84 protein-coding genes, 2 tRNA genes and 1 riboswitch are annotated in these 96,612 nt (G+C 61.2%); of the genes, 34 read left to right on the top strand and 52 right to left on the bottom strand.

Annotated features, from left to right (window positions below; translation table 11 throughout):
* Positions 1–200 precede the first annotated feature (200 nt).
* A tRNA-Ser gene (locus CS903_RS07335) sits at positions 201–289 on the bottom strand.
* An 86-nt stretch (positions 290–375) separates the two neighbouring features.
* On the opposite strand from CS903_RS07335, the gene CS903_RS07340 reads away from it, so the two are divergent.
* Positions 376–1,383, top strand: a complete 1,008-nt coding sequence (locus CS903_RS07340; RefSeq protein ID WP_129587626.1) for a hypothetical protein — start codon at positions 376–378, stop codon at positions 1,381–1,383.
* Between the two features lie 294 nt (positions 1,384–1,677).
* On the opposite strand, the gene CS903_RS07345 is transcribed toward CS903_RS07340, so the two are convergent.
* Positions 1,678–2,004, bottom strand: a complete 327-nt coding sequence (locus CS903_RS07345; RefSeq protein ID WP_099332911.1) for a helix-turn-helix transcriptional regulator — start codon at positions 2,002–2,004, stop codon at positions 1,678–1,680.
* A gap of 108 nt (positions 2,005–2,112) precedes the next feature.
* On the opposite strand from CS903_RS07345, the gene CS903_RS07350 reads away from it, so the two are divergent.
* Both CS903_RS07350 and CS903_RS09315 read left to right on the top strand, forming a co-directional pair.
* Positions 2,113–2,625: a hypothetical protein gene (locus tag CS903_RS07350; protein ID WP_099332912.1), complete on the top strand. Its 513-nt coding sequence runs from the start codon at positions 2,113–2,115 to the stop codon at positions 2,623–2,625.
* Between the two features lie 41 nt (positions 2,626–2,666).
* Positions 2,667–3,149 (top strand): hypothetical protein, encoded by a 483-nt coding sequence (locus CS903_RS09315; protein ID WP_129587627.1) that lies wholly within the window; start codon positions 2,667–2,669, stop codon positions 3,147–3,149.
* A 280-nt stretch (positions 3,150–3,429) separates the two neighbouring features.
* Here the strand turns inward: CS903_RS09315 and CS903_RS07360 are convergent.
* The 4 genes from CS903_RS07360 to serS all read right to left on the bottom strand — a co-directional run bounded on the left by CS903_RS07360 (position 3,430) and on the right by serS (position 7,256).
* Positions 3,430–3,516 (bottom strand) — tRNA-Ser (locus CS903_RS07360).
* A gap of 78 nt (positions 3,517–3,594) precedes the next feature.
* Positions 3,595–4,971: an AGE family epimerase/isomerase gene (locus CS903_RS07365; protein WP_099332914.1), complete on the bottom strand. Its 1,377-nt coding sequence runs from the start codon at positions 4,969–4,971 to the stop codon at positions 3,595–3,597.
* A gap of 91 nt (positions 4,972–5,062) precedes the next feature.
* Positions 5,063–5,974, bottom strand: coding sequence for an HAD family hydrolase (locus CS903_RS07370; RefSeq protein ID WP_164996711.1), 912 nt, complete (start codon positions 5,972–5,974; stop codon positions 5,063–5,065).
* Between the two features lie 4 nt (positions 5,975–5,978).
* Positions 5,979–7,256 carry a serine--tRNA ligase gene (gene serS, locus CS903_RS07375; RefSeq protein WP_099332916.1) on the bottom strand — a complete coding sequence of 426 codons (1,278 nt, stop codon included), beginning with the start codon at positions 7,254–7,256 and terminating at the stop codon, positions 5,979–5,981.
* A 140-nt stretch (positions 7,257–7,396) separates the two neighbouring features.
* Between serS and CS903_RS07380 the strand changes: the two genes are divergently transcribed.
* Positions 7,397–8,752 (top strand): diacylglycerol/lipid kinase family protein, encoded by a 1,356-nt coding sequence (locus CS903_RS07380; RefSeq protein WP_099332917.1) that lies wholly within the window; start codon positions 7,397–7,399, stop codon positions 8,750–8,752.
* Between the two features lie 2 nt (positions 8,753–8,754).
* Here CS903_RS07380 and pheA read toward each other — a convergent pair whose 3' ends face one another.
* The 3 genes from pheA to CS903_RS07395 form a co-directional block, all read right to left on the bottom strand.
* Positions 8,755–9,768 carry a prephenate dehydratase gene (gene pheA / locus CS903_RS07385; protein WP_099332918.1) on the bottom strand — a complete coding sequence of 338 codons (1,014 nt, stop codon included), beginning with the start codon at positions 9,766–9,768 and terminating at the stop codon, positions 8,755–8,757.
* Positions 9,769–9,841: 73 nt separating this feature from the next.
* Positions 9,842–11,923 carry a DUF6541 family protein gene (locus tag CS903_RS07390; RefSeq protein ID WP_099332919.1) on the bottom strand — a complete coding sequence of 694 codons (2,082 nt, stop codon included), beginning with the start codon at positions 11,921–11,923 and terminating at the stop codon, positions 9,842–9,844.
* On the bottom strand, positions 11,920–12,711 hold the full coding sequence (locus tag CS903_RS07395; protein WP_099332920.1) for a DedA family protein: 792 nt from the start codon (positions 12,709–12,711) through the stop codon (positions 11,920–11,922). The genes CS903_RS07390 and CS903_RS07395 overlap by 4 nt, the downstream gene beginning before the upstream one ends.
* A gap of 162 nt (positions 12,712–12,873) precedes the next feature.
* Between CS903_RS07395 and CS903_RS07400 the strand changes: the two genes are divergently transcribed.
* Complete coding sequence (locus CS903_RS07400) at positions 12,874–15,483, top strand: lysylphosphatidylglycerol synthase transmembrane domain-containing protein (RefSeq protein ID WP_099332921.1); 2,610 nt, start codon at positions 12,874–12,876, stop codon at positions 15,481–15,483.
* A 10-nt stretch (positions 15,484–15,493) separates the two neighbouring features.
* Here the strand turns inward: CS903_RS07400 and CS903_RS07405 are convergent, their stop codons facing one another.
* The gene (locus CS903_RS07405) at positions 15,494–17,191 is read right to left on the bottom strand and encodes an alpha/beta-hydrolase family protein (protein ID WP_099332922.1); all 1,698 of its coding nucleotides are present in this window, start codon (positions 17,189–17,191) and stop codon (positions 15,494–15,496) included.
* Between the two features lie 138 nt (positions 17,192–17,329).
* Here CS903_RS07405 and CS903_RS07410 point away from each other — a divergent pair, with 138 nt between their 5' ends.
* Positions 17,330–18,415 carry a Gfo/Idh/MocA family protein gene (locus CS903_RS07410; protein ID WP_099332923.1) on the top strand — a complete coding sequence of 362 codons (1,086 nt, stop codon included), beginning with the start codon at positions 17,330–17,332 and terminating at the stop codon, positions 18,413–18,415.
* On the opposite strand, the gene CS903_RS07415 is transcribed toward CS903_RS07410, so the two are convergent.
* From CS903_RS07415 to CS903_RS07435, 5 genes are read right to left on the bottom strand one after another with little or no spacing between them, the layout of a single operon-like run.
* Entirely contained in the window at positions 18,412–19,227 is an 816-nt protein-coding gene (locus CS903_RS07415; RefSeq protein ID WP_242491806.1) for a class I SAM-dependent methyltransferase, read from the bottom strand. The two genes, CS903_RS07410 and CS903_RS07415, sit on opposite strands and share 4 nt — an antisense overlap.
* A 5-nt stretch (positions 19,228–19,232) precedes the next feature.
* Positions 19,233–20,162: a TIGR01777 family oxidoreductase gene (locus CS903_RS07420; RefSeq protein ID WP_099332925.1), complete on the bottom strand. Its 930-nt coding sequence runs from the start codon at positions 20,160–20,162 to the stop codon at positions 19,233–19,235.
* A 9-nt stretch (positions 20,163–20,171) separates the two neighbouring features.
* Positions 20,172–20,732 (bottom strand): nucleoside/nucleotide kinase family protein, encoded by a 561-nt coding sequence (locus tag CS903_RS07425; RefSeq protein ID WP_164996712.1) that lies wholly within the window; start codon positions 20,730–20,732, stop codon positions 20,172–20,174.
* Positions 20,733–20,745: 13 nt separating this feature from the next.
* On the bottom strand, positions 20,746–23,052 hold the full coding sequence (locus CS903_RS07430; RefSeq protein WP_099332927.1) for an ATP-binding cassette domain-containing protein: 2,307 nt from the start codon (positions 23,050–23,052) through the stop codon (positions 20,746–20,748).
* On the bottom strand, positions 23,049–23,678 hold the full coding sequence (locus tag CS903_RS07435; RefSeq protein WP_306345676.1) for an ECF transporter S component: 630 nt from the start codon (positions 23,676–23,678) through the stop codon (positions 23,049–23,051). The genes CS903_RS07430 and CS903_RS07435 overlap by 4 nt, the downstream gene beginning before the upstream one ends.
* 36 nt (positions 23,679–23,714) lie before the next feature.
* Positions 23,715–23,820: riboswitch (TPP riboswitch) on the bottom strand.
* Positions 23,821–23,971: 151 nt separating this feature from the next.
* On the opposite strand from CS903_RS07435, the gene CS903_RS07440 reads away from it, so the two are divergent.
* Together CS903_RS07440 and pntB are read left to right on the top strand one after the other, a co-directional pair.
* The gene (locus CS903_RS07440) at positions 23,972–25,516 is read left to right on the top strand and encodes a Re/Si-specific NAD(P)(+) transhydrogenase subunit alpha (protein WP_099332928.1); all 1,545 of its coding nucleotides are present in this window, start codon (positions 23,972–23,974) and stop codon (positions 25,514–25,516) included.
* Positions 25,517–25,533: 17 nt separating this feature from the next.
* Positions 25,534–27,015, top strand: coding sequence for a Re/Si-specific NAD(P)(+) transhydrogenase subunit beta (pntB, locus tag CS903_RS07445; RefSeq protein WP_370737659.1), 1,482 nt, complete (start codon positions 25,534–25,536; stop codon positions 27,013–27,015).
* A 58-nt stretch (positions 27,016–27,073) separates the two neighbouring features.
* Here pntB and CS903_RS07450 read toward each other — a convergent pair whose 3' ends face one another.
* A complete protein-coding gene (locus CS903_RS07450; RefSeq protein ID WP_099332929.1) occupies positions 27,074–27,541 on the bottom strand; it encodes a RidA family protein in 468 nt (155 codons plus the stop codon).
* Between the two features lie 269 nt (positions 27,542–27,810).
* Here CS903_RS07450 and CS903_RS07455 point away from each other — a divergent pair, with 269 nt between their 5' ends.
* A complete protein-coding gene (locus tag CS903_RS07455; protein WP_099332930.1) occupies positions 27,811–28,026 on the top strand; it encodes a cold-shock protein in 216 nt (71 codons plus the stop codon).
* A 95-nt stretch (positions 28,027–28,121) separates the two neighbouring features.
* On the opposite strand, the gene CS903_RS07460 is transcribed toward CS903_RS07455, so the two are convergent.
* The 7 genes from CS903_RS07460 to CS903_RS07490 all read right to left on the bottom strand — a co-directional run bounded on the left by CS903_RS07460 (position 28,122) and on the right by CS903_RS07490 (position 33,257).
* Entirely contained in the window at positions 28,122–28,919 is a 798-nt protein-coding gene (locus CS903_RS07460) for a sulfite exporter TauE/SafE family protein (RefSeq protein WP_242491798.1), read from the bottom strand.
* A 16-nt stretch (positions 28,920–28,935) separates the two neighbouring features.
* The gene (locus CS903_RS07465) at positions 28,936–29,667 is read right to left on the bottom strand and encodes an HNH endonuclease family protein (RefSeq protein WP_242491799.1); all 732 of its coding nucleotides are present in this window, start codon (positions 29,665–29,667) and stop codon (positions 28,936–28,938) included.
* Positions 29,668–29,760: 93 nt separating this feature from the next.
* The gene (locus CS903_RS07470; RefSeq protein WP_099332931.1) at positions 29,761–30,504 is read right to left on the bottom strand and encodes an SOS response-associated peptidase; all 744 of its coding nucleotides are present in this window, start codon (positions 30,502–30,504) and stop codon (positions 29,761–29,763) included.
* 49 nt (positions 30,505–30,553) lie between these two features.
* Entirely contained in the window at positions 30,554–31,342 is a 789-nt protein-coding gene (locus CS903_RS07475; RefSeq protein WP_099332932.1) for a trimeric intracellular cation channel family protein, read from the bottom strand.
* Between the two features lie 9 nt (positions 31,343–31,351).
* A complete protein-coding gene (locus CS903_RS07480; protein WP_306345677.1) occupies positions 31,352–32,485 on the bottom strand; it encodes a VIT1/CCC1 transporter family protein in 1,134 nt (377 codons plus the stop codon).
* A gap of 12 nt (positions 32,486–32,497) precedes the next feature.
* Complete coding sequence (locus tag CS903_RS07485; RefSeq protein WP_099332934.1) at positions 32,498–32,800, bottom strand: hypothetical protein; 303 nt, start codon at positions 32,798–32,800, stop codon at positions 32,498–32,500.
* Between the two features lie 43 nt (positions 32,801–32,843).
* Complete coding sequence (locus CS903_RS07490; protein WP_099332935.1) at positions 32,844–33,257, bottom strand: ASCH domain-containing protein; 414 nt, start codon at positions 33,255–33,257, stop codon at positions 32,844–32,846.
* 100 nt (positions 33,258–33,357) lie between these two features.
* On the opposite strand from CS903_RS07490, the gene CS903_RS07495 reads away from it, so the two are divergent.
* The 6 genes from CS903_RS07495 to CS903_RS07520 all read left to right on the top strand — a co-directional run bounded on the left by CS903_RS07495 (position 33,358) and on the right by CS903_RS07520 (position 43,640).
* Complete coding sequence (locus tag CS903_RS07495; protein WP_099332936.1) at positions 33,358–34,137, top strand: alpha/beta hydrolase; 780 nt, start codon at positions 33,358–33,360, stop codon at positions 34,135–34,137.
* Positions 34,134–38,513, top strand: a complete 4,380-nt coding sequence (locus tag CS903_RS07500; RefSeq protein WP_099332937.1) for a DUF3418 domain-containing protein — start codon at positions 34,134–34,136, stop codon at positions 38,511–38,513. The genes CS903_RS07495 and CS903_RS07500 overlap by 4 nt, the downstream gene beginning before the upstream one ends.
* Positions 38,510–39,037, top strand: a complete 528-nt coding sequence (locus tag CS903_RS07505; protein ID WP_242491800.1) for a SprT-like domain-containing protein — start codon at positions 38,510–38,512, stop codon at positions 39,035–39,037. The genes CS903_RS07500 and CS903_RS07505 overlap by 4 nt, the downstream gene beginning before the upstream one ends.
* A gap of 59 nt (positions 39,038–39,096) precedes the next feature.
* Entirely contained in the window at positions 39,097–41,748 is a 2,652-nt protein-coding gene (locus CS903_RS07510) for a phosphoenolpyruvate carboxylase (RefSeq protein WP_099332938.1), read from the top strand.
* Positions 41,749–41,902: 154 nt separating this feature from the next.
* A complete protein-coding gene (locus tag CS903_RS07515; RefSeq protein WP_099332939.1) occupies positions 41,903–42,475 on the top strand; it encodes a PadR family transcriptional regulator in 573 nt (190 codons plus the stop codon).
* Positions 42,476–42,515: 40 nt separating this feature from the next.
* A complete protein-coding gene (locus CS903_RS07520; protein ID WP_099332940.1) occupies positions 42,516–43,640 on the top strand; it encodes an inositol-3-phosphate synthase in 1,125 nt (374 codons plus the stop codon).
* Between the two features lie 414 nt (positions 43,641–44,054).
* Here the strand turns inward: CS903_RS07520 and CS903_RS07525 are convergent, their stop codons facing one another.
* The 13 genes from CS903_RS07525 to folE all read right to left on the bottom strand — a co-directional run bounded on the left by CS903_RS07525 (position 44,055) and on the right by folE (position 56,153).
* Entirely contained in the window at positions 44,055–44,672 is a 618-nt protein-coding gene (locus CS903_RS07525; protein WP_099332941.1) for a TlpA family protein disulfide reductase, read from the bottom strand.
* Positions 44,665–45,639 carry a c-type cytochrome biogenesis protein CcsB gene (ccsB, locus tag CS903_RS07530; RefSeq protein ID WP_099332942.1) on the bottom strand — a complete coding sequence of 325 codons (975 nt, stop codon included), beginning with the start codon at positions 45,637–45,639 and terminating at the stop codon, positions 44,665–44,667. Before ccsB ends, CS903_RS07525 begins: the two co-directional genes overlap by 8 nt.
* Positions 45,639–47,177 (bottom strand): cytochrome c biogenesis protein ResB, encoded by a 1,539-nt coding sequence (gene resB / locus CS903_RS07535; protein ID WP_099332943.1) that lies wholly within the window; start codon positions 47,175–47,177, stop codon positions 45,639–45,641. Before resB ends, ccsB begins: the two co-directional genes overlap by 1 nt.
* A gap of 14 nt (positions 47,178–47,191) precedes the next feature.
* Positions 47,192–47,986, bottom strand: coding sequence for a cytochrome c biogenesis CcdA family protein (locus tag CS903_RS07540; protein ID WP_129587629.1), 795 nt, complete (start codon positions 47,984–47,986; stop codon positions 47,192–47,194).
* 12 nt (positions 47,987–47,998) lie between these two features.
* Positions 47,999–48,685 (bottom strand): tetratricopeptide repeat protein, encoded by a 687-nt coding sequence (locus tag CS903_RS07545; RefSeq protein ID WP_164996713.1) that lies wholly within the window; start codon positions 48,683–48,685, stop codon positions 47,999–48,001.
* On the bottom strand, positions 48,660–50,144 hold the full coding sequence (locus tag CS903_RS07550) for an ammonia-forming cytochrome c nitrite reductase subunit c552 (protein ID WP_242491801.1): 1,485 nt from the start codon (positions 50,142–50,144) through the stop codon (positions 48,660–48,662). The genes CS903_RS07545 and CS903_RS07550 overlap by 26 nt, the downstream gene beginning before the upstream one ends.
* Before the next feature lie 9 nt (positions 50,145–50,153).
* Entirely contained in the window at positions 50,154–50,639 is a 486-nt protein-coding gene (nrfH, locus tag CS903_RS07555) for a cytochrome c nitrite reductase small subunit (RefSeq protein WP_242491802.1), read from the bottom strand.
* A gap of 187 nt (positions 50,640–50,826) precedes the next feature.
* On the bottom strand, positions 50,827–51,723 hold the full coding sequence (locus tag CS903_RS07560; protein ID WP_099332946.1) for a hemagglutinin: 897 nt from the start codon (positions 51,721–51,723) through the stop codon (positions 50,827–50,829).
* Between the two features lie 31 nt (positions 51,724–51,754).
* Positions 51,755–52,246: a low molecular weight protein-tyrosine-phosphatase gene (locus CS903_RS07565; protein ID WP_099332947.1), complete on the bottom strand. Its 492-nt coding sequence runs from the start codon at positions 52,244–52,246 to the stop codon at positions 51,755–51,757.
* Positions 52,243–53,040 carry a DUF1684 domain-containing protein gene (locus tag CS903_RS07570; protein WP_099332948.1) on the bottom strand — a complete coding sequence of 266 codons (798 nt, stop codon included), beginning with the start codon at positions 53,038–53,040 and terminating at the stop codon, positions 52,243–52,245. Before CS903_RS07570 ends, CS903_RS07565 begins: the two co-directional genes overlap by 4 nt.
* Before the next feature lie 80 nt (positions 53,041–53,120).
* Positions 53,121–54,062, bottom strand: a complete 942-nt coding sequence (locus tag CS903_RS07575; protein WP_099332949.1) for a metal ABC transporter substrate-binding protein — start codon at positions 54,060–54,062, stop codon at positions 53,121–53,123.
* Positions 54,063–54,181: 119 nt separating this feature from the next.
* Positions 54,182–55,429, bottom strand: coding sequence for an NAD(P)/FAD-dependent oxidoreductase (locus tag CS903_RS07580; RefSeq protein ID WP_099332950.1), 1,248 nt, complete (start codon positions 55,427–55,429; stop codon positions 54,182–54,184).
* A 37-nt stretch (positions 55,430–55,466) separates the two neighbouring features.
* Positions 55,467–56,153 (bottom strand): GTP cyclohydrolase I, encoded by a 687-nt coding sequence (gene folE / locus CS903_RS07585; protein ID WP_099332986.1) that lies wholly within the window; start codon positions 56,151–56,153, stop codon positions 55,467–55,469.
* Between the two features lie 92 nt (positions 56,154–56,245).
* Here folE and CS903_RS07590 point away from each other — a divergent pair, with 92 nt between their 5' ends.
* The 8 genes from CS903_RS07590 to CS903_RS07625 all read left to right on the top strand — a co-directional run bounded on the left by CS903_RS07590 (position 56,246) and on the right by CS903_RS07625 (position 65,264).
* Entirely contained in the window at positions 56,246–56,905 is a 660-nt protein-coding gene (locus tag CS903_RS07590) for a helix-turn-helix transcriptional regulator (RefSeq protein WP_099332951.1), read from the top strand.
* A 13-nt stretch (positions 56,906–56,918) separates the two neighbouring features.
* On the top strand, positions 56,919–57,701 hold the full coding sequence (locus tag CS903_RS07595; RefSeq protein WP_099332952.1) for a pyrimidine reductase family protein: 783 nt from the start codon (positions 56,919–56,921) through the stop codon (positions 57,699–57,701).
* Complete coding sequence (folP, locus tag CS903_RS07600; protein WP_099332953.1) at positions 57,694–58,575, top strand: dihydropteroate synthase; 882 nt, start codon at positions 57,694–57,696, stop codon at positions 58,573–58,575. The genes CS903_RS07595 and folP overlap by 8 nt, the downstream gene beginning before the upstream one ends.
* A gap of 57 nt (positions 58,576–58,632) precedes the next feature.
* A complete protein-coding gene (locus tag CS903_RS07605; protein ID WP_099332954.1) occupies positions 58,633–61,362 on the top strand; it encodes a Swt1 family HEPN domain-containing protein in 2,730 nt (909 codons plus the stop codon).
* Positions 61,363–61,522: 160 nt separating this feature from the next.
* A complete protein-coding gene (locus CS903_RS07610; protein ID WP_099332987.1) occupies positions 61,523–62,482 on the top strand; it encodes a DUF1214 domain-containing protein in 960 nt (319 codons plus the stop codon).
* Between the two features lie 194 nt (positions 62,483–62,676).
* A complete protein-coding gene (locus CS903_RS07615; RefSeq protein WP_099332955.1) occupies positions 62,677–63,195 on the top strand; it encodes a DsbA family oxidoreductase in 519 nt (172 codons plus the stop codon).
* A gap of 120 nt (positions 63,196–63,315) precedes the next feature.
* Complete coding sequence (locus tag CS903_RS07620; protein ID WP_129587631.1) at positions 63,316–64,554, top strand: histidine kinase; 1,239 nt, start codon at positions 63,316–63,318, stop codon at positions 64,552–64,554.
* A 14-nt stretch (positions 64,555–64,568) separates the two neighbouring features.
* Positions 64,569–65,264 (top strand): response regulator transcription factor, encoded by a 696-nt coding sequence (locus CS903_RS07625; protein ID WP_164996714.1) that lies wholly within the window; start codon positions 64,569–64,571, stop codon positions 65,262–65,264.
* An 18-nt stretch (positions 65,265–65,282) separates the two neighbouring features.
* Here CS903_RS07625 and CS903_RS07630 read toward each other — a convergent pair whose 3' ends face one another.
* The 9 genes from CS903_RS07630 to CS903_RS09735 all read right to left on the bottom strand — a co-directional run bounded on the left by CS903_RS07630 (position 65,283) and on the right by CS903_RS09735 (position 76,692).
* Positions 65,283–67,229 carry an ABC transporter ATP-binding protein/permease gene (locus tag CS903_RS07630; RefSeq protein WP_099332958.1) on the bottom strand — a complete coding sequence of 649 codons (1,947 nt, stop codon included), beginning with the start codon at positions 67,227–67,229 and terminating at the stop codon, positions 65,283–65,285.
* Complete coding sequence (locus tag CS903_RS07635) at positions 67,229–68,428, bottom strand: peptidoglycan-binding domain-containing protein (protein WP_129587633.1); 1,200 nt, start codon at positions 68,426–68,428, stop codon at positions 67,229–67,231. Before CS903_RS07635 ends, CS903_RS07630 begins: the two co-directional genes overlap by 1 nt.
* On the bottom strand, positions 68,429–69,193 hold the full coding sequence (locus tag CS903_RS07640; RefSeq protein ID WP_099332960.1) for a hypothetical protein: 765 nt from the start codon (positions 69,191–69,193) through the stop codon (positions 68,429–68,431). It abuts the gene before it with no gap.
* A gap of 1,738 nt (positions 69,194–70,931) precedes the next feature.
* Entirely contained in the window at positions 70,932–71,672 is a 741-nt protein-coding gene (locus CS903_RS07645) for a nucleotidyl transferase AbiEii/AbiGii toxin family protein (protein ID WP_164996715.1), read from the bottom strand.
* Positions 71,638–72,690 carry a type IV toxin-antitoxin system AbiEi family antitoxin domain-containing protein gene (locus tag CS903_RS07650; RefSeq protein ID WP_099332962.1) on the bottom strand — a complete coding sequence of 351 codons (1,053 nt, stop codon included), beginning with the start codon at positions 72,688–72,690 and terminating at the stop codon, positions 71,638–71,640. Before CS903_RS07650 ends, CS903_RS07645 begins: the two co-directional genes overlap by 35 nt.
* Positions 72,691–72,966: 276 nt before the next feature.
* On the bottom strand, positions 72,967–73,176 hold the full coding sequence (locus CS903_RS07655; protein WP_099332963.1) for a helix-turn-helix domain-containing protein: 210 nt from the start codon (positions 73,174–73,176) through the stop codon (positions 72,967–72,969).
* A 245-nt stretch (positions 73,177–73,421) separates the two neighbouring features.
* Positions 73,422–74,405, bottom strand: a complete 984-nt coding sequence (nrdF, locus tag CS903_RS07660; protein ID WP_099332988.1) for a class 1b ribonucleoside-diphosphate reductase subunit beta — start codon at positions 74,403–74,405, stop codon at positions 73,422–73,424.
* Between the two features lie 168 nt (positions 74,406–74,573).
* Entirely contained in the window at positions 74,574–75,896 is a 1,323-nt protein-coding gene (locus CS903_RS07665; protein ID WP_242491804.1) for an alpha/beta fold hydrolase, read from the bottom strand.
* Positions 75,897–75,903: 7 nt separating this feature from the next.
* Positions 75,904–76,692 (bottom strand): ribonuclease H family protein, encoded by a 789-nt coding sequence (locus tag CS903_RS09735; RefSeq protein ID WP_099332990.1) that lies wholly within the window; start codon positions 76,690–76,692, stop codon positions 75,904–75,906.
* A gap of 79 nt (positions 76,693–76,771) precedes the next feature.
* Here CS903_RS09735 and CS903_RS07675 point away from each other — a divergent pair, with 79 nt between their 5' ends.
* The 3 genes from CS903_RS07675 (at position 76,772) to CS903_RS07685 (ending at position 79,870) form a co-directional block, all read left to right on the top strand.
* Complete coding sequence (locus tag CS903_RS07675; RefSeq protein WP_099332964.1) at positions 76,772–78,628, top strand: ABC-ATPase domain-containing protein; 1,857 nt, start codon at positions 76,772–76,774, stop codon at positions 78,626–78,628.
* Positions 78,629–78,738: 110 nt separating this feature from the next.
* Positions 78,739–79,011, top strand: coding sequence for a hypothetical protein (locus CS903_RS07680; protein ID WP_099332965.1), 273 nt, complete (start codon positions 78,739–78,741; stop codon positions 79,009–79,011).
* A gap of 22 nt (positions 79,012–79,033) precedes the next feature.
* Positions 79,034–79,870 carry an NADPH-dependent oxidoreductase gene (locus CS903_RS07685; protein ID WP_099332966.1) on the top strand — a complete coding sequence of 279 codons (837 nt, stop codon included), beginning with the start codon at positions 79,034–79,036 and terminating at the stop codon, positions 79,868–79,870.
* 15 nt (positions 79,871–79,885) lie between these two features.
* Here the strand turns inward: CS903_RS07685 and CS903_RS07690 are convergent, their stop codons facing one another.
* The 5 genes from CS903_RS07690 to CS903_RS07710 all read right to left on the bottom strand — a co-directional run bounded on the left by CS903_RS07690 (position 79,886) and on the right by CS903_RS07710 (position 86,031).
* Entirely contained in the window at positions 79,886–81,184 is a 1,299-nt protein-coding gene (locus CS903_RS07690) for a serpin family protein (protein ID WP_099332967.1), read from the bottom strand.
* Between the two features lie 111 nt (positions 81,185–81,295).
* A complete protein-coding gene (nrdE, locus tag CS903_RS07695) occupies positions 81,296–83,452 on the bottom strand; it encodes a class 1b ribonucleoside-diphosphate reductase subunit alpha (RefSeq protein WP_099332968.1) in 2,157 nt (718 codons plus the stop codon).
* On the bottom strand, positions 83,437–83,844 hold the full coding sequence (nrdI, locus tag CS903_RS07700) for a class Ib ribonucleoside-diphosphate reductase assembly flavoprotein NrdI (RefSeq protein ID WP_207203786.1): 408 nt from the start codon (positions 83,842–83,844) through the stop codon (positions 83,437–83,439). The genes nrdE and nrdI overlap by 16 nt, the downstream gene beginning before the upstream one ends.
* Before the next feature lie 69 nt (positions 83,845–83,913).
* Positions 83,914–84,159, bottom strand: coding sequence for a glutaredoxin-like protein NrdH (gene nrdH, locus CS903_RS07705; protein WP_099332969.1), 246 nt, complete (start codon positions 84,157–84,159; stop codon positions 83,914–83,916).
* Positions 84,160–84,534: 375 nt separating this feature from the next.
* A complete protein-coding gene (locus tag CS903_RS07710; protein WP_099332970.1) occupies positions 84,535–86,031 on the bottom strand; it encodes an L-serine ammonia-lyase, iron-sulfur-dependent, subunit alpha in 1,497 nt (498 codons plus the stop codon).
* Between the two features lie 55 nt (positions 86,032–86,086).
* Between CS903_RS07710 and CS903_RS07715 the strand changes: the two genes are divergently transcribed.
* From CS903_RS07715 to CS903_RS07750, 8 genes are all read left to right on the top strand, one after another.
* The gene (locus tag CS903_RS07715; RefSeq protein ID WP_099332971.1) at positions 86,087–86,596 is read left to right on the top strand and encodes an S-ribosylhomocysteine lyase; all 510 of its coding nucleotides are present in this window, start codon (positions 86,087–86,089) and stop codon (positions 86,594–86,596) included.
* A complete protein-coding gene (locus CS903_RS07720; RefSeq protein ID WP_099332972.1) occupies positions 86,589–87,311 on the top strand; it encodes a 5'-methylthioadenosine/adenosylhomocysteine nucleosidase in 723 nt (240 codons plus the stop codon). The genes CS903_RS07715 and CS903_RS07720 overlap by 8 nt, the downstream gene beginning before the upstream one ends.
* 59 nt (positions 87,312–87,370) lie before the next feature.
* Entirely contained in the window at positions 87,371–88,948 is a 1,578-nt protein-coding gene (purH, locus tag CS903_RS07725; RefSeq protein WP_099332973.1) for a bifunctional phosphoribosylaminoimidazolecarboxamide formyltransferase/IMP cyclohydrolase, read from the top strand.
* A gap of 171 nt (positions 88,949–89,119) precedes the next feature.
* Entirely contained in the window at positions 89,120–90,157 is a 1,038-nt protein-coding gene (locus CS903_RS07730) for a hypothetical protein (protein ID WP_099332974.1), read from the top strand.
* Positions 90,158–90,273: 116 nt separating this feature from the next.
* Positions 90,274–91,308, top strand: a complete 1,035-nt coding sequence (locus CS903_RS07735) for a hypothetical protein (protein ID WP_129587634.1) — start codon at positions 90,274–90,276, stop codon at positions 91,306–91,308.
* Positions 91,309–91,316: 8 nt separating this feature from the next.
* The gene (locus tag CS903_RS07740; protein WP_207203787.1) at positions 91,317–92,753 is read left to right on the top strand and encodes an efflux RND transporter periplasmic adaptor subunit; all 1,437 of its coding nucleotides are present in this window, start codon (positions 91,317–91,319) and stop codon (positions 92,751–92,753) included.
* Positions 92,743–93,441 (top strand): ABC transporter ATP-binding protein, encoded by a 699-nt coding sequence (locus CS903_RS07745; protein ID WP_242491805.1) that lies wholly within the window; start codon positions 92,743–92,745, stop codon positions 93,439–93,441. The genes CS903_RS07740 and CS903_RS07745 overlap by 11 nt, the downstream gene beginning before the upstream one ends.
* Positions 93,441–94,844, top strand: coding sequence for an ABC transporter permease (locus tag CS903_RS07750; protein ID WP_099332977.1), 1,404 nt, complete (start codon positions 93,441–93,443; stop codon positions 94,842–94,844). Before CS903_RS07745 ends, CS903_RS07750 begins: the two co-directional genes overlap by 1 nt.
* A 5-nt stretch (positions 94,845–94,849) precedes the next feature.
* Here the strand turns inward: CS903_RS07750 and CS903_RS07755 are convergent, their stop codons facing one another.
* Together CS903_RS07755 and CS903_RS07760 are read right to left on the bottom strand one after the other, a co-directional pair.
* Positions 94,850–96,214 (bottom strand): MFS transporter, encoded by a 1,365-nt coding sequence (locus CS903_RS07755; protein WP_207203788.1) that lies wholly within the window; start codon positions 96,212–96,214, stop codon positions 94,850–94,852.
* A gap of 16 nt (positions 96,215–96,230) precedes the next feature.
* On the bottom strand, positions 96,231–96,482 hold the full coding sequence (locus tag CS903_RS07760) for a deoxycytidylate deaminase (protein WP_207203789.1): 252 nt from the start codon (positions 96,480–96,482) through the stop codon (positions 96,231–96,233).
* Positions 96,483–96,612: the final 130 nt, after the last annotated feature.

A 96,612-nucleotide genomic window follows, 5' to 3' on the forward strand; every position in this document is an offset into this window, starting at 1 on the left:
AACTAAACCCCACAGCAACACAAACTGTCCGACCTTCAAGTTGGCAACCACCAACTTCAACCCCGACTTTGTCGCACCATCACAAGCACAACCCGACCCGCGAGCAACACCAGCTGTCCTATAAGCCCGAAATGGGAGTCAGAGTTTGCGCAGACGCGAAAATGCCCCGGAATCTCAAGGATTCCGGGGCATTCCCAACGCGGAGACGGGGGGATTTGAACCCCCGAGGGGCGTGAACCCCTACCTCCTTAGCAGGGAGGCGCACTCGACCTGGCTATGCGACGTCTCCAGGCGCTCCTATGATACTTCGTAGATTGAAGTGGGACCAATCAACGGTGAAATCGCTATGTAGGTCACAAAACTTTAGGGAGAATCTTGGGGAAAACATCCGGATTGGTCGGCGCCCTACGCTGGGTCGGAGCGGTTCTATTCGCGCTTCTGACCGCAGTGTCCGTGCCTGCCCTGCTGGTCACCAACTGGATGAAAAACGAGATCCTCGATACGGAGGCTTTTGTCGCAACCCTTGAACCGCTGGCATACAGCCCCCAGTTTCAAGACTTCATTGCAGACAGCGCAGCCACAGCGGTAACCGACGCACTCAGTGACAGCACTGCATTCACCACCCTGGAAGGCATCGCCGGGGGTGCCGCGGGCCTTCTGGACCAGCTCCCACTCGGCTCCAATGCAACCGACACGCTGGATCAGATGGTTGCCGACCTCACCGACTCCGTTGCAGGCATCGTCGCAGATGCCACCATGCAGTTCCTCCAATCCGACTCATTCCCCCCACTCTGGTCAGCGGGCATGGCCGAGGTTCACGGGCAGCTAATCGGCACCCTGGCAGGGACGAGGGAAGCACCTCTCGGCCCCGAGGGCGGAGCTCTGCTCACCATCCAGGTTGCTCCGCTCACGGAGGTACTCAAGCAAACCCTGACGGAAGAGGGACAGTGGTGGGCTCAGTACATTCCGCAGCTCAACTTAGAGATCCCGATCGCCGAGCTTTACAACTTGCCGGTACTGCAGAAGCTGTACTCACTCTCGAGTGGAGCGAGCGGTGTCTTACTCGCCCTGGCTATCGTCTGCGCTCTTCTGGCTGTGCTTCTTGCACCCGGCCGACTGCTGATGGCTGGGATTACGGCCCTACTTACGTTCGGGACCACGTTCCTGCTTGCAGGCGCGGTCCCTGGGTTTGGCACGCAACATCTGGCCGTCCTCAGTGATGCCGACGCCCAGTCGGTATCCACACAGGTGTGGTCAATGCTTTCCGGTCCTCTGACAGGTTCCTTACACACGGCCTCTGGCATTGCGATTGGCGTGGCGGTCCTCATGCTCGCCATCGCCCTCATCACCTACTTTTTCGGGGGCCGAGGACGGACCGCGTAAATGCCGAGGGTGATCCATCCTCAAAATCAAACAGACTCACCGTTATGAAAGTTGCCCATCAACAATGGGCGCACTTCTTCGGGTGCCTATCGAAGCATGGGCTCATCCCAAACCCCGGACAAAGGGCCTAAGGGTTCGAATCCCTTACTCTCGATTTTTGAAGGCCATTTGAGGGTCGGACTGTTTTCTGGACGGTTCCGTCCCTAACGAATTACGGCACTCGACGACTGCCACCCCGTAGGTTCGGCAAAGAAACAAGAATCTCCCAAAGCATGCTTCCGGCGATACCTGAGGTCAATCCGGCACGGCAACATCCAAATCAGGAGTTGAAACCTCCCCCTGCCCATCGCTCGGGGCTTGTGTCTCCCCGTCACATTCATGGCCGAGGAGTCCTTCCACGCCGATTCCGAGGGCATTTGCCAATCCAAAGAGAGTTTTCATTCGCGGATTTGAGATCGGACCGCCCTCACGAGACGACCCACGACCAGCTTCGATTAGCTGTACTTGGTTCTTGGTGATCCCTGACTGATGGCCTAGCCGTGCTTGACTCAAATGAGCCTCTTTACGCAGCTCGGGCAGATGTTTGCCGAAACTGCGTGCGGCATCGGCGTCCCAATCCATATCTCAAGAGTGTCCAAAACGTAATGAAAAAACGACCATATATAACGAGGTTTTCTTCTACTGTGGAAGGAACTCCACTACGCACTTACGAGAAGACACGGGATCAAAATGAAGCGTCATTTTCTTTCAATCATTGCCATTGCAGGTCTCGCCTTAGGGCTCGCCTCCTGCTCAAGCGAGAACACCCCTCCACCCGAAACTACAGAGACCACGACTGTCACAGAGACGACGTCACCCACCGAAGAGGTCGTTGAAGAAGAAGTGGTCGAAGAGCAGCCTGCGACAGAACCAGCCAACAATGAAGAGGCCTGCCTTGCCGCTCTCGGAGCACTTTCTGATGCTTCCATGGAGATTCTGAGCAGCCTTTCAGACGAAACTGATTACGACCAGGCTCAGTATGAGTCCCTCAAGCTGTACGGGGAAGCCCTCGCTGCAGCAGGTGAGAAAATTTCCGACTCAGAGGTAAAGAACGCAGTCGTCACCCTTGGGAATGCCTACAAGGTTGCCATGGAGTCTGCCGAGAAGATCGCCAACGATGACATTAGCGCTTTGGCTGAGTACTACGAGGCTATGACCGACATCAGTGATGCCACAACCGCGCTAGAAGCAATCTGCGAGTAGTGGTCTCCACCAACCTCACGACCAAAGACAAGGACAACTCTATGAGTACTCAATCTCCAAGAACGGCGCCCATCATGTCAATGCCCCCGGCTTCACCTGTAGTATCACAGGCCCGCAAAGGCACAGCCCTGACGCTACTTATCGCATCCATCATTGGGTTCGCCTCGTTTTTCCTGCCGTGGGTCACTTTGTCTGGACTGAGCGACAACTATTTTGCATCGTGGAGCTCTCAACAAGCAATCCTCCCTCTAAGTGCCCTAACGGCTACCGCAGTACTCACAGTTATCTGGCTCGCTCTGCCCCGCAGATCAATGCGAGTCGCCGCCGGTGTCATCGGCCTCATTGCTGGAGCAATACTCCTCTATATTTCAGGCGGGTCGATCTTGACAATCATTGTCGGCTCTGGCCTCCTTGAAGGCGACCTGGGTGTCGGATTTGGCCTAATCATTTCGTTTGCTGTCTCAATCGTGATGGTCATCTTCGGCATCAAAGCACTGGTACTCCCACGTAAGAAGCAGCGGTAGCGCCCGACCCAAGACGTGCCTCGAGAGAGGCTAGTAGCACGGCCGCCTGCTGCTCGTGCCTGCCTTGCAAGACTGAAAGTCGAGAGTCGGCGGTCACCTCAACAGTGTGAAGTGGCGGGACAAAGTTCATTCCATGTCCCGCCACTTTTGCCATTGGTTGGGCCCTTAGGACGCCAGCGGGCCGGGGACGACTAATGTCCCCGTAGCATGAAATAGGTAATCAGTGCTGGCGTAGCCAAGAAAGAAACCCTGGAACCATCTGATTCCAGGGTTTCACTCGCGGAGAGTAAGGGATTCGAACCCTTGGTGCCATTGCTGACACAATGGTTTTCAAGACCATCACCTTCGGCCACTCGGTCAACTCTCCGGCGCTTCATTCTAACGATGCCGGGGCAGAAGCAGAAACCGATCGGGTGGTTCTGCGACCCAGGCAACATTCTTAGCACTAGATGCGGTGCTGGTCTCTTCCCCAAGAAAAGAAGGGCTTCCCCGCGGACTCTGCCCGGTGACGCCTGCTTTGGGGTCGGCTGGGCGCCCCTTCGGGCTTATCAAGAAGTCCCCGTGCCAAAGCTGCACCAATCGGAGGCCAAATCGGCACCCTACCGATTAGGAAGGCCTGAATCGTGTGGTAAATATCGGGGCGAGCTGAGATCGTCCCCCCCATCGGTTCATTGTGTTCGTTGAGCTGTCGGGCAATCACACCCGGATCCAGCATCATGTAGTCGTTGAGGTAGTCGATCCACGAGTGATACGAGTGCTCAAAGGCCTCGATATCACCGGCGTGCCCCCCGCTGTCCAGAGTGGCCCGACGCAGGGAAACGGCCGCGCAGATACCTTCGCAGAGGACCCACTGGAGTCGGTCTGTGAGGACCGGTTCGCCCTCAAAATCAACCGTGTAAAGGAAGCCGGGTTGGCCGTTACGGCGCCACCCATCCTTCCGTGCCCGCTCAAACAGTTCGACGGCACCGGGGCCGAGGAAACTTGGCTCTTTGAGCCCCTCTTCCCTCAGCGCCCCGCGCAGTTGAACGCCGAGGCGCGCCAGCTCCATGCCATGCCCAATCACGTAACCGTAGGGGTAGTGCGGCGTGTTTGGGTTGTCCCGGTTGAATTCCAGGAGCGGATTCCAGTTCTCATCGTGATGCTCTGGGACGCGCCAGTTGTGCTGACTGGCCTCACGGTAGGCAAAACTAAGCATCCGTTCGGCCCTCTGGGTCCACTCAAGGTCCTGAACCGCCTCGGACGCCGCCAGGTATGCCTCAACGGTGTGCATCAGAGCATTCATACCCCGGTATGGCTCACAGTAGGACCAATCCCGGCTGTAACGGTCTACCACCAGGCCTGTTTTTTCGTCATACCAGTGGCGCAGCTGTTCGTTGAGGGCGTCGTTCAACAGCTCGTGAGCCCCCGGACGGTTGGCGTTGGTTGCGGTTGCTGCCGCCAAAATCAGAAAGGACTGGGCATACTGCCACTTCTCATCGCCACCATCCCGCCAGGGCACGCCGTGTCCGTCCTCATTCGGATCGTGGTCGATGGCAGTGAACCAACCGCCAAACTCTCGGTCACGAAAGTACGTCTGCATGCAGCGAACTCCGTGGTCGGCGTAGCGGCGACTTCCAGGAATGCCCAGGAGGACGCCCAGCGAAAACGCGAACGTCATTCGTGCGGTGATGGCAAGGTCGATGGGACGCCCGACATCAAGCTTCCCCTCGGGAGTGAAGTATCCATATCCGGTTGGAGCCCAGGCGGCATGTCCATGAACCAAAAGGTCCTGCAGCTGCCGCGAAAGCCATCGATTATGCTCGATTGACTCCAACCAACCCATGTTTTCCACCTTTTTGGGGAGATAGTAGAGAGCAACGCCGCTCGGGGTTACCGGACCAATCGTACTAGCCAACCAGGTGGTTTTCTAAGACTTAGTACCTCTCGAGGAGGGCGTCCAGGACCGCAGCGGCCCCGTCGTGGTCCACGGCTCCGGTCGTGGTCTTTGCCGCCGCCACCACCTCGGGGGCTGCCCCGCCCATGGCGACCCCGTGCGCAGCCCAGTTCAGCATGGCGATGTCATTACTGCCATCCCCAATGGCGATGGTCCCGCGCGGGTGGATGCCAAGAAGCTCGGCTAGGCCCTTTAGGCTCTGAGCCTTGGTGGTGCCAAGCGCGGTAACATCGGCCCAGGCCGTCCAGCCGATAGCGCACTCAAACTCAGAGAGATCCGCGGCGGCAATCGCCTCCGCAAATTCTTCCCGACTCATCCACGGGGCGCGAATTACCATGCGAACCGCCGGATCCACCAGCAGCTGCTCCAGATCACGAAGATCCTGGATCGATGCCAGTTCACCCGGTGGAAACTCAAGGTTCACATTCATGCGTTCGTTGCCGCAGTCCATAGCCAGGTGGGTGCCCGGAATGACTGCGAGGATGGCCTCGACTGCCGCGCGCGGGTCAAAGTAGACCTCACCCACCTTGTCGTAGGTGAGCTGCCCATTGTGCTGACGAGACCAGCGAATCGTCTGGGCCCCGTTTGAGGACACCGAGTACCCCTCATTCAGCTCCAGCTCTTCAAACACCGGACGGGTGGCAGGAATGCCGCGACCGGTAGCGATCACCAGGTTCATACCGGCGTCAATGGCTGAGCCGACGGTGCGTCGCACATTCGGTGAAGCACCCTCGGCGGTCAGTAGCGTTCCGTCAACGTCGAGGGCGACGAGAAGCTGCGAGGGATCCTGCGGCAGGTCCCCTGGAAGAGCGAGTCGAGCATTCTCCACCTGCTCTCCATAGGGCAGCCCGGGCCCCTGGTGGGGCGGGGGCGTAATCAGCTGCAGTGTCAAAGAATCAGCCAACCTTAGGGGTCATGACTTCGAGACCGCCGAGGTAGGGGCGCAGGGCTGCAGGGATATTAACCGAACCGTCCTCGTTCTGGTGGTTCTCTAGCATTGCCACCAGCCAGCGGGTTGTCGCAAGGGTTCCGTTCAGGGTGGCTACCGCTCCGATTCCCTCTTCGGTGCGCTGACGCACCGAGAGGCGGCGGGCCTGGAACGTGGTGCAGTTCGAGGTCGAGGTGACCTCCATCCAGCGCTCCTGGGTGGGCAGCCACGCCTCGCAGTCAAACTTGCGAGCGGCTGAAGCGCCAAGGTCGCCAGCCGCGGTGTCGATAACCCGGTAGGGCAGTTCGACCTTACGCAGCATTTCCTCTTCCATGGCGAGGAGACGCTGGTGTTCCTCTACCGCGTCCTCCGGCTTGGCGTAGGAGAACATCTCAACCTTGTTGAACTGGTGCACGCGGATGATACCGCGGGTGTCGCGTCCCGCAGCTCCGGCCTCACGGCGGTAGCAGGTGGACCAGCCCGCGTAGCGCAGGGGTCCGTTGGTGAGATCCAGAATCTCGCCCTCGTGATAGCCCGCAAGCGCCACTTCAGAGGTGCCAACCAGGTAGAGGTCATCGGCGGGAAGGTAGTAGATCTCATCCGAGTGTTCCCCGAGGAAACCGGTGCCCCGCATGATCTCAGGCTTCACCAGGGTGGGGGTGATCTGCAGGTCAAAACCCGCGGCTGTCGCCTGGTCAACCGCCATGGTCAACAGTGCCAGTTCAAGGCGCGCGCCGATCCCGCTGAGATAGTAGAAACGACTGCCAGAGACCTTGGCGCCTCGTTTGACGTCAATGGCCCTGAGCCCCTCACCAAGTTCGAGGTGGTCCTTCGGGGCGAAACCCTCAGCGGCAAAGTCGCGAGGCTTCGGCCCCTCATGACGCAGAACCTTGAAGTCATCAGCGCCACCTGCCGGCACGCCGTCCTCGACAACATTGGAGATCTTCATGTTGTAGTCGTTGAAGCGAGCTTCGGCAGCATCGGCGAAATCCTTGGCTGCCGCCACCTGAACCGAAAGTTCCCTGGCTGCATCAAGGGCGTGCTGACGGTCTTCCGGCTTGGCCTTACCGATGTTTCGAGAGACTGTCTTCTGTTCGGCGCGCAGGCTCTCATACTCTTGAAGCGCACTTCTGCGCTCTTCATCAGCAGCAAGAAGGGAGTCGACAAGACTCACGTCCTCACCCCTGGCCTCCTGTGACCGGCGAACCGTATCTGGATCCTCACGAAGCAACCGCATATCAATCATGAGCCCATTCTACCGCCGCCGCCGCCCCGGCCTCGGACTCGTGGGCAAGCGAACACATCCGCCTGGCTAAAACGTCTCAACTGGGTACCGAGAACGCTACTCCCCGGCCCGCCGGGGGTGATCGGACTAGTCTTGGGGGCATGTTTTCAAGTGAGTGGTTGTGGGCCTGGCTGATACTCGGTGGGATTCTGATCGTCGCGCTAACTGCGATCATGACCATCGTGGTAGTTCGACACCGGCGTCGTCCCGCCGCTGCCACTTCTGCCAACCCGGAAGAGTTGGATAAGAAGGCAGCCGGGGGAGGGGTGTGGATCGTCGTCAACCCCGTGAAGCCAACCAACTACGAACGGTTTAAGGCAGAGATTGAGGAAGAGGTACTGAGGGCGACTGGTCGTCCCCCATTTTGGATCGAGACCACGGTTGAGGATCCCGGAACCGGCCAGGCCATCGAAGCCCTGCGGCACAAGCCATCCCTGGTGGTCGCAGCCGGAGGGGACGGAACCGTTCGTGCGGTCGCCGCCGGAATGGCTTTCTCGGGGGTGCCCATGGCGCTGCTCCCAATGGGGACGGGCAACCTGATGGCTCGGAACCTCGGTATCCCCCTCACCCACATTCCTGCTATCCGGCTTGCTCTCACCCCCATCAGTCGGCGGGTCGACCTCGCTTGGCTAAGTGTGGACCGAGTTGAGGAGGAGTCGGCGTTTCCCGCTGAAGGACACCTGCTGGTAGAGGCCGGTGCCAAGCAGGTGCGCACCCTTCCCGAGTGGGTTCGTGAGCCGGAAGAAAACGAGTACGCCTACCTGGTCATTGCGGGCGTCGGATTCGACGGTCAAACCATGGCCAACACGACCTCGGAGATGAAGAAGAAGGTGGGCTGGTCAGCCTACGTCTTGACCTCTTTCAAGGCCCTGCGAATTGAGCGCATGAAGGCCACCGTCACCGTCTATCGCACCGAGGGCGACCGAAAGTTCATCGGGGCGAAGTCAGGCCGCGGCCTCCGTGTTCCCAGCAAGGTCCAGGAGGCTGTTCGTGCCACAGGCGTCCTCGGGGTCCAGTCCGGTGCCTCCCCGGACACCTGTTCCACTGAGAACTGGGACATGACACCCATTCGCGCCCGCACGGTGCTGTTCGCCAACTGTGGTGAGCTGCCGTTTGCGCAGCTGGCCCCCGCGGCACTGATTGATGACGGCCAGTTGGATGTCATAGCCATCGACACCCAGGGTGGTTTGCTCGGCTGGTTCTACCTTTCGGTCAAGGTGTTCGGGAACCAGGCCGGGCTCCACCCCATTAACGTCAAGAATGATCTGGCTACCCTGCAGTTCCGCCAGACGCCGACCGCACGGGTTGATATATCCAAGGCCTACCCGGTCCAGGTTGACGGTGATCCCATCGGCACCGCCCGCACCGTGATTAGTCGTGTTGACCAGGGGGCGCTGCTGATCCGAGTTCCCTCCGGGTCGCCCGCGGCCATCCCCGACTGGGACCGCCGCATCTAGGTCTACCCGTGGGTGGTGGCGTGACCGAGGCGGCCGGTGAGGCCATCAACCCACGCCCTCGCCTCCACAAAATCCGTGTCGTGGGTGCCGCGCTGCACGTCCGCCCTCACCCCGTCAACCCGGGGATACGAGCCGAGGAACTGCACACTGGGGCAAGTCCTGTGCAGGCCGACCAGTGCCGCCTGGACCCGCTCTTCTGCGACGTGTCCCGCGATATCGATGGAGAAATCATAATGGCCGAGGCCGTTCCCTGAAGGACGTGACTCGATCCGTGACAGGTTGACGCCCCGGACACTGAACTGTTCCAGCATCATCAGTAGCGCTCCGGCTTCATCCGAGGGCAAACTGACCCGAATGGTCGTCTTATCGGCCCCGGTCGCCGGGGGCAGACTGCCCGGGCGCGCCGCCATGATGAAGCGGGTCACCGCCCCCGGGTTATCGGCCACATCGGTGACTAGTGCAACCAGGCCGTAGCGCTCCACCGAAGTGGCGTTGCAGAGGGCGGCGTCAAAGGGAAGTTCCGCGCTTTCCCCGCTGAGTTCCCCCAGGAGTTCAGCCGCAGCCGCGGTTGAGGTGGTGGGGACATGAACCACATTGGGCAACGTCTCTTCAGACCAGATGCGGCACTGCGCCCAGGCGTGCGGATGGGTGCCGACGGTGCGAATATCCGCCATGGTGGTTCCCGGACGTGCGGCAAGGACGAACCGAACCGGCACAATCATCTCCGCAACAATATGCAGGTTTTCCCCACGGGACAGCGTGTCGATGGTGGCGTTGACACCGCCCTCGATTGAGTTCTCGATCGGCACCACCGCTCGGTCAACGGCTCCGTTTCGAACGGCCTCAAGTGCCTGCGGTGCCGAAGTGGCGGGCAGCAGCTGAGCCCCGGCGGGGGCGACCTGCCACACGGCCTGCTCCGTAAAGGTACCGAACGGACCTAGAAATGAAATCTTGAGGTCACCATCCAGAGGAGGGGGGCCGGGCAGGTTCGTTGCCGCCGCTACCTTCTGAACCATCGTCACACTTCCTTAACTCACCGAACATTCTCGACCTAGATGACCCTAGCGCTGTCGCGAGGAGAAGTGTCCCCTAGTTACACGCAGTGATCTCGTAGAGCCTAGTGTCACCGGCTTCGGCAACCAGTTCGAAACCGACGCTGGTGTTCACGTTGTACAGCCCCGGCATCCGGTCGGATCGAAGACGCCCAAAGTAGGCTCCATCCGGACGGGACATGTAGTGGGTGATCCCAGCCTTGTTAATGGCCTCGCACACCTCGGGGTCCGTGTTCAAGTCACCAAAGCGCTTGACGATCACCTTCTGGGTTTCGACGTCCTCATTCAGCAGGGACAGCTGTGGGAAGTACACCCAGCGCTGACCGATAGCCTGCGCATACACCACCCCGGCCTGGGGATCCCCGAGGACGACGGCATCTTCCGGAAGCAGGTCGGGCAGGGTCGCCATCAGGTCCAGTACCGACTGCTCTGCCATTCCCGCCTTGCCCAGAGCACTGGCATCAAAAACTCCCCGCGCCTCATTGATCCGCGTATCCATGGCACCAAACCCGGTTCCGACCAGCAGGATCACCCCAAGCGCAGCGGAAATCCACCGCTCCTGGCTGCGGGTTCCCCGACTGACCTTCAAGTTCCACCAGTTGACACACCAGGACGCCAGCAAACCAAAACCAACCGCGACGATGGGGACGAGGGCGACCGACATCGCCTCCATGATCCGCCGACCGTCAGAGAACCAGGGACCGACGATCCACTTGCGAATTTCCCAGTCGGGTCCATAGGCGAAGAAAACCAGGGTAATGAAGACCAGATAGGACCAGATCGGCCATGCCGGCGGGCGCATTCCTCCCGGCCAGGGCGCCCAGGACAGCTGCCCGAAGCGTCCCCCTACAATGCGGATGATGCCGAGGATCAGCAGGACGGTAATGACGAAGTTGTAGGCCATCAGACCATAGGTCAGATCGTAGGGCGGGTTTGGCACCAGGGCCTGAGAGATAGCCGTCTGCAGACCCACACCGGAGCGCGGGTAACTGCGCAGCGAACCCACCTCGGGGCGCAGCTGCACCCAGATGAACACGGCGACGGAGAGGGCGAAGGCCGCAATCGTGCCGCCCAGAAGCCAGGGGCGACGGGTACGCACGCCCTCGACAACCAGGCGATAGGCACCGGCCAGAAGCGGGGCGAGCAGCAGGAGGAGGATATTGAAGGCATAAACCTGGTGGGACTGGACTCCCCCCAGCACAGTGGCAAGGGCGACCACAAGCAGAAGCCCGGTGGTTCCCCAGGAGGCGGCACGCAGGGGGGTCACCGAACGGAAATCGCGGGGGTCGGTTCCCACCCGCAGCGAGCTCATGAACGAGCGACCCAGAAGAATCACGATCACAGCTCCGCCGGGCAGAAGAGCGACCGACATTGCGTTTGGCGCCTGCGAGTAGGCATTGAGGGCATCCGCCGGCATCGAGGGCAGAACACCCGCAATCACCGCAGCTGCCAGGGCCACACGACGGCTGGGATAGAGGGTGTAGGCGTAGATGGCGCTGCCCACCACCCAGACGGCAATAAGCGCCAGGCTGACGGCATTGGTTGCTTCAACGGTTGTGCCCGGGGTGGCAAAGAGGGCTGTAAAGATGTGCCAACCGACCGGGTAGCCAGTAGCTAGACCGCCGCCATAGTTATGCGCTAGAGCCGCAGTCGGGGTGGCGATGCCCAGCTGGGTGATTCCCCATACCCCGTTGATGTGGAATGAAGGGTCCCACTGCTGCACCGGGTTGCCAGCCGGGGCAACCAGCATCATGGGAAGAGCGGCCAGCAACCAGCCGACGAACGCCGCAGCAGCAAAGCCAAGGGACCAGAACTGCATTCGGTAGCGTGGGCGCCCGACGCTGACCACCCTGCGTCGCCGAGCAAAGAGGGCACCGCCGAGTGCCCCGATGAGGGCGAGGACGGGAAGAACCCGAGCCCCCGACCAGAACCAGCCAAGCTGGTAGTACAGAAGTGAGAGTGGAAGGAGCAGCGCCGTTGTCACAGCGGGCGAAGCTGCAAACGCAGCCGGGGCCGGGACCCTCGCTAGGCGCAGCCAGAAGTAGGTCGTTCCAACCCAGGTAACGACCATTGCCGCGGCAAGTCCGATCCAGGGAATCCAACCCACCAGGACACTCACCTGGAAGACTCCTCCACGGTGACCTCGTCCTCGACCGCACCTTGTTCAGCAGATTCGGCGGACTCGCCGGCTTTCTGCTCTGCCTTCTGCCTGCGCTTGCTCAGCACGATCTCCACCACCATGGGGATCACAGAGACGATGACAATGAGGACGATGATGACCTCGAGGTTCTCATGGACAAACGGAACACCGCCGAGGGCAGCGCCAGCCCAGGTCACTCCGGCGCCCCAGAGCAGAGCACCCGTCATGCTGTAGGCGAGGAACTTCCGGTAGGGATACTTAGCGATTCCAGCCACCAGGGGAACGAAGGTTCGCACGAACGGGACGAAACGGCCAATCACCAGCGCCCGTCCGCCGTAGCGGGCGAAGAAGGCTTCCGACTGCTCCACGTACTCGGTCTTGAGGATGCGCGCATCGTCCTTGAACAGGCCCCGTCCGTAGCGCTTCCCCAGGAAGTACCCCACCTGGGAACCGAGGAAGGCGGCAATCAGGATGATCCCGATCATGACCCACATGTTGATACCCAGCTGGGTGTGCAGCAGGCCGGCTGCGAACAGAAGTGAGTCGCCCGGCAGGACCGGGAAGAGAACACCCGACTCGATGAAAACGATGATGGCGACACCGAGGAGAACCCAGGGACCCATGGCAATCAGCAGCGTGGTGGGGTCACGGAACCAGTCGACCAGTGTGTCGAACCAGTTGGCCGCCACAAGCGGCAAGCCCGGCAGGGCCGTCGGCACCAAAGTGGCATCAAAAAGCGATGCGGAGTGGACCAAAACGGTCTCCATTACTACCTCTGTTCCCAGTGTGTCAGCAAGCCTTGATCCTATTAGAGGGAGCGGAGGCAACCTACCAACTGCGTCGAATCTCAAACTTTCTCAGGGAGTTTTGGGGGTTGTCACCCACTGCGACGGGCCCGGTCTAAAGGTAAGTCTGGCTAGACTAACCCCATGCCGGTAGACCATGAACCCGACGCTGTGACGTCAACAGCGCCCACAACTGTGGTCTCCGAACGGGACGGGGAGGCAATCGTTCAGTCCCGCCTCAGCCACGGAGTTTTCGTTTCCGACTCTGTTCCGGGCAGGCGACGCCGACTTGAGGATGCTGTCGAAACCATCTTCACCCTGGCCGGGATCGTCCTGGTTCTGCTGCTTGGGGTCTATGCCCAATCCACCACCCAGGGGGTGGAGGAGGACGTGCGGGCCGCCCTCGACACCGTCATTCGCCAGGTCCTGTTCTTTCCACTGAGCTTCCTTGAGGGAACCTTCGTCATCCTCGCCCCCGTGGGGCTGATCGTCTACCTGGTGCGCCACCGCGACTACTCGACAATCATCCACACGGTTCTGACCGGTCTGTTCACGGTCCTGGTGGGGTGGGGTCTTCGACTCGCGCTTCCGTACCTGCCTGAAACCATCTCGGATGGCCTTGAGATCATCACCCCGACCGGCAGCATCGAGTCGATCAGTATTGTCTACATGGTCCTGGCAGCCATGACAACCGTGGTGGGAACGACCTCGACATCCAAGAGCGTCAAGTTCACCTGGCTGGGGATCTGGATCCTTCTGTTCTTCGCCCTCATTCGCGGCACCACCACCCTGCAGGGGGCTCTGGTGACGATCCTTTTGGGGCGGATGATCGGCACACTGGCCCGGTGGATTGGCGGGTTCAACGATGCTCGCGCCCTTCCCGCCGACCTCGTTGATGCGGCCCTGGCAGTGGGAATCAACCCGACCCGTCTGGTCCGAGTTGACCTTCCGACGGAGCGCCAACCCCTGGAAACCTGGATTGTGACCGAGAGTGATGAGCTGCCGGACTACCGTATCGGTCAGATTCACCCCCCACTTATCACGACACCGATTCTCGATACCCAAAACGAGTTCACCGTGACTCCGCAGTACTCCCGCGACTCTGACCGCCAGTACCAGATGTGGGTCGAGGGCGGGGCCATCCTCGACGTCCACGTCCTCGACCCGGATACGGGCATCACCTCCCTAGCTTCCGATATGTGGTCGAACCTGAGGCTGCGCGGTACCGAACGCCTAATCAGCCCCGCCATCAAGATCAATGCTCAGCGAGAGATGCTGGCTGCCAGCATCGCTGCAAAGGCCGGGGTGCGGACTCCCCAACCAATCGCCGTCGCAGACGCCGGTAGTTCCGTAGCTCTCTTCTGGGAACCCCTTCCGCTGACGGTGCCACTGCTGAAGCTAAGCGACAGCGGTTTTGAAATCAGCGATGACACCCTGGACCAGGCCTGGGAGCAGCTGAAGAGCGCCCACAGCCGCGATGTCTGCCACCGCAACCTTGATGTTGACGCCCTGACGCTAGATGAGCACCTCAACCTGTGGATCCTCAACTGGAACCAGGCTGATATGGGCTCCAACGACATCGCTCGCCGCATCGACTGCGCACAGATGCTGGTGCACCTCTCTCTGGCAACCAGCGTCGAGAGGGCGGTCGCCTCAGCCCAGCGCATGATTGGCCTGCCCGAACTACTCTCGATTGCCCTGGTCCTCCAGTCGGCTGCCCTGCCCGTTGGCCTGCGAGCCCGCGCCCGTAAGAGCAAGGTGATCGACCAACTCCGTGAACGCCTCTCTGAAATCACCCCCGCCACCCAGACACTGGAACCCCTCAAACTAGAGCGCTTCTCGGCCAAGTCGGTTGTCATGGCCTTCCTCCTGGTGATGGCGCTCGTAGCCGTCATGGGTTCCCTCAACTTTGAGGCCGTCGGCAAGGCCCTCAGTGATGCCAACATCTACTGGGTCATCGCGGTGTTCCTCATCGGATCCGTTACCTGGGTGGGGGCCGCCATTCCGCTGGTTGCCTTTGCTCCCAAGAAGATTCGCCTCTGGAACGCCACCCTGGCCCAGATGGCAGCTTCGATTGTCACCCTGGTGGCCCCGGCTGGCATCGGTCCCGCCGCCCTAAACCTGCGCTTCCTCAACCGCGAAAAGCTCTCCACCCCCGTTGCAGTCGCCACCGTGACCCTGGTGCAGATCTCGCAGTTCCTCACCTCGGTTGTCCTGCTCCTCCTGGTCGTCATCGGGACCGGAACGTCCCTGAACGGCCTCAACATTCCCACCATGACCATCGTCTGGGTGGTTGCGGCCGTGGGGACACTTCTTTCCGCCACGCTTGCGGTTCCCAAGGTTCGCAAATGGATTTGGAAGAAGCTGCGTCCCTCGTGGGATCAGGTCTACCCGCAGCTGCTGTGGATCATGGGACACCCGAAGCAGCTTCTGATTGCCGTCGGTGGCAACATGCTGATGAACATCGGTTACATCGGAGCCTTCGGGGCAGCTCTAGCGGCGTTCGGCGTGGTTCTGGACCCGCTTTCACTCGCCCTCACCTACCTGGTCTCCTCCACCCTCGGTTCGGTAATTCCTACCCCCGGTGGCATCGGACCTGTCGAAATGGCCCTCACCGCGGGTCTGCAGGTCGCCGGAGTTCCCCCGGCCATCGCCCTTTCAACCGCAGTCCTCTTCCGCCTCATGACCTTCTACGGACGCATCCCGTTCGGCTGGTTGGCCCTGAAGCACATGGAAAAGAAGGGGCTGCTCTAGCAGCGGCGCCCTACGGGTCGCGCTGGTTATCGGTTTCGATGGCGTTGCCGATATCTATCTTCATCTGCTCGTTCAACCAACTCGTTGAGCCGAGGCGACCCTGCGCCACGGCCTCGTCAAAACCAAGAACCCTCAACCACACGTCCACCAGTTCGCGGTGGTAGGTATGGCCGTGACCGGCGGGGGCCGTACCTGCCACCGGTAGGTCTGTCATGAGTTGCAGGTAGGTGACGAACGGGGTGTAGTGCATAACGGGAACGTCGAGGCCGGCGCGTTCGCGAATCCAATCCGGCTCCTTCACCATCACCCCGACGTCGTACCACACCACGGGATCTGAGGCGTGCTGAGCAAAGACAATCCGGGGAAAGTCCCACCTGCCGAACTCTCTGCCGTAACGGTCCCTGGTGAGCTGCTCCGGGTTGTTGACAAAGCGCATGTGTTTTCCGCTGTCGTAGACCGGGGCAACCTCCGGACTGCCTCCGTGACGTCCAGCCGTCAGTTCGCGCAGCAGTTTCGACTTGTGGGGGGAACCCGTCCAAATGGCTCCGTCGGCACGCTCCACCAGGTCCTGCCCATTGGCGAAGACATCCTGCGAACCGTAAGCCCCCAAAGACTCACCCGAAACGATGACAAGGGGACGCTTTTCCTCAGGCATCTGGTGGACGTACTGCTCGACTCGGTTGAAAAGGTAGGTGCCCGCATCTGAACAGGGGGTCAGGTCAGAGACCAGAAGCGCAGCCGAAAAGAGGTAGGAGTACTGCATGGTAACCACCGCGCAGTCACCCCGCGTCAAGTACTCCATGGGTTGCACCAGCCACTCATCAACCCAACCGGAACCAGTCGCGGTGTTGACCAGTACGACGGAACGCTCAAAGCCGCCCGCCCGCTCCAGATCTGCGATGGCGAGATCCGCCAGTTCCTCAAGATCGGAACTCTTGGTGGGCATTCCGGCGTAGATCCGAATCGGTTCCATGGCCGGCAGGCCCGTGACATCCTCAATCATCTGGCGACTGGGGCCCTTGCAAATGAACTTACGCCCCTGCCCTCCGATGGAGTCCCAGGGGACCAGCGAGGCCGGGGAACCCGAACGCTCCGGCACCTGCGGCTGCGGATATCCGCCCCCACTCTTGGTGTTGAGGGCTTCCGCCTTGTGGGCAAACAGAGCCATAAGGGACTTGAAGACGATTTTGTTGGACACCAGAAAGACAATGATGACAATAAAACCGAAGGCAACGGCGAGGGCGATGGGGCGGTAAATCCACAGGGATAACAGGTCGACGGTGTGGATGAAAATGCGTCGCAGAATGTAGACGACGCCCATCACAACCACGAACATTCCCGCGGTGGCCACCAGTCCCAGCAGATACTCCGGCGCCTTAACCGGCTTCATTTCCTGCAGCTCAGCGGCCTGTTGACCCGCCCGGTAAGAGGACCAGACAGAACGCAGCACCCAGATCAAGACCACCGCGATCAACAGGAAGGTCAGACCCTGCTCTACGCCACCCGGAGCCGAGATCGTGATGTCCAGGTTGTGCAGCGCGGAACTGACCCCCACCTGGACTCCCCAGCCGAGGGCGTAGCCGATTCCCGTGGCAATCCCAGAGACAAAGCCGTGCCACCACCAGCGGCGCGGCAGGACCGAGGGCGTCACTGAGACGGCATAGAAGATCGCGGCAAATATCCCGCCGAACAACGATGGCTCAATCACGACGCCTCACTTTTGTCATCTCTGCCTTGCGATGCGCCCTGCGCACTATCGAACTGTACCTGCCCAACTTGAGACCAGGACGCCTCCAGACTCCAGAAGTCCACCCGGAAACGCAAAAATGAAGGCAAAATCATTGTTATGAACAGATCAAACCCCGCTCCCCTCCCCTCTCTGTTTGCCGAAGTAGCCCCGGACCTGGTTATCCCCGACCCCTATGACGCACCCGAGTTGCGTTGGGGAATCCTCGGGGCCGGTGGCATTGCCCGAACCTTCGCAACCGATGTCCCCGCCCACTCGGGCCAGAAGATTGCCGCGGTGGGTTCACGCGATATCTTGCGCGCCCGGGCCTTTGCCGCAGAAATGGGCATTCCGGCCGAATCCGCCTACGGCAGTTACGAAGAACTGGTGGCTGATCCCAGTATCGATGCCATCTACGTCGCCACACCGCACATGCGCCACCGCGACGACGCGATCTTGGCGCTCCGGGCCGGTAAGCCCGTCCTGGTGGAAAAGTCCTTTGCCACCTCTGTAGCCGAGGTCGAGGAGGTCTTCGCGGTGGCGCAAGAACAGAAGCTCTTTGCCATGGAGGCCATGTGGTCGCGCCACCTGCCCCACTATCATTTCATCCGCGCGGCTATCGAGGGCGGCGTCTTGGGCAAGCTGGTTGAGGTGTCGGCGGACCACGGCCAGCAGCTGCTCCACATCCCCCGACTGGTTGAACCGGAACTGGCAGGCGGGGCCATGCTTGACCTGGGCGTCTACCCGGTGTCGCTGGTTCATATGGCCCTCGGAGTGCCCATGAAGCAAAGCGCTCTGGGTCGCCTCACAGACAGCGGCGTGGACCTGGGTGACGTTGTGGTCGGCCAGTACGCGGATGCCCTCTCAGTTGCCACCTGCCAGATGGACGGGGCGTCCAGCGTGCACGCCATCCTCACCTTTGAAAAGGGCACGATCGAAATGCCGCAGCAGTTCTACCGCCCCACCAAGGTGACCCTGACAGTCCACTCCGTCGAAGCCAACACGGGACAGATCCTCTCCAGTTCCACGGAAGACTGGGATGCCGTCGTTCCCGGAGGGTTCCAGTACCAGGCCGCGGAGGCCGCCCGAAGGATCGCCGCGGGCGACCTCGAGTCCCCGGTTGTTCCCTGGTCCGCCACCCTGGAGGTTCAAAGGATCATGAACGACGCCCTCGCACAGGTCGGGGTGAGGTACCCGCAGTTCTAGATTTCACCCCGAACCCGCGCCGTCCACACCATCGTGGTGTAGGGCAGCCCGAACGGTTCGACGGGGTCAAATCCCAGGTGCTCCAGTAGGTACCAGGCCAGGTTGTCCTGCATCTTGGCCTGGCGCTTGGGGCTGGCAGCCAGGTAGGAGGACCGGGTGCGGGCCAGCCTCATGCACTGCTCCACCGTCAGTGACTGCTCCCAGGCCACCTCTGTCAGCTCCGGTTCGGTAAAGCGCGGGCCCAGGTCCGGGGTCCGGTCCCGCCGCACCACATCACCCGAACGCATGATGCGACTGAGCCTGTGCACCCAGGGAACCTCTACCGCCAACTGGTTCGCCACCAGCGCCAAACTACCTTCGGGACGAAGAATCCGGGCAGCTTCTGCGCTGGCACGGGGGACATCGAGCCAGTGCGAGCACTGCGCCCACACCACCACATCGGAGCTGCACTCTGGAAGCCCACTTTGCTCTGCGGTTCCACCCGTAACCACCAGGCGTCCGGGTTCACCCCCCGTCCTGCCCTGCGCCAGTTGCGCCCACGACCTCGTCCGCAGGGTCTCCCTCATCGATGAGGACGGCTCCACCACCGTCGTCCGGATCCCCCGGGCCAGCAGTCCACGGGTGAACTGCCCTGTTCCAGCCCCGATGTCTACTGCATCCCCAACCGGATACCCCGCTGAGCTAAGTACCGCGCGGTAGGCTCCATCGGGATAACCCGGACGCGTCTCCTCGTACTCCAGGGCCTGCTCCAGCCCCACCGTCGAGTCGAACGGGTTGATAAGAGCCGCGTGGGTATCCTCAACCTCGGTCACCTCACTCAACGCTTCCGGGCCCTTCTCTTCATCTCAATGTCCTGCAGGGCCCCCACCAGCGAGGGGTGCTTGAAGGTAAACCCCCGCGACTGCAGCACCTCCGGGATCTCCCTCTGCCCCGCAGCCACCGTCTCTTTGACCATGGTGGGGGTGAGGACGAGGGCGACGAGTCGACGTGGGAACGGGATGAACGCCGGACGTCTAAGCACCCGGGCGTAGTCGCGCGTGAAATCCCGGTTACGCACAGGGAATGGGGCCGCCATGTTGATGGCTCCACGGGTGTCACCATCGAGAAGCCACAGCTGCGCCGCCACGTGGTCATCAATGTGAACCCAGGACAGCCACTGTTCACCGTTTCCAATCCGGCCCGCCACACCCCAGCGGAACAGGGGTCGCAGAGCCCCAAGGAACCCGCCTGACTCAGAGAGGACGTTTGCCGTCCTCATCCGCACCACGCGGACCCCGAGACTCTCAGCCTCCACGCTCTCGCGCTCCCAGGCCCGGCAGACCCCGGCCAGGAACCCGGGACCCGAGGGCGAGTCCTCTACCAGAATGCGGTCTCCAGTATTGAAGCCGTAGTAGCCCATGGCGCTGGCAGAGAGGAAGGTTTGGCAGCGGTTTGCCCCCTCATGTCGAGCCTCACGAAGGGCCCGCACCACCGTCTGGGTCGATTTGACCCGGGAGTCAAGAATCTGCCTGCGGTACTTCCTTGACCACCGCGCCCCACCGATCGGGGCACCCGCCAGATTGATCACCGCGTCAACATCCCTGAGGCCGGGACCGAAGATCTCCCTGCTCTCGGGGTTCCACTGACGTTCGCTATCCGCACCGGCAGGACGACGCACCAAACGTACGACCTCATCACCGCGGTTTTCCAAGGCCTGCACCAGGCGCGAACCTATCAATCCGGACGCCCCACCGACTGCAATTCTCATGGTGCCAGCCTAGGTTCGGATAATCAGATCGGCTAGACCCCGGGGATTATCCTGCTCCCAGTGCCGAACCTCTTGGTCGTGCCAACGCTGCCAGTGGGGGGCAAACCGGGCCCCGTCTCGTTCCAGACCACGCGCCTTGGCCACCTCGGGTTCGGCCTCAACCCAGAGGCGCAGGTCGGCAAACTGGGCGGTGACGGGGGTCAGGGAGCCACACCCCTCCAAGATCCACCTACCGCTGAGGTCAACCGGAGCAAACTCTTCATAACGCTCCTGATACCAGTCCCACCGGTGGTAGCCGGTCCGCTCACCACTGAGCAACTCCTCGGTGATTCGCGTTCCCTCAGCCAGACCGTCCCACCCGGGCACCCACTCTTCAAGATTGAGGACGGAGAGGCCGAGCGCCTCCCCCAGCTCGGTTGCGATAGTGGTCTTGCCACTTCCCGAAGGCCCATCGATGATGATGCGCCACGAAGAATCATCCTCATCAAGGCGCCTGCGGATAGCATCAACCGCCCCGATGCTCAGGACGGTGGGCGGGAAGCTGTCATCACGGGGGGTTGGTTGCTGCACGCCCGTCACGTTACTAGCTAATCCCGAACAGGGAGAATGAGCCGAAGGCCAGGGCCAACCCCAGCGAGAGCGCGGGAACGGCAACGCAGACCAGGACCATCACCGCATCGGGCCAGGACAGACTGGACTCACGTGCGTAACTCCGGGGAATATCGGCCCCAAAACCACGGGCTTCCATGGAAACGGAAAGTGAGTCTGCTCGACGCAGAGCAAAGGTTGTCAGCGAAAAGGCCGCCTTGACGAAATGGGCCCCGTCTAGACCTCGGGAACGCCTGGCTCGGCGCAGGGCCTGCCAGTCCGTCAGCATCAGGCCCACCATGCGGATGGCGGCCAGGGACGAAAGCACAAACCGCGACGGCAACTTCGCCACCTGGGTCAGGGAGTCCGCGACTTCCGTCGAACCCAGGCTGGGCAGAATCACCACCGCGGGCAAACCCACCGCTAGGACGCGCAGTGAGATAGACAGGGCAAGCCACACCGAGTTTTCACTGATCACGACCGGTCCCCACGCAGCGTAAACCTGTCCACCACTACCGCCGTAGAGCAGCATGGACACGGCCGCCAGTGGGGCTGCCACCAGCAGGGGGGACATACGAATCAGCAGCTGACGAGGACGAAGTCGCGCCAGGGGAAGCAGGAGGAGCTCCAGTACGAACGCCACACCGGCGGACACCGGGTCGATGCTGAGCATCAGTGGGATCGTCATCAGGAAGAGGCCGAGCAGCTGGGCCGCGGGGTTGACGCGCCTGAGGATCGATCGGGCTGGTCCGCGTGGCTCCACCGCCGGGTCCGCCGCTACGGGTGCGAGGGCATCAATCTCAAGAACACTCTCGCCCAGCGCCTCCACAAGGTACGGGTCGTGCGTGACGGTAATCAGGGTGGTCCCACCCGCAGCGGCCTCGCGCAACAGTGCCACAAGGTCAACCCAGGTGTTGAAGTCCTGCCCGAAGGTGGGTTCGTCGAGGACGATCACCGCTGGGGCGGCAATCAGCGCGGTTCCTACCCCGAGGCGGCGGCGCTCCCCACCTGAAAGCGAGAGGGGGTGGGCTCTGCGCAGGTGGGTGAGGTGAAGAAGATCGAGGTATCGCCCAACACGTTCTGCCACCTCAGCTTCACCAAGACCACTGAGTTTGGGTCCCAGCCCCAGCTCCTCCTCAACCGTGGCGGTAAGGAACTGGTACTGCGGCTCCTGGAACACCATGGAGATTCGTCCGAGCAGCTGCGGGGTGGACCAGTCGTGGGGACTGAGTTCTGCCGGGTCAACCCGACCTGCTCCAGCTGCGACCACGCTGCTGCCCGCCTCAACCAAACCCCGCTTCGGCGTGAGCAGTCCGGCCAGGGTCAGCGCCAGGGTGGTCTTACCGGCCCCGTTCGCTCCGACAACACAGGTGGAGACGTGTTCGGGGAACTCGAGGTCGAGGCCCGCGAGCACCTCACCCCCATCGGCGTAGCCCACCGCAAGCGAGCGGGTGGTCAGCGCAGCGTTGCTATCGACTCGAGCTTGCTGCGGGGTCTCTCCGAGAGGCGGAAGGCAGTCGAGCGGGTTCAGACCCGGAACCCACACCCCGGCTTCACGCAGCAGGTCGAGGTGGTTGGCAATGACCTCAAGCGGCGGCCCGTCGGCGACTACCACACCACCGGTGAGGACGACCAATCGGTCGGCCTGGTCGATCCACGGGCCCAGGTTGTGCTCGATGATCATCAGGGTGGCCCCGGTAGCCTGCGCCAGGCTTTCGGTGGCGGTTCGCACCTCGCGCGCGCCCTCGACATCGAGGTTCGCGGTCGGTTCATCCAGGAGCATTATCCGGGGCTGCATCGCGAGGGCGCAGGCCAGCGCTAGGCGCTGCTTTTCGCCTCCGGAGAGGTGAGAGGTGGGGTGGTCGATCGGGTAGTCGAGTCCGACGACGCCGAGGGCCTCCCGGGTGCGGGACCAGATTTCGTCCCGGGGTAGACCGATGTTTTCGAGGCCGAAGGCAACCTCGTCCCCGATGCGGCCCATCACCCGCTGGGTTTCCGGGTCCTGTTGGACGAGGCCGACGTGACCGCGCACCCGGGGGGCTGAGGCGGGAAGCCCCGCGATTGTCAGGCTGCCTTCACCCTCGCCCTCGTGTTCACTGAGAACACCGGCAATACCGTGGAGCAGCGTGGTTTTCCCGGCACCCGAGTTGCCGACGATGAGGACACGTTCCCCCGGCTTGATGTCCAAGGTGACGCCCCGGACCGCCCAGGCTTCGCGCCCGGGGTGACGCCACCCCCACCCCTCCAGGCGAACCGAGGGGGTGGTGGCGACATCGGCGGTCGTGGGCATGGCCGTGGTCAAACCCTTTCCTGCATCTCTCGTCCCGCAGCGAAACGGTTGAGGGCTCCGGTCTTGGCGAGCGCGCGAACCAGCAGGTAGCCGCCGAGTCCGGCGATGATGATGCCCGAGGTGATCGAGGTTGACCAGTAGATCAGATTGAACAGGGGTGACTTGGCGAAGTTACCCGAGGTGATGCCCTCGAGGATCATGGCCGCCGTCGCGGCCAGACCTCCGCCCAGGGCCGCCACCCCCGGAGTGAAGCGACGGTAGCGGAAGGCGGCAAAGGCCAGTTCAGCGCCGGCGCCCTGCATCAGACCCGCGACGAAGGCTTCAGCCCCCCACTGGGAACCGAGGGCCATCGAGACGGTTGCTGCCAGTGCCTCAACGAAGATTGCGGCACCAGGTTTACGAATCACCAGGGCTCCGACCGGACCGCCCAGGAACCACACGCCCGAGACGATGCCGCCGACCCCCGGGGTCAGGGTATCGAGGGCGGTGAAGGCGGCGTAACCAACCTGGTTCCACAGCAGGAAGACAACTCCGAGGACCGAGCCGAGGACGGCCGCGGTAACGATGTCGACGACACGCCAGCGCATCGGGTTGATCCCGCTGGAAATGACTGACTCATGTGTTGATCGTGAACTCACGACTGGCCTCCCGCATTCGACTGACGACATACCGTTGCGCCGCGGGATCGCACTTCCTACGCCGGTATTAACCGGATCAGGTTCGACGGTCGGGAACTGGTGTTCCCCTCTCACCCCATGCTGGGGCCCCGTGGCTGCTTCAACCCTAGCTCGTTGCGAAGCGCCCTCCAAGACCGTACACTTCCGCGGCAGTGAGTTAGGCCGCTTCAGAGTTTGGCCGGACCCCCTCGGAATGGGGCTTGCTTGTTTATAGTGGATAGGGCGTTAACTCCAACAGAGCCAAGGGAGCCTACATGCGAATCGGTGTACCCGCCGAGAAACCAGACCAGCCGCTAGTTGCGGCAACACCGGACACGGTCTCCAAACTCATCAAACTGGGCTACACGGTAGCCGTCCAGTCGGGGGCGGGCGCACTTGCCTCCTACCCCGACTACCAGTATGAAGAGGCCGGGGCCGAACTCGTTGATCGCGACGGTGCGTTCAAGGCGGACATTGTCCTCACCCTTGACGCACCTGAGCTGTACGACCTCGAGAAGATGCACCGGGAGTCGGTCCTGATCTCAAGGCTTGCCCCCACGCGAAATGAAGACCTGATGCGGGTCCTGGCTGAGATGGACATTACGGCCCTCGCCATGGACGTTGTCCCTCGTATTTCGCGTGCGCAAGCCATGGATGTTCTCTCCTCGCAGGCCAACGTGGCCGGCTACCGGGCGATTATTGAGGCCGCCAATGAGTTTGGCCGTCTCTTCACCGGCCAGGTGACGGCTGCGGGCAAGATGCCCCCGGCACATGTCTACGTCATCGGTGCAGGCGTAGCGGGCCTGGCCGCCATCGGTACCGCCAACTCGATGGGCGCTGAGGTCTTCGCCTCTGATGTGCGCCCCGAGGTGGCTGAGCAGGTCAACTCGATGGGGGCGCGCTTCATCGCCCTTCCCCAGGCGCAGGAGAAGTCGACCGACGGTTACGCCAAGGCCATGACGGAAGATCAGGCCAGGTTGGCGAATGCCGTTTACGCCAAGCAGTCGGCGGTCTCAGACATCGTCATCACCACGGCCAATATCCCGGGCCGCACCTCACCCATCCTGCTGGATGATGAGGCGATCGCGGCCATGAAGCCCGGCAGTGTGATTGTCGATATGGCGGCAGCCAACGGTGGTAACACCACGCAGACGGTTGCGGGACAGAAGATTGTCACCGACAACGGCGTCACCATTATTGGCTGGACCGACCTCGCTGGTCGCCTGCCCGCGCAGTCCTCCCAGCTCTACGCCCAGAACGTCGTCAATCTGCTCAAGCTGATGACACCGGGTAAAGACGGCCAAATGGTCATCGACCTCAACGATGAAATCATTCGGGGCATCACGCTGACGGACGACGGACAGATTCTCTGGCCGCCGCCCAAGATTCAGGTTTCCGCAGCTCCCACAGCCAAGGCCGAGGATGCTGTCGACCATGCCAAGGCCGCAGCTGAAGCTGCTCGGGAGGCAGCGGCAGCCAAGCAGAAGCGCTTTGCCTGGATGGGTATCGCCGCGCTGCTGGCAGTCGCCCTCGTCATGGTCACCCCCTCCCTGGCGATCGGCCACTACATGGTGTTCGTCCTGGCGATCATCGTGGGTTTCTACGTCATCACCGGGGTGGCGCACTCACTGCACACCCCGCTAATGTCGGTCACCAACGCGATCTCCGGCATCATCCTGGTCGGCGCCATCACGCAGATCGGCTCGTCTAACCTCGCGGTAACCATCCTGAGCTTCATCGCAATCGTCGTGGCTTCGATCAACATCTTCGGTGGCTTCCGCGTTACCGCACGCATGCTGACGATGTTCCAGAAGGGCTAGGCACAACAGTGACAACCATGCTTTCGAGTTTCGTTTTCCCCGCCGTCGGTGACCTGATGGACTGGTCCCAGCCCGGCTACTGGACCAGCCACGTCGTCACCCTGTCCTACATCGTTGCGGCCGTCCTCTTCATCCTGTCTCTGAGGGGCCTGTCCTCTCACGAGTCCTCACGCCAGGGCAACAACCTGGGCATGATCGGCATGGGCATCGCCCTGGCTGCCACCATCCTGGCGGCTCTCTCCAACGGCCCGGGTCGCGGCGTCCTCGTCACGGCCCTGCTGATTGCGGTCGCCATGCTTATCGGCGCCAGCATCGGCATCTGGAAGGCCGCCAAGGTTGAGATGACCGGGATGCCCGAACTAATCGCCCTGCTGCACTCATTCGTGGGTCTGGCGGCGGTCCTGGTCGGCTATAACTCCTACCTGGCCCCCGACGTCCAGGCGGTCGCCCTCGGCGGCTTCCACCTCGGTGAGGTCTTCCTGGGCGTCTTCATCGGTGCCGTCACGCTGACCGGCTCGATCGTTGCCTACCTGAAGCTGTCCGGCAAGATGTCAGGCGCACCCCTGATGCTGCCCGGTCGCAACAACCTCAACATGGCGGCCATCGGTGTCACCATCGCCCTGATGGCATGGTTCATCGCCGCCGGTCACAGCGCCTGGGCCTGGATCCCGTTCATCCTGATGACCATCATCGCCCTCGCCCTGGGCTTCCACCTTGTGGCAGCCATCGGTGGTGGCGATATGCCGGTGGTCGTCTCAATGCTGAACTCATACTCCGGTTGGGCTGCCGCTGCGGCGGGCTTCATGCTCAACAACGACCTGCTCATCATCACCGGTGCGCTGGTTGGGTCCTCGGGCGCGTTCCTCTCGTACATCATGTGCCGGGCCATGAACCGTTCGTTCATCTCCGTCATCCTGGGTGGTTTCGGTACGGCTGAGTCCACCGGCGCCTCCGGGGATGAGGACGGTGAACACCAGGAGATCAATGCGGAGCAGGTGGCGGCAATGCTGGCCGGCTCCCGCAGGGTCATGATCACCCCTGGTTACGGCATGGCCGTGGCCCAGGCGCAGTACCCGGTCGCTGAACTGACCAACGCACTGCGCGACATGGGGGTTGAGGTCGAGTTCGGCGTCCACCCCGTTGCTGGTCGCCTCCCGGGGCACATGAACGTCCTTCTGGCCGAAGCCAAGGTTCCCTATGACATCGTCAAGGAAATGGATGAGGTCAATGATGATTTCGAGGACATCGACACCGTCCTCGTCATCGGTGCCAACGACACGGTGAACCCGGCCGCTGAGGAACCGGGTTCCCCCATCGCCGGTATGCCGGTTCTGAAGGTGTGGGAGGCGAAGAACGTGATCGTCTTCAAGCGCTCCATGGCCACCGGTTACGCCGGGGTTCAGAACCCGCTGTTCTTCAAGGAGAACACTCACATGCTGTTCGGCGACGCCAAGGCATCGGTCGACAACATCGTCTCCGCGGTCAGGCAAAACGCCTAGCTACCAGGCAGAGAAAAGGCCCGCTTCCGCAATGGAGGCGGGCCTTTTCGCACCCCTATTAGATGTCGTTGCCGAGGAACTCGAACTCAACCTCGACCTCGACGGTGGCGTTCAGCGGCAGGGCTGCCACCCCGACGGCGGAGCGGGCGTGACGTGATCCAAAGACCCCCTGGAGCAAATCTGAGGCACCGTTGATAACCGACGGTTGCGCAAAGTAGTCCTCGGTGGAGGACACAAAACCCACCACCTTGACCGCACGAACCAGATTGTCCACCCCACCCACCACACTGGCTGCCGCAGAAATGGCGTTGAGGGCGCACTGCCGTGCTGCCACGTAAGCAAGGTCATCGGTGACGGCCACGGTCCCGCAGCGTCCCGTCAGGAGCAGTTCCCCGCCCTTCATCGGCAGCTGACCCGAGGTCTTGACAGTGTTGCCAACGATGACTGCGGGCGCGTAGGCCGCGACCGGGGCTGGGACCGGCGGTAGTTCGATGCCAAGTTCGGTGAGGCGCTGGGAAATGGTCATGGGGGCTCTCCTCGCGATGTGTTCTGCCTATCTCGAATGGTACCGAGACACGCCCGAGCAGTCTCCCAACTCCCGAATTTTGACGTGACACTGCGCGCATGTGTGCCAGGACATGCCAATTGTCAGAGATATTGGGTAACCTTGAGGGCGTAGTTTCAACTTGAATAGAAGTACCCAGCGGATTCGCCGCGGTGTGCAACGAAGAAGTTTTACTGCAACCGAGCTCGTCGAGTTCGGTTCCACACCGGCAGCAAAGAATTGAGAATCCCATGGCTAATGCAACAACGGGTGTCGTCAAATGGTTCAACTCGCAGAAGGGCTACGGCTTCATCAGCCCCGATGACGGTTCAGAGGACGTATTTGCGCACTACCGCAACATCGTTGGCTCAGGCCACCGCAACCTCGAAGAGAACCAGCACGTTGAGTTCATCATCGAGCAGGGTGACAAGGGCCTGATGGCTACCGAAATCACGGTAATCGACTAGTCGAAGTCTGACGAAGTGCACGCTTCGATCTAATACTTAGGAATCCCCGTCTTCGCGGCAGTGCGGAGGCGGGGATTCACTTTGCCTGGGGACTGTCAGTGCCTCGGGGCCTTCAAACCCCGCCACAGCATCTGGGCTGCAACGAAGACCAGGAAGATCGCAAAGAGCGTGTTGGCCAGGGCTGGGGAAACCGCCACCGCGACCATCGACCCCAGAAAGGTGGTGACGCAGGCCGGGAGCCCCACTGCCAGTGCCGCACTGATATCAACGTTCTTTGCCCGGAGGTTAGACAGGGTCCCCGCAAGAGCCGTTGGGATCATGATCAGCAGCGATGTCCCGCGTGCTACCAGGTCACTGGCCCCGAACAGCAGCATCAGTGCCGGAACGATAATGACACCGCCGCCCACCCCCAGCAGCCCCGAGAGGATGCCGGTGATAATGCCCAGGATGACCAGGGCAATCGCCATGGTCCAGGTGATCGCCAGCTCCTCGCCTCGCGTTGGCACCACCAGGAAGAGGCTGACAATCACGACGACGATGAAGACCGCGAACCCGATCTGCAGGGGACGGGTCGGAATCTTCTGCAGCAGGCGTGTGCCAATCTGTGCCCCCACGACGGAACCGAGTACGACAAGCAACGCCGCCACCAGGGACAGGGATCCATTAAGTGCGTATGAGATGACCCCGACAAGCGCGAGCGGCACAATCGCGGCGAGCGAGGTGCCGGAGGCCAGTCTGTGCCCAAAGTGCAGCACCAACACCAGTCCGGGGACGATGAGGATGCCCCCACCCACCCCGAACATTCCGGAGAGGAAACCGGCCACCAGCCCAATGGTCACCAGACCGGCCCACTGGGTGGGCTTTCTGTTCATCTCAAGACTGCTTTCGCCCACTGGGTTCCCCTAGTTTCTACTTGTCAGCACTATCGGCACACCCGCTGAGGATGCCGTTCAGTGCCTGACGCTCTTCTCGCGTTACTGTCAGATCCCACTTGTACTTCACAGCCACCTGGCGTGCCGCGTACTGGCAGTGGTAGTCCCCGTTATCGGGTAGCCAGCGGTCTGCCGTCGAAGCACCCTTGGCCTGGTTGGCAAGACCGTCCACGGCCAGCAGGTTGAGGGGATCATTCGCAAACTCTAGCCGCTCGCGCGCATCCCAGGACCACGCCCCCGCCCTCCAGCCATCGGCCAGGGCGACAACATGGTCGATCTGAACCGCCTGACTGGTCTCTTGACCGCGCTCAAAGTAGATGGTGGTATCCGTGTAGGGATCGCTTAGAACTCCGGACTCAACCACGCAGTCATCGGTGCGGGGGCGGAACCTAACCTCGCTCATATCCCGAGCCAGGATCTCATTTCGGGTGTTGCACCCGTCCCCGTCTAGATCCGCCCAACCGTCACCAAACTCGGTGCGCACATAGGGGGGTGCGTCCCCGCCCGTTCCGACCTCTGCTACCTCAAGCTCCGAGAGCTTCCGCAGGGACTCACTTGCCGAGGCATCGACCTCATCGAGCGGATGACCACGCAGGGTGTCCAAGATACTCGGCATGAACAGCCAGATGGCAAGGAGCAGAACTCCGAGTCCCACCAGGATCTCTACCAGGGAGCGACGTCGTTTCCGGAGCAGGTTCTTCTTAGCCATATCGGCTCCATTGTGCCGACTCTAGTGCCAGTTCAGGGAATCGAATGCCCCCCTTGGGGACAAGTTCACCATCCACACTCGTGCCCCGCGGCGCTACGAAGGAATGGACAGGGTCCCCTCGTCTGGGTCAAACGGGTTGATCAGACCGGGAAAGTTGTTGCGAACATTTCCTACCGCAGGTGAGACCATGCGCGCGACCAGCGGGGCCGGGGGAACTGCAGCAATCATCTCGGAGACCGCGTCCCTGTCATTCAGATCCGGATCAAGCCAGGCTGACCAGAGGTTCTTCGGTATGAACAGAGGCATGCGGTCGTGAATGTAGGCGAGTTCACGGGACGCAGAGCGTGTCAGGAGTGCCGATGTAGCGGGCTCCTCTGACCCCTCTGCGGGCCACTCGAAAATTCCGGCCACCGCCATCAGAGGTTCACTTCCGGGAGGCGCTCCCCGCCCCTCAGCGTCTCCAAGGGAGAGGAAGTAGGGCTGTTTCTTGCCACCCGGCAAGACCCGCCACTCGTAGTATCCGTTCATGGGGACCAGGCTGCGCCTCTTCTGCGCGGCCGTGCGAAAAGTGGGCTTTTCGGTGACGGTTTCAGACCGCGCGTTGATGAGGGGACGGAACCCCTCCTTGGCCCAGAAGGGGACGAACCCCCACTTCTGGTTGACCAGCTCCCGTTTCGCTGACCCTACGACCTCAGCTTCTTCAACCTGGCGTACCACGCGAATCTGCTGAGAGGGAGCCTGGTTGTAGGACGGCAAATGCTCGCCCTCGACCAAATCTACTTCGAAGAAGTCGACCAGTTCGTCATCATCCGCATAAATCGTGAATCTTCCGCACATACCCTATTGTCACCCCGATGGGTCAACAGCGAAAGTGCAGGCTGTGGGGCTAGTCCGAAGGTGGGGAGGGGGATTTCCCCGAGCCGCCCCCAACGTCCTCAATCACAGAGTCATCAAGCGCCTCAAGTCCCCGATGTCCTCGTTGGGCCGCCTTGGTGCGCGCCGCCAGCATCGCCCTCAGCTGCGAAGAAGTCAGGGAGAGCGACCAGTCGCTGTGAACGGGTAGCTGCCACTTGCGCCAGTGGGCGAGGACGGTGAAGGAGGAACCGACGACAGTCGCGAGGATCATTCCCCAGGTGGGCTGGCCCAGACTGTAGAGGAGGACCATGATTCCCGCTGAAACCAGTGCCGGGGTGGCGTAGAGGTTGTTGCCCCCAAAGACCATGGGGACGTTGCCCGCGGTAACATCCCGGATCATCCCCCCACCGACAGCCGTGGTAATTCCCAATAGCAGAGCGGGCATGACCCCGAAACCAACCGACATCGTCTTCATCGCGCCGGTGGCTGCCCAACAGCCCAGCACGATGCCATCGGCGACGATTAGTGCGACCACCCAGAAGCGAGAGTTCAGTTTCCAAAGGAAGGCAATGGCAGCCCCGACCAGGGCGGTGGAGATGTAAAGGGGATCGGTAATCGCAACTGGCGCCCCCGCCTGCAGCATGACATCGCGGACGATGCCGCCACCCATGGCAGACATGATCGCCAAGATGACAAAACCGACCGCATCGAAGCGCTTGGTCCGGGCCAGTTTTCCGCCCAAGATGCCGTTCAGAAGCACCCCGGTCAGGTCGATGACGCGGTAGACGTCGTTGACGACGACACCGTCAAGTTCGTTCAACGTCCTCTCCTAAAGCGTGGTCCCAAACAGCAGCCCGAGGGCGAATGTCAACCCGGCTGCTACCAAACCGATTCCCAGCTGCCTGAAGGCAGAGAACCAGGGGGTCTTGCCCGAGAGGACCCCGACGGTTCCCCCTGTCATCATGAGGGCGAAACCCACGATGACCAGCGAGGCGATGATGGCGGTGTAGCCACTCAAGCCAAAGATGTACGGGAGCAGTGGGATGAGGGCGCCGATGGCAAAGAAAAGGAACGAAGCCGCGGCCACCTGGAAGGGGCGCCCGATGTTTTCAGCAACATCACCCATCTCGGGTGTAGTCGGCGGTGCAATCAGTTCGACCGCAACGGTTCCAGTGTCTTCGTGCGGTGCTCCGACAGAATCAAAAATGGCCCTGGCATGGGCTTCAGCCTCTTCAGTGCTTTCACCCCGGGCCCTGAAGAGCAGCACCAGCTCATTTTGCTCAACGTTGAGTTGCTTGACCGACCTCGGGTTAAGGGGTTCGGGTGTGGAGGCATCAAGTAGCTCCCGCGCGCTGGAAACGGAGATCCACTCTCCGGCTGCCATCGACAGCGAACCTGCCAGCAGGCCCGCGACACCGGTGGTCAGCACCCACTCGTTGCCCATGCCCGCACCGGCCACACCCAGAATCAGCGCCAGGTTGGAAACCAGGCCGTCATTGGCTCCGAAGATCGCAGCCCGGAAGTTTCCGGCGATGCGATTGCGGGAAACGGTGGCAAGAGAGCGCACCACCTCACCATGGATTCTCTCGTCTGCCACCATCTGCGGGGTGGCATCCCTATCCGACTCATAGTGTGAGCGCTGCTCCGAGCGCTGCACCAGGGCCAGGGTAAAGACCGAGCCAAAGCGGCCGGCTAGGGCCGCAAGAATGCGCGAGTGCAGACTGGGGCGAGGCGCCGGCTCCGAGTGTTCCCCCAGCAGGGTTAACCAGTGGTTCTCATGGCGCTTCTCGGCCTCGGCAAGTTCCAGCATGAACTCCCGCTGCTCACCCTTTTCACGCCGCGCCAGGTTGCGGTAGGTCTGGCTCTCAATCCGTTCCTCAGCAAGATAGCGGCGCCACTTTTTGATCTGCTGGCGGCTGGGTGCCGCCCCCGCCATTACCTGATCTGACCTCAGTTCTGTCACGAAGGTAGAATCTTAATCCGTCACCGCGGTCGGTTCGACGTGGGTGACGCGCGCTTCGACAACCAGGGGACCCTGCCCGACGCCGGAGATTTTGCGGTAGACACTGTTCGCGGCGCGGTCCGTCAGCTGCTCACCCTTGGCGCGCACGACCCCCGCAGCCTGCTCGGCGGCGGCCTCAATCGGAACCGCGACCATGCGCGTGTTACGCAACTTCCTCATACCCGAAGCGAAGGCCTCGTAGGGAGCGGGCCCCGCCTTGGAGCCCAGCAGGAAACCCACGGCCAAACCAGCCGCAAGGGTGAACTTCATGCCCATCAGTAACCAATCCTCAAACGTTTAGTGCCCTGGTCCTGACCTATCACCTGGGATAGAGGCAACGCAGGGTTTCGGTGACCAGCCTACCGGTGCTTTCGGTCGCAGCGGCGACGGCAACCTTCAGGGTGGCGGCCAGGGCAACTGGGCGCCCGGCCCCGTCAACGACGATGGCGAGGTCGCCACGCTGCGGCAGCGCGCCATCATCGGGGTAGTTTTCTTCCGGTTCGACCACTTCAAGGGTCTTTTCGGCAATCAGCTTCTGAGCCAGCGCCGTCGCCTCCTCAGCATTTCCACTGAGGTGCATCCAGGGCGGAGTCATGGTCGAAGCCTGCTGCTGACCAAAGATTCCCTCAAGGGTGGCCCAACCGACATGATCGCGCGAGAAACCCCAGAAGTCCTGGACGATCTCTTCCGTTGGGGCCTGCGGAAACCGCGTTGCGGCCGATTCGTTTTCCATCCCTCCAGACTAGGCGACAGACGTTTCGCTGACGACAAAATCTTTCGTGACTTCACCGCGCCGAGGTGTGTTTAAGGCGAAACACGGCTAGTTTGGAACCGTGAGTGAGGTTGAGATTACAACGCCCCGAGGCGTGACCCTACGGGGCACCTTCGTGAGCCCTGTGGACACTCAAGATGCCGCTGTCGTGTTCTCGCACTCCTTCCTCTGTGACCGTCAGTCCAGCCCCCACTTCCCCCTTCTCGCAGCGCGCTACCGACAGCTCGGCTACGCCACCCTGATCTTTGACTACTCGGGACACGGCGCCTCAGATGACGACCCGATTACCTCTGAGAACAGGGTTGAAGACCTACGGGCGGCCTCCGGTTGGCTGGCTGACCAGGGGTTTAATCGCCAGCTGCTTCACGCCCACTCTTCCGGTTCCATCTCTGCCCTCCGGTCGCGCCCCAAGGCAGTCAAGGCCGTCTTCCTTTCCAGTCCGATTCTCGGCCCCCTGGACTTCGAATGGGAAAAGATCTTCTCTCCCGATCAGCTTGAGGAACTTGAGCGGCAACACGAGACCCGCATCTACGAGGACACCAACAGTGGCCGCACCTCGTTCCAGGTCACCCAGCAGACCCTCATCGACCTCTCCCTGAACACGGCTGAGTCCCTTCTCACCGGCCTCGAACAGCCGACCATGATCCTGTTTGACGAGGGCGATGTGGAACGCGGGGTTGATGTCCAAGCCAAGGATGTTGTCCGCCTACTCCCCGAGGGTTCCCACCTGGAGATTGCCTCCGGTGAGGATTTCAGCCGCGAGGACCAGCTTCCTGCCATGTGGAAGAGGGCTGAGAAGTGGGTTCGGGACCAGGTCCCACTCGCCAGGAAAACGCGTTGAGCAGTTCTGAGGTAGCGGCGGGAACGGGCGGTCATCGTCCCCGACGCCGCAGTTCCGGGCGGGGTCGCCCGAGACAGGCGCGCGGTCCGCGCCAGGGCACCGCCGGGCAGGTCCAACGGGACTTCACCTTTGGTCCGGCCCAGCTCGCCGCACGCGCAGCCGCCCTCCCTGTCGTCACCTACCCCGACCTTCCAGTCAGTGCCCGGCGCGACGATATCGCGCGTGCCATCCGTGACCACCAGGTTGTCATTGTCGCCGGTGAGACCGGTTCGGGTAAGACCACGCAGCTTCCGAAAATTTGCCTGGAGCTAGGGCGCGGGATTTCCGCGATGATCGGTCACACCCAACCCCGCCGCCTCGCAGCGCGCGCCGTTGCGGAGCGCATCGCCGACGAACTGGGACAGAAAGTCGGCAAAGAGGCCGGTGAGGTTGTCGGCTACCAGGTCCGTTTCACAGATGAGGTCGGGCCAACCACCCTGATCAAGCTGATGACCGACGGCATCCTATTGGCAGAGATGGGGACCGATCCCCTGCTGCGCCGCTACGACACCATCATCGTTGATGAGGCACATGAGCGAAGCCTGAACATCGACTTCATCCTCGGTTACCTCGGTCGTATCCTGCCCCAGCGCCCCGACCTCAAGGTCATCATCACCTCGGCGACCATCGACTCGCAGCGCTTCGCCGACCATTTTGCCAAGCAGACCGGCCAACCCGTCCCCGTCATTGAGGTCTCGGGTCGCGCCTACCCCGTTGAGGTCCGCTACCGACCCCTGTCTGCCGACCTCGCCAAATCGGATGAGGACGAGGGAGCCGTGAAAGACTCCGCCCTCACACCCAGCCTGGGCACCGCCCTGCATCCCGAACCCAACCCTGGAGAGCTGGCCACCTACGGCTACGGCCTCGGGGACGACCTCGACATCGAGTCCGCCCTCGTCCACGCCGTTGACGAACTGCTGACCGAAGAACGCGGCGACATCCTGGTTTTCCTACCTGGTGAACGCGACATTATTGAGGCCGAACAGGCACTCAAGGAACACCTCGGTCGGCGCTACGTCGCCGATGAGCGCGATGCCCACGGCTATGACGGGGTGCAGATCCTCCCTCTTTTCGCCCGCCTCAGCGCGGCCGACCAGCACCGCATCTACGCCCCCCATTCGGTCCAGCGCGTCATTCTTTCCACCAACATCGCCGAGACCTCGCTGACCGTGCCCGGCATTCGCTACGTCATTGACGCGGGCCTCGCACGCATCAGCCGCTTCTCCAACAAGACCAAGGTGCAACGCCTCCCCATCGAACCGGTCTCGAAAGCCTCCGCCTCCCAACGCGCAGGTCGTGCCGGTCGTACCAGCGAGGGCATCGCGATCCGCCTCTACTCGGAACGCGATTTTGAGCGCCGTCCCCACTACACGGAACCCGAAATACTCCGCACCTCCCTGGCCTCTGTCATTCTGCAGATGAGCGCCCTGGGACTGGGTGAGGTCAAGAACTTCCCCTTCCTTGACGCTCCGAACCCGCGCGCCGTGCGGGACGGAGTCCAGCTCCTCACCGAGATCGGCGCTCTCGACGCCAAAGAAAAGATCACCCCCCTGGGCCGGCGGCTAGCAACGCTTCCCATCGACCCGCGCCTCGGGCGCATGCTTGTTGAGGCTGACAAGAATGGCTGCGCCTCAGACGTCCTCGTCATCGTGGCTGCCCTGTCGATTCAAGACCCGCGTGAACGCCCTCTTGAGATGCAGGAGGCGGCGGATCAGGCCCACCGTCGCTACGCGGATCCAACCTCCGACTTCATCACCTACCTCAACATGTGGCGCTACCTGGGCGTCCGGGCTCGCGATCTATCCGGCAGTGCCTTCCGCAGGCTTTGTAAGCGCGAGTTCTTCCACTACCTGCGCTACCGCGAGTGGCGGGACATCGTCGGCCAGCTACGGCAAATGTGCCGTCAGGTGGGGATCCGGGTGGAACCCCTCGGTCTGCCCTCACCAACCTTCATTAACTCTCTGCGTGATGAGGCGAACCACGTGGCCCGCGCTGTCATTGAGTACGGGCAGGGCACGAAGACGGTCGATGCCGATGAGGTGCATCGCGCTATGCTCTCCGGCCTCCTCTCGAACATCGGCTCCTGGGATGAGGCCAAGCGTGAGTATGCCGGGGCCCGGGGTTCCCGATTCACAATCTGGCCTGGTTCCGCGCTGAAGAAACGTCGCCCCGAGTGGATCATGGCCGCCGAGCTGGTCGAGACTTCACGCCTGTTCGCCCGTACCGTTGCCGGAATCAAACCGGAGTGGATTGAAGCCTACGCGGGCGACCTCGCCAAACGCAGCTACTCGGAACCGGTGTGGTCGAGGGCGCGCGGTTGTGCCCAGGTGACCGAGAAGGTCACCCTCTACGGGTTGACGCTGGTCGCAAACCGAACGGTTCCGCTAACGCGGCTGGGGGACACCGTCCTCGGGCGTGACTGGGGTGGTACTGCTGCGGACTCACTGGAGGAGCTGGCGACTGTTCCGACCTCGCTGTCGGCGCGTGACCTGGCCCGGGAAATGTTCATCACCCACGCACTTGTGGAAGGCGACTGGCGCGAGAACCACCTCGGTTTTGTCAAGCACAACAAAGACATCATGGCCGAGGCCGAAGATATCTCGAAGCGGATGCGCGACCCCTCCCTCGTCCCCGATGAGGCGACCCGCTACCGCTTCTTCGCCAGTCGTGTCCCGGTTTCGGCTACCTCGAGTGCCGCCTTCCTCAAGTGGTGGAAGACGCAGCGCCTTGAGACCCCGAAGCTCCTCAACTACACGCTCGAAGAGCTGCTGCCCTCGGGGGCGCTTCTTGACCCCCAAGCGTTCCCCAGCACCTGGAAGTCGGGCGATCTGGAGTTGGAGATCCGCTACGCCTTCACCCCGGGCAGCCAGGAGGATGGCGTCACCGTTGTCATCCCCCTCGCGATTCTGCCGCGCGTTAAAGACATTGGATTCGACTGGCTGGTTCCGGGGCTCCTTGAAGACCTCTGCGTGGCGATGATCCGCGCCCTGCCCAAGAACAAGCGGCGCTTCCTTGCCCCCGCCACCCAGACTGGGAAAGAGGTGGCCGAAGCCGTCAGACTGCGCCGCGATCAACCCCCGGGCACCATCGGGGTCGAAACGCAGGAGGGTGCGACCGAGGAGACCAACCCCTACTCGCTGGAAGCCTCGCTGGATCGGCTGCGGTCCTGGGGCGCCCAGAGCGGCAGTGTTTCGCCGCAGAGCGCCCCGGCCGTGCCACCGCGAAAAACCGAGCAACCCCGGACATCACAGCCGGGACATCAACCCACCTTTGCGCAGACCTTCGCGGTGGTGGTTAGAGAGCGGAACGGTATCGACCTCACCCCAGAGGACCTGCAGGAGGCCCAGCGTCACCTGCCCCCGCACCTTCGCATCGGCTTCAATGTCCTTGACGATCGCGGCGCCCTCATCGGAGCCTCGGAGTCACTCACCGAACTGCAGCGACGCTTCGCCAAGAAGGCCACGGTCGCCCTCCAGTCTTCGGTTCACGAGGCAATGGAGGCTGCGCGTCGGAAGACCGAACGAAGTCGGCTCAAGGGTGATGTCGCAGGCGAAGTTCCCTCACCGACAACCCCGGTGACACCGCCAAAAGATGGTGAAGTAGCCCGGCAGAAAGAGGTTGGGCTTCGGACCCGACTTCTCGGCGAGCTCAGACTACCGATCGGTAGGGTGACCAGTCGCTGGAGTGGCAACCAGGCCCTCCTCCTTGCCGGTTCGCCCTACCCGGATACCGCCGCGCTGGTTGAGGACGCCCAGGTTGCAGCCGTCCTCGCCCTGATCGATCAAGCTCCCAAGCAAATGCGCCAGGCCGACTATGCAGAGCTGCAGGCCTGGATGCGTCCCCGTTTTGAGGATGAGGTCTACTCCATCCTGCTGCGGGTGACCCGCGAAGTGGAGGCCTATGCGGCCCTACAGGATGCCTGCCAGAAGCACCCCCAGGACGCGCTGAAATACGTGCGCCGAGAAGCCGTGCGCCACGCCAAAACCCTGTTCCACGACGGCTATCTCGGCTCGCAGGACCCGGCCCTAGCCCCCCACATCGCCCGCTACCTGCTGGCCGATGCCGAGCGAGTCAAGAGGGCTTCGCGAGGCGGGGGTGAACTGCTGCGCGACCGGCGCAACTCGGAGGAAATTGCCGAGGTCGAACGCGCCCTCACCCGGGTGGAACAGACCCTTGCGGGCCGCGTGTACAACCCCGCCGACGCGCGTGAACTGAGCGAGGTTCGGCTGCTGATTGAAGAGCTGCGGGTTTCCCTCTTTGCACAGTCCCTTGGCACCTCAACCCGGGTCTCTTCGCAGCGTGTCCTGAGAAGGCTGGAAACCCTGGAGCGCCCGTGAGCCAGAATCCGCGACCCGAAGAGGGGTTCGATGCGGTGAAGTACGCCCGAGCCGTCCTCGACCACTATGGGCTGCACGGCTGGACTGTGCGCTGGGACCGAGCCAAACGCAGAGCGGGCTGCTGCTATCACTCTCGCCGTGAGATCACCCTGTCCCGGACCCTGGCCCGGCTTTACCCCGAAGATGCGATGCGTAACGTGGTGCTGCACGAGGTCGCCCACGCCCTCGCCGGAGCCAAGCACGGTCACGATGCCCACTGGAAGAAGCTTGCGGTTCGTGTCGGCGCTGAGCCCCGAGCCCTGCTGCCACCCAACCTGCCACAACCAGCAGCAACCTGGGTGGGAACGTGTCCGCACTGCGGCCTCGGCAAGTCTCTCCACGCGGCGCCGCGGCGGGTCGTTTCCTGCGGGAGGTGTTCGTCCTCATTTAGCCGCGAGCACATTTTGGAATGGCGCCACCATGGCAAAAAAACCGTGCCGGGTGGCAACTACGAGCGGGAACTACGCCGCATCCGCCGGCGCTAAACCTTCCAATACCTGACGCGACACCACTTGGGGACGATGGTCCCGGTTAGTGTTGCAACATGTCAGATACCAGCATTACCGCCCTGCCGACCGAGGAGAGCCCGGAGGTTGAGCACGAGATTGCAGGCCAGCTCCGGGCCGATGTCCGCGTGCTTTCCACCCTGCTGGGGCAGATTCTGCAAGAGAGTGGTTCCCCGGGATTGCTCGAGGACGTCGAGCGTCTGCGCCACGCCACTATCCGGGCCTACCGTGATCATTCACCGGAGACATTCGAGGAAGCCACCCGCATCGCCGACTCGTTCTCGGTGCAGAGGGCAGATGAGGTGGCGCGTGCCTTCACCGTCTACTTCCACCTGGTGAACCTGGCGGAGGAACAGCAGAGGGTACGGGGGGTGCGTGACGGGCGTGCAGAAATAGAAGCTGATACCGATACCCTTCCCAAAGCATTTGTGAAGCTATCCGATGAGATTGGTGAGGACGAAGCCGCACGACGCTTTGCGAAACTGCGCTTCCACCCGGTCTTCACCGCGCACCCCACCGAGGCGCGGCGTCGTGCCGTGTCCTCAAGCATTCGCCGCCTTGCTGAACTGCTCACTGAGCGCGATGCGGCGGCAACTGATGCTGCGGCCCAGCGCAGGATCACGCGCGGACTTCTCGCTGAGATCGACACCCTCTACCGCACCTCACCGATTCGGACCACCAGGCCGCGGCCCGAGGATGAAGTGCGGTCGATCATGGCCATCTTCGATACCACCCTGTTTGAAACCATCCCCAACATGTACCGCTACGTTGACGATGCGCTGCAGGGTCCTGCTTCGGGTCTGAGGGCTCCGGTTGTGCCCGCCTTTATGCGCCTGGGCACCTGGGTCGGTGGGGACCGTGACGGCAATCCGTTTGTCACCGCCTCTGTCACCAAGAAGTCAATGGCAATTGCCTCCGACCACATTCTGCGTGGCCTAGAGGGTTCCGCTGACCAACTTGCCCGCACAGTCACGTTGGACTCCGATGCCACCCCTGCCTCAGACACCCTGATCCGACTTTGGTTACAGATGGCGGCGGCAGATGAGGACGGGGCATCCGATGCCACGGTTCGCGCCCCCAACGAACCACACAAGCAGGTGCTGACCCTGGTGGCCCGCCGCATTTCTGCCACCCGGGCCCGCCACGCCGACCTCGGTTACTCAGACCCTGGCGAACTACTTGCTGAACTGCGAGTAGTTCAGGACTCTCTGCTTCAGGCCGGTGCCCCACGACAGGCCTATGGTGACCTGCAGACCCTGATCTGGCAGGTCGAGACCTTTGGGTTCCACCTGGCTGAACTTGAGGTTCGGCAACACTCTGCAGTTCACGCCCGCAACCTCGAGGCCCTGCGCCGCGGTGACGAGGCCACTCCAGAAACCGAAGAGCTCCTTGAGGTCTTCCGCGCGATTGCCCAGCTGCAGCACCGCTACGGGCCGAGGGCGGCGGGGCGATACATCGTCTCGTTCACCCAGTCGGCCAACGACCTGGGCGCGGTTTACGAACTGGCACGCTACTCCGGTGCCGAACCCGTCCTCAACGTCATTCCCCTGTTCGAAACCTTCGAGGACCTGCGCAATGCTCCGCGGATCCTCGAGGAGGCGTTGACCAACCCCGACCTCGCCCGCAGTCTTGAGCAGCGCGGCGGAAAGATCGAGGTCATGCTGGGTTACTCCGATTCTTCCAAGGACGTCGGCCCCCTGGCTGCGAACCTCGCCCTTTACCAGGCGCAGGCTCAGATCACCCAGTGGGCGCTGGACCACGGCTTCGAACTGACGCTTTTCCATGGCCGCGGCGGCACCCTGGGACGCGGGGGTGGCCCGACCAACACCGCCATCCTGGCCCAGCCACCCCACTCCGTCGACGGTCGCTTCAAACTGACCGAACAGGGCGAAACCGTCTTTGCGCGCTACGGTGACCCCACCATCGCCATGCGCCACATCGACCAGGTTGCGGGCGCGACCCTGATGGCCGTGGCCCCCTCGGTTGAGAAGAGGAATATCGAGGCGGCCAACAGGTATGCCGAGATCTCTGAGATCCTCAGTACCACCTCACGCGAGCACTTTGACGCGCTGGTCAAAGCCCCCGGGTTCGCCCCGTGGTTTGCCACCGTGACCCCGATGGAAGAAGTCGGTCACCTGCAACTTGGTTCGAGGCCGGCGAGGCGCGGACTTTCGGTTGAGTCACTTGAGGACCTGCGGGCCATCCCCTGGGTCTTTGCCTGGTCCCAGGCCCGCATCAACCTGGCCGGATGGTACGGCCTCGGCACCGCACTTGAGGCAGTTGGAGACATCGAGCTCCTTCAGCGCGCCTACCGCGAATGGCCCCTGCTGCAGACCGTGGTCGACAACGTGGCCATGAGTCTTGCCAAAGCGGACGCCCGCATCGCGCGCGAGTACCTGGAACTTGGCGACCGTGAAGACCTCACCGAACTGATCCTGGAAGAAATGGAACGCACCCGCCTCTGGCTGGCCCGCACGGTCGGCGAGGACGAACTGCTTTCCAACCGCCCGGCCCTGCAGACCGCCGTCAAACTACGTAGCCCCTACGTCGATGCCCTCTCGCTGTTGCAGCTGCGCGCCCTTCGGGCTCTGCGCCGCGATGATGAGGAAGGTCCGGACACCACCGATTGGGAGCACCTGCTGCTTCTCTCTGTCTCCGGGGTCTCAGCCGCCCTGCAGAACACAGGGTAAGCGGGATGAACGTCACAGGTAGATGTCCCTAAGCTACCGTAAATGGACGTATCGAACCGATATGTTTTGGTAGTGTTCTGGATGTAGCACCGCGATACATCGTGGTGACATATTTCAGATAGGCCAGGGATCTTTTTTGGGTGTTCGTGGAAGCATGCTTGAGTTAGCCATTCTCGGCGAACTCCAGTACCCGCTTCACGGCTACGAGCTTCGCAAGAGGCTTTCCCGCAGCCTGGGGCCGGTGCGTCGACTCTCGTTCGGCTCGCTGTATCCCGCGCTGCACCGCCTGGAAGAACGCGGACTCATCCGCGTCACTTCCCCCACGTCTCCCGGTCCTCGTATGCCAGCAAAGACAGGAACTGAGTCGACGTCCTCGACCCGCAAGCAGGTCACCTACCAGATCACCGCGGTCGGGCAGGAATACCTCACGGCTCAGCTGGCAACAGCTGACGTGGACGACGACTCTCTTCCTCTCACAATTGGCCTCATGTCGAAGGCAACTCCGGCAACCCAACTCGCCCTCCTCAAAGAACGACGCGAGCAGGTTTTGGCGCGCCAAGAGGCGGGTAAAGAGGCCAAGGAATCACAGGATTTCTGGATTCGCTCCAAGGCGGAACTAGATAGTCAGCAGGCTCAAAGCGAACTTGACTGGCTGAACCATCTCATCCACTCTGACGGTCCGAAGCCGCCGGTGCAGGGTGGGCCCGAAGAAGTACCAGGTAAATAAGTTGACCGGCTCCGGCTTGTCACCAGTAAAAGGAAACCGAATGAGCAAGATTCGCGTTGCGATCGTAGGCGTGGGCAACTGCGCGTCCTCCCTCGTCCAGGGAGTTGAGTACTACAAGGATGCCAAGCCGGAAGATCGCATTCCGGGCATCATGCACGTCCAGTTTGGTGACTACGACATCGACGACGTCGAGTTCGTAGCCGCGTTCGACGTGGACGAAGACAAGGTTGGCAAGGACCTGTCCGAAGCCATCTTCTCGGGCCAGAACTGCACCGTTGAGTTCTCGGAGGTGCCCCTGTCCGGCGTCACCGTTCAGCGTGCCCCAACCCTCGACGGTATCGGTGAGTTCTACTCGGACACCATCGTGCAGTCGGACGCAGAGCCTGTCGACGTTGTCGCCGCTCTGAAGGAAGCCAAGGTTGACGTCCTCGTCTCCTACCTTCCCGTTGGTTCAGAAGAGGCCGACCGCTTCTACGCCCAGGCCGCTATCGACGCCGGCTGTGGCTTTGTCAACTGCCTGCCCGTCTTCATCGCTTCCGACCCGGTTTGGGCTAAGAAGTTCGAGGATGCTGGCGTGCCGATTGTCGGTGACGATATCAAGAGCCAGTTCGGTGCCACCATTTCGCACCGTGACATCGTTCGCCTGATGGAAGAGCGCGGCGTCAAGATTGACCGCACCTACCAGCTCAACGTTGGTGGCAACATGGACTTCAAGAACATGCTGCAGCGTTCACGCCTTGAGTCGAAGAAGATCTCGAAGACCCAGGCTGTCACCTCGAACATGAAGTCAGAGGTCAACGAGCGCGACGTTCACGTTGGTCCTTCAGACTACGTGCCGTGGCTCGATGACCGCAAGTTCGCCTTCGTGCGCATTGAGGGCACCACCTTCGGTGATGTTCCGATCCAGATGGAGTACAAGCTTGAGGTCTGGGACTCCCCCAACTCAGCAGGTATCGTCATCGACGCCATCCGCGCAGCCAAGATTGCTCTTGACCGTGGAATCGGTGGTCCGCTGTGGGCACCGTCCGCTTACTTCATGAAGTCGCCGCCCATCCAGATGGTCGACAAGGTTGCCCGTGAGAAGGTTGACGCCTTCATCGCCGGTGCACCTAACACCAAGCCGAAGACCGGTGGTCCCGCACAGACCGCCGAAATCGAGGACTAAGGTTCTGGCCTAGCCCAGCTCGCATCTCTTCGCTGACAGGGGGGCGCTTCCATCGTATGGAAGCGCCCCTTTGCTCTACCTGCGCAGGTGCCACGGTCCTCTAGAGGTGCGGCCGTTCCCGGAACATGCTCTGGTTCTACTCCCAAACCTCCACTCTGAGCTCGCCGTGGTCCTCCGCAGGTGCCCCGGTCCTTCGCAGGGGTGTTTTCGGACCCGAAACAGCCGGAATTGCCACCTGCGGAGGACCACGGCACCTGCGAAGAGCCAAGATGCGCAGGAACTCTCACCCAGACGTGGGTGCAGGCAAGACTTTGTGCGCGAGCACAGGGGGAAGCCCAATCGCAAGTGCAGGCACACGCGAGTGTGTAGGCACTGCTTCAGGTGCCAGCCCGGATGCAGGCTCAAGTGTGTCGGCTAGCCCAGCGCGTCGAGTTTTTCTTTCATCATTTTTTCACTGAGAACGCCGACGTGGGTTGCAGCCAGGTTGCCCTGGGCATCAATGAAGAAGTGGCTGGGCAGCCCCACCACCCCGAAGACAGAGGCGATTTCTCGCTCAATGTCTGCGATCTGGGGGAAGGTTAGGTCGAGCCGCTCCACGAAGCCGCTCACCACCCCGTCGCCCTCGCCGACATAGACGGCGGCGAACGCAACGTCCTCACCGTACTGCTCAAACATGGATTGGATATCAGGCATTTCTGCTCGGCAGTTCGAACACCAGGTGGCATTGAAGGACAGCCACATCGGCTTCCCTTGATTGCCGCCGACTTGCACCCGCTCTCCCGCCAGGTCGACCGCGCTCACCTCGGGGACCGCCTCTCCGACCGAGGGGAGTTTCTGGGTCGATGCCGGCACCTCCACGGGACTGGCACCCGACATGGCCCCACCCGTGGAACCGCCGTCGCGGGCAGCGCTGATAATCCACATGGTCACCAGCACCGCCACCACCACCAGCGCCAAGACGACGACGTTGCCTAAGGTGGAGAGCTGGAACCTCCTCCACCGGGAGGAGGGCACAGAAGCCGAATCAGGCATAGGAATGCAACCCACCAAAGAAGTGGTTGCCAAAGTAGGCGAAGAGGACGGAGAGGAAGCCGAGGACGAGCAGCCACGCAGACCGTTCACCACGCCAACCTCGTGTCACCCGGGCGTGCAGGTAGGCACCATAGACCAGCCAGGTCACCAGTGCGGCGGTTTCCTTCGGGTCCCAACCCCAGTAGCGGCCCCAGGCCGTGTTGGCCCACAGTGCCCCGAGCACGATCATCACCGTCAGCAACGGGAAGGTCAGGGTCGCAGCCTTGTAGCCGATGTCGTCGAAGAGGTCGCGGGCTGGCAGGTGCTTCAGTTTGCGTGACAGCCACGGGTAGGCGAGGAACCCAACGGCCGCCCCGAATGACACACAGGCAGCTCCGTAGGCAACGATGGCGAAGCCGACGTGCAGGGTCAGCATGAGGTTGTTCTGCAGCGCCGGAATCAACGGTTCAACCTGGGTGTCCTGTCCCATCGAGTAGAGCAGCATCGCCCCTGCCACCGGCAGCACCACCAGCGAGAGCGCCCGCACCTGGTACATGTACTCAAAAACCAGGTAAACCGCGAGGATGCCGAACACGAAGGAGACCGCGAACTCGTGCTGGTTCGCGAAGGGGCCGTAGCCAGTGACCGACATCCTGATCACCAGGTAGATGAGGACGAGGACGGTGGCGATGAAGGTGAAGCCGGTTCCGTAGAGGGCTAGGCCTTTGGGGAGACCACGGGCCGGTCTACGACGGGCCTTTGCACCTCTCCCGACCTCGCCCCCTCCGGGGGCTGCCGGGGGAGAGACATCTGCCCCGGCCGGGCCGCCACTGGTCACCACCTGGCGGGTCGAAGCCGCCTGAGCCCTGCTACGAGTCTTGGCGGTCGTGCGCGTCGACACCACCACCAGGTCCGCAATCAGCGCCAGGACCACGAAAATCAGCGCTGCCAGCAGAAGGTACTCTGCCATTTCAACTGTGTTGTTCATCAGACTTCCTCGTCTTCACTATCGGGACCGTTCGGACCCATTTCGATATCGGTGGTGGCGGCAAGGTCGTCCGCAACGGATTCGACGATGCGTTCAAACATGCGCTGGTAGGAGGCATCCAGGCGGGAAATCCCCCCGAAGCGCACCGCTGTCCCGCCCCCAGTCTCCGAGCCGGGTTCAACCCGCACCCAGATCCTGCGGTACTGGAACATGAAGGTGATGCACATGCCCACCACCAGCATGATGGAGCCGATCCACATCCAGATCGCCCCCGGATCCTTGCGGACCAGAATCCCGGTGAACTGGTTCTCCCGTTCAAAGGTCACCTCGTATGAGCCCACCAGCTCGGAGTCACCCTGCGTCAGCTGCGTGGCCGCAATCGGTTGCTCCGTGTCGAGGGCGTACAGCTCAACCGCAGCCATGCCGACGAGAATGCTTGAGTTCGGCTGGCCCGAGGCGGCTGTGGCAACAATGACCTCAAGGTTCTTCTCAGGGATCTCAATGCGACCCACCGCGTTGAGGCCGTCAGCCGAGGTCCACTGCAGCGGGATGGCGCCCTCGAACAGGTCGGATCCGTCCATGTCCCTGATCAGGAAATCAGCTGCAATACCGAAGCTCTGCTGATGGAAGCGGAAGCCGCCGTAGCTGAGGGGAGAGTTGACCCGCACCTCCTGGGTCGCCACCACCTCGCCGCCCTCAGAGATCTCCAGTTCAGAAACGTAGTCGGCCGGGCGCCCGTCCTCCGTGTAGGAGTCGGCGAATGAGTGTGCCGTCAGAACCAGGTCAGAACCGTGCCCGACCTCGACGGAGCCACCCACCGGTACCGACTTGAGGTCGTCGATTCCCCAGGTGGAGCTGATGACGAAGGCCGCCAGGATGATGATGAAGGCCGTGTGGGCGAGGACGGTGCCGATCCCGGACCAGGAGTAGCGGTCTCCGTAGACCGAGTGCGGATCGCGGGGGTCCGGTAGAACACGGAAGCGGTTCTCCCGCAGCACGTCCTCGGCGGTCTGAAGCGAAACTTCGGTTGAGGCCGGCGCCACCACCGTGGCGCGGTAACGGGCCCGGTCAAAGAAGCGTTTGGCGACGTGGACTCGAGGCTGCTTGGAGCGGCGCACCAGCTCCGGAATGCGGTGGGTGGTGCAGGCCGCCACGCTGAGTCCCAGCATGGTGACGACGATGTAGAAACCGATGGAAGTATAGGCGTGGAAGAAACCCAGGCCATTGAGGATTCCTGCAAAGGCCCCGTAGTTGGGTCCCACCTGCGCCAAGAAGGCCTGCTTGGCTGCCGGATCCGAGAAGGTCCCCGGCGCTGCCTGAACTACCAGTGAGCCGATGACCGCGTAGAAGGCCAGCAGCAGAATCAGGACCAGCCCGACCGTTTTCGAGTAGAAGAAGCGGTAGATCCACCGGAAGATTTCCAGGACTCCGACATCGGCCCGGTCCTGGTGTTTGGCGTCTTCATGGCCCACCGTATCGGTGAGGACGGCTCCCTCACCCACTCCGTCTCCAGAGGGTCCACGTTCACCCTGTGTCATCTTTTTCCTTCTCCCTAGAGGCTTCCAAATGTCAGGCCACTGAGAGGGGCCAGCAGGTCAGTAATCATCAAGAATCCGAGGATCAGCAGCAGAATCCCGCTGATGACGCGGATGGTGGGGCCATACTTCGCGAGGCCACCCAGGCGTGCCGTGACGCCATGAACCCCCAGGGCAAGCAGCAGCATGGGAGCCCCGAGGCCGAGGCAGAAGGTCACCATCAGTGCCAGTCCCCCGGCCGCAGTTTCACTGTTCATCGACATGCCGATGATGACGCCGAGGACGGGACCAACACACGGTGACAGGCCCGCCGCGAAAGCAACCCCGATCGCAGCCGAACGTGCCGGGCTGGGTGGTGCGGTCAGGTCAATCCGTCCGAGGACGGCTGCCTGATCCGCCTTGGAACCCAGACGGAGGAAACCCAGGGAGTAGAGGCCCAGCAGAATCAGGATGATCCCACCGCCGATCCTCACCGCGGTTCGCAGCCCCGCCAGGGCGGCCCCGAGGGCGGTCAGAGCCCCCCATAGCGCCACGAACACCACGGTGAAGCCCAGGATGAAGGCCACGGTGTTGACCAGCGGAGAAACTCTGCGCGCCCCTGTTACCCCTTTTCCGCCCGCTGCCCTTGGCGCCGGGGCCGAGCGGATAAATCCATCCCGATCAGGCCGTCCCGCTCCCACCAGGGCCGGAATCTTGACGCGTTCCTCTGCCATACCTCCGGCCAGGTATCCCACGAACACCGGCACGATTGGTAGGAAGCAGGGGGAGGCGAAAGCAATCACCCCCGCCAGAAATGCAATGGGTAGCGTCACGGACTCCACAGGCTAGTTCCCGTCCATCGACTCGGTCGAGGTCTGCTCGGTTTCAAACTCTGTCATGTGCTGGCTGATCGCGGCGGCCTCGGTCGATTCGGGGTCAATTTCGATAACCCGTGCCCAGGCCTCCTGTGCTCCAGCTTCATCAACCGGTTCCTGGGACATGTAGTAGTACCCCATGTTGTACCAGGCAGCCACATTCTCCGGGTCCAGCTCGATGACCTCACGCCACTGCTCCGCGGCGCCGTCCAGGTTCCGGCTGTTGAAGTACTGCACCCCCAGGGCCAGGCGGGCATCAACATCGGTGGGGTCCAGTTCAACGGCTGCAACCAGTTCAGCCAGTCCTTCTACCGAAGACCCCTTCTGCTGGCCCGACCCCATCTGGGAAACATCGGGGTGACCGTCCGGGTACTGCTGGCCGCCCCCAAGGGACTGGCTGCCGACATAGATGCCCCCGACGATGCCGATGATGAGGGCGATGATTATGCCCACCCTCAGGCTCAGCGGCAGCTGGGTGTAGCGGATCCTCTTCGGAGCCTCGTCACCCACCCCACCCGCTGCCTCGGTTTTGGGGGACTTAGCCCGAGGACGAGAGAAGATATCGTCATCGTCCTCGAGGTCATCGTAGAAGTCCTCCTCAATGTCATCCGTCGTATTCGGCCCGTGCTCTCTACTCATCTGAACTCGTTGCAGCATCTGTCGAAGTGGAACCGTGGGCCGCGTTGGAAACCGAGACATCTGAGGCCTCTAGCTCTGACATCGGCACCCCGCGCAGCACCAGCTGACCCTTGCGTGCTGCATCGAGGGACTGGTTGAGGACACGCTGGGAGTAGTCGGGGGCGTGGAAGCCGTAGGAGTTCTCCGAGTAGAGGTAGTCGACGTAGAACGACGCTTTGTTCTGGAACATCCGGGCATTCTCCAGGTACTCCTCAGGCGTACCATCATTCTGGGCTGCCGTCAGGTCCTTGATGAGGGCGACCACGGCATCCAGGGCGATATCACGGGAGGCGACAAACCGGGACTGGATATCGTCGACCCTGTTCTTCAGCGTGTCTCCGCGCGTGTCGTGGCAGGCACCGCAAGCGGCATTGTAGTTCGCCACCGGTGAGGTGATCTGGTGGTTGGAGATCTTTCCGGATCCCTCACGCTGGTAGGGCATATGGCAGTCGGAGCAGGAAACCCCGTTGGCTGCGTGAACACCCTGCGACCAGACATCGAACTCGGGGTGCTGGGCCTTCAGAACCTCGGCTCCGGTGTCCGCGTGGATCCAGTCAACATGCCCGTTTTCCTGGTAGGTTTCCCAAATTCCATCAATATCGAGGCCGTTGGACCAGGGGAAGACCAGAACCTTATCTTCACCGGCAAAGTAGTACTCAACGTGGCACTGGGCGCAGACGTAGGAGCGCATCTCATTGCGGGTGGCGTCCCGGTTGACGTCGTAGTTCTCTATGCCCTCCTCATACAGTTTGACCTTGGCGATGCCGGTTTCAAAAGCAGGGCGTGTAATGCGCAACTCCATCGTGTCGGGGTTATGGCAGTCGATACAGGAGACGGGATGTTCCGCCATGGGGAGGACCTCTGGCAGTGGCATAGTGCCGAGTTTGAGGAAGCCTTCCTCAACGTTGCCATCACCCAGTTCCTCATAGATTCCCACCATCGAGGCGTGGCAGTTAATGCAGGTACCAGGCTGATTGAACTCAAGCTGGCGGCGCGTGAAGGCCTGGTCAAGGGTCATGTAGGCGTGACCGCGAGCGTGACGGTACTCCGTGGCAAAGGGGTAGCCCGCCCAGAGGACTTTAAGCCGAGGATCCTCCACCGTCTTGTCTGCTGTCACCTCGGTGCGGGGATCGCCCTCAACATCGTGTTCCACCAGTTCCTGGCTGTGGTTGGCGGGGGTGAACTCTTCGGTCGCCAGCCACCCTTCGTACTGGCTGGGGAAGTTCTGTCCCCAGGCGGCCGGGTCATACATGTTCTCCGCGGTAAGCGGGGTGACCTTGGCCGGGGAGGTGGCACTTTCCTGCTGGTGCTGCAGGATGCTCATGAGGAGAGCGGTGATCGTAAAGGTCACCGCGATTGCGGCGGCGATGATCAGAACGACCCAGATGGGTTTGATTTGAATGGTGCTGGCGCCTTTGGCTGCCTTCTTCTCGCTCACTGCTTTCTCCTAGTCATGTCCGACGCCGGAATGGCAGCGAACGCAATCAAACTCTTTATCGGCCCCAAAGACGACCGGGTGGCGGATGTCGGCCGTGACCTGCTCGTGGCAGTAGAGGCAGGCACGGTTGGTGATGTTGGTGGTGTTCGAACGGGCTTCAATGTTCTCCGGGAAGTCACCGGTGGTGAACTTGAGGGCGTGCATGAAGCCGTTCTCTGCCTTGATGGCGTACTTGGCAACCATGTTCTCGTGGGGAACGTGGCAGTCATTGCAAGTTGCGAAAGGCTGGTGCGGTCCAGCTGCCCAAGAGTCTAGGTAGGGCTCCATGACGTGGCAGTTGGCGCACGATTCTGGATTGGAGGAAAAGTATGAGAAACCCTTGGCGAAGATGAACGTGTAGGCCGCCAGTCCGATGGCACCGCCAACCAGAACTGCTGCTACAACCCAGAGGACCACGCCGCTGCGCCGAACCGGGCGTTTCGCCAACTGTTCCATGAGGGCCCCTGCTGTCGTCACCAATGCCTGGCAGCATCTTGCTCTTCTGTCCCCTTCAGACTAACGAGAGCGCGGGGGCGCCCGAGGGGCTCCGTGGGAGTCAACCTCTACGAGGGTGTCACAGCCTGGTAACAGCGGGCCTATTTTGGGACCAATTGCCCAGGTCTACGCGACAGGTGTCACAGCTCTAGCCAGCCGACTGGGTCGGCGGCAAAGCAGAGGCCATGGCAATCTCCGGCGTACCAAACCAGGCGTTGAAATAGGCGTAGAAGTTGGCGTTGCCCACCGAGGAGCAGGAGTTCGTCCGTCCCGTAAATACGCCCTCATTCGGCTGGTAGGGGGTGTAGTTGTAGAGGTTCGAGGTCGCCTGATTCTCAACGAACACTGTGGAACCACCGCAATCGGCACCCGGAGCGTAGGGGATGAAGTCCTCCCGCTGGGCATCTGTCATGAACATCTCTGGTTTCTGCTGGTAGACGCGGAACTGGCGTGCCGCATAGTAAACCTGAGTGGCGAAACCAAAGTAGGTGGGGTCACAGTTGGATGAGTCGGGGCACGCAAATCCCATGGCGATGGTGTAGCGGGTTTCGTTCAGGCGGTGTCCTGAAGCCGTGATGAGGCCCTGCTCTTTCTGCAGGGTGGTCAGCAGGACCTGGGGATTGATATTGCAGGCGTGGGCGGCCTTCCAAATGATGGAGGCCGCACTGTCCCCCGCCTCTCCCTCGAACGAGAAGCAGTAGTCATCTGCCGCGAAGGTGGGGCTGTCCTCGCGATACTCCGTGATGCAGGGGGTGCCGTCGGATCCGGTGCGACAGCCCTGATTCCACTGCAGTAGGAAGCCCTCGATCTGCTCCAGGCTGTAGGCTTCGGTGTCGAAAAACTTCTCATCGGAGATGATATTCGCGGGGTTAAACCCCTCATAGCTGAGGGGTGGCGTCATCGGTTCCGGTTCAAACGGCACCACTTCAGCCAGTTCGCCCGCCCCGTTATCGACCGTGTTCATTCCGCCCAGCCAGGTGCTTCCCACCTTGAAGACGAGGGCGATGAAGAACGCCGCGAAGAGGAGGAGTGCTAGAAGCAGCACCCCTCGCCCTCGACGGCGCCCCCGAGAGTTTCTAGCGGCCAAGATCGTTGCGCATGTGCTCGAGGAGGCCGTCAGTGGCGTCCTCGATAATCTCCAGGGTCTCAACGAAATCCTCGATATCGCCGTACCAGGGGTCGGGAACGTCGAGGTCGGTCCGTGAGTCCGCGTCGCTGGCGAACTCACGCCAGAGACGGATTTCCGGCTGGTCTTCCTCAGGAAGAGATTTTGCCAGTCGCTCTAGTGCGCGTTTGTGTTCGCGGGTCATCGGCAGGACGAGGTCGTAGCTGGCGAGGTCAGACCTGGTGACCTGCTGGGCACCCCGCACCGGAGTCTGGTAGCCGCCCTCACGCAGGATCTTCTGAGCGCGGTAGTCGATGGGATTCCCCACCTCGTAGGCGGTAATCGCAGCCGACTGCACCTCCACATCCATACCGGCCTCATTCGCCACTGCCTGCAGCACGACCTCTGCCATGGGGGAGCGACAGATGTTACCCGTACAGATGGTTAGGACACGATAGGTCAAGGTCTCACAACCTTCTTTTCACCGGCTTTGACCTGGGCATCAATCCGGTTCGAGGCCGGTGGCTTGGGACAGGTTCCATAGGGACTCATGTGCGCGGGGAAGATGGTGGCGCGGTTGAAGTCGATCACCACGGTCTCCCCATCAACCGACAGTGGGGCCGTACGCCACCCAGCAGTCGTGTCACCGCTGGACTTGTCGTAGAAGTACACCGAGGACTTTTCCGGTCCTGTTCCCGTCACCACCAGTGTTGCGGTGCGGTCTTTGGGCAGTGCCACCTCGGCCTCACCCCAGGTGTTGATGACGTGGGAACCACCCTCAACTGCGGCATCGACCGTAATCTCACGAACCTCGTCGTAGGGCAGCATGCGGCCTCGAACCACCCATTTGGGGTCGAACTTAAAACGGGCGATCCGGTAGTCATTTTCCAGCGCCGGCGCGTGCGGGTCTCGGACCCTGATGCCGGGCTTACCGAAGCGGTACATCACCTCGATCTCACGACCCTTTGAGTCGCGGTAGGACCGGTCTGTGACACCGGGGGCGACCTCGATGACCACCTCTCCGGTGACCTTTTCGTCGCCTCGGTACAGGGGGTCTTCCTCAGTGATTAGAGCGGTGATGGTCTGCCCGTCCTCACTGGAACTCCACAGGCCCGGGAAGTTGCTGAGTTCCTTCGGAGTTTGATCCAGCCAGGTCAGCTCAACCAAAGAGAACCAGCCGTAGGGCTCTTTCAGAGAGGCGTCCCGCTGCTCTCTCCACTCACTCCAGCTTTTTTCAGTCCCGAACGGGTGCGACATTGCGCCTCCTCAACTTTGAAGTCTTTACTAACAGCCTAGTCAGTCCCGGCCCGAACGGAGTTGGCCGACGTCTATCGTGGTCATGAACCCGCGCATGTCAAACCCTGTTGCAGGGACACAAGGTTGGAGCGAAACACGTCGGTCAAGGTCTTGTCGGGGTTGGCCTGCACCTCAAGTGGATCCAGAGTCAGCTGCTGCACCCCGAGGGTGGCGGCAATCTTGTTGGTATTCTCTGAGTCCTCATGGTCATGGTCGTGATCACCGGTGGGCTCGACGAACATCGCGGTGATGCCGCGTTCGTTGATGAGGTTCTTGACCTCGCGCAACCGCGCCGGGGACGGCTCTGCTTCCGGGTCCACCCCCATCACACCGACCTGGTCGAGGTCGTAGCGGGCCGCCAGGTAGCCGAAGGCCTCGTGGGAGGTCAGCATGGTCTCGCCCGCGCAGCCCTCCAGGGCGGTCGCGTAGGCGTTGTCGAGCTCCTCCATCTCAGCCCTGAGCGCGGCCGCATTCGCCTCATAGGTGGCGGCGTGGGCCGGATCGGACTTCGACAACTGCTGGGCCAGCGCCTCTCCGATCGCAGCAACGTTGAGCGGGTTGAGCCAGACATGGGGGTCACCGTCGATGACCTCAGGACCTGTCACAGCCGCGAAACCATCGAGGGCCGAAACCCCGGTCTGATCAATCGCCGCTTCGACCGAGGGCTGGAACCCCTGCGAGAGGTAGAGAGCAAGGGAGGCCTTCGATAGCTTGGCGATCTGCGCGGGTGCCAGCTCCATGTCGTGGGCGTGGCCGCCCGTGGTCGACAGGTCCACAATCTGTACCTGGTCGCCCCCGACGGCCTCGGCAATGAACGCCAGCGGGTAGGCACTGACGGCAACCGCGGGAAGTTCGCCCCCTCCGGTCACCTCCGACTGCGACGCAGAGTCCGCCGCACCGGCAGCGCACCCTCCCAGAACGGTAGCTATCAGAGCGATACCAACGACGCCGGTCAGCGACGTCTTCTTCCAGGAAAGTGCCATGAGGATTCTCTTCTAATCTCTACAACGGGAACGCTGGGCCGAATGGTCAGCGTCCCCGATCGTACTCTTAGTGAGAATGAATGCCAATAAGGATGTGGCGCACCACAAGCTCACCCGGTTCACAGGCTGCTGTAGGGCACCTCCGAGTTGGCCAACTTCGCCGGATCCACCATCCGCCGGTCAGCGATCAGCCCCTTGACCTGGTCGATTACATCCCAGGTGTTGACCGGCATCACCGCCAGAAGATGATTGTCGAGGTCGAGCCAGAACGCCACAAACTCAAGGCTGTCGAGATCACCTCTGACCACCAGGCGCGTCTCAACCCCCTGGGCCACGTGTCCGATGTACTCGCACGACAGCTCATAGTTACCTTCACGGCCGTACTGGTCGGTGTAGAAGTAGGGCAGCTCTGTGTACGGGGTGGACTGCCCCAGGATTGTTGTGGCAACCGTCTTGGGCTGGTTGAGGGCGGTGGCCCAGTGTTCGACCCGAACCCGGTAACCCAGAATCGGATGGTCCTGGTTGGCGATATCCCCCACCGCGAAGATATCCGGATCACTGGTGCGCAGCTCCGCATCCACCAGCACCCCGTTGTCGACCGCCAGCCCTGCGTCCCCTGCGAGGTCGAGCCGGGGCACCGTGCCGATACCGATCACGATGGCGTCGGCCTCGACCACCTCCCCGTCCTCAAGGCGCACCCCGGTTGCCATCCCGTCGCAGGTTTCAATGCCGACCACCTTGACGTTCGTTCGCAAATCGACCCCGTGGCGGCGGTGCAGGTTAGCAAAGACCTCTGCCACCTCCTCACCAACCACCTGGATCAGCGGCAGCTTCCCGGCCTCCAAAATGGTGACGGCGGTCCCGGCAGTTCGTGCCACCGCCGCGACTTCAAGACCGATCCAGCCTCCACCAATCAGGACGAGGCGGCGCCCCACACCAAAGGTTGCACGAATAGCCTCTGCGTCATCGACCGTGCGCAGGTAGTGGACATTTGACGCCTCCGCCCCCTCCAGGGGTAGGTGTCGGGCCGCAGATCCGGTGGCAAGGACAAGCTTGTCGTAGGGCAAGACCTGCCCGTCGTCGAGGGCGACGGTGCGGGCCTGGATGTCAATCCCCGTGGCACGCCTGTTCTGGTGCAGGGTCACCTCGTGGGCCCCGTACCAGTCTCCCGTGTGCACCAGAGCCTTCTCGAAGGGCTCTTCGCCGGCCAGGTAGGTCTTAGATAACGGAGGCCGCTCGTAGGGCAGGTGATCTTCGCCGTCGACCAGGTCAATCGTGCCCGCGAACCCCTTCTTGCGCAGCGCTTCGGCTGTTTTCGCACCGGCCAGGCCCCCACCGATGATGACTACTTTTTCCAGGTTGTCCATGGTGCTTCGTTCCTTCCGATTCCAGCCCGGTTGACAGTTACACCCGGGCAATCCCTGTTAGATCTAGAAACTCCTGCCGCGAACTTGGGTCATTCCTCAGCGCTCCCAGCAGGGTTGAGGTCACGGTGCTCGTCCCCTTGGCCCTGGCTCCCCGCAGGGTCATGCAGGAATGACTAGCGCTAATTACAACTCCGACAGCTCGCGGAGAGAGGTTCTCTTCCAGGAAGTCTGCAACCTGCTTGGTCAGGCGTTCCTGAGTCTGGGGGCTTGAGGCAAAGTGCTCAACAACCCGTGCCAACTTGGAAATTCCAACGATCCGGTCTCCGGGCAGGTAGCCAACCGCAGCCGTTCCCGCAAAGGGAAGCATGTGGTGTTCACAGAGGGACTGAACTGGAATGTCCCGTACCACCACCATCTCGTCGTAGCCCTCTTCATTGGGAAAGGTCGTCAGTTTGAAGGGGCCGGGTGAGAGCATTTCTGCCCACGCCCTCGCCATTCGTCCCGGGGTGGCACGCAGGTGTTCAGCATCCAGCGACAGTCCCAGAGCATCCAGGAACTGCCCCGCTGCCCACTCGGCTTGAGCCAGGTCTATCTCGTCCTCAACCTCAACGCGGATTGGGTCCGCATCGGTTTCGTCCCCATCGTGAAAGTCCCACGATTGCGCCTGGCGCAGCGGCGGCACAGAGGTCACCGTCCCCAGGCGATGCGCCGTTACGTGAGTCATGACCACACCCCTAAAACCAACCTTTATTTTCTTTAGAGTCGCAGACAGATGGGGTTTAGTCAAGGTATATTTGTTTTAGAACGGAGTTGATCATGAACTACGCACTGCCGCAGGAAAACCTTGACGATCTGGGTCTGCTCAACGACCTAGCCCGGCGGCGCGTCTACGAGTTCATCACGCACCACCGCAAGCCCGTTTCACGGAAGCAGGTGGCAAAGGGGGTTGAGATCAGCCGCAACCTGGCCGCCTACCACCTCGATAAACTTGCCGAGGCCGGTCTGCTTGAAGTCTCCTTCGCCCGGACCAACGGACGTGGCGGCCCCGGGGCGGGCCGACCGGAAAAGCTCTACAAGCGCAGCGCCCGCGAGATTTCCTTCAGCATTCCCCCGCGCAACTACGACCTCCTCGCCAGTATTTTTGCCACCGCGGTGGAAAAGACCCCGACGCCTGGCTTCCGCGACATTCTGAGTACTGCGGCAACAGAGCAGGGAGAGTTGCTTGGTTCCCAATTCGCCACAGTTCAGGTCGCCCTCACCGCCGCAGGTTACGAACCCGCGATGGGAGAGGACGGACGCACCGTCCTCCACAACTGCCCCTTCCACAGCGTGGTGCAGGACCACACCGAACTTGTCTGCACCCTGAACTGCGCGTTTATCGAGGGCGTTCTGGCCGGAGCGGGCGAAGACCCCGCCCGGGCCGAACTAGCCCCCCACGAAAACCACTGCTGCGTGGTCATCAACCCGCCCTCCTAGTCCAGGAGTTCCCATGAGCAACACCATCGACGAAGTCTGGCCCACCCAGCGAACCGAGTTGAATGATGCCGACCTCCTCGGCCTCTATGAACCTCCCACCACCCCGTGGTTGCGCATGGGTTTCATCTCCAGTCTTGACGGGGCCGCCACCCGCAACCGACATTCCGGCGGCCTGGGAGATGCTTCCGATCAGCGCATTCTGCACCTGCTGCGCCGCTGGGCCGATGTCGTCCTCGTCGGGGCTGGGACCGCAAGAACCGAGGGTTACGGGGCCATGTGGCTATCAGCCGAGGCCGCTCACTGGCGTGAAAACCTTGGCCTCCATCCCCACCCCGCCTTCGCCCTCGTCACCCGGCACCTCGACCTCGACCCCACTTCGCCGATCTTCAGAAGTGCCCCACGACCCCCGCTGATTTACACGGTCGAGGACGCCCCTGCTGAGCAGCGCACGAAATTGGAAGAAGTCGCCACCGTCATCACCGCGGGGCCGGACAGCGTCGAGCCTGCCATGGTCCGAGCCGACCTCATCCAGCGCGGGCTGAAACGCATTCACTGCGAGGGCGGCCCCTCCCTCTTCGGTACCTTCATCACCGCCGGCCTAGTTGACGAACTGTGTCTGACCGTTGCTCCCTCGCTGGAGGGCGGCGATGCTCCCCGAATCTCCCACCATCCGGAAACCACCACCCCGGAGTACCTGGAGCTAGCGGGAATCCTTCGCAGTGGAAGCGAACTGTTCCTGCGCTACCGCAAGGACGCATCCCTAAAAGACAAAGAAGTCGAGAACAGAAATGCTTAGCAAACACGCCATTGGAAAGAGAACCTTCGACTTCAGTCGGCAGATTGCGATCATGGCCGTCATCAACCGCACCCCGGATTCCTTCTTCGACCAGGGCAGCACCTTCGCCCTGGACCGGGCCGTGGAAGCCTCCATCAAGGCGGCGCGGCAGGGTGCCGACTGGGTCGACATCGGCGGGGTGCCCTTCGGGCGGGGACCGCACGTCTCGGTCACCGAAGAGGTCGACCGGGTTGTGCCCGTGGTTCAGGCCATCTCTGAAGCCACCGATATTGTCATTTCAGTCGACACCAACAGGGCAGCGGTCGCTGCGGAGGCACTGCGAGCCGGAGCCCACGTCATCAACGACACCAGCGGCCTCGGCGACCCGGAGATGGCTGGGGTCCTCGCCCGCAGCGGAGCTCACGTCGTCCTCACCCACAGTGTCGGACCACCCCGGGTAGAGAAGCCGGCAGCCCACTTCGAGGACGTTGTGCGCTCGATTTACGACTTCTTCCAGGACCGCATTGCCCGCGCTGAAGCCGCGGGGGTCACGCGAAACCACATCATTCTTGACCCCGGGCACGACCTCGACAAGAACACCCTGCACACGCTTGAGCTAACGCGGCGCTTGGAGGAGTTCACGGACTTTGGCCTGCCGCTGCTGGTGGCCGTCTCTAACAAAGACTTTATCGGCGAGGCGCTGGATCGAGAGAAACAGGACCGACTGATCGGCTCTATCACGGCGATGGTGGCCTGCATCGATCGGGGCGCACGGATCGTCCGCATGCACGACGTTCCTGCAACTCGTGATGCCGTGGTGATGATGGAGGCAATCTTGGGCTGGCGCCCCCCGGTGCGACTGGTTCACAACACGCATCCGACACACAACGTCTAGGGGCGAACTAAGATAGTTCCAATCCATTTCAAGGCAACGTAGCCAGGAGTCCACCCCGTGTCGGTCAAAGATTCAGAGTCGAAGTTTCATGACGCTTATCGAAGTGTGTTCCGCTTTGGCCTGAACGGGGGTGAAACAGTTGCCTCCGTGGCTGATGCTTTCGTCCGGGACTGGCTCGCCACCCGGAAGAAGGGGGTGGCCCGTAACGCCCTCGACCGTTGGGACGGGCGTGCGCCGACCTCTCTCCCCGGCGGTACCAAGATCAACTTCTTCTCATTCGAGGACGAACGAAGCGGTGACTGTGCGGTGCGCTACCGGATTACGGATCCTGCAGATGAGGGCGAGTACCGCGTCACCGTATCAGCCCTGTCGGATCGAAGTGTAAGGGGTGAGCACGGCGTTTCTTTCGTGATTGAGATGGCACGAAACGTCGGCGAAGCTTCCACTCATAGAATCAATCCCCCGCGCATTGTCGGGCAGATACTCGATGATCGCCGGGTGTTTGACGGGCGGACCCGCCTGCAGGGTCGTCCTCGAACCATCCGTAACCAGGATGTTGAAGAACTCGTCGAAGCGATTGCCGATCCTGACCGCCAGGTCGCTGTCGTCCTAGCAACCTCACTGGCACCCGAGGTTGACGAGAAGTGGCGCGTCATCGTCGGCGAACTCACCAAGGACACCGTTGGAACTGCCGCGGTCTTCGTGGTGGCAGCCAATGCGGTTGAGGAACTGAACGAAGCTCTACCGGAGGGCCTGCGGACCAAACTCGGAAACATTCGCACCATCGCCCCGCGCGTTAACTTTGAAAACCCTGACGTTCGTCGCCACCCCGTCCTTGATGCCGCTGAAGTCGCTGAGGCACTCAACGACCGCGGTCTTCCCACGGATCTAGCGAGTGCCCGCTTCGCAGTCCTGCCCCGCCAGCTTCTCCTTGACGCCCCCATTCCCCCTACGGTTCGACGCGGCATGTCGCTGCTGGGGAAAGAGGAACGCCGCTCCCTCGTCTCTCTTCAGGTTGAGGAGAGTGTTGAAGGCCTTGTACAGCAGGCTTCCCAGGGCGCTGCGTCATCAGGGGGCAGCACCGCCATGACGGCGACACTGTTGCCGACTCCGATCCACAAGTTTCCCCGTCGCAGTGAGCACCATGCCCGAGATAAGGAGGTCGGCGGGTTCTGGAGAAACTTCTACAACCTTGTGTCACGCTGGCTGGGACGTGACGAAGGCTCCGTCACCGAGGGGTCAATCGAAGAGGATCTCAAGGCGCTTGACCTTCGCATTGTGCACGACCGGCAGGAAATTGCGGTGCACGAGAAGTTCCTTTCGCAAGCTGAAGCTGACCGAGATGCCCTTGAGGTGAGGATTGCAGAACTGGGTGAAGAGGTCGAGTCTCTTCATGCCCAACTGGAGGCCGCCCACGAAGAACGCCACGAAGCCCTTACCGAGCTCGCCTCACTTCGCCAAGCAAGCGTTGCGGGACAGGTGCCAGCAACCGCACCTTCGGCCGTAGAAACTTCAGGAAGTAACGGTTACAACCTCTCTTCCCTAGAGGCCAAGGTTTCCCAGGTGACCCCGACACCTTCGCCCGCCGAAGAGGAGCAACCTAGCCTGCGCCAACCACGCCAACGAAACGTTGATGCCATTGCTGAGGTACGACGTGGCCTAGATCTACTTGCGGTGCGACTTGACCCGATCATTCAAAGAACCATGACGCCCCTAGTCGGTCAGATTGAATGGACCGATGTTCTCGTTGCGCTGGACGATAAAGCTGGACGAAGCTTCAAAACCTACAATCGCAAGGATCCCGCGGCCCAGCTCGCCATGCTGACCCAGCGTCTCGGTGCCCATGGGTTCCCCTTCGAAGTTGATCGCAGCCGATCCGTTTCGTCGATCGCCCAGCAGCTTCGGATCCTCCGCAACGACTCGGCTCACTATCGTGAACTCGAAGATGAGGACGGGTTCCGCGTGCACGACCTCATCGTCCAGTTGCTAAAACTACTCAATGATTCCGATGGTTCCCTACAGGCGTTGGCGATGCGCGAGCAGGTCGCTGAGAAACTGTGGGCCTTCCAACCGATGGATATTCTGACTGAGGTTAACGTGCCACCGGTTGAAGAGGTCGCGCCCGCGCTGGTGGCAACCAGACCGGCCGCAGCGGAAGGACAGCAGGCGCTACCAGTCGCAACACACGACATGCTTGCAATCGATCTGCCCCAGAGCACCCTCTTCGACACGTCTGAAATTGATGCTCCCATTCTCGGGCAGACCCACCTGGAGTACGAACCGTGGCAGACCCTCGGCCTGCATGACCCGGTCCTTCTCGACAGCCTGTGGCGCACCACCATCAAAGAGAAGGTCCGTGGTGTCGCAGAGCAGATTGCCGAAGTCGAAGGACCGGTATCTCTCAACCGGCTTCTCACCCTAACGGGCAAAGAGTTTGGTTTTCAAAGGCTTCACTCCGACCGCAAGAAGAGGCTGGAGAAAGAGATTAAGGCTGCCAACCTTCTCCTCGATGCGGATGACTTCGTCTGGCCGGAGGGTATCGATCCGGAGAACTGGGAGCAGTTCCGTCCCAGCCCGCCAGAGGCCCAGAGGGACTTCGTGTCCATCAGCCCCGTGGAAATCCGCAATGCAGCGCGGTTCGTCCTCGACAGCAACGAAGACATGGATGAAGACGGTTTCGAACTGGCGGTTCTAGAAGTCTTCGGTTGCAAGCGGCGCACGGAGGGCGTGCGGGCACATCTGAGGAAAGGTCTCGACCTACTGGAGGAGCATACTCCCAGCGACTGAAGCGGCCTCAGACACCCTACCGCCTCACAGCAAGGTCCTGACTCGTATTGTCAACCTGTGGATGGAGTAGAAACGTTACCCAAAAGGCCCAGGCCTTGGGGGGATAATGTCGATCAGGCCACAGATCAATGCTGGAGGCCGCTCTGCAGAAAGGGTTTCCATGGCTGATCAAGCAAACCGCGTGACGTTCGAAAACTTCGCCAAGGTTGAGACTGCTCGCATGTTCGCGGGCATCACCGCGACAGCAGGGGGATCCAATGTCTGGTCCCACAACCGCACCCCCACCCCGATCGACCAGCAGACCATCATCCGCATGAACCGGGACACGCTCTATAGCTCGGCAATCATTGATGTTTCACAGGGGGCGACAATCACGATTCCCGATGCGGGTGACCGGTACTTCTCGGTCATGTTGGTGAATGAGGATCACTACATCAACCAGATTCTGCACGCGGCGGGAACCTATGAACTTAGTGCAGATCAGCTCGGCAGTGACTTCGTCCTTGCTGCAGCGCGGGTGCTGGTGGATCCCGAGGATCCGGCGGATGTCGCCGAGGTCAATGCCCTGCAAGACCAGTTAGCACTCACCTCTCATGCGGGTGGACAGTTCAAACTGATGGACTACGACGAAGAATCATTCGCAACCACCCGCAATGCCGTCCTCGAACTGGCGAAGGGCCTGGGCGGAGTGGAGAGAACATTCGGGAAGAAGGGTGAGGTCGACCCGATCCGCCACCTGCTGGGCACAGCCTCCGGATGGGGCGGCCTGCCAGAGACTGAGGCCTACTACATCAACGTCGACCCCCAACTTCCCGTCGGTGAGTACACCTTGACCGTGGGTGACGTGCCCGTTGATGGGTTTTGGTCCATCTCGCTGTACAACGCCGAAGGCTATTTCGCCGAGAATGAGGCCGGCGCATACAGCATCAACAACATCACCGGGGTGCCGAATGAGGATGGCACCATCACGGTGAGATTTGGTGGCGACCCGCGCAAACCCAACACCCTGCCCATCATGGAGGGGTGGAACTATCTGGTGCGGCTCTACCGTCCTCGTCCCGAAGTGCTGGACGGAACCTGGACTTTCCCAACCATCGATTCCCCGGTTGCTGTCAAATGAGGGGTAAACTACTGCTGCTCGCTTAGCAGCATCTTTGATGGCTGACTCCGCGGTGGTGATCCGCCACAGAAGTGTGCGAAGTGTTGCTAGTTCACCAGGCTTATAGCTTGCAAGGGCGTGCTCGACCGCGCGATCTCGGTCAAAGAGGGTCTGGGCTAGTCTTTCTTCAAACGATTGAAAGAAAGAAATCTGACTTGAAGATTGAACTGTGGGAAGACATTGTCTGTTCCTGGTGCGGCATCGCAAACGAACGAATGAACGAAGCACTACGACGCTTCGGCCGTGAAGACGAGGTGGACTTTGCCCATCGTTCATTCCGACTGATTGATGATCTGCCCGAAGGTGAGTCCGTGAACTTCACCGAGTACATGATGGCCCAGCGGGGACTCCCGATCGAACAGGTCGAGCAGATGGCTGCCCCACTTCGCTTCCGCTGCGCACAAGACAACAGTAGGACGGTCGGCGCACGCCACTCAACGAGGAGTGCCCACGAAGCAACATGTTCTAGCTTCTGTCTCGGATCCGTGGTGGTAGCGGATACAGAGTCTCGTCCGGCCAGGCGTATGCACCGGATCGAGGTGTTGGTGCCGCAAGAACCGAGTCACATCTTCCGCTCCGCGGCGAACTTCACTAGCAAGGAGGACGAGACAATATGTCCGTCTCTCCAATATTATGACAGTACCGTGGATGAAAGGGAAAGTGGACTTGCGTAGATCGATCCTAAGAGGCGCAGTTTGTCTTGCCCTCGCTGCGGGCAGTAGTGTGGCAACTAGTGGGGTGCAAGGGGGCGGGGATGCTCCACGATCGTCGCCGACCACGTTCAATGATCCCTTGTGCGAGAAATTTCCGATGTTACCGTGGTGTCCATAGTTTCGAAGAAGGCTACGGGACCGTCTCTGGGCGTCCGCTCGGAGCTACGGCGGGGTTTGAAGCGTTCGTTGATTTTTGCTGGAGCCGCTCTTGGGCTGCTCCTCTTTGAGTTTGTCTCTGACTGGTCTTTGTCGCGAGTGCCTTCGTTGGAGGACTTTTTCTTTGCTTTGGCGCTGACCGCCGGGCTTATCGCTTTTGCGGTCTGGCCCCGATTCGGTGGTCTGCTCTATCTTGTGATCGCAGTCGCCGAAGGGATTGTTTGGAGCGGTGTCGTTCTCCCATACCTTGGCCTCTACATCGTGGTGGCCGACTGGATATCACGTCGCTGGTATTTGGCCGCGCTGATCGCATGGCTCGCCGTGGAAGGAACGCACTACGCGAGACGTCCCGGTCCTCTAACTGCTTCGACGCTCATCGAAACTGGGTTCCTGACGATGTGTTCTATCATCATCGGTGCTGCGGCACTGTGGTACCGATCTCGTGTTGGTGAGCTCCAAGCAGAGGTGGTTTCAACTCGGAAGGAAATTGAGGAGGCCGAGGCCAGTGTAAGGGTCCGGCTATCGAGGGGGCTGCACGACACCGTCGCACGCGACCTTGTTCGGTTGCTGGTTGCATGCCAGAACGCGACCACCGAGTCAGTCGGCGATTCAGCCACCGATAGCCTCAACAAGATCGAATACCTTGCGAGACAATCACTGAAGAATCTGCGCCGACTAATGGAGGCTCCTTCCAACAAGACCGCGGCACCCAACCTAAGGTCGACCATCGATACGTGTCAGAGAATGCTCGCAGGACGGAAGATAGTCCTCGCGTCGACGCTGCCAGAGGTCACGGACTTAGCCGCTAGTCCCGAACAGCTCGAAGCCATCGAGCTGGCAGTCCAGGAAGGTTCGTTGAACGTGCTGAAGTATGGCCGGGAAAACAGTATTTCCGAGCTGAATATCGAGGCGGACGAGTCCGGGCATCTTGAGCTCACCCTTAGCAGTCTCACGGAGCCGGATCGTCTTTGCCAGCCGGAGCTTGCGGGCGGATTCGGCCTTGCGAATCTTCGCAGCCGGATCGAGACCACGGGCGGAAGGCTGCTGGCGGGCCCAGTCGGGGACAAGTGGCTGTTGGCGGTGAGCTTTGCCCGGCTGGAACACGGCCCGGTCAGTGAGCGGACTACGGCGTCCGAAGAGGGCATGTCCAGTCGGGCCCAGTGAGGAGCGGACTCAACGTGTGTGGACCCAAGAAGATACGTGTCGCAGTTGCCGACGATGACCCCGAGCTCCTGCCCGGGCTGGTGCGGCTGCTGGGTTCTGAGCCCGACATCGAGGTTGTGCTGACGGCCGCTAACGGAGTTGATCTGCTAAACCAGCTGCGTGTGCGTCGAGTGGACGTTGTGCTGCTAGATGTCGATATGCCCTACCTTGATGGCTTGTCCGCCGCTCGACGCATCGCTGAGCGTTTCCCAAAGATCGCGATAATCATGCTCACGGCGTTTGAGGAGCGGGACTCACTGGCCCAGGCGCTGGCTGCCGGAGCAAGAGGGTTCCTAACGAAGGATGTGCCGATTTCCGAACTGTGCGCAGGAATCCGCCGAGTACTCGCTGGAGAAACAGTGATGGCCGCTGAGCCAGTGCGGCTCCTGGCGGATGCGTATCGACGCCAAACTGAAATTTCCGACAAGGATCGGGCGTTCTCCGAAGCGGTTGCAGCACTACCAGAACGGCTGGTAGAGGTTTTGAATCTTCTGGTCGAGGGATCATCGAACCGGACGATTTCAAAGACACTCGGCCTTTCGGAGGGAACGACTCGAAACTATGTCTCCGAGGTACTTTCTCGCATGGGATGTGAGCGGCGCACTCAGGTCGCGGTGCGAGCTCTGAGGGCCGGCTACGCGCCACCAGACAACGGCAACCAACGTACATGACCGCACAGTCACCGAAGTTCAGGCGCGGAGCGCGGCTGACGGCTGGATCCGGCTGGCACGGCGCGTAGCCACGCCCCCTCCGATCAGTCCAACGAGAATCCCGCCTAAGACGCCCAGCACCAGTAGCCGAGGATCAAAGACTGGCTGCCAATGGCGGGCCAGCGTGATCAGCAGGACGGTCATAAGGCTTGCGTATGCACCCATGACTCCACCGATTAGGCCGACTATGAAGGATTCTCCAAAGACCAGAAAGGCTACGTGTTTGCGTCTTGCTCCGATCGCGCGCCGAAGTCCGAATTCTCCGGTTCTCTCCTGCACGGCTGCGCTCATAGCGCTGGCTAGCGACAGCGTGGCTGCTAGGAGTGCCACTGCGGCTAGGGCAATCAAGACATTGGTGACACTGGCCTCTATTTCCTCCCTAAAGTTGGCTGGGTCCGGGGGTGCCTCGACCGTCACCGACTCGGGGTCTGCGGGGATCCAAGCGATGGGGGCCTGTAAAGCAACCTGCTGAGCCGCCCCAGGTGTCACCCAGATTTCAACGTTCGCGTACTGGGCCGGCCCATGCAAGATCTCCGCGCCGTCGTCGTTGTTGGTTACCACTGCGTTGAGTAATGCTGGATTCAGTCCGGCATCCGTTAGCACCCCAGCTACCGAATAGGGAGCTCCATCGAGCCACAGGCTGGGCGAGGCGGCAAGGGGGCCTAGCTCGAGTTGGGCAGCCAGGGCCGATCCAACCATTACTTCCCCTGCGGACAATTCATCTCTTGGCGGTCCGCCTCCGGTGTCAACTTCGAAAATCTGTGTTGGGAGCGAGCCCTCGACCGCTCCTATGAGTTGGGCAGAAATTTGGCTTTCTCCTGCTAGAAGTTGCGGGGAGCTCGACACGTAGACATCTGGATATGTGACCAGTAAAGACGCGGCTTCAACGCCGCTGAGGTCCTCTAGTCTGTCGAGAGCGTCGACCGACAAGGCCTGGTCTTGCAGTATCTGTTCACCGGAAGCGGGACCCGCCTCACCAAAACTAGTGGAGACCATGGAAACTCGCTGATTTCGCCGTGCATCGAAAATATCGGATACCTGCGATTGAGCAGTCTGTCCCAAACCAATTGTGGTGAGGGCAAGTGCCACGGCCACCGTCACTGAAGCAATCAGCCCCACGGTACGCCGCGGTTTAGCCCAAAGCCCGCGCCAAGCATCCGCGACCCCATCTCGGAACCGAACCAACGAAGCACGCCCCGGCGCGACCTTCGAAGACCAAGACCGGCCAACACGATCTAAGGCCGGCCCGGGCGGCGAACCGTTTTCTGTCAAAACTCCATCTGTTACCCGCACTCGTCGGTCAGCACGCTCCGCAACTTTCGGATCATGCGTGACAACCAGGACGGTCGTTCCTCTGGCAGCCAGTTCATCCAAAGTGTCCATCACAAGCCCGGAGTTCTTCGTGTCGAGGTTGCCGGTAGGCTCGTCGGCCACAACCACGGGGGTTCCGGCAGAGATAGCTCTGGCAATGGCCACGCGCTGTTTCTCCCCACCCGAAAGGTTGGCGGCCAGCTCCTGCGCCTTGTGGGAAAGGCCCACAATTTCAAGCGCCTCGGCCGCCAGTTCGCCCCGACGCTCACCTGTCAGACCCCGATACAGGGTACCCATGGCCACGTTGTCCAATACGGTGCGAGAATCCAACAGATGGAAAGCCTGGAAAACGAAGGAGAAATTGTCGGATCTAAGACGTGCTCGCTTGACGTCGGAAAGCTCACCGACCTCGCGGTCATCAATAAAATATTGCCCGCTCGTGGGTTTGTCGAGCAGCGCAATCTGGTTCAGCAAGGTCGATTTTCCAGAACCCGACGGGCCTTCTATCGCAACATATTCGCCCTGCTCCACCCGGAGCGAAACGTCTTTCAGTGCGTGTACCGGGACGGCCGAGGGATAGGTGCGGCTAACTCCGACTAGGCGTAAGGCAGGCACTAGCGGTCCACACGAAGCCGAGAACCTGCAACCACGCCTGATCCGTCTTCAATTGCGCACATCCCGGCGATGCATTCGAGCTCTACCACCGGCACCACCTCGAAGCTCCCCGCCCCCTGTTCAAGTAGGACATTCGAAGTACCTAGGGAGTCGGTCGCAATCGCGCGGGCGGGGACAAGCAACACATCCATCAAAGGAGGCTGAAGATCCAACTCAACCACGATGTCCTCGTGCCCAACCCAATCGGCGGGCAACTCTCCTCCCGCCGGGCTCAGGGTGACCGTGGTGTTCTGCTCCCCTTCCGCTTGCTCGCTGACACTGCCGGTGTGTAGGGTTTCGACTTTGACATTCAACTCTGCACCACCCAGCCGCGCCACCCCGGGAAGGCCCGGTTCTAGTCCGGCACTGATTCGTCCAGGAACCTGGGTCGAGAGCACACTCTGTTCTCCGGCAACATCCACGACCGCATTCTCATCCGTCAGCACCGTACCAACCGCTGGGATGCTCACCAGATTTCGCGGGAGGGCCCGGAAGACGACAAAGTCATCCATCGGAGCAGTAACCAAAACACGAGCAGGCCCTGGCTCAGCTTCGTCTTCAGTAACCTCTTCCGATGCCTCGACTGTTGTCGGAACACTTCGGCCCACCGACCGGTACAGCTCGGTCAGTGCCGAAGTCGTGGCGGCACCGAACTGACCATCAACAACGACACCGTATCCACGGGCACTCAATGCCGACTGAAGGATTTCTACGTCCTTCCCGCTGTCGCCTTCCACCATGCTTCGGTACAAAGGGAACACGCCTTCAAGAGCGAAGATCGGCCGGTCATTCACCCACACCACCACGTCACCCGGCATCAGTTGCTGCCCTATTTGCGCCGCGGCGGCAGTCACTACACTGGTATTCGCCCCTAGAGGCAAATCAGTCCCCTGGACACTTTCACGGACAGCGGCGGCCATCACGGTAGTTCGGTTAACCAAATCCCCCCGAGTCACTTCGACGACAACTGGCCCCGGTTCTGGTGGGGTCGCAGCAGCCTCCTGCTGCGCTGGCGACTGGAATCGAGTCGCCAACAGCCAGGTCCCCACCACCAGCGCGATGGCACCGAAACACACCCCGGTCCAAATCCACGCGCGCCTACGACCAGAGGACGTGCGCTGGAGCGTCGGGGCGCTCCGCGATCCCGACGGCTCGCTCACCTAGCTGTACTCCTCAATAATGCGAAGGTACGTTTCTCTTTGCTCACCATACTTAGCCCGCAACGCTTCAAGCTCGTTGAAATGCTTAGCCAAATACTCTTCCTCCGCTTCCCACGCCGCCTCGTACACCGTTTCAGCCCACCCTGAACTCTCACGGCAAGCCGCATCAAACTCCGCTACGCGAATTTCATCCTCGGAAGGCGCCGCTTGGATCCACGGCGCAGTATCGGCCTGGTAACCCCACCGTGAAAGGAGCTCCACCGTGGGGAACGCGTACGGGTCACTCAAGTCAGCAACTCCAAGTGGGGCCATACATTCGCGCCACCGCTGGGCTGCCTCCTGAATCTCGTGTGCTTCCATGAAGTCACTAACCGCGAATTCCCCGCCCGTCGCCTCGGAAAAGCCCACCCCTTCGTACTGGGAGGCCACGTCGACACACTCCAAGTACGCCTCATCGTTTTGCGGGTCATTCCAGAAGTCACTCTCCTGTAGCGCTTGGTACGTGCCCCAGTCTATGCGCGGGTCGACCTCCTCGCTGTAACCGAACCGAACCGCAATCCCCCCGTCGAATAGTCTGCGGCCAACCTCATTACTAGTGGCAGGGCGAGGAGCGTCAGCGTTGTACGCCCTCACCGGCGGCCCTTCAATGCCTCGCTCCCGAAGACAATCGCGAATCAACAGGTCCTGTGCCGCATACTCGAGGCCAACCTCCGGTCGCGTGTAAAGGTCAGATGGGAGGGACCACGAAGATTGGTCCCTCTCCACACCTCTCAGAACCTCCGCCACTGCATCAGCACTAGCGCCGGAAGAACAGCCTACCGCCACTCCCAAGACTCCCAGCGCTAGTACCAATCTGGTCGCAAACGGCGTCACCCTGCTGGTCACTAGCTAACAAATCTTGCTGAACGTATGGAATCATTCCAAATCGTCCGCGCGCCGGCATTGACGACTCTATTTCGTTTGAACATCGTTGTTCTCCCTCACAGGAGTGGCGATAAATCGGTTCCATGAATTTGAAAACCGATCGCAAGGCTACGCGCTGCTGTCACCAACAATAAGTGACAAATGTCAGCTTCCTCCGGGGAGCTCGATCTGCAACTCTTTGCGTCACCGCACGTGCTCGCCAATCTACCTGCTTGAATTCCGCTGATGCAGTGCGAAAATCTCCCCGACAGCAAGTGACCGCAGCCAGTCTGAGTGTACGTTCTCGGAACGCGTAACCAGCTTGCAGCGCAGAACCAGAGATGGCGTGAACGACGCGGCTGCGATCATCTGAGCCTCGATGACCGCAGCCGCGCCCACCCCTACTCTGTCCGATGTCGGCAACGCGCTTGTCCCGCGGATACTTAGCTCTATCCTTTACCGATTCGCTCTACGGCTGCCGCGACCGCGTGGTTGGTCCGTCGCACCTGACTAGAGCCCCCGGGACTCGAAACGTTTTGTCCCGCGACCATGTTGGTCGTGGGACAGTTTTGTGCGAGGGGTTTTCCCCTCGCGCTCCCGTTCGTTGTTTCGCTTCGCGTTGGTCCTCGCACACAAGTGTGGAAACCCGAGATTGTGGGGGTCTCTTTCCGTTCCCACAAATGGTGCACGAGGACAGGTTCTTCCACGCACATCACGTTCGTGTGTGGAGGAAGAAACGAAGGCACGGATAGTGGCGGCCACTATCCGTTGACTGCTTGCGCTACGTCAATGAGGTAGCGCAGTTCGTTTGGTTCGAGCAACGACGCGTGGTCGCATAACCAAAGGTTTGCTCCGCAGGTCGCTTTGATTCGGCCGTCTTGGATCATCGCGGCGATGATTTGGTCCCATACAGTCCACGCGTCGAAGATCACTTGGGAGACGGTTTGAAATCCGTGTCGGGTGTAGATTGTAGTGTTCGTTCATACGTCCATGGACGCATGCGCCGTGTTGGCTTCGCAATCACGTTGGGGCAGGACTGTGAAGGCACGCGCACGTCGGTGGTGTGTGAACCACTTTGTGTTCACACACCACCGGTGCTGCTAGCCCAGTTCTATTTCAAACTTCTCTGCGCCATTTCCTTCTGCATCTTCGCCGTGCGCTGGCGAGGGTTCTTGTGGTGACACTTTCTGGTGTCACCACCCGACCGACCTGTGCACTTGTTTGTAAGTGGGATGTGTTTGTTAGGCCAGCTCGTTGTTGGCGGTTGGGGTGGCCGGTTTAGTAGTTCTTGAGGCAGTCTTGCGCGCCGTGCTTCGACCTCTGGTTTTGGTTGGGGGTTTGAGACCGAAGGAGCGTAGTTGGCTTGGGGTCCATCCGCTTTTGGTGGCGCTGGTCCAGGCTTCTTTGTATTGGCGTGTAACTTCTTCAAGTTGTTCGCTCAGTGTTTCGAGTCGGGCGCCAAGATCACTGAGGTGTCCACCAGCTCGGGCCATTTCTTCTACTTGTCTTTATGCTACTTCGCGGATCTGTTCTCGCACTTGATTGCCTTGAGGTTGTTCCTGGTGTTCCATCTCGCCGTCCTCAGCTCGAATCGCTGCCTCTATCCCGGAAGGGCTAACGTCAACAGATTCAATGCCGCACCATCAATGTCTTGAGTAACTGCGAACACAATAATGTCGACGAGGTCCTTCTCACGGCTAGACGGACGGCCGTCGTAATCAGACATGGTGGCGCACACTTTGTCTGCGATCTGATCGACCACTGGATACAGTCGGTATCGATTGCTCGCCAACCTAGGCAACGCCAGCGCAGTCACCGGGAGCGAGGATTGCACGGCACCCGTCATACCCGCACCAACGGCGAGGTCGATCTTCACAACCCCCTTCTTCACGACACCGATGAAAACGGTGAAGACGACACGATAACCATCGGTGTAGGGCTGGGAATCAGCTTCGATCGAAGACTCATGATCGGCGTACTCAAATCTGAAGTGGTCACCCAAGTCGATTGAAGCCAGTCGACGCAGGTCATCAAGTGCCTGTTCAAGAGGGAAGCCCCTTCTATACAGATCGATGTCAAGCGTCGAGCGGGTGGAGGGTATCCTCGCAAGCATTCCCGCACCGCCCTTGAGTACCCACTCAGAGTCATCGCCTTCTGAGAAGATTCGACTCAGAAAGCGATTGAAGTACTCCAGCTGGATGCGCTGTTCACGTCCAGCGAGGGGTCGGCCTGCGCGACCTTCTTTGCGGCTTCTTTGATGGCGGATTCCACCCCACGCGCCGTCGGATACGGCTCCTGCTCGCCTGTCATTCGTCGTCCTTCCGAAGGGCCCTGATTTCATCATCTGAACTGGGATTGACTTGATGCGGCCCCGGCTTGTTCTCCCATTGATTCGAAAGCCTCTCGAGGAACGAGGGATCAATAGAAGGAGTGTAGGTTTTGGCAGTGTTCCGCGAGATATCCTCGAGGAGAGGTCCCCACGTTTTTTCGTAAACAGCAAGATGCGGCTTAAGCGTCTCCGCTATCTTCTGTCCAAAGTCGGCAGGAATGCTCTTTTGCACGAGGTCAGCGGGAATGAGCTGCGCGATCCGCCGCGAAAGCTCACTCATATCTGGCATCACGATTGAGGCACCAGCAGTCTTCAGATAGTTCTCCAGAATCTTTGAGCCAAGCGCTGAGTCTGCCGGGATCCTACGGGCAACCGAGTCCCGGTCAAGCCCCGCGATTTCCAGCAGGCGATTCAGTACCGCGTTACCGTCGTGCCGTTTGAAACCGTTCCGGTCGGCTAGCGGGGCGAGCAGATCTCTCAGCCGGGCAAAATCCATTGTTCGCTTTGCCACTGCAGCACTCAGCGCATCAGCAACAAGGCTCATGTCGCCCACATCATCCAGCAGATCAGCGAGGGTTCGCTCAAGGCTCATCGCGGGAAGACCTTCAACGATCGCAACATCGCTTTTGACAAGATCGCGCTTTCGATAGCGAATCCCCGCGCGTTGCGTCTGACGCCGTTTTGGCACAACAAACTCGTGTCGATTTGCCCACAGATCGCCGACGCCGTGGAGCATCGCCGCTGATGAACTCGCGACGACAACACCATCGGCCGCATCTCGGATTCGCTCTTCAGCGCGAAGTTTCGGCTCGGTGCTGAGCCATACCGCACGCAGATCCTCGAACTGATCACTCGGCGCACCCGCATCGCGATACACCCCATGCGCCAGACGTTCCAGGTGCCCCGAATCAGCTAGCCGAGCAAGCGTCAGACGATCAACACCAAGCGCAGCTGCTTGAGCAGCAGTCACCATGCCCCATTGGGACGCGGTCACCTCCGCAAGCACACGCAGCGCATCACCCGCCTTCATGCTTGGATTGTATCTACAATAGCGATACAAACCAAGCTAAAACACTACAGAAACACAATCCACGCTAGCAGTCTCAAGGCAGAGAAACCCGGCTTTCGTCAAGGGACTTTGAGCAAAGCGCCTGGTTACCAACAGATAAGCACCTAAGTGTTGGTAACGAGCATCTCCCAGGCCTGCCGGATCGCCCGAGAGCAGAAGAGTATGCTGAAGCCCCCCTGCAGTAGTGAAGATCAGGGGTCTAGCTGTTTGAGGCACGTAGGTGGAGGGGTGACTCGGCTACCTACGCACGGTTGGTATCTCCACGACGAGGTTGCAGCACAGCTCTTCCATGTCGACTCGAATGAGTCTGCCGACGCGATACCCATGCACCGTGCCGTCGGCGATCCTGCGCCGAATCGTTTTCACCGATACGCCAAGAGCGGCAGCAGCCTCGGCGAGCGAGACGAGGCTTGCGCCTTCGCGGCTTGATCGTGCGCGAACAGTCATGGTGGTACCTCCCGGTCAGCGAGTTGATCTCACATCACAGGTGTCCGAAGCTATCCTCCCCCGTGGACTCGAACGGACGCCGATGGACGTTCGTGCCATCCGCGTGCCACTCCGAATGGGCATTCCTGGTCCTTTCTGTCCTCCTCTGTCATCGAACAGAGAGCACGAAAAAGGCCCGAACCCGCGAGATTTCGCGGATCCGGGCCTTTGACCAGGCTTTTCAGCCGGGGCGCTTCAAGAAACTTCTAGAAGTCCCAGTCCTCGTCCTCGGTATCCTCGATCTCTCCGATGACATAGGAAGAGCCAGAGCCGGAGAAGAAGTCGTGGGTCTCGTTAGCATCGGGGGCTAGCTGAGCCAGGATTGCCGGGTTGACCTCGGTTGTATCCGGCGGGAACAGCGCGTCGAAACCCAGGTTCATCAGGGCCTTGTTGGCGTTGTAACGCAGGAACTTCTTGACGTCCTCAGTCAGACCAACCGGGTCGTAAAGATCCTCGGTGAACTTCTCTTCGTTGTCGAACAGCTCCATCAAGAGGTCCAGGGTGAAGGAGCGCAGCTCGTCCTGGCGTTCCTCACTGGCCTGGTTGAAGGCCACCTGGAACTTATAGCCGATGTAGTAACCGTGAACGGCCTCATCACGAATGATCAGGCGAATGATGTCCGCCGAGTTGGTTAGCTTGCCGTGTGACGCCCAGTAGAGGGAGTAGTAAAAGCCCGAGTAGAACATGAACGACTCAAGCATGACCGAGGCGATCTTCTTCTTCTCCGGGTCATCCGCCACGTAGAAGGAGTTAATGATCTGCGCCTTCTTCTGCACCTGGGTGTTTTCCTTAGCCCAGCGGAAGGTCTTGTTAATGTCCTCTGTGTTCAGCAGCGTCGAGAAGATCGAACTGTAAGACTTAGCGTGCACCGACTCCATAAAGGCGATGTTCGTGTAAACCGCCTCTTCGTGCTGGGTCACGGCATCGGGGATCAAGCTGACGGCACCGACTGTGCCCTGCACGGTGTCAAGCAGGGTGAGGTTGGTGAACACGTTGCTGAAGGTGTTCTGCTCCTCAGGCGTCAAGGTCCCCCACGAAGGAATGTCGTTGGACAGGGGAATCTTCTCTGGCAACCAGAAGTTACCCGTAAGACGGTCCCAGACCTCAAGGTCCTTCTCGTCCTCAATCTTGTTCCAGTTGATAGCCTCGAAAACCGCGTGACCATCAACTGTTTCGCTACCGACCCCCAGCGGGGCTTTATGCTCTTCAGGCACCACCGTGACTCCTCTGTAGTTGACCAACTTCTAACTGCCAGCCTAGCCGGGACCTAAGTCTGACCGATACCGGAGTACTGACTAACTGCTCACCAGGAACTTTACTGCGGTACTGAGTTCGGCCAGCTCAGCGCCACATTCGTACTAATCCGTCAGGATCTCTTTCAAACCCCGGAAGACTGCGCTGCCATTAGCGCGCAAACCATCGTGTTCCATGCGATTGGTGACCCAGGTGCGGGTGTTGGGCATCAGGGCCGCGGTCTGCTTGGAAAGCTGGACGGGCACAAACATATCGTCGTCGTAGATGAGGGCGGCCTTCGGAACATCAATGCTGCCGAGGACGTCGAGGTCGTAGGTCTTTTGCCAATCCGTCTTTTCCGCCAGGGCCTCCGTCACCGGAAGGAGGGCGGCTGTGGCGGGGTCATCGGCAATGAGTTCGGTGAAGAGGTGCTCACCCGTCAGGTACCAGGGGCTGGACAGATCCAGGGGGTCGGCATCCAGGTGGAAGCCGTCGAACTCTGCCGCCAGACGCTGCGCCGACCAGCGGGTACCGTGCCCCGAGGCCGCGACGGTGGTTTGCCCATAGATGGCTTCCTGCAGCACCCAGTAGAGGGGGGCCAGAGCAGAGGAGAGGTGCCCGCCAATCTCCGCTAGGAAACGGCTGGTGAGCCGGCGCCTGCCCCCGCGCATCTCAAACGGTCCCTCCCACAGGTAGTGCAGCAGGTCCGTGTTCATGGCCCCACCCAGCATCGACCCGATCGACCGCATCCGGGTGGGGGTGAGGCGTTCGCCGGTGGGCAGGAACTCTTCCGTATCAAGCAGATGCGCTGCGACCTCACGAATCACCTGCTGGTCATCCCGGTAGCGCTCGAAGTAGACCTGGTTGCGTGCAGCTGTCAGCGGGTAGGTCTGCCGGTAGATGTCATCGATATTGACGAGGCCGGGCAGCCCGCCCGTAAAGAGAGACTCACGCAGAGCTTCCGGGTGCTGCGACAGGTAACCCAGGGTGAGGAAACCACCGTAGGACTGTCCCAATGTGGACCACTTGGCACCATCCGCCAACTCCTCACGGAACGCTTCGGCGTCGGCGATGATCTGGTTCTGCAGAAAAAGGGAGGTGAAAAGGGCCGGATCGTCCTCGACCATCACCACGTCGGAAGACAGGGGTGTCGACTGGCCCGTACCGCGCTGGTCCAGCAGGAGGACACGGTAGTCCTTCAGCGCCTCACCAATCCAACCGTCCCGGAAATCTCCCACTCGGGGTCCCGCACCCCCCGGGCCACCCTGCAGAAACACCAGCAGGGGCCTGTCCGCACCACCGGGCGCTATGACCTGGCGGGCAAACACCTCAATGGTTCGTCCCGGGTAGTGCTGCCCGGTGGGATCCAGTGGAACGTCAAGCCGGTGCTCATGGACCTGGCAGCCGTGTTGGACATATGAGGTCGTGCGCAAAGATGTTTCAGCCATGGGGTAATTAGAACAGGTACCCGGTGTCCCCGGCGCCCCCGCCATCCAAAAGTGCCAGGGCCTGCCAGGCGGTATCCGCATCAAGCAGAAGCAGCGACGGCTGCCCTGGTTCGGTGATAGTCACGGGTTCCTGACGCGCACTTTGCAGGACCTGGGCCCACCGCTGGGGGGCCTGCGCCGCAGAGATTGCCACAATCGGTTCGCCGTCATGGCTGGTGTCCCGCACCCGGGTTCGTTCTGTGCCGCGGTTGGACTGAGTCGGCGGGGCATTGCGCCGTTCGGTACGAGGGCGCGCGGCCGCAAGCGCCGTCCTCGACGCCATGGTTTCGGTGAATCCAGGTCCGGTTGGGACGGTACGGCCGGTCTTATACGCTTCAGCCGCCGCGCGCGCCCGCAGGTCCGCGGCCTCATTCATGTCGTGACCCGCATGTCCCTTCACCCACTCAAAGCGGACGTTGCGCCCCGTCATGGCCCGGTCGATGCGTTCCATCAGCTCACGGTTCAGGACCGGCTTTCCATCGGCCTTCTTCCAGCCGCGTTTCTTCCACCCCGGCATCCACTTGGTGACCGAGTTGATGACGTACTGGGAGTCGGCGAGGACGACGAGGGGTTCGTCGGCAAATCCGGCTTCAGCCGTATCCTCGAGGAGGCGCACCAACGCCATAAGTTCGCCAATGTTGTTGGTGGCTTTCGGGAAACCACCCGCCGCCCAGGCATCCGGAGAGACCACCCAGGCCCATCCGGCAGGTCCAGGGTTACCCAGTGCAGAGCCGTCCACGGCAGCGGTTATCGTCATGGGCTCGATGATATCCGCCCCCTCCGACACGTTGACCCCTCGGCTCGCGTGAGGTTCGGCGCGGATCTAGTCTGGGAGCATGAGAAAAGACTTTTCCGCACCTAGCAACCGGCGTTCCGGTCAGCAGGGGCGCCCGCAGCGCCGTTTCGATGACAAACCTAAGGTAGGAACCCAGTCTGAGCTGCTCTCTCTGCTGCGAAACATCGACGGTTCCTCCTACGGCGCTTACAAGCGAGCCATTGGGAGGTGGGATTTTGGCGCCTTCACCGTCCACCTCGACCGGGTCCAGTCCGACCCCTATGCTCCGCCCTCGTCCCTGCGGGTCGTGGCGGATCCACGACGCATGGGTTTACCTCCGGAAACCTACACAACGGCTGCGCAGCGGGTGGCGACCGGGGACTTCCTGATCCGTTCGTTCGGTGAGGCGCTTCGAGATGGTGACGGCCCCGGTCCGATTTCGATCGTGAGGACGACCCAGCAGATCCTGGAACGTTCCGCAGCCACGGTCAGTGACAACGAGGTTGAACTGCGGATCCAGGTTCAGTTACCCGCGCGCGGCCGAACCATCCAGGGACGCCGTGCCGCGCAGATTTTCGAGGTCGAACTACCGGATGTGGCGCACCTCGTCCTTGATTTCTGGTCACCGGAGGCTAAGGAATACCGCAAGGCGCTGCTGCGGCACGTTCACACTTATGAGGATCACCAGGCTTTGCAGCGCTCCCTGGTTGAGAACAACTGGGTGGCCTTCATCAACGATGAGGCGATTTTGCCACGTGAGTCCGGCATCTCCCAGCGTCCGATGCGGGAGGCCATCCCGTTTGTGTCCCCTCAGAGTCTGCGTCGATCCGTCACCCTGCCCCACGCGGGGCAAGTCGAGGGGATGGCGATTCCGCCCGGCATCACGGTCATCGTCGGCGGCGGCTACCACGGCAAGTCCACGGTCCTCTCAGCCATTCAGCACGGTGTTTACGCCCACATTCCCGGTGATGGTCGTGAGCTGGTGGCGGCGCTACCAGAGGCCATGAAGATCCGGGCAGCTGACGGGCGACCAATCACCAAGGTTGACGTTTCGCCCTTCATTAACCACCTTCCCACGGGGGGTGACACGCGCCGGTTCTCCACCAAGAATGCCTCCGGTTCCACCTCGCAGGCGGCATCGATTGTGGAGGCACTCGGAGTTTCCTCTCCCCTGCTGCTCATTGATGAGGACACCTCCGCCACCAATCTGATGATTCGGGACGAACGGATGCGCGCGCTGGTGGCGACCGCCCAGGAGCCCATCACCCCCCTGATCGACCGGATTGAGGGACTGGCGGGCGCGCGGCATGCGAGCCTATCGGACCGTGGCGAGGACGAGGACGTTTCGAGTCAGTCCCGCACCTCGATGATCCTGGTCATGGGTGGTTCGGGGGCCTACCTCGACGTTGCCGACCTCGTCCTGCAGATGGATGCTTACCGGTGTGAGGACGTCACCGCGAAGGCAGTAGACGTCTGCGCTGAGCTTCCGAGGTTGAGGACGGACCTGCCCGGATTCCCACATCTCACCGAGAGGGCACCCCGGCCCAGCCGGGGAGGCGCGGACCGACCCAAGACCCGGGCGAGCGGACTGAACACAATCACGCTTGACCGTGAAACCATCGACGTCTCCGATGTTGAACAGATCGTTGATGCCGGCCAAACCGAGGCGATTGGCTGGGCGGTCCGCGGCATCCTTGAGCGGCTTGCCGATGGGGAGAAGCCCCTGCCTGAGCTCCTGGGCGAGCTGGACAGGCTGGTGGACAGCAGCGGCCTCGACGCCCTCACCAGGTTCGGGGCTAGGCGCTTCCCACCCTTCCTGGCACGGCCCCGGATGGTGGATGTCGCGGCAGCCCTCAACCGCTATCGGGACCTGTCAATCAAGACTTTGACCACACAGAGAGATGATTCTTTGATGTAATCCCGCGAAGTCGACTAACCTCTACCCACACGAGAAAGACCTTAGGCCGTCGGGAAAGAGCGACGTGGCCTGCTCTAGGCCCTCTCCCGCACATCTACCCGGAGGTTTCAGTGGACTTCTTTTTCATCTTCAGCTGGTTGGGTCCGATCCTGGTAGTCATTTCCCTGGCTGTTCCCAACGTCATGTGGTTCCGCGTCCTCAACCTGACCGGAAGTAGCATTGCCGCCATTACCTCTGCCATTGACAGCAACTGGCCGATGGTGTTCATGAACGGCACAATCGCCCTCATCAACATCTACTGGATCATCCGCCTGACGCGCAAAAGCAAGACTGCGGAAGAGGCTGTGGCGCCTGACGCAACCGTGAATGGGACTTCAGCCTAGTTTTCCCAATAGGGTTGGGGGTATGGAGAATACCGAGTTGACATTCGACCCCACCAACCTTCCCGCTACACCCGAGGATGATGCGCCCGCAGTTGGCCTGCTCCTCAACGAGACGATTACCAGGCAGCTGCACCACCGGACCATTCGGGCCTTCACCGACCAGGCGGTTGGTGAGGACGTTGTGGCCACCCTGCTTGATGTGGCCCGCCACGGTGCCACCTCCAGCTTCTACCAGGCCGTCACGATCATCCGGGTCAAAGATCCGGCCATCCGCGACACCCTGTACCAGTCCTCCGGTCAGCCCTACGTCGGGGGAAGCCTAGGTGAACTTTTCGTCTTCGTCGTTGACCTCTCTCGAGTGGCCCGCGTCCGCGAGGCTGCGGGCCTGAGCCTGGAACCAATCGAACGCTCCGGTGCCTTCATCCAGGGCGTCAAGGACACCATGATTGCCGCCCAGAACATGGTGATTGCCGCAGAGAGCCTGGGCCTCGGCACCTGCTACCTCGGCTCAATTGGTCGCGATCCGCGCTCAATCATCGAGGCGATGAAGCTGCCAAAGTTTACCTTCCCCCTGGTGGGAATGCTGATCGGCCACCCGAACCAGGCGCCCCAGATGAAGCCGCGCCTGCCACGGTCCATCACGACCTCAGTCGACACCTATCCGGACTTTGAAGCCGCTGAGTACCTGGAGGCCTTCGCAGATTACGACGAGACAATCCAGACCTACTATGACCTGCGAGAGAGCGGGAAGCGGCAGGACTCTTACACCAACCAGCTGCAGGTCAAGCCAGGTAAGGGACCGGCTGAGCGAACCAACATGCTGCAGATCATTCGCGAACAGGGGATGTGCCAGGACTAGGTGGAACCTGCGCAGTTACTGCGCCACCGGGTCCTCTACTGCCACCTGGAACAGGTCCCAACCCGCCGTCGTGTCATTGATGATGATCAGGTAGGGCCTGTCAGCCCTGAAGGAGACTTCGGCAGGCATGGGGGCGGAGGCTCCGAGAGCCGCGACCATGACTTCGGTGACCGCGGCTGCCACGGTCCCCTTCTCATCCATCTGGAACGCGGCCTGCTGAATCACCTCTGAAACCTCTAGGTCTTCGCCCGGAGCAATGTAATCAAGGGCCGGAGGGTTGACGCTAAACACCGAGGTCAGGCCCTGCTGCATCAAGCTGTCCCCGAGAGAAGTCGTGGTCTTGAGGTCCAGCTTCGGGATGGTCACGTTAACCATTGTCGGGGCCAGTTCCAGTTCCATGACAGCCAGGTCACCGGGGGTGACTGACTGGGGATCAATCCCCTGCGGGGGCAGGATGAAGCGAGCCACCATGTCGCCGCCGCGGAAGGGTAGTTCCAGCATGGCCCAGTCCCCCAGGGTGGCGTAGCGGGCCTCCGTGATGCCGTTCATGAAGTCGGTTGTGACAGTTGAGCCATCTGCAAGGTGAAAAGTGTCCGGCGCAGTGGCACTCTCCCTGAAGGGGGTCTGCCAACCGGCGGCGAAGACGATCGCGTTCTGCAGGATGAGGCGCAGGCTGGCGTCCGGTTCCATCGCCGACTTTTCTACCAGTCCGGCCGTGTTCTCTTTCACCCAGGCATCAAGCACACCCTTGGCTTCCGCCGTGGCCAGGTCAAGTTGCAGCACACCCGCGTCGTACCAGTGCTGCAGGGCATCCAAGTATCCCTTTTCAACAGTGAACCCCTGATTGAGTACCACCTGGTTCGCCAGGTGCAGTTGGGGCTTATCCGGGAGCTCTTCAGTGTCAATCTCCCCCACGGGGACGCGATAGGCGTCAAGGGTGCCGGAGAGGGCGTTGACAGCCCGATCCCGTTCCTCGCCCGCAGCCCCAAGAAGAAGAGTCATCTCCTCCTCTGTTTCACCGGTGGCCGTGGCCCCCAGCATCGCGATCGCGATGACGGCCGAGGCAGGCGACAACACCGTCGTCTTTCCCTCACTGTCCCCGAGGATGGCCAGCCCCAACTCCCGGGTGCGCTTCACAACGTTGCCAGCCTCAGTGGCATCTTCGACTAAGACCTGTTCGAACTGCACATCTGACCTTTCGATGTCCCCCACCCCGGCGTCGCCACTGCTTCCGGTTGAGCAGGCCGCCAGGGGCAGGCTGAGTGCAAGGGCTGCAACGGCAGCCAGGCCAGCGCGTCTTGTCATCGTCTTCATGCCCTGACCGTACCGATACCCTCCGACAAGCAAAAGGGCAGAAGCAAAGGCGCGGAACGATTGTTACCGTTCCGCGCCTTTGGCTAAGCGTCCTCGTCTAGAAGTCGCAGATCACAGCATGCAGGAGACGCAGCCTTCGATCTCAGTTCCCTCCAGAGCGCTCTGGCGAATACGCACGTAGTAGAGGCTCTTGATGCCCTTACGCCACGCGTAGATGTAGGACTTGTTCAGCTCACGGGTGGTGACTGTGTCCGGGTAGAACAGGGTCAGAGAAAGTCCCTGGTCCACGTGCTGGGTGGCAGCGGCGTAGACATCAATGATCTTCTCCGGGCCGATCTCGTAGGCATCCTGGTAGAAGTCAAGATTCTCGTTGGTCATGTAGGGCGCCGGGTAGTAGACGCGACCGATCTTGCCTTCCTTACGGATCTCTACCTTCGAGGTGATCGGGTGGATCGACGAGGTCGAGTGGTTGATGTACGAGATAGAGCCGGTCGGCGGAATAGCCTGCAGGTTCTGGTTGTACATGCCGTACTGGGCCACCGAATCAGCCAGTTCCTGCCAGTCGGCCTGGGTCGGAACATTAGCCGTCGACTTGGCGAACAGGGCCTTGACGACCTCTGACTTCGGCTGCCAGTCCTTTTCGGTGTACTTCTTGAAGAACTCACCGCTGGCGTACTTGGAACGCTCGAAACCATCAAAGGTCTCTCCGCGTTCCTTGGCGATCTTGTTCGAAGCCTTGATGGCCTCAAAGGCAACCGTCATGAAGTAGGCCGAAACGAACTCAAGCGAGTCCTCAGAGCCGTAGTAGATGCCCTCACGTGCCAGGTAGCCGTGCAGGTTCATGGCACCAAGGCCAACGGCGTGCGAGCGTGCGTTGCCAGCGGCCACCGACGGAACCGACTCGATGTCGGACAGGTCCGACACCGCGGTCAGCGCACGAATCGCGTACTCGATGGTTGAAGAGAAGTCCTCAGAGTCCATGGCCTTGGCGATGTTCAGCGAGCCGAGGTTGCAGGAGATGTCCTTGCCGACGTGCTTGTAGGACAGGTCGGGGTGGTACTCCGAGGGCTCCGAAACCTGCAGGATCTCAGAGCAGAGGTTCGACATCGAGATACGCCCGTCAATGGGGTTCTCACGGTTCGCGGTGTCCTCAAAGAGGATGTAGGGGTAGCCCGACTCAAACTGAATCTCAGACAGGGTCTGGAAGAAGCGACGTGCGCTGATCTTCTTCTTCTGAATCTGCGGGTTATCCACCATTTCGCGGTACTTCTCAGTCACCGAGATGTCCGAGAACGGCTTGCCGTACACGCGCTCTACGTCGTACGGGCTGAAGAGGTACATGTCCTCATTGTTCTTGGCCAGGTGGAAGGTGATGTCCGGGATTACGACGCCCAGGGACAGGGTCTTGATCCGGATCTTCTCATCAGCATTCTCACGCTTGGTGTCCAGGAAGGACATGATGTCCGGGTGGTGCGCGTTCAGGTACACGGCACCGGCTCCCTGGCGGGCGCCCAGCTGGTTGGCGTAAGAGAAGGAGTCCTCTAGAAGCTTCATGACAGGAACCACGCCCGAAGACTGGTTCTGGATGCGCTTGATCGGCGCCCCGGCCTCACGAAGGTTCGTCAGCGAGAGAGCAACACCGCCGCCGCGCTTCGACAGCTGCAGCGAGCCGTTGATGGCGCGAGAGATCGACTCCATGTTGTCTTCGGTGCGAAGCAGGAAGCAGGACACCAGTTCACCGCGGGCCTTCTTGCCGGCGTTGAGGAAGGTGGGGGTGGCGGGCTGGAAGCGGCCCGACATCATCTCATCGACCAGGTGGCGTGCCATCTCAATGTCACCCTGTGCCAGGTAGAGGGCGACGACGCAGACACGGTCCTCAAACCGCTCCAGGTAGCGCTTCCCGTCGAAGGTCTTCAGGGTGTAAGAGGTGTAGTACTTGAACGCCCCCAGGAAAGTGGGGAAGCGGAACTTCCAGCCGTAGGCCTGCTGGAACAGCTTCTTGATGTCCTCAAACTTGTACTGCTCAAGAACCTCGCCCTCGTAGTAACCCTCTTCTACCAGGTAGTCCAGCTTCTCTTTGAGGTCGTGGAAGAAGACGGTGTTCTGGTTGACGTGGGTCAGGAAGTACTGGCGCGCAGCCTTCCTGTCGGCGTCAAACTGGATCTTGCCGTCCTTGTCGTACAGGTTCAGCTGCGCGTTCAGAGCGTGATAATCGAGCTCCGGTGGCAATGCCGTCTCAAGCCCCGTGTCGGTTAGATTGTCGACCAAAACTTCCTCAGTCCTTCTGTTACTCGTAAGACATCCTCACTAGTTCCGAGGAGCTCAAATCTGTAGAGGTGCGGGACCTCAACCTTCTTAGCGATGATGTCGCCCGCCTTGCAGTATGCAGTCCCAAAGTTTGTGTTTCCAGCTGAGATCACCCCGCGGCACAAACTACGGTTCTCCTCAATATTGAGGAACTTGATGACCTGCTTGGGGACTGCCCCCCTGGTATTCCCACCGCCGTAGGTGGGCACTACTAAAACGTACGGCTCATTTACCTTGATCGGCTCATCCCGAGGACGAAGTGGAATTCGCTGCGCTTGAAAAGGCAGCTTCTCTACGAACCTCTTGGTGTTCTCAGTTGCCGAAGAGAAGTAGACCAGCTGCGGTTCTGACACCGCTGCGCCTGTCACGTCCTCAACCTTCTTCCAACTACCGCAAAACCACCCCCGAGGAGGTGTCGCGGACTAACCCGCTACCTTCGCCAGTTCAGCCACGACCGCGTTGATTCGGTCGGGGCGGAAGCCACTCCAGTGGCTGTCACCGACGATGACGACCGGGGCCTGGTTGTAACCAAGTCCGACGATGTACTGCAGAGCTTCTGCGTCGACAGAGACGTCTACGGTTTCGTAGCTAACGCCGTGCTTATCGAGCGCGCGATAGGTCGCGTCACACTGCACGCAACGTGGCTTCGAATAAACGGTGATAGTCATTTTGAACTCCAAACTACAGCTCTGTCATTTACCGTAATCATACCGGTTTCACTTCGCCCAACACTACACCTTGTGGTGAGGTTGTCCATTCACCCCTATATGTCGTGTCTGACTTAAATTGTGTAAGGACGAGGACGAGCTGTGGATAGCGGTTGAACAACCCCGGGACCTACGGCCCGAAGACCGCGGAACCCCGGCAAAACCGCGACTAACAGCCTGTGCACAAGCCCCCTGTGGATTGCCCAAAATCTGTGGATAACATCCGTGTAGTTCACGGTTGAATCCGGCGTGTCGCAGTCACTAGCCCTAGGGATAGGGGTGCGATCAAGACACCATAGAAGGGGGTTCCGACATCTGGCGACGCATACTCCCGGGTCAGCACTCCACCACGTTGACGGCCAGGCCGCCGATCGAGGTCTCTTTGTACTTGGCGTGCATATCCGCCCCGGTCTGCCGCATGGTCTCAATCGCCACGTCCAGCGAAACCTGGTGGCGTCCATCGCCGTACAGGGCCATCCGCGCACTCGAAATCGCCTTGACCGCACCGATGGCATTGCGTTCGATGCAGGGAATCTGCACCAGTCCCCCCACCGGGTCGCAGGTGAGGCCGAGGGAGTGCTCCATAGCGATCTCCGCGGCGTTCTCCACCTGCTCCGGGCTGCCTCCCAACGCCTGCACCAGGCCCGCGGCAGCCATTGCCGAGGCCGAACCGACCTCACCCTGACAGCCGACCTCGGCACCCGCAATCGAGGCGTTGGTCTTGATGATGGAACCGATGGCGGCCGAGACCAGCAGGAAGTCACGCAGACTTCCACGCAGCTGCGGGTAGGCGAGCAGAAGCGCACCCAGATCCCACAGATCAAACTTTCGCGCCAGTTCATCAACCCCACCCGCAAGCGCGGCGGCCCGGGACAGCAGCAGGTATCCCATGACGGCGGGGATGATGCCCGCGGCGCCATTCGTAGGTGCCGTGACCACGCGGTGTCCCGCCGCGTTCTCCTCGTTCACGGCCAGGGCGTAGAGCGTGACCCAGTCGAGCATGACCAGCGGGTCACCACTGCTCTGCTGTAGTTCGCCGAGGACGGTTTTGGCGCGGCGGGGAACGTGGAGCCCCCCGGGAAGGACGCCCTCGTCCTCACACCCCGCGCGAATACAGGAGAACATTTCGGTGATGATCGAATCGAGGTAGCGGTCCACCACGTCGCGCCTGCGATGTTCCTCTTCATTCGCCCGCACCACCTGGGCGATCGACAGCCCCAGGGACTCACACTGAGCCAACAGTTCCGCGCCCGAAGAAAAGGGGTAGAGGCACTCGCCCATCTCGGCTGGTTCCCCGCCCTGGGAGATCAGGGTTGGCTCACCGTCCTCTTCCTCTTGAACGAGGACGAACCCACCCCCAACCGAGTAGTAGGTGTGGCTGAGGGTGATTTCAGAGTCATCAAACTCGCCCTCGTCCTCCCAGATATCGAAGGTGAGGGCGTTGACGTGGAAGTCGTGGGTCACCGCCGGCTCAAAGCGCAGGTCCCGCTGCATCTCAAACGGAGCTTCCCGACCCCCGGAGAGGGGGATAACCCCGGTGCGGGAGATCTGGGGAACGATCCCGTCCAGCAGCTCGGTCCTGACCGTCTCCGGGGAGGCACCACCCAGCCCGAGCAGGACGGCACGGTTGGTGCCGTGCCCGATGCCGGTGGCCGCCAGCGAACCGAACAGTCGCACCCTCAGTCGCGACGGAGTGACAGCCCTTCTTTCGAGTAGCTCCGCAAAGTGGCGCCCCGCCCTCATCGGTCCCACGGTGTGGGATGAGGACGGCCCGATACCGAGTGTGAACATGTCAAAAACACCCAGTTGGCTGGCCGCGTTCATAGTCTCCATCCACCTATTCTTACCGACCTTTCAACCTGTCGGCAGGGCACCTTATCCTTGGGGTATGAAGTCACAGAATGAAGAGGCCGTAGAGGTCGACCGGGGACTCAATGTTGAGTCGTTTAATCTCGACCACTGCAGGGTCCAGGCCCCCTATGTTCGGGTCGCTGACCGCAGGGTTCTGCCGGGTGGGGACGTCCTCATCAAGTACGACGTGCGTTTCACCCAGCCCAATGTGGAGCACCTGGAAATGGACGCAGTTCACTCCATTGAACACATGACCGCCCACCACATGCGCAACCACACCGATGCCCTGATCGACTTTTCCCCCATGGGCTGCCAAACAGGTTTTTACGCCCTGACCCTGGAACTTGAGTTCGATGAGTTCAGCGATGTTCTTGAGGCAACTTTCAAGGACATTCTTGGGGCCGATGCGGTTCCCGCGGCTAACGAAATCCAGTGTGGCTGGGGGGCCAACCATTCACTACAGGGCGCCCAGCGCGAGGTGGCGAAGTTTCTTGAGGCACGGGATACCTGGCACATCGTTGAAGAAAACGGTTCGAACAATGACTAACCTTCACCCCGTCATCATCGCCTGCGCCATGGAGGAAGAGGCGGAACCGTTCCTCACCGCTCTGACTGCGGATCCCACCATTCCCGTGCCGAAGTTACCCCGGGGCTTTCAGGGTCCGCTGACCTTCACTGCCGGACGGCTTGAGGACCACCCGGTGATCGTTGCGACCACCGGCATCGGCATGACGAACGCGGCTCTGGCCGCCACGGTGGTTTCCACTGCCCTCAACCCCCGGGCCGTGGTCTTTGCCGGCACTACCGGTGGGCTGGGGCGCAACGTTCACCTGGGTGACGTTGTCGTCGGGGATTCGGCGCTCTACCACGATGCCGACGCCACGGCCTTTGGCTACAGCGCCGGACAGATTCCCCAGATGCCCGAAACCTATGATGCGGACCCCCACCTCCTCGCTCATGCCGAGGCCGCGGTGCGTACCACCGGCCTGAAGTTCCATGCGGGTCAGGTCAGTGCCTCAAACTCTTTCGTGACCGGTGAGCAGGTAGCGCCGGTGCGTTCCCTGTTCCCCCATGTGGTTGCAGTGGATATGGAGACGGCAGCGGGTGCGCAGGTGTGCTGGTCCTTCAATGTCCCCTGGGTGTCACTGCGGGCCGTTTCCGACCTCTGCGACCCCAACGCCAATGAGGTGTTTGACAGCTCGGCTCCCGCAGCCGGCGCGGCCAGCTTTGAAGCGGTCCGGGCTCTGCTGAAGCGGATCTAAACCTCATCCCGGGTGAGACGGGAGGGAGGGCGGGTCACAGAAGGCGGCAAGCTGGTGTCATGAGCAAGTCCCCCGCCACCGCCTCCTTTGAACGTAAGCCTGTCCGTCGCGCCCTGATCTCAGTTTCTGACAAGACCGACCTCGCCTCCCTCGGTCAGGCACTGGTAGCAGCGGGGGTTCAGATCGTCGCCACCTCTTCAACCGTCGCGGCCCTGGATGAGGCCGGGGTTGCAGCAGTCCGGGTCGAGGACGTCACCGGCTTCCCCGAACTGCTTGGAGGTCGCGTCAAGACTCTGCATCCTGCCATCCACGCCGGCCTGCTGGTCAAGCAAGATGATCCCGTCGGTCTCGCCGAACTTGAAGGTCTGGACCTCGCCCCCTTCGACCTCGTCGTCGTCAACCTCTACCCCTTCGCAGCCACCCTGCGGGGCTGCGGCAGTCACGAAAACCTCATCGAGATGATTGATATCGGTGGTCCTACGATGATCAGAGCGGCCGCCAAGAACTACTCCTCGGTCGCCTGTATCACCAGCCCCACCCAGTACCCAGACCTCATCGACGCGCTTCGCAACGGGGGAACCACGGCGGAGCAACGCCGCACCTGGGCCACCTCCGCCTTCCAGCAGGTGGCTGACTATGACGTTGAGATAGCCAACTGGCTCACCGCGGGGGAAGATCCCACTGCGGTCACCAGACCCTGGTTCGGAACTACCTACCAACTGCGAAAGAGTCTGCGCTACGGAGAGAACCCACACCAGTTGGCCGCCCTCTACACCTCGGGGTCCGAACCTCAAGGGATCGCTTCAGCCCAGGTCCTCGGGGGCAAGGCGCTCTCCTATAACAACCTGCAGGATGCAGATGCTGCCTTGCGAGCAGTGAACACCGTCGACTACGCGCCCGGAGTCGCCATCATCAAGCACGCAAATCCCTGTGGCATAGCGGTGGCGGACAACCTTACCGACGCCTACCGCAAGGCGCTCGCCAGTGATCCGATCTCTGCCTTCGGCGGGGTCGTTGCTTTAAACCGGTCCGTTGATGCTGATACGGCTGAGCAGATTATCCAGGTGTTTACCGAGGTTGTCATCGCCCCCGGCTTTACTGAAGATGCCCTCAAGATCCTGCGCTCCAGGGCCAACCTGCGGATCCTCGAGTGTGCTACCGGGACCGCCGGCCACCAGCTTCGGCCGCTCAGTGGTGGCCTGCTGATCCAAACGTCCGACAGTACTGGCGCAGAGGACGAGTTCGCCTCCTGGGACCTGGTGGCCGGAGAAGCCGTATCGGAGCAGACCGCCCGGGACCTCCAGTTCGCCTGGTACGCCTGCCTGCCGGTTAAGTCCAACGCCATCGTCCTCGTCAAAAACCAAGCCACGGTCGGCATCGGAATGGGGCAGGTCAGCCGGGTTGACGCGGCCCAACACGCTGTTACGAGGGCGGGAGCTGGCGCCGGAGCCAGGGGAGCCGTGGCAGCATCGGATGCCTTCTTCCCCTTCCCCGATGGTCTCCAGATCCTGGCAGACGCCGGCGTCAGAGCCGTGGTTGCCCCCGGGGGATCGAAGAACGACCACCTCGTCATTGAAGCCGCCAGAAAAGCCGCTCTTAGTCTCTACTTCACGGCACGGCGCCACTTCACCCACTAGACCGCCTGCGACTCGCCGGGGAAACCCTGAACCATCCCTGATTTCCCCCTGATACTTCAGGGTTCGAAGCATCCGGTTCAGTATTCTTGGGTTAACCGCTTGCGACTAACGCCTCCGCGCCCTGTCTCGTCCTCGACCTCATTCCCACCCCAGCCGGCAAAGGTGTCCGAAATGAAAAACTTCCGAACTTCCGCAGTCGCCATCCTCTCTGTTAGTGTCCTCGGCTTGGCAGCCTGCTCGTCAGGTGGGGGGTCGCAGTCCGGTGACTCCACTTCGTCCCCGTACGAGATGGGCCCTCTTGACGAGTACCTCTCTGTGATGTGGGAAGGGGAAGAATGGACCCAGGAAGACTACGACGCGCAACACGTCAAACGTGAAGAGCTCATCGCCGAATGCATGGCGAAGGAGGGCTTTGAGTACATCCCTGACACGAACAACGGGCCCACATTCTGGTCTTCGGAGGACTTCGAAGAAATCGACTGGAACTCGATTGAGTACGCCGAAAAGTACGGTTACGGAGTGGTTGACTGGCCGGGTCGCGAAGAGATGGAAACCTCTTCCGAAACCGTGGAAGAGTACATCGATCCCAATCAGGATTACCTTGATTCGCTAAGCGAGTCGGAGCTCAACACCTACTACGAGGTTCTCTGGGGCACCCCAACGATTGTCGAACCCATGGAGGGCGACGGCACCGAAGAGATGGAGTACGAGTACAACTGGGAAGAGAACGGCTGCTACGGCTGGGCTGACCACGAAACCAATGCTGACAACGCAGCGATGAACATCTGGGAGGACCCGGAGTTTGCGGACCTCCTGGAGCAAACCGGAGAGCTGTGGAACACCGCAGAACAGGACCCCGAGATGGTTGCGGCACGCGGAGAGTGGGCCGCCTGCATGAACGAGGCCGGCTACTCGGAGTACAACACCCCGGACGAGGCTCAGCAAGCCATGTACGACGAACAGAGCAAGATTTACGAGGACGCAGCAACTACCGACGGTGAGTGGGTGGAGCCGCCCCAGGCGCTATGGGATGAGCTGCAGGAACGAGAGATCGCCCTCGCCACCGCGGACCGAAAGTGTGCCATCAAGGTGAAACTTACCGAGAGGTCCCAGAAGGTGAACCACCGACTGCAGCAGGAGTTCCTCGATGCCCATAAAGCCGAGCTGGACGCCATGATCGCCAAGGTTACGCAGTCCTCCAAGAACTGACCCGTAACCCGTCCGAAGTAAAGTTGACCCGGGGGCCGGTACCCTGGTAACCGGCTGAAAACTGCCCTTTCAGCACCCGCCTCCCGCTAACGCTTGCACAAACAAAGGTGTCCGTCTTGAGAAGTCTTCGTTCCTCTATTGCCGCCGCCCTGGCCGTGGGTGTCCTTGGCCTTACCGCCTGCTCCACAGGGGGTGGGGCGCAGTCGGGAAACGCTGGGAACACCGATGAGGCCGTCGGTCCGCTAGATGAGTACCTTTCGGTGCTGTGGAGCGGAGAGGACTGGTCTGAGGAGCAGGCTCAAGAGAAGCAGCGCCAGATTGAAGAACTGATTGCCCAGTGCATGGCCGATGAGGGCTTCGAGTACATTCCGAACACCACCAGTCTGATTCAGCCGCGTTTCGAAGACGGTTCAACGGAAGAGATCCCCTGGGATTCCCTGGAGTTCGCTGAGAAGTATGGCTACGGCATCATCGACTGGCCCGGCCGTGATGAGGTCTACATCCCGGATGAGGAGGGTCCCGCGTGGGTTGACCCCAACCAGGAGTATGTCGAGTCTTTGAGCGAGTCGGAGCGTCAGGCCTACTTTGAGACGCTTTATGGCGCTGAGACCTCAAACGAAATCCTCGACTCCTCGATGGCCTATGAACCCTCGACCTACAACTGGCAGGACCACGGCTGCGCCGGTTGGGCTGACTATGAGGTCAATGGGGATCAGGTTGAGTTCAACGTCTGGGACGACCCCCAGTTTGAAGACCTCATGGACTCAATAGGCCAGCTGTGGGATGACATTTACAACAGTCCGGACATGGCTGCCATCGAAACCGAGTGGGCTGCCTGCATGTCCGAGGCCGGCTACCCGGGATTTGCCGCCAAAGACGACGCCATGACCCAGATGTTTGATCTGCAGAATGAGCTCTACGCTGACTCTTCGGTTGGTGAAGAGTGGGTGGAGCCGTCCCAGGCAGCCAAGGATGAGTTCCAGGAAAAAGAGATTGCCCTGGCAGTTGCCGACTGGAAGTGCACCGACAAGATCCAGTATGCCAAGAAGCGCCTTGACGTCGATCACAATGCCCAGCAGGCCTTCCTCGATGCTCACAGGGCCGAACTGGATGCCATGGTCGCCAAGGCCAATGAGATGAAGAGCAACTAGAGGAACCTGTGAGTATCGAAGAGACCGAGGTCATCGAAGTAGTCGAGACCCCTGCCGAAGAAACCCAGAAGCCCAAGAAGGTCTGGGCCGGTAAGCGCCTGGTGGCACTGATTGCAGGGGTGGCTGTGGTTTCTTTGCTGCTCGGGGTGGCCCTGATGCAGTTTGTCGTTTCGCCCGCCGAGGTCCTGGCTAACACGGAGGCCCCCGAACCCGGTCCGGTGACCGCGGTGATCGAAGACCGAGTCATCGAAAACCTGGTGACCACCCGCGGTGAAGTCACCTATGCGGATCCTGTCCAAGTCACCATTGACACCGCCTTTTCCGAGGGGCGACCCATCGTTACCGGGCAGGTTCCCGCGGTCGGTGCGGTTCTTGAGGCTGGAAACGTCGCCCTCGAGGTGACGGGGCGTCCCGTCATCGTCCTGCCGGGTGAGTTGCCCTCCTACCGCAGCCTGGCCATCGGGATGAGGGGACCGGACGTCATTCAACTCAAGCAAGCCCTGGGCACCCTGGGGATCTACGCGGGCAATCCCGAGTCTGACCTTTTTGAATGGGACACCTCCGTTGCCGTGGGTCAGCTCTTCGAAAGGGTCGGCTACACCCCACCCACCGGTGGCCCCGAAGCCCTTGAGGTGCTGCGCAACGCACAGAACAACGTTCGCTCCGCCGAGGGGAACCTCAACCGCGCCTACTCCGCCTACAACACCGCCTACGCAGCTTCGCAGACCCCACCGGCTGAAGGTGAGCCGCCGCTCGAGGTCGATCTCAGCCTGCTCCTGGCAGACATTGACGACGCCGAGGCCGCCCTTGCCGATGCCAACGAAATGCTTGAGGAAGCCCAGATCGCAGTTCAACCGACACTGCCCTCAGGTGAAGTCCTATTCATGCCCTCCCTTCCCCGCCGCGTCGACGAGGTGTTCGTCAAGCGTGGCGACACCGTCGAGGGTCCGGTGATGACCGTCTCCGGTGCCACCCTGACCATTCAGGGCACGGTTTCCAAACAGGATGCCGACCTACTCAAGGATGGGATGGAAGCCTTCTACCAGGGTCCCGACGGTGAGGAACTGGTTGCCACCATCAAGACCATTGAAGCCCCCTCGGGTTCGTCCGGTGAGGGGGAAGCCGCCAGCTCCGACCGCTACAGGCTGACCCTCAATCCGGGGAAGCTCACCGAGGAACAGATCAGTGCGCTGCGTGGCACCAATGTCCGCATCACGATTCCAATCGCCTCGACCGACGGCTCTGTCGCCGCGGTGCCGCTGGCCGCCCTTTCAGCCGGCCCTGACGGGGGTAACCGGGTTGAGCTGCTGGTTCCCACCAAGGACGACCCGTTTGCCACGGAGTTGGTCCCCGTCACCATCGGTCTTTCCGCGGGTGGGTTCGTCGAGATCTCCTCTGATGATCCGCGCATCGAACCGGGGGCAAAAATTGTTGTTGGACGTTAGTGTCGAAGAGCAACAACCCCTGATCCGCCTCGAAGACGTCACCCGGATTTTCCCCGGCCCCCCGGCGGTCAATGCCCTGCGCGGTGTCGACCTCACGGTGGAACGCGGGGAGTACCTGGCTATCGTCGGCCCGTCGGGTTCCGGTAAGTCAACCATGCTCAACACCCTGGGGTTATTGGACCGCCCCACCGCCGGGACCTACTGGTTCGACGGCATCGATGTTTCCTCGCTCTCTGAGAACGAGCGCGCCGCCCTGCGCGGAGGCTCCATCGGATTTGTCTTCCAGTCCTTCCAACTGCTGCCTACCCGAACCGTCCTCGAGAACGTCATTCTTTCTACTGCCTACGCCGGCATTTCCCGGGCCGAACGTGAACCGCGAGCACGATTGGCTCTGGACCGTGTCGGCATGAGTCACCGCAGTGACTTCTTTCCCGGTACCCTCTCTGGCGGTGAGAAGCAGCGGGCCGCCATTGCGCGTGCCGTCAGTTCAGCCCCGCGGCTCCTACTGGCTGATGAACCGACCGGGAACCTTGACCAGCAGAACTCACGGTCGGTGATGGAACTGTTTGAGGACCTCAACAACGACGGCCTCACCATCGTCATGATCACGCACGACCCCCTCGTCGCCGCCAGCACCCACCGCCAGGTGCGGATGCAGGATGGTCGCCTCGAAGACTGGAGCTACTGATGGCTCGAATCAGGTTCCACCGCCTGAGGAAGGGCGAGGACGAGGTGACCGAAGAGGTCGTCGCGCCCGAAGAAGTGATCGTGATCGACGAGGTCGAAGTACTCGTCGACGAGACTGAACCGGAGAGGAGTCGCGCCGACTGGGCCCGCTGGTTCGGCCGCTCCAAGAAGAAGGACAAGAAGCCAAAGCTGCGCAGTGGCTTCACCTTCCGCGACCTCGTTCATGAATCCCTCGAGGGTGTGGGTTCCAGGCCCTCCCGCCTTCTCATCACACTTCTTGGCACCATCCTGGGCATCGCATCGCTGGTGGCCACCCTGGGTCTGGCGCAGACGACAGCCGGGCAGATCTCCAAGAACTTTGACCTGTTGCAGGCCACTCGCGTCACCGTTCAACCGGGCAAGGTTGAGGGACAGGGCGGTCAGGAGCGTATTTCTGCAGCGATTCCTTGGAACGCTGTATCACGCGTGCAGGACCTGGTCGGTGTCGTCACCTCGACCCTGTACTCGGAGGTCACCAGTGGCCCCACCGTGACGGCCGTGCAGATTGTTGATCCATCCGAGGCCGCCTCGGCTCCCCCAACTGTCGTTGCCGCGTCTCCCGAACTTCTCGAGGTCGTTCAGGGCAAGCTGGGAACCGGGCGCTTCTTCGATACGGGACACGATCAACGCCAGGATCGTGTCGTCGTCCTTGGGCGTCAAGCCGCGGAGAAGCTGGGGATCAATCGCGTCTCCGGTCAGCCCGCGATCTTCATCAACGGCATGGCCTATTCGGTAATAGGAATTCTGGACGAGGTCGGGGTGCGGGAGAACCTGCTGCGCTCCGTCATTGTCCCCGTCGAAACAGCCCGGGCTGACCTCGGCCTCACGGTGGTTGACAGCCTTGATATCCGTGTTGATATGGGCGCGGCACAGGTGGTGGCGCGGCAGGCCCCGATCGCCCTCGACCCCAACAACCCGGAGGCGTACAAGGTCAAGGCACCCCCCAGTACGTCGGCGCTCCAGGGCCAGGTCCAGGCAGATATCAACGTCCTGTTTGTCGCCATCGGGCTGGTGGCGCTGGTCGGCGGGGGCATCGGCATCGCCAATGTCACGCTGCTGTCGGTGACCGAACGCCGCGGCGAGATTGGGTTGCGACGCGCCCTCGGGGCCAAGACCAGCCAGATTGCCCAGCAGTTCATCCTCGAGTCCCTCACCACGGGCATCCTCGGGGGTCTGATCGGTGTGGCTCTCGGCTTGTTCACCATCCTGGGGGTCTCAGTCCTGCAGGGTTGGACCCCGGTTCTAGCTCCGTGGGTTCCAGTTGCGGGGGTTGTGGTGGGCGCGCTGGTGGGCCTGATCGCGGGGACCTATCCGGCGATCAAAGCGGCTCGAACTGAGCCTGTCGACGCCCTTCGCGGGGCCTAGTCAACCTAGGCGGCAACCTTCCCTGGCTTACGCAGCGCGCCGGCCAGGAGGAAGGCGATCGGCAGCACGGCGGCAATGGCCATCAGCGCCCAGATCACGCCGATGCCCTGTCCCAGCAGGCCGATGAGAGGCGGTCCACCGAGGAAGGCGACGTAGCCGATGCTGGAAACAACTGAGACGCGGACGGCCGCATTGCGCTGGTCGTCACCACCGGCTGACATGCCGACCGGGAAGCCCAGGGAAACCCCCAGACCCCACAGGGCCACACCGATGAACATGGCGATCAGATTGCCGCTGAGGACGAACAGCAGCACGCCCGCAAGCGCAATGACCGCCTGAATCCGCAGCACCATCACCCGGCCGAATCGGTCCAGGAGGTTGGTGCCAAACCAGCGTGAGATGGTCATGGTGGCAAGGAAGGTGGCAAGGCCGAGGGTGCCGATGGCAGCGCTCTTCCCGAAGTCTTCGACCATGGCGACACCGATCCAGTCGATGGCGGATCCTTCCGCGAAGGCAAAGAACATGACGAAAAGTCCCACCATCAGGGTGCGTGGTTCACGCCAGGCCTGACCGAGGGAGATATAGGGGGAACCACTGCCCGAGGTCGGCTGAGCCGAACTGTCTTCCTGGCCCTCATCGGCCTCGGCGTCCACCACCACGGTGCTGGCAGGGTCTGCGAATGGGTCCTCGACCAGTGGATCCACCCCGCTGACAGCGAGCTCGTCCTCATCAAGCAGTTCACTGACATCAAGCGGGCTGAGGTAGCCGGCGACTCGAATCGCCACCACGATCGCCACGATGGCACCGATTCCGACCAGGTTGACGGTGATGCTGACGTTCCAGGCGATGAGGACGGCGCCAATCAGCGCACCGGCAACCGTACCCATGGAGAACCCGGCGTGGAACTTGGGCATGATCGCCTTACCCAGGCGGTGTTCAACGGCGCTTCCCTGCACGTTCATGGCGATGTCCCAGGCTCCGACACCGAAGCCTAGGAAGAAGAGGGCGATGACGACGGGAACCGGGCCGCCGATATAGCCGAGGCCGATGGCAGCAAGGGAGGACCCGGCAAGGATCGATGCGAAGCGAACGGTGAGCTTCTCTCCGATCTTGCGGATGATCAGGCCCGCCACGGGAAGGGCGCAGATTGACCCCACCGCCATGGCAAACAGGACCAGACCCCAGGCGGCAGGGTCCATATCGAGGGCAGCCTTGAGCTGGGGAATCCGGGAGGCCCAGGTCGAAGAGATCAGCCCCGCACCAATGAAGGCGATGAAAGTGGAGATGATGGCTGTGCGGGTTTTGGTATCAGCCTTTGGTTTCACCGGGGAAGCGGATCCAGTGGGATTCAGGTTTTCGGTACTGCTCACCCGGTCAGCATAAGGTTCACAACCCTGCCAATTCGCACCTGCCGGGGACAAGTGCGCAATCTGACTGTCGGATCTGCTGCGCGGCGCGGGGGCACGCGCCCTCGAGGCAGTCGACTTCCCCGGGTGGCGCGCCGTTGTAGCCGGTCGCGATGATCCGGCGGTCCAGGACGATCACGGCGCCGACCTTGCGCCGCGTGCACTTCGCGCGCGCAGCGACGGCGTGAGCAATCTGGAGAAAGTACTCATCCCACGTAGGTACCTCGGACACTGTGGGATAAAGGCCAGAACGTGGTGTTTATGATCGGGGTTGGTGGCGTGGTGGCGCGTGTTAGTGGCTGTTATTAACTCCCACAGAGTTAATAAGGGGTGGGTCGTTGACAAGGAGGACTCCTTGTGGG

Origin of the sequence: Actinomyces minihominis (genome assembly GCF_900187855.1) — a bacterium.
Classification (GTDB): Bacteria; Actinomycetota; Actinomycetes; order Actinomycetales; family Actinomycetaceae; genus Scrofimicrobium; species Scrofimicrobium minihominis.

Excerpts from the sequence above, each read along its gene's own strand:
- CS903_RS07345 (WP_099332911.1), bottom strand. The coding sequence starts at position 2,004 with ATGGATTGGGACGCCGATGCCGCACGCAGTTTCGGCAAACATCTGCCC.
- CS903_RS07350 (WP_099332912.1), top strand. The coding sequence starts at position 2,113 with ATGAAGCGTCATTTTCTTTCAATCATTGCCATTGCAGGTCTCGCCTTA.
- CS903_RS09315 (WP_129587627.1), top strand. The coding sequence starts at position 2,667 with ATGAGTACTCAATCTCCAAGAACGGCGCCCATCATGTCAATGCCCCCG.
- CS903_RS07365 (WP_099332914.1), bottom strand. The coding sequence starts at position 4,971 with ATGGGTTGGTTGGAGTCAATCGAGCATAATCGATGGCTTTCGCGGCAG.
- serS (WP_099332916.1), bottom strand. The coding sequence starts at position 7,256 with ATGATTGATATGCGGTTGCTTCGTGAGGATCCAGATACGGTTCGCCGG.
- CS903_RS07380 (WP_099332917.1), top strand. The coding sequence starts at position 7,397 with ATGTTTTCAAGTGAGTGGTTGTGGGCCTGGCTGATACTCGGTGGGATT.
- pheA (WP_099332918.1), bottom strand. The coding sequence starts at position 9,768 with ATGGTTCAGAAGGTAGCGGCGGCAACGAACCTGCCCGGCCCCCCTCCT.
- CS903_RS07395 (WP_099332920.1), bottom strand. The coding sequence starts at position 12,711 with ATGGAGACCGTTTTGGTCCACTCCGCATCGCTTTTTGATGCCACTTTG.
- CS903_RS07400 (WP_099332921.1), top strand. The coding sequence starts at position 12,874 with ATGCCGGTAGACCATGAACCCGACGCTGTGACGTCAACAGCGCCCACA.
- CS903_RS07410 (WP_099332923.1), top strand. The coding sequence starts at position 17,330 with ATGAACAGATCAAACCCCGCTCCCCTCCCCTCTCTGTTTGCCGAAGTA.
- CS903_RS07420 (WP_099332925.1), bottom strand. The coding sequence starts at position 20,162 with ATGAGAATTGCAGTCGGTGGGGCGTCCGGATTGATAGGTTCGCGCCTG.
- CS903_RS07440 (WP_099332928.1), top strand. The coding sequence starts at position 23,972 with ATGCGAATCGGTGTACCCGCCGAGAAACCAGACCAGCCGCTAGTTGCG.
- pntB (WP_370737659.1), top strand. The coding sequence starts at position 25,534 with ATGCTTTCGAGTTTCGTTTTCCCCGCCGTCGGTGACCTGATGGACTGG.
- CS903_RS07450 (WP_099332929.1), bottom strand. The coding sequence starts at position 27,541 with ATGACCATTTCCCAGCGCCTCACCGAACTTGGCATCGAACTACCGCCG.
- CS903_RS07455 (WP_099332930.1), top strand. The coding sequence starts at position 27,811 with ATGGCTAATGCAACAACGGGTGTCGTCAAATGGTTCAACTCGCAGAAG.
- CS903_RS07465 (WP_242491799.1), bottom strand. The coding sequence starts at position 29,667 with ATGGCTAAGAAGAACCTGCTCCGGAAACGACGTCGCTCCCTGGTAGAG.
- CS903_RS07470 (WP_099332931.1), bottom strand. The coding sequence starts at position 30,504 with ATGTGCGGAAGATTCACGATTTATGCGGATGATGACGAACTGGTCGAC.
- CS903_RS07485 (WP_099332934.1), bottom strand. The coding sequence starts at position 32,800 with ATGGGCATGAAGTTCACCCTTGCGGCTGGTTTGGCCGTGGGTTTCCTG.
- CS903_RS07490 (WP_099332935.1), bottom strand. The coding sequence starts at position 33,257 with ATGGAAAACGAATCGGCCGCAACGCGGTTTCCGCAGGCCCCAACGGAA.
- CS903_RS07510 (WP_099332938.1), top strand. The coding sequence starts at position 39,097 with ATGTCAGATACCAGCATTACCGCCCTGCCGACCGAGGAGAGCCCGGAG.
- CS903_RS07515 (WP_099332939.1), top strand. The coding sequence starts at position 41,903 with ATGCTTGAGTTAGCCATTCTCGGCGAACTCCAGTACCCGCTTCACGGC.
- CS903_RS07520 (WP_099332940.1), top strand. The coding sequence starts at position 42,516 with ATGAGCAAGATTCGCGTTGCGATCGTAGGCGTGGGCAACTGCGCGTCC.
- CS903_RS07525 (WP_099332941.1), bottom strand. The coding sequence starts at position 44,672 with ATGCCTGATTCGGCTTCTGTGCCCTCCTCCCGGTGGAGGAGGTTCCAG.
- ccsB (WP_099332942.1), bottom strand. The coding sequence starts at position 45,639 with ATGAACAACACAGTTGAAATGGCAGAGTACCTTCTGCTGGCAGCGCTG.
- resB (WP_099332943.1), bottom strand. The coding sequence starts at position 47,177 with ATGACACAGGGTGAACGTGGACCCTCTGGAGACGGAGTGGGTGAGGGA.
- CS903_RS07545 (WP_164996713.1), bottom strand. The coding sequence starts at position 48,685 with ATGCTGCAACGAGTTCAGATGAGTAGAGAGCACGGGCCGAATACGACG.
- nrfH (WP_242491802.1), bottom strand. The coding sequence starts at position 50,639 with ATGGAACAGTTGGCGAAACGCCCGGTTCGGCGCAGCGGCGTGGTCCTC.
- CS903_RS07570 (WP_099332948.1), bottom strand. The coding sequence starts at position 53,040 with ATGTCGCACCCGTTCGGGACTGAAAAAAGCTGGAGTGAGTGGAGAGAG.
- CS903_RS07575 (WP_099332949.1), bottom strand. The coding sequence starts at position 54,062 with ATGGCACTTTCCTGGAAGAAGACGTCGCTGACCGGCGTCGTTGGTATC.
- CS903_RS07580 (WP_099332950.1), bottom strand. The coding sequence starts at position 55,429 with ATGGACAACCTGGAAAAAGTAGTCATCATCGGTGGGGGCCTGGCCGGT.
- folE (WP_099332986.1), bottom strand. The coding sequence starts at position 56,153 with ATGACTCACGTAACGGCGCATCGCCTGGGGACGGTGACCTCTGTGCCG.
- CS903_RS07590 (WP_099332951.1), top strand. The coding sequence starts at position 56,246 with ATGAACTACGCACTGCCGCAGGAAAACCTTGACGATCTGGGTCTGCTC.
- CS903_RS07595 (WP_099332952.1), top strand. The coding sequence starts at position 56,919 with ATGAGCAACACCATCGACGAAGTCTGGCCCACCCAGCGAACCGAGTTG.
- folP (WP_099332953.1), top strand. The coding sequence starts at position 57,694 with ATGCTTAGCAAACACGCCATTGGAAAGAGAACCTTCGACTTCAGTCGG.
- CS903_RS07610 (WP_099332987.1), top strand. The coding sequence starts at position 61,523 with ATGGCTGATCAAGCAAACCGCGTGACGTTCGAAAACTTCGCCAAGGTT.
- CS903_RS07645 (WP_164996715.1), bottom strand. The coding sequence starts at position 71,672 with ATGAAATCAGGGCCCTTCGGAAGGACGACGAATGACAGGCGAGCAGGA.
- CS903_RS07650 (WP_099332962.1), bottom strand. The coding sequence starts at position 72,690 with ATGAAGGCGGGTGATGCGCTGCGTGTGCTTGCGGAGGTGACCGCGTCC.
- CS903_RS07655 (WP_099332963.1), bottom strand. The coding sequence starts at position 73,176 with ATGACTGTTCGCGCACGATCAAGCCGCGAAGGCGCAAGCCTCGTCTCG.
- CS903_RS07665 (WP_242491804.1), bottom strand. The coding sequence starts at position 75,896 with ATGGCTGAAACATCTTTGCGCACGACCTCATATGTCCAACACGGCTGC.
- CS903_RS09735 (WP_099332990.1), bottom strand. The coding sequence starts at position 76,692 with ATGACGATAACCGCTGCCGTGGACGGCTCTGCACTGGGTAACCCTGGA.
- CS903_RS07675 (WP_099332964.1), top strand. The coding sequence starts at position 76,772 with ATGAGAAAAGACTTTTCCGCACCTAGCAACCGGCGTTCCGGTCAGCAG.
- CS903_RS07685 (WP_099332966.1), top strand. The coding sequence starts at position 79,034 with ATGGAGAATACCGAGTTGACATTCGACCCCACCAACCTTCCCGCTACA.
- CS903_RS07690 (WP_099332967.1), bottom strand. The coding sequence starts at position 81,184 with ATGAAGACGATGACAAGACGCGCTGGCCTGGCTGCCGTTGCAGCCCTT.
- nrdH (WP_099332969.1), bottom strand. The coding sequence starts at position 84,159 with ATGACTATCACCGTTTATTCGAAGCCACGTTGCGTGCAGTGTGACGCG.
- CS903_RS07710 (WP_099332970.1), bottom strand. The coding sequence starts at position 86,031 with ATGGAGACTATGAACGCGGCCAGCCAACTGGGTGTTTTTGACATGTTC.
- CS903_RS07715 (WP_099332971.1), top strand. The coding sequence starts at position 86,087 with ATGAAGTCACAGAATGAAGAGGCCGTAGAGGTCGACCGGGGACTCAAT.
- CS903_RS07720 (WP_099332972.1), top strand. The coding sequence starts at position 86,589 with ATGACTAACCTTCACCCCGTCATCATCGCCTGCGCCATGGAGGAAGAG.
- purH (WP_099332973.1), top strand. The coding sequence starts at position 87,371 with ATGAGCAAGTCCCCCGCCACCGCCTCCTTTGAACGTAAGCCTGTCCGT.
- CS903_RS07730 (WP_099332974.1), top strand. The coding sequence starts at position 89,120 with ATGAAAAACTTCCGAACTTCCGCAGTCGCCATCCTCTCTGTTAGTGTC.
- CS903_RS07750 (WP_099332977.1), top strand. The coding sequence starts at position 93,441 with ATGGCTCGAATCAGGTTCCACCGCCTGAGGAAGGGCGAGGACGAGGTG.